General features: G+C 65.0%; 99 protein-coding genes, 1 tRNA gene and 3 pseudogenes (2 of these 103 only partly in view). 71 read left to right on the top strand and 32 right to left on the bottom strand.

Annotation, left to right across the window (positions count from 1 at the left end; genetic code table 11):
• Positions 1-830: the 3' portion of an acetolactate synthase large subunit gene (locus IEW98_RS04780; protein WP_188761771.1), read on the top strand. 817 nt of this gene lie to the left of the window's left edge; only the last 830 of its 1,647 coding nucleotides appear in the window; the start codon falls outside the window, past its left edge; its stop codon occupies positions 828-830.
• Between the two features lie 28 nt (positions 831-858).
• Here IEW98_RS04780 and IEW98_RS04775 read toward each other — a convergent pair whose 3' ends face one another.
• Complete coding sequence (locus IEW98_RS04775) at positions 859-1,164, bottom strand: EF-hand domain-containing protein (protein WP_188761770.1); 306 nt, start codon at positions 1,162-1,164, stop codon at positions 859-861.
• Positions 1,165-1,261: 97 nt separating this feature from the next.
• Complete coding sequence (locus IEW98_RS04770) at positions 1,262-2,053, bottom strand: NUDIX hydrolase (RefSeq protein WP_188761769.1); 792 nt, start codon at positions 2,051-2,053, stop codon at positions 1,262-1,264.
• Positions 2,054-2,129: 76 nt separating this feature from the next.
• Between IEW98_RS04770 and IEW98_RS04765 the strand changes: the two genes are divergently transcribed.
• From IEW98_RS04765 to IEW98_RS04675, 19 genes and pseudogenes are all read left to right on the top strand, one after another.
• Positions 2,130-2,795 (top strand): DUF4126 domain-containing protein, encoded by a 666-nt coding sequence (locus tag IEW98_RS04765; protein WP_188761768.1) that lies wholly within the window; start codon positions 2,130-2,132, stop codon positions 2,793-2,795.
• The gene (gene ispG, locus IEW98_RS04760; protein WP_188761767.1) at positions 2,792-3,925 is read left to right on the top strand and encodes a flavodoxin-dependent (E)-4-hydroxy-3-methylbut-2-enyl-diphosphate synthase; all 1,134 of its coding nucleotides are present in this window, start codon (positions 2,792-2,794) and stop codon (positions 3,923-3,925) included. Before IEW98_RS04765 ends, ispG begins: the two co-directional genes overlap by 4 nt.
• Positions 3,926-4,003: 78 nt before the next feature.
• On the top strand, positions 4,004-4,474 hold the full coding sequence (locus tag IEW98_RS04755; protein ID WP_188761766.1) for a GNAT family N-acetyltransferase: 471 nt from the start codon (positions 4,004-4,006) through the stop codon (positions 4,472-4,474).
• A 147-nt stretch (positions 4,475-4,621) separates the two neighbouring features.
• Positions 4,622-5,026, top strand: a complete 405-nt coding sequence (gene sdhC, locus IEW98_RS04750) for a succinate dehydrogenase, cytochrome b556 subunit (RefSeq protein WP_188761765.1) — start codon at positions 4,622-4,624, stop codon at positions 5,024-5,026.
• 2 nt (positions 5,027-5,028) lie between these two features.
• Positions 5,029-5,409, top strand: a complete 381-nt coding sequence (gene sdhD / locus IEW98_RS04745) for a succinate dehydrogenase, hydrophobic membrane anchor protein (RefSeq protein ID WP_188761764.1) — start codon at positions 5,029-5,031, stop codon at positions 5,407-5,409.
• Positions 5,410-7,197 (top strand): succinate dehydrogenase flavoprotein subunit, encoded by a 1,788-nt coding sequence (sdhA, locus tag IEW98_RS04740; protein ID WP_188761763.1) that lies wholly within the window; start codon positions 5,410-5,412, stop codon positions 7,195-7,197.
• A gap of 3 nt (positions 7,198-7,200) precedes the next feature.
• Positions 7,201-7,812 (top strand): annotated as a pseudogene (locus IEW98_RS16335) (SLATT domain-containing protein).
• A gap of 12 nt (positions 7,813-7,824) precedes the next feature.
• Entirely contained in the window at positions 7,825-8,610 is a 786-nt protein-coding gene (locus IEW98_RS04725; protein WP_188761760.1) for a succinate dehydrogenase iron-sulfur subunit, read from the top strand.
• Positions 8,611-8,937: 327 nt separating this feature from the next.
• Positions 8,938-9,426: a PaaI family thioesterase gene (locus IEW98_RS04720; RefSeq protein ID WP_188761759.1), complete on the top strand. Its 489-nt coding sequence runs from the start codon at positions 8,938-8,940 to the stop codon at positions 9,424-9,426.
• The gene (zapE, locus tag IEW98_RS04715) at positions 9,426-10,547 is read left to right on the top strand and encodes a cell division protein ZapE (RefSeq protein WP_188761758.1); all 1,122 of its coding nucleotides are present in this window, start codon (positions 9,426-9,428) and stop codon (positions 10,545-10,547) included. Before IEW98_RS04720 ends, zapE begins: the two co-directional genes overlap by 1 nt.
• 98 nt (positions 10,548-10,645) lie before the next feature.
• On the top strand, positions 10,646-11,608 hold the full coding sequence (gene mdh / locus IEW98_RS04710) for a malate dehydrogenase (RefSeq protein ID WP_188761757.1): 963 nt from the start codon (positions 10,646-10,648) through the stop codon (positions 11,606-11,608).
• Between the two features lie 23 nt (positions 11,609-11,631).
• Positions 11,632-12,606 carry a biotin synthase BioB gene (bioB, locus tag IEW98_RS04705; protein WP_188761826.1) on the top strand — a complete coding sequence of 325 codons (975 nt, stop codon included), beginning with the start codon at positions 11,632-11,634 and terminating at the stop codon, positions 12,604-12,606.
• A 55-nt stretch (positions 12,607-12,661) separates the two neighbouring features.
• Positions 12,662-12,934: a hypothetical protein gene (locus IEW98_RS16120; RefSeq protein ID WP_207792499.1), complete on the top strand. Its 273-nt coding sequence runs from the start codon at positions 12,662-12,664 to the stop codon at positions 12,932-12,934.
• 17 nt (positions 12,935-12,951) lie between these two features.
• Positions 12,952-14,151 (top strand): ADP-forming succinate--CoA ligase subunit beta, encoded by a 1,200-nt coding sequence (sucC, locus tag IEW98_RS04700; protein ID WP_188761756.1) that lies wholly within the window; start codon positions 12,952-12,954, stop codon positions 14,149-14,151.
• The gene (gene sucD, locus IEW98_RS04695; protein ID WP_188761755.1) at positions 14,151-15,035 is read left to right on the top strand and encodes a succinate--CoA ligase subunit alpha; all 885 of its coding nucleotides are present in this window, start codon (positions 14,151-14,153) and stop codon (positions 15,033-15,035) included. The genes sucC and sucD overlap by 1 nt, the downstream gene beginning before the upstream one ends.
• Before the next feature lie 111 nt (positions 15,036-15,146).
• Complete coding sequence (locus tag IEW98_RS04690; RefSeq protein ID WP_188761754.1) at positions 15,147-17,972, top strand: 2-oxoglutarate dehydrogenase E1 component; 2,826 nt, start codon at positions 15,147-15,149, stop codon at positions 17,970-17,972.
• A 4-nt stretch (positions 17,973-17,976) separates the two neighbouring features.
• Complete coding sequence (odhB, locus tag IEW98_RS04685) at positions 17,977-19,275, top strand: 2-oxoglutarate dehydrogenase complex dihydrolipoyllysine-residue succinyltransferase (RefSeq protein WP_188761753.1); 1,299 nt, start codon at positions 17,977-17,979, stop codon at positions 19,273-19,275.
• A gap of 80 nt (positions 19,276-19,355) precedes the next feature.
• The gene (lpdA, locus tag IEW98_RS04680) at positions 19,356-20,750 is read left to right on the top strand and encodes a dihydrolipoyl dehydrogenase (protein ID WP_188761752.1); all 1,395 of its coding nucleotides are present in this window, start codon (positions 19,356-19,358) and stop codon (positions 20,748-20,750) included.
• Between the two features lie 60 nt (positions 20,751-20,810).
• Positions 20,811-21,395: a trimeric intracellular cation channel family protein gene (locus IEW98_RS04675; protein WP_188761825.1), complete on the top strand. Its 585-nt coding sequence runs from the start codon at positions 20,811-20,813 to the stop codon at positions 21,393-21,395.
• 101 nt (positions 21,396-21,496) lie between these two features.
• On the opposite strand, the gene IEW98_RS04670 is transcribed toward IEW98_RS04675, so the two are convergent.
• The 6 genes from IEW98_RS04670 to IEW98_RS04645 all read right to left on the bottom strand — a co-directional run bounded on the left by IEW98_RS04670 (position 21,497) and on the right by IEW98_RS04645 (position 28,488).
• Positions 21,497-22,210: a DUF1294 domain-containing protein gene (locus IEW98_RS04670; RefSeq protein WP_188761751.1), complete on the bottom strand. Its 714-nt coding sequence runs from the start codon at positions 22,208-22,210 to the stop codon at positions 21,497-21,499.
• 84 nt (positions 22,211-22,294) lie between these two features.
• Positions 22,295-23,098, bottom strand: a complete 804-nt coding sequence (locus IEW98_RS04665; protein WP_188761750.1) for a DUF1294 domain-containing protein — start codon at positions 23,096-23,098, stop codon at positions 22,295-22,297.
• The gene (locus tag IEW98_RS04660) at positions 23,098-24,387 is read right to left on the bottom strand and encodes an adenylosuccinate synthase (protein ID WP_188761749.1); all 1,290 of its coding nucleotides are present in this window, start codon (positions 24,385-24,387) and stop codon (positions 23,098-23,100) included. Before IEW98_RS04660 ends, IEW98_RS04665 begins: the two co-directional genes overlap by 1 nt.
• 73 nt (positions 24,388-24,460) lie before the next feature.
• Positions 24,461-25,570 carry an ATP phosphoribosyltransferase regulatory subunit gene (locus tag IEW98_RS04655; RefSeq protein ID WP_188761748.1) on the bottom strand — a complete coding sequence of 370 codons (1,110 nt, stop codon included), beginning with the start codon at positions 25,568-25,570 and terminating at the stop codon, positions 24,461-24,463.
• Positions 25,571-25,668: 98 nt separating this feature from the next.
• Positions 25,669-27,249, bottom strand: a complete 1,581-nt coding sequence (gene serA / locus IEW98_RS04650; RefSeq protein ID WP_188761747.1) for a phosphoglycerate dehydrogenase — start codon at positions 27,247-27,249, stop codon at positions 25,669-25,671.
• A 117-nt stretch (positions 27,250-27,366) separates the two neighbouring features.
• A complete protein-coding gene (locus tag IEW98_RS04645) occupies positions 27,367-28,488 on the bottom strand; it encodes a phosphoserine transaminase (RefSeq protein WP_188761746.1) in 1,122 nt (373 codons plus the stop codon).
• A gap of 255 nt (positions 28,489-28,743) precedes the next feature.
• Between IEW98_RS04645 and IEW98_RS04640 the strand changes: the two genes are divergently transcribed.
• Positions 28,744-31,299, top strand: coding sequence for a TonB-dependent receptor (locus IEW98_RS04640; RefSeq protein ID WP_188761745.1), 2,556 nt, complete (start codon positions 28,744-28,746; stop codon positions 31,297-31,299).
• 54 nt (positions 31,300-31,353) lie between these two features.
• On the opposite strand, the gene bla is transcribed toward IEW98_RS04640, so the two are convergent.
• Positions 31,354-32,223 carry a class A beta-lactamase gene (gene bla / locus IEW98_RS04635; RefSeq protein WP_188761744.1) on the bottom strand — a complete coding sequence of 290 codons (870 nt, stop codon included), beginning with the start codon at positions 32,221-32,223 and terminating at the stop codon, positions 31,354-31,356.
• Positions 32,224-32,324: 101 nt separating this feature from the next.
• Between bla and IEW98_RS04630 the strand changes: the two genes are divergently transcribed.
• The gene (locus IEW98_RS04630) at positions 32,325-33,164 is read left to right on the top strand and encodes a LysR substrate-binding domain-containing protein (RefSeq protein WP_188761743.1); all 840 of its coding nucleotides are present in this window, start codon (positions 32,325-32,327) and stop codon (positions 33,162-33,164) included.
• On the opposite strand, the gene rnd is transcribed toward IEW98_RS04630, so the two are convergent.
• Complete coding sequence (gene rnd, locus IEW98_RS04625; RefSeq protein ID WP_188761742.1) at positions 33,161-34,348, bottom strand: ribonuclease D; 1,188 nt, start codon at positions 34,346-34,348, stop codon at positions 33,161-33,163. The genes IEW98_RS04630 and rnd overlap by 4 nt on opposite strands.
• 215 nt (positions 34,349-34,563) lie before the next feature.
• Here rnd and aspS point away from each other — a divergent pair, with 215 nt between their 5' ends.
• Positions 34,564-36,345 carry an aspartate--tRNA ligase gene (aspS, locus tag IEW98_RS04620; protein WP_188761741.1) on the top strand — a complete coding sequence of 594 codons (1,782 nt, stop codon included), beginning with the start codon at positions 34,564-34,566 and terminating at the stop codon, positions 36,343-36,345.
• Between the two features lie 11 nt (positions 36,346-36,356).
• Positions 36,357-37,148, top strand: a complete 792-nt coding sequence (locus IEW98_RS04615) for a polyphosphate kinase 2 family protein (protein WP_188761740.1) — start codon at positions 36,357-36,359, stop codon at positions 37,146-37,148.
• Positions 37,149-37,235: 87 nt separating this feature from the next.
• On the opposite strand, the gene IEW98_RS04610 is transcribed toward IEW98_RS04615, so the two are convergent.
• A complete protein-coding gene (locus tag IEW98_RS04610; RefSeq protein ID WP_188761739.1) occupies positions 37,236-39,275 on the bottom strand; it encodes a transglycosylase SLT domain-containing protein in 2,040 nt (679 codons plus the stop codon).
• A 107-nt stretch (positions 39,276-39,382) separates the two neighbouring features.
• Between IEW98_RS04610 and dapA the strand changes: the two genes are divergently transcribed.
• The 7 genes from dapA (at position 39,383) to alaS (ending at position 47,847) form a co-directional block, all read left to right on the top strand.
• Complete coding sequence (gene dapA, locus IEW98_RS04605; protein WP_188761824.1) at positions 39,383-40,255, top strand: 4-hydroxy-tetrahydrodipicolinate synthase; 873 nt, start codon at positions 39,383-39,385, stop codon at positions 40,253-40,255.
• The gene (gene smpB, locus IEW98_RS04600) at positions 40,255-40,734 is read left to right on the top strand and encodes an SsrA-binding protein SmpB (RefSeq protein WP_188761738.1); all 480 of its coding nucleotides are present in this window, start codon (positions 40,255-40,257) and stop codon (positions 40,732-40,734) included. The genes dapA and smpB overlap by 1 nt, the downstream gene beginning before the upstream one ends.
• 2 nt (positions 40,735-40,736) lie before the next feature.
• Entirely contained in the window at positions 40,737-41,402 is a 666-nt protein-coding gene (locus IEW98_RS04595) for a sulfite oxidase-like oxidoreductase (protein ID WP_188761737.1), read from the top strand.
• 82 nt (positions 41,403-41,484) lie between these two features.
• Entirely contained in the window at positions 41,485-42,954 is a 1,470-nt protein-coding gene (locus tag IEW98_RS04590) for a hybrid sensor histidine kinase/response regulator (RefSeq protein WP_188761736.1), read from the top strand.
• Between the two features lie 121 nt (positions 42,955-43,075).
• On the top strand, positions 43,076-44,143 hold the full coding sequence (recA, locus tag IEW98_RS04585) for a recombinase RecA (RefSeq protein WP_188761735.1): 1,068 nt from the start codon (positions 43,076-43,078) through the stop codon (positions 44,141-44,143).
• Positions 44,144-44,263: 120 nt separating this feature from the next.
• Positions 44,264-45,106, top strand: a complete 843-nt coding sequence (locus IEW98_RS04580) for a class I SAM-dependent methyltransferase (protein ID WP_188761734.1) — start codon at positions 44,264-44,266, stop codon at positions 45,104-45,106.
• A gap of 92 nt (positions 45,107-45,198) precedes the next feature.
• Positions 45,199-47,847: an alanine--tRNA ligase gene (alaS, locus tag IEW98_RS04575; protein WP_188761733.1), complete on the top strand. Its 2,649-nt coding sequence runs from the start codon at positions 45,199-45,201 to the stop codon at positions 47,845-47,847.
• Between the two features lie 128 nt (positions 47,848-47,975).
• Here alaS and IEW98_RS04570 read toward each other — a convergent pair whose 3' ends face one another.
• The 5 genes from IEW98_RS04570 to IEW98_RS04550 all read right to left on the bottom strand — a co-directional run bounded on the left by IEW98_RS04570 (position 47,976) and on the right by IEW98_RS04550 (position 55,023).
• On the bottom strand, positions 47,976-49,784 hold the full coding sequence (locus tag IEW98_RS04570; protein ID WP_188761732.1) for a DUF885 domain-containing protein: 1,809 nt from the start codon (positions 49,782-49,784) through the stop codon (positions 47,976-47,978).
• 214 nt (positions 49,785-49,998) lie between these two features.
• Positions 49,999-51,750 (bottom strand): cation:proton antiporter domain-containing protein, encoded by a 1,752-nt coding sequence (locus IEW98_RS04565; RefSeq protein ID WP_188761731.1) that lies wholly within the window; start codon positions 51,748-51,750, stop codon positions 49,999-50,001.
• Positions 51,751-51,874: 124 nt separating this feature from the next.
• Entirely contained in the window at positions 51,875-52,399 is a 525-nt protein-coding gene (moaB, locus tag IEW98_RS04560; RefSeq protein WP_188761730.1) for a molybdenum cofactor biosynthesis protein B, read from the bottom strand.
• Positions 52,400-54,298: a lytic transglycosylase domain-containing protein gene (locus IEW98_RS04555; RefSeq protein ID WP_188761729.1), complete on the bottom strand. Its 1,899-nt coding sequence runs from the start codon at positions 54,296-54,298 to the stop codon at positions 52,400-52,402. It abuts the gene before it with no gap.
• Positions 54,295-55,023, bottom strand: coding sequence for a uracil-DNA glycosylase family protein (locus tag IEW98_RS04550; protein ID WP_188761728.1), 729 nt, complete (start codon positions 55,021-55,023; stop codon positions 54,295-54,297). Before IEW98_RS04550 ends, IEW98_RS04555 begins: the two co-directional genes overlap by 4 nt.
• A 148-nt stretch (positions 55,024-55,171) precedes the next feature.
• Here IEW98_RS04550 and IEW98_RS04545 point away from each other — a divergent pair, with 148 nt between their 5' ends.
• From IEW98_RS04545 to IEW98_RS04520, 6 genes are all read left to right on the top strand, one after another.
• Positions 55,172-56,821 (top strand): electron transfer flavoprotein-ubiquinone oxidoreductase, encoded by a 1,650-nt coding sequence (locus IEW98_RS04545; RefSeq protein ID WP_188761727.1) that lies wholly within the window; start codon positions 55,172-55,174, stop codon positions 56,819-56,821.
• Positions 56,822-57,101: 280 nt separating this feature from the next.
• On the top strand, positions 57,102-58,772 hold the full coding sequence (locus IEW98_RS04540) for a tetratricopeptide repeat protein (RefSeq protein ID WP_188761726.1): 1,671 nt from the start codon (positions 57,102-57,104) through the stop codon (positions 58,770-58,772).
• A gap of 41 nt (positions 58,773-58,813) precedes the next feature.
• Positions 58,814-59,641: a 4-(cytidine 5'-diphospho)-2-C-methyl-D-erythritol kinase gene (locus IEW98_RS04535; protein ID WP_188761725.1), complete on the top strand. Its 828-nt coding sequence runs from the start codon at positions 58,814-58,816 to the stop codon at positions 59,639-59,641.
• Between the two features lie 228 nt (positions 59,642-59,869).
• Entirely contained in the window at positions 59,870-60,151 is a 282-nt protein-coding gene (locus tag IEW98_RS04530) for a hypothetical protein (protein WP_188761724.1), read from the top strand.
• A gap of 114 nt (positions 60,152-60,265) precedes the next feature.
• Positions 60,266-61,033, top strand: a complete 768-nt coding sequence (locus IEW98_RS04525) for an enoyl-CoA hydratase/isomerase family protein (protein ID WP_243450553.1) — start codon at positions 60,266-60,268, stop codon at positions 61,031-61,033.
• Positions 61,030-61,749 carry an N-formylglutamate amidohydrolase gene (locus IEW98_RS04520; RefSeq protein WP_243450552.1) on the top strand — a complete coding sequence of 240 codons (720 nt, stop codon included), beginning with the start codon at positions 61,030-61,032 and terminating at the stop codon, positions 61,747-61,749. The genes IEW98_RS04525 and IEW98_RS04520 overlap by 4 nt, the downstream gene beginning before the upstream one ends.
• A gap of 14 nt (positions 61,750-61,763) precedes the next feature.
• On the opposite strand, the gene IEW98_RS04515 is transcribed toward IEW98_RS04520, so the two are convergent.
• Positions 61,764-62,126: a VOC family protein gene (locus tag IEW98_RS04515; protein ID WP_188761723.1), complete on the bottom strand. Its 363-nt coding sequence runs from the start codon at positions 62,124-62,126 to the stop codon at positions 61,764-61,766.
• A gap of 95 nt (positions 62,127-62,221) precedes the next feature.
• Between IEW98_RS04515 and ilvD the strand changes: the two genes are divergently transcribed.
• Positions 62,222-63,940: a dihydroxy-acid dehydratase gene (gene ilvD, locus IEW98_RS04510; protein WP_188761722.1), complete on the top strand. Its 1,719-nt coding sequence runs from the start codon at positions 62,222-62,224 to the stop codon at positions 63,938-63,940.
• 10 nt (positions 63,941-63,950) lie between these two features.
• Here the strand turns inward: ilvD and IEW98_RS04505 are convergent, their stop codons facing one another.
• A complete protein-coding gene (locus IEW98_RS04505) occupies positions 63,951-64,172 on the bottom strand; it encodes a hypothetical protein (RefSeq protein WP_188761721.1) in 222 nt (73 codons plus the stop codon).
• Positions 64,173-64,202: 30 nt separating this feature from the next.
• Here IEW98_RS04505 and IEW98_RS04500 point away from each other — a divergent pair, with 30 nt between their 5' ends.
• The 4 genes from IEW98_RS04500 to IEW98_RS04485 are packed head-to-tail and all read left to right on the top strand — an operon-like array spanning position 64,203 to position 67,672.
• Positions 64,203-65,615, top strand: coding sequence for an NAD(P)H-hydrate dehydratase (locus tag IEW98_RS04500; protein WP_243450551.1), 1,413 nt, complete (start codon positions 64,203-64,205; stop codon positions 65,613-65,615).
• Positions 65,612-66,820: a class I SAM-dependent RNA methyltransferase gene (locus IEW98_RS04495; protein WP_188761720.1), complete on the top strand. Its 1,209-nt coding sequence runs from the start codon at positions 65,612-65,614 to the stop codon at positions 66,818-66,820. Before IEW98_RS04500 ends, IEW98_RS04495 begins: the two co-directional genes overlap by 4 nt.
• Before the next feature lie 16 nt (positions 66,821-66,836).
• Positions 66,837-67,430, top strand: a complete 594-nt coding sequence (locus IEW98_RS04490) for a YdeI/OmpD-associated family protein (RefSeq protein WP_188761719.1) — start codon at positions 66,837-66,839, stop codon at positions 67,428-67,430.
• Entirely contained in the window at positions 67,382-67,672 is a 291-nt protein-coding gene (locus IEW98_RS04485; protein ID WP_207792498.1) for an alkylphosphonate utilization protein, read from the top strand. The genes IEW98_RS04490 and IEW98_RS04485 overlap by 49 nt, the downstream gene beginning before the upstream one ends.
• Positions 67,673-67,796: 124 nt before the next feature.
• Here the strand turns inward: IEW98_RS04485 and IEW98_RS04480 are convergent, their stop codons facing one another.
• Positions 67,797-68,846, bottom strand: coding sequence for a 1,9-bis(guanidino)-5-aza-nonane synthase (locus IEW98_RS04480; protein WP_188761717.1), 1,050 nt, complete (start codon positions 68,844-68,846; stop codon positions 67,797-67,799).
• 116 nt (positions 68,847-68,962) lie between these two features.
• Positions 68,963-70,159 (bottom strand): type III PLP-dependent enzyme domain-containing protein, encoded by a 1,197-nt coding sequence (locus IEW98_RS04475; RefSeq protein WP_188761716.1) that lies wholly within the window; start codon positions 70,157-70,159, stop codon positions 68,963-68,965.
• A 179-nt stretch (positions 70,160-70,338) separates the two neighbouring features.
• Here IEW98_RS04475 and IEW98_RS04470 point away from each other — a divergent pair, with 179 nt between their 5' ends.
• On the top strand, positions 70,339-71,325 hold the full coding sequence (locus IEW98_RS04470; RefSeq protein WP_188761715.1) for a pyridoxal-phosphate dependent enzyme: 987 nt from the start codon (positions 70,339-70,341) through the stop codon (positions 71,323-71,325).
• A gap of 3 nt (positions 71,326-71,328) precedes the next feature.
• Here IEW98_RS04470 and glpD read toward each other — a convergent pair whose 3' ends face one another.
• The gene (gene glpD, locus IEW98_RS04465; protein WP_188761714.1) at positions 71,329-72,867 is read right to left on the bottom strand and encodes a glycerol-3-phosphate dehydrogenase; all 1,539 of its coding nucleotides are present in this window, start codon (positions 72,865-72,867) and stop codon (positions 71,329-71,331) included.
• A 47-nt stretch (positions 72,868-72,914) separates the two neighbouring features.
• Here glpD and glpK point away from each other — a divergent pair, with 47 nt between their 5' ends.
• The 4 genes from glpK to IEW98_RS04445 all read left to right on the top strand — a co-directional run bounded on the left by glpK (position 72,915) and on the right by IEW98_RS04445 (position 78,504).
• Positions 72,915-74,405 (top strand): glycerol kinase GlpK, encoded by a 1,491-nt coding sequence (gene glpK, locus IEW98_RS04460; RefSeq protein ID WP_188761713.1) that lies wholly within the window; start codon positions 72,915-72,917, stop codon positions 74,403-74,405.
• Positions 74,406-74,407: 2 nt separating this feature from the next.
• Positions 74,408-74,596, top strand: a complete 189-nt coding sequence (locus IEW98_RS04455) for a hypothetical protein (protein WP_188761712.1) — start codon at positions 74,408-74,410, stop codon at positions 74,594-74,596.
• A 74-nt stretch (positions 74,597-74,670) separates the two neighbouring features.
• Positions 74,671-76,836, top strand: a complete 2,166-nt coding sequence (locus IEW98_RS04450) for a PQQ-dependent dehydrogenase, methanol/ethanol family (RefSeq protein ID WP_188761711.1) — start codon at positions 74,671-74,673, stop codon at positions 76,834-76,836.
• A 54-nt stretch (positions 76,837-76,890) separates the two neighbouring features.
• Positions 76,891-78,504, top strand: coding sequence for a tetratricopeptide repeat-containing sulfotransferase family protein (locus tag IEW98_RS04445; RefSeq protein WP_188761710.1), 1,614 nt, complete (start codon positions 76,891-76,893; stop codon positions 78,502-78,504).
• Between the two features lies 1 nt (position 78,505).
• On the opposite strand, the gene IEW98_RS04440 is transcribed toward IEW98_RS04445, so the two are convergent.
• Positions 78,506-79,684, bottom strand: coding sequence for a vWA domain-containing protein (locus IEW98_RS04440; RefSeq protein ID WP_188761709.1), 1,179 nt, complete (start codon positions 79,682-79,684; stop codon positions 78,506-78,508).
• A 177-nt stretch (positions 79,685-79,861) separates the two neighbouring features.
• Here IEW98_RS04440 and IEW98_RS16330 point away from each other — a divergent pair, with 177 nt between their 5' ends.
• Both IEW98_RS16330 and IEW98_RS04430 read left to right on the top strand, forming a co-directional pair.
• A complete protein-coding gene (locus tag IEW98_RS16330) occupies positions 79,862-80,470 on the top strand; it encodes a PEPxxWA-CTERM sorting domain-containing protein (protein ID WP_243450550.1) in 609 nt (202 codons plus the stop codon).
• 231 nt (positions 80,471-80,701) lie between these two features.
• Positions 80,702-81,415, top strand: a complete 714-nt coding sequence (locus tag IEW98_RS04430) for an SDR family NAD(P)-dependent oxidoreductase (RefSeq protein WP_188761708.1) — start codon at positions 80,702-80,704, stop codon at positions 81,413-81,415.
• Between the two features lie 102 nt (positions 81,416-81,517).
• Here the strand turns inward: IEW98_RS04430 and IEW98_RS04425 are convergent, their stop codons facing one another.
• The 5 genes from IEW98_RS04425 to IEW98_RS04405 form a co-directional block, all read right to left on the bottom strand.
• The gene (locus tag IEW98_RS04425; RefSeq protein ID WP_188761707.1) at positions 81,518-82,372 is read right to left on the bottom strand and encodes an AAA family ATPase; all 855 of its coding nucleotides are present in this window, start codon (positions 82,370-82,372) and stop codon (positions 81,518-81,520) included.
• A gap of 57 nt (positions 82,373-82,429) precedes the next feature.
• Positions 82,430-83,107, bottom strand: coding sequence for a hypothetical protein (locus tag IEW98_RS04420; RefSeq protein WP_188761706.1), 678 nt, complete (start codon positions 83,105-83,107; stop codon positions 82,430-82,432).
• Positions 83,108-83,206: 99 nt separating this feature from the next.
• A complete protein-coding gene (gene rpoD, locus IEW98_RS04415) occupies positions 83,207-85,264 on the bottom strand; it encodes an RNA polymerase sigma factor RpoD (RefSeq protein WP_188761705.1) in 2,058 nt (685 codons plus the stop codon).
• A 69-nt stretch (positions 85,265-85,333) separates the two neighbouring features.
• Positions 85,334-87,172, bottom strand: coding sequence for a DNA primase (dnaG, locus tag IEW98_RS04410; protein ID WP_188761704.1), 1,839 nt, complete (start codon positions 87,170-87,172; stop codon positions 85,334-85,336).
• 207 nt (positions 87,173-87,379) lie between these two features.
• Positions 87,380-87,835 (bottom strand): GatB/YqeY domain-containing protein, encoded by a 456-nt coding sequence (locus IEW98_RS04405; RefSeq protein ID WP_188761703.1) that lies wholly within the window; start codon positions 87,833-87,835, stop codon positions 87,380-87,382.
• Between the two features lie 149 nt (positions 87,836-87,984).
• Here IEW98_RS04405 and carA point away from each other — a divergent pair, with 149 nt between their 5' ends.
• The 12 genes from carA to IEW98_RS04345 all read left to right on the top strand — a co-directional run bounded on the left by carA (position 87,985) and on the right by IEW98_RS04345 (position 101,739).
• Positions 87,985-89,145, top strand: coding sequence for a glutamine-hydrolyzing carbamoyl-phosphate synthase small subunit (gene carA, locus IEW98_RS04400; protein WP_188761702.1), 1,161 nt, complete (start codon positions 87,985-87,987; stop codon positions 89,143-89,145).
• Positions 89,145-89,381, top strand: coding sequence for a hypothetical protein (locus IEW98_RS04395; protein ID WP_188761701.1), 237 nt, complete (start codon positions 89,145-89,147; stop codon positions 89,379-89,381). The genes carA and IEW98_RS04395 overlap by 1 nt, the downstream gene beginning before the upstream one ends.
• 4 nt (positions 89,382-89,385) lie before the next feature.
• Positions 89,386-89,748 (top strand): ribonuclease E inhibitor RraB, encoded by a 363-nt coding sequence (locus tag IEW98_RS04390; RefSeq protein ID WP_188761700.1) that lies wholly within the window; start codon positions 89,386-89,388, stop codon positions 89,746-89,748.
• Positions 89,748-93,002 carry a carbamoyl-phosphate synthase large subunit gene (gene carB, locus IEW98_RS04385; protein WP_188761699.1) on the top strand — a complete coding sequence of 1,085 codons (3,255 nt, stop codon included), beginning with the start codon at positions 89,748-89,750 and terminating at the stop codon, positions 93,000-93,002. Before IEW98_RS04390 ends, carB begins: the two co-directional genes overlap by 1 nt.
• An 87-nt stretch (positions 93,003-93,089) precedes the next feature.
• Positions 93,090-93,569, top strand: a complete 480-nt coding sequence (greA, locus tag IEW98_RS04380) for a transcription elongation factor GreA (protein ID WP_188761698.1) — start codon at positions 93,090-93,092, stop codon at positions 93,567-93,569.
• Between the two features lie 72 nt (positions 93,570-93,641).
• Positions 93,642-94,274 carry a rhomboid family intramembrane serine protease gene (locus tag IEW98_RS04375; protein WP_188761697.1) on the top strand — a complete coding sequence of 211 codons (633 nt, stop codon included), beginning with the start codon at positions 93,642-93,644 and terminating at the stop codon, positions 94,272-94,274.
• A 57-nt stretch (positions 94,275-94,331) separates the two neighbouring features.
• The gene (locus IEW98_RS04370) at positions 94,332-95,294 is read left to right on the top strand and encodes an NADPH:quinone oxidoreductase family protein (protein WP_188761696.1); all 963 of its coding nucleotides are present in this window, start codon (positions 94,332-94,334) and stop codon (positions 95,292-95,294) included.
• Between the two features lie 153 nt (positions 95,295-95,447).
• Positions 95,448-96,815 (top strand): FAD/NAD(P)-binding protein, encoded by a 1,368-nt coding sequence (locus tag IEW98_RS04365; RefSeq protein WP_188761695.1) that lies wholly within the window; start codon positions 95,448-95,450, stop codon positions 96,813-96,815.
• 22 nt (positions 96,816-96,837) lie between these two features.
• Positions 96,838-98,520, top strand: a complete 1,683-nt coding sequence (locus IEW98_RS04360) for an MFS transporter (RefSeq protein WP_188761694.1) — start codon at positions 96,838-96,840, stop codon at positions 98,518-98,520.
• A 43-nt stretch (positions 98,521-98,563) separates the two neighbouring features.
• Positions 98,564-99,541: an NADPH:quinone oxidoreductase family protein gene (locus IEW98_RS04355; RefSeq protein ID WP_188761693.1), complete on the top strand. Its 978-nt coding sequence runs from the start codon at positions 98,564-98,566 to the stop codon at positions 99,539-99,541.
• Positions 99,542-99,809: 268 nt separating this feature from the next.
• Positions 99,810-100,205, top strand: a complete 396-nt coding sequence (locus tag IEW98_RS04350) for a hypothetical protein (protein WP_188761692.1) — start codon at positions 99,810-99,812, stop codon at positions 100,203-100,205.
• A 121-nt stretch (positions 100,206-100,326) separates the two neighbouring features.
• On the top strand, positions 100,327-101,739 hold the full coding sequence (locus IEW98_RS04345) for a PepSY-associated TM helix domain-containing protein (protein WP_243450549.1): 1,413 nt from the start codon (positions 100,327-100,329) through the stop codon (positions 101,737-101,739).
• Here the strand turns inward: IEW98_RS04345 and IEW98_RS04340 are convergent.
• Positions 101,707-101,796: transfer RNA gene (locus tag IEW98_RS04340), tRNA-Ser, on the bottom strand. The two genes, IEW98_RS04345 and IEW98_RS04340, sit on opposite strands and share 33 nt — an antisense overlap.
• Positions 101,797-101,899: 103 nt before the next feature.
• Between IEW98_RS04340 and IEW98_RS04335 the strand changes: the two genes are divergently transcribed.
• From IEW98_RS04335 to IEW98_RS04295, 9 genes are read left to right on the top strand one after another with little or no spacing between them, the layout of a single operon-like run.
• Complete coding sequence (locus IEW98_RS04335) at positions 101,900-102,955, top strand: lytic murein transglycosylase (protein WP_188761691.1); 1,056 nt, start codon at positions 101,900-101,902, stop codon at positions 102,953-102,955.
• On the top strand, positions 102,930-103,694 hold the full coding sequence (locus IEW98_RS04330) for a septal ring lytic transglycosylase RlpA family protein (RefSeq protein ID WP_188761690.1): 765 nt from the start codon (positions 102,930-102,932) through the stop codon (positions 103,692-103,694). Before IEW98_RS04335 ends, IEW98_RS04330 begins: the two co-directional genes overlap by 26 nt.
• A 32-nt stretch (positions 103,695-103,726) precedes the next feature.
• Positions 103,727-104,881 (top strand): D-alanyl-D-alanine carboxypeptidase family protein, encoded by a 1,155-nt coding sequence (locus IEW98_RS04325; protein WP_188761689.1) that lies wholly within the window; start codon positions 103,727-103,729, stop codon positions 104,879-104,881.
• A 7-nt stretch (positions 104,882-104,888) separates the two neighbouring features.
• The gene (gene tmk, locus IEW98_RS04320) at positions 104,889-105,503 is read left to right on the top strand and encodes a dTMP kinase (protein WP_188761688.1); all 615 of its coding nucleotides are present in this window, start codon (positions 104,889-104,891) and stop codon (positions 105,501-105,503) included.
• Positions 105,500-106,456 carry a DNA polymerase III delta subunit-related protein gene (locus IEW98_RS04315; protein ID WP_243450548.1) on the top strand — a complete coding sequence of 319 codons (957 nt, stop codon included), beginning with the start codon at positions 105,500-105,502 and terminating at the stop codon, positions 106,454-106,456. Before tmk ends, IEW98_RS04315 begins: the two co-directional genes overlap by 4 nt.
• Before the next feature lie 49 nt (positions 106,457-106,505).
• On the top strand, positions 106,506-108,032 hold the full coding sequence (gene metG, locus IEW98_RS04310) for a methionine--tRNA ligase (protein WP_188761687.1): 1,527 nt from the start codon (positions 106,506-106,508) through the stop codon (positions 108,030-108,032).
• Positions 108,029-108,559 (top strand): GNAT family N-acetyltransferase, encoded by a 531-nt coding sequence (locus tag IEW98_RS04305; RefSeq protein WP_371870748.1) that lies wholly within the window; start codon positions 108,029-108,031, stop codon positions 108,557-108,559. The genes metG and IEW98_RS04305 overlap by 4 nt, the downstream gene beginning before the upstream one ends.
• 10 nt (positions 108,560-108,569) lie before the next feature.
• Positions 108,570-109,349 (top strand): TatD family hydrolase, encoded by a 780-nt coding sequence (locus IEW98_RS04300; protein ID WP_188761686.1) that lies wholly within the window; start codon positions 108,570-108,572, stop codon positions 109,347-109,349.
• On the top strand, positions 109,346-110,128 hold the full coding sequence (locus IEW98_RS04295) for an MBL fold metallo-hydrolase (RefSeq protein WP_188761685.1): 783 nt from the start codon (positions 109,346-109,348) through the stop codon (positions 110,126-110,128). Before IEW98_RS04300 ends, IEW98_RS04295 begins: the two co-directional genes overlap by 4 nt.
• 64 nt (positions 110,129-110,192) lie before the next feature.
• On the opposite strand, the gene IEW98_RS04290 is transcribed toward IEW98_RS04295, so the two are convergent.
• Positions 110,193-111,227: a YeiH family protein gene (locus tag IEW98_RS04290; protein ID WP_243450547.1), complete on the bottom strand. Its 1,035-nt coding sequence runs from the start codon at positions 111,225-111,227 to the stop codon at positions 110,193-110,195.
• 188 nt (positions 111,228-111,415) lie between these two features.
• Between IEW98_RS04290 and IEW98_RS04285 the strand changes: the two are divergent.
• Positions 111,416-111,727, top strand: a pseudogene (locus IEW98_RS04285) (MazG nucleotide pyrophosphohydrolase domain-containing protein); the annotation flags it as partial.
• A gap of 27 nt (positions 111,728-111,754) precedes the next feature.
• Here IEW98_RS04285 and hfq read toward each other — a convergent pair.
• From hfq to IEW98_RS04270, 3 genes and pseudogenes are all read right to left on the bottom strand, one after another.
• Positions 111,755-111,985, bottom strand: a pseudogene (gene hfq / locus IEW98_RS04280) (RNA chaperone Hfq); the annotation flags it as partial.
• A 162-nt stretch (positions 111,986-112,147) separates the two neighbouring features.
• Positions 112,148-113,545, bottom strand: coding sequence for a nitrogen assimilation response regulator NtrX (gene ntrX, locus IEW98_RS04275; RefSeq protein WP_188761683.1), 1,398 nt, complete (start codon positions 113,543-113,545; stop codon positions 112,148-112,150).
• Positions 113,546-113,559: 14 nt separating this feature from the next.
• Positions 113,560-115,343 carry the 3' portion of a sensor histidine kinase NtrY-like gene (locus tag IEW98_RS04270; protein WP_188761682.1) on the bottom strand. The gene runs 514 nt beyond the window's last position, so the window shows 1,784 of its 2,298 coding nt (coding positions 515-2,298); the start codon falls outside the window, past its right edge; its stop codon occupies positions 113,560-113,562.

The raw sequence follows: 115,343 nt of genomic DNA, 5'->3' as shown, positions 1-115,343 counted from the left end.
ATGATGTGATCGAGAAGCCGCCGTTCTTCATGAAGACGGGGGGTGCGATGGTCGTTCACGTGTCGAACCGGACGGCGGAAGTGGACCCCGTGTATTTTCCGCAGGTGGAGGTGATCGGCGATATTGCCAATGCGGTGTGGCAGATGAGCGAGGCAGTCACGCCGCAGGCCCATTGGGCGTGCTCGGGGATGCTGGCGGCGCGGGCGGCGGAGGTGGCGCACCGCGAGGCGGCTGTGGGGGATATGCGGTGGCCGATCTATCCGCAATATCTGGTCGACCAGGTGCGGAAAGTGATGCCTGATGACGGGATCATTGCGCTCGATAACGGGATCTACAAGATCTGGTTTGCGCGTAACTACATGGCGCATCAGGCGAATACGGTGCTGCTCGACAATGCGCTGGCGTCGATGGGGGCGGGGCTGCCGAGCGCGATGGCTTCGGCGATGGTCTATCCCGAGCGCAAGGTGATGGCGATCTGCGGCGATGGCGGGTTCATGATGAACAGCCAGGAGATGGAGACGGCGGTGCGGCTGGGGCTGAACCTGACCGTGCTGGTGCTCAACGACAACAGCTATGGGATGATCCGCTGGAAGCAGGCGATCATGGGGTTCGAGGATTGGGGGCTGAGTTACGGCAACCCGGATTTCGTGAAATACGCGGAGAGCTATGGGGCGGCGGGGCATCGGGTGACGAGTGCGGCGATGCTGCCGGGGCTGCTGGCGGAATGCCTGGCGGCGAAGGGGGTGCAGTTGATCGATTGTCCGGTGGACTATTCGGACAACGACCGGATATTAAACCATGAGATCAAGGCGTTGAGCGGGGGGCTTTAAGTATTGCGCGAACCTGGAGCCGCCGGGATCAGCCCGGGCGGCGGGCGGCCATTTTGTCCATGCCGGCCTTGAGTTCTTCTTCGGTGACGAAGCCGTCCTTGTCGGTGTCGATGAAATCGAAGCCGCGGTCGCGGCGGCCGGCGGCGAGCCATTCGGGCTTGTCCCATTTGCCGTCGGTGTTGATGTCGGCAGCTTTCAGCTTGGCCATGGCATCGCCATAGCTGGGAGGCGCGGCTGGGGCAGGCGGGGTTTGCGCGTTGGCGGCGTAGAAGGCCACGCTGCCGGTCGCGGTGGCAATGGCGAAGGTCGCGGCGATGGCGAGGATGATGCGCATGGAACGGTCCCTTATTGGTCGGTCGGATGCACTACGGCGGCAAGCGCTGCAATCACTCGGATAAAGTCGGGACGGAGTCGTGGGGGGACGGCCTTGATTATTCGCGGCGCAGGTTTTCGAGGCGGTCCTCGGTGATCGGATAGTCGCAGCCGAGCGGGATGGTCAGCCACATGACGCCTTCGCGGTCGACGATTTCGGGCTGGATGAACGGGGCGGGGCGGGCGGCGGCTGCGGTGAGGATGGCGGCGACGCTATCGTACTGGGCGAGGCGTTGCAGGTTGCACTTGGTCGGGAAAACCAGCGCCGTGTTGCCGGCGGCTTCGGCGGCGAGTGCGGCGGCGGCGGTCGTCCAGTGGATGGCGACGGCTTCGTTGCCGTCGGGCGAGATGTGGGCGCTGGCGGTGTTGCCGGCATCCGCGACGTAGAAATGCGTGTCGAAGCGGCGCTTGATTGGCGCGGCGGCGGGTGGCTCCCAGCGGGCGAAGGGGATGAAGCGTTCGGCGTCGACGCGGTGGCCGAGCGCGGCGATCATCGCGGCGAAGGTGGCGGCCTCGTCGGCGTCGGGACCTGCGGCGAGTTGCGCGCGGGCGTGGGCGAGGGCGATCGGGTCGGCGGGCTCGCCGATGGTGAGCAGGACGCCGGTTTCTTCAAGGGCTTCGCGGGCGCAGGCGACGCGCGCGGCGGCGTCGATGTCGTCGAGACTGTCGAAATTGAGCGCAAGGTCGGGGCTGCGGGCGGTGACGATATCGGCGGGATCGACGCGGCCGCCGGGAAAGACCATCGCACCGCCGGCGAAGGCGAGGTTTTCGCCGCGCTTGACCATGAGGACTTCGGGGCCGGAGGCCGAATCGCGGAGCAGGAGGACGGTGGCGGCGGGGATGCTGGTCATTGCCGGGTTATAGGCACGGCGGGGCGAGACTGCACACTCTCTGGATAAGGGGGAGCGATTGTGTGATGCTGGCGCAATGACCGCAGTCGAAATCATCGGAATTGCTGCCAGCCTGAGCTTACTGGCGGGTTGGCGGCTGTATGCGGCGGTGCTGGCGGCGGGGCTGGCGGTGCGGTTCGGGCCGTTCGGGCTGCCAGGGGAGTTGGCGGGGCTTGAAGTGCTCGGCAACTGGTGGGTGCTGGGGATTGCCGCAACCGGCACGTTGGCGGAGTTCCTGGCGGACAAGGTGGCGTGGCTGGATAGTGCCTGGGATGCGGTGCATACGCTGGTGCGGCCGGTGGGCGGTGCCCTGCTGGCGATGGCGGTGGTGTCGCCCGACGATGGCGTGCTGGCGGTGGTGACGGTGTTGCTCGGCGGCGGGGCTGCGCTGGCGGCGCATACGGCGAAGGCGGGAACACGGGCGGTGATCAACGGGTCGCCCGAACCGGTGAGCAATGTGATGGCATCGGTGGCCGAGGACGGGGCGACGGCGGGCGGGCTGTGGCTGGTGTTCGCGCATCCGGATTGGGCGGCGGCGCTGGCGGCGGTGTTGCTGGCGGTGACCGGCTTGCTGATCTGGTGGACGGTGCGGGTGATCGGGCCGGTGTGGCGCAAGTGGCGGCGTTTGGGGGGCGTCGTAACGTGGCTTGGAGCATTGCGGCGCCGGCTGTATAGCGGCGGCAATATCAGGAGCCGTGCATGAGCGTTCGACCCTGGCGTGATATTTCGCGCCGCAAATCCCGGCAGATCATGGTCGGCAAGGTGCCGGTCGGTGGCGACGCGCCGATTGCCGTGCAGACGATGACCAACACGCTGACGTCCGACCCGATTGCGACGATCGACCAGATCCGGCGTTGCGAGGAAGTCGGCGCCGATATCGTGCGGGTGTCGTGCCCCGATGTGGAGTCGACGGCGGCGTTGAAGACCATCGTGCGAGCGGTGAATGTGCCGATCGTGGCGGATATCCATTTCCATTATAAGCGCGGACTCGAGGCGGCGGATGCGGGGGCGGCTTGTTTGCGGATCAACCCGGGCAATATCGGGTCGCAGGTGCGGGTGAAGGAGATCGTCAGCGCGGCGAAGAATAACGGCTGTTCGATCCGGATCGGGGTGAATGCCGGGTCCCTGGAAAAGCATTTGCTCGAGAAATACGGCGAACCTTGCCCTGAGGCGCTGGTCGAGAGCGCGCTCGAGCATATGAAAATGCTGCAGGACGAGGATTTTCACGAGTTCAAGATCTCGGTGAAGGCGTCGGACGTGTTCCTGGCGGTGGCGGCGTATAATGGCCTGGCCGAGGTTTGCGATTATCCGCTGCACCTGGGGATTACCGAGGCGGGCGGGTTGCAGGGCGGCACGGTGAAGTCGTCGATCGGGCTGGGCATGCTGCTGTGGTCCGGGATCGGCGATACGATCCGGGTTTCGCTGTCGGCGGATCCGGTGGAGGAGGTCAAGGTCGGCTATCATCTGCTGAAATCGCTCGGGATCCGGGCGCGGGGTGTGCGGGTGGTGTCTTGCCCGAGCTGTGCGCGGCAGGGGTTTGATGTGGTCAAGGTCGTCGAGACGCTCGAGACGCGGCTGGCGCATATCACGACGCCGCTGTCGCTGTCGGTGCTGGGGTGCGTGGTCAATGGGCCGGGCGAGGCGCGCGAGACGGATATCGGGCTGACCGGGGGCGGAAATGGCCGGCACATGGTGTTTTTGTCGGGGATTACCGATCACGTGATCGAGAGTGAGAAGATGGTCGATCATATCGTGATGCTGGTCGAGAAGAAGGCGGCGGAGCTCGATGCGGTCAAGGCTGCGGCCGAGTTGGCGGCAATTGCGGCGGAGTAGGAAGGAAAGCGCCGTCCTAATCTTGAAGGGCGTAATGTCGGTGATTGCTTTTCGGCGGGGCGGATGCTCATTGCGCGCATGATCCGTACCGCAGCCCCCGCCGATGTCCCGACGATCTTGCAGCTTGTCCGCGAGCTTGCCGAATATGAGCGTGAACCGGATGCGGTGAAGGCCGGGGAGAGTGACCTGCATGCGGCGCTATTCGGGGCGCGGCCGGTTGCGGAGGCGGTGATTGCCGAAGTGGACGGCGCCGCGGTGGGGATGGCGTTGTTCTTTCCGTCGTTTTCGACTTGGGAGGGCAGGGCTGGGCTGTATCTCGAGGACCTGTTCGTGCGGCCTTCGGCGCGCGGTTTGGGCGTGGGCAAGTCGTTGCTGGTGCACCTGGCTGGCGTGGCGATGGACCGGGGTTATGCGCGGTTCGAATGGCAGGTGCTCGACTGGAACGCGCCGGCGATCGGCTTTTATCATGCACTCGGTGCGCGGTCGCAGGATGAGTGGACGGGCATGCGGGTCGACGGTGACGCGTTGACGCGGCTGGCGAAGCGCTGAGCCCGGTATTGCTGCGCCGCAGTGGGCGAGATGCGCTCCGGGATGCGCGATTGGTTCGCAACAGCGTGTTACACTGCGATGAGAGGTTGCGCTCGGGCGATGAAGGCCTAAAACGCCGCAATCATCAACCCGGAGATCGAGGAACACATGGCCGGCCGTCCGATTTCGCCGCGACCGCTGTCGCCGCACATGACCATCTGGAAATGGCAGGTGCATGCGATTGTCTCGATCCTGCATCGCATCACCGGCAACGCCATGGCGCTGGGTGCCGTGGTGCTGTTCCTGTGGTGGCTGATTGCCGCGGCGAGCGGTCCCGACGCGTATGGGGTATTCGGAAACGTGGCGACCGGGTGGTTCGGGAAATTGGTCGGCATCGGGTTTACCTGGGTGTTTTTCCAGCATCTGTTCTCGGGTATCCGCCACCTGGTGATGGATACCGGCGAGGGCCTCGAGATCACGACGAGCAAGACGCTGGCGACGGCGACGCTGGTGGCCTCGGTGATGGCGACGATCTTGACCTGGGTCGCCATCTATCTTTACAAGGGGTTTTGAGCATGGGTGCCGGAACCGATCTGGGCCGCGTTCGCGGGTTGGGGGCGGCGAAGGACGGCGTCCATCACTGGTGGCTGCAGCGGGTGACCGCGGTGGCGAACATCGTGTTGATGCTGTGGTTCATTTACTCGCTCGTGGCGTTGCCATCGCTTGATTATTCGAGCGTCACGGCGTGGCTGCGGCAGCCTGTCGCTGCGGTGCCAATGCTGCTGCTCATCGTCTCGGTATTCTGGCATTTCCGCCTGGGTGTGCAGGTCTTCATCGAAGACTATGTGCATGGCCGGTTGCGCATATTGGCGATGCTGGCATTGAATTTTTACGCGTTGGCGGGCGGTGCGGCGGCGGTTTTCGCCGTGCTCAAGATCGCGCTTGGAGCAGCTTAGATGGCGGCGAGTTACCAGATTATCGATCATGTCTATGATGCCGTGGTGGTTGGCGCCGGTGGGTCGGGGCTCAGGGCTGCGATGGGCATCGCCGAGGCCGGGTTGAAGACGGCGTGCATTACCAAGGTGTTTCCGACGCGGTCGCACACCGTGGCGGCGCAGGGCGGGATCGCCGCGTCGCTGGGCAACATGGGGCCCGACCATTGGACGTGGCACATGTACGACACCGTCAAGGGGTCGGACTGGCTTGGCGACCAGGATGCGATCGAATATCTGTGCCGCGAGGCACCGGCGGCGGTTTACGAGCTCGAGCATTTCGGGGTGCCGTTTTCTCGGACCGAAGCGGGGCGGATATACCAGCGGCCGTTCGGCGGCATGATGCAGAATATGGGGGCTGGGCCACCGGCGCAGCGGACGTGTGCCGCGGCTGATCGGACCGGCCATGCCATGCTGCACGCGCTTTACCAACAGAGCCTGAAGTATGCGACGGACTTTTATATCGAATATTTCGCGATCGACCTGATCATGGTCGATGGCGAGTGCCGAGGCGTAATCGCGATCAACATGGACGACGGCTCGATCCACCGGTTTCGCAGCCACAAGACGGTGCTGGCGACCGGCGGATATGGGCGCTGCTATTTCTCGGCAACGTCGGCGCATACCTCAACGGGCGATGGCGGCGGCATGGCGATCCGGGCGGGTGTGGCGATGCAGGACATGGAGTTCGTGCAGTTCCATCCGACCGGGATTTATGGCGCGGGCGTGCTGATCACCGAGGGTGCGCGCGGCGAGGGCGGTTACCTGACCAACGCCAGCGGCGAGCGTTTCATGGAGCGTTATGCGCCATCGGCGAAGGACCTGGCATCGCGCGACGTGGTTAGCCGGTCGATGGCGATGGAAATGCGCGAGGGCCGCGGCGTCGGCAAGGAGGGGGATCATATCAACCTCCACCTCAACCATATCGATCCGGCGGTGCTGCACGAGCGGTTGCCGGGGATTTCGGAGACGGCGAAAGTTTTTGCCGGGGTTGATGTGACGCGTGAGCCGATCCCGGTAACCCCCACGGTTCATTATAATATGGGCGGCATTCCGACCAATTATCATGGCGAAGTGGTGACGTTGAAGAATGGCGATCCGGATGCGGTGGTGCCGGGCCTGTTTGCGGTCGGTGAGGCGGCGTGCGTCTCGGTGCATGGGGCGAACCGGCTTGGGTCGAATTCGCTGATCGATCTGGTGGTGTTCGGGCGCGCGACGGCGCACCGGATCGGCGAGACGTTGAAGCCGGGGACGCCGCATGCGGTGGTGAACTCGGTTGCCGATGATTTTGCGATTGGGCGGCTCGACGGGTTCCGGCATTCCAAGGGTGCTTCGGGGACGGCGGAAATCCGGTTGGCGATGCAGAAGACGATGCAGACCAATGCGGCGGTGTTCCGGACTGCCGAAGTGCTGGAAGAAGGTACACACAAGATCGACGCTGTTTACCAGCGGATGGCGGATATCGGCATCCAGGATCGGTCATTGGTGTTCAACACCGATTTGATCGAGACGCTCGAACTCGACAACATGGTCGGGCAGGCAGTGCTGACGATACATATTGCGAAGGCGCGGCACGAGAGCCGCGGCGCGCATATGCATGAGGATTATCCGAACCGCGACGACGAGAATTTCATGAAGCATTCGCTGGGCTGGTTCCGCGATGGCGGTGTCGAATTGGCGCAGCGACCGGTGCACGCCTATACGCTGACCGACGAGATCGAGTATATCAAGCCGAAGGCGCGGGTTTACTGATAAATGTCTAGATGGACCAACTTGGACCGAGACATGAAGGTGACGGCCGGCTCGCGATTCAACGCTGCATCTCGATTAAAACGCAAAGACCAGTACGCAAGTATTCTTCAGGCTGTTATATCGGCGATTTTAATTTGTCTATCCATTTCTAGCTTCGTTTTTCAGATTGCTCAGGAATATTCAAAAGTCGTCGGGTTCTTTTCGATAGTGGCGTCAATATTTCTTCTTGTCGTCAGCATGCGACACTTTTCAAATAACGATGCAGTCAACGCTTAGCAAATGCATCGTTGTGCCCTCGATATTAATGAGTTGAGACGGGAAGGTAATGCGCTTCTGCTGGAGCAAGCCGATAAAGACGCGCCAGATTTTGTGCGTCGTTATAGCTCAGTTCTTCAGAAATGGAGTATTAACCACTCAGAATCCGACTTTCTGAAGTACAAATACGAACATCGGTGGGAGTTTGAGGATCTGAGAGACCTTAGCGATGTAGGCCTATGGACGCAAAAAGCTCGTCTAGCCGTCAACAAATTTGGATGGGGCGGCCTCTCTAATGCTGCCGCAGTAGGTGGTCTTTTAGGGGCAATCTTGTCGCTTTTTTCTTTGGTACTGCAATGAGGCTGAGTGAAAATGGCTGAATTTTCCCTTCCCGCGAACAGCAAGATTTCTTCGGCTGGCAAGCGGTATCCGGCGCCGGCGGGTGCGAAGAATGTGCGGGCGTTCAAGATTTATCGGTGGAATCCCGATGATGGCGCGAACCCGCGGTACGACACGTATGAGATCGATCTCGACGAGACCGGGCCGATGGTTCTCGATGCGCTGATCAAGATCAAGTCGCAGGTCGATTCGACGCTCACGTTCCGGCGGTCGTGCCGGGAGGGGATTTGCGGGTCGTGCTCGATGAATATCGACGGGACCAATACGCTGGCGTGCACCAAGGCGATTGCCGACATGGACGGCGAAGTGCGGATTTTGCCGCTGCCGCACATGGAAGTCATCAAGGACCTGGTGCCTGACTTCAAGCATTTCTATGCGCAATATGCGTCGATCAAGCCGTGGTTGCAGACGGTTACGCCGAACCCTTCGGGTGAGGAGCGCATCCAGTCGGTCGAGGATCGCGGCAAGCTCGATGGGCTTTATGAGTGTATTCTTTGTGCTTGCTGCTCGACGGCTTGCCCTTCGTACTGGTGGAATAGCGACAAGTTCCTTGGGCCGGCGATTTTGTTGCAGGCTTATCGGTGGTTGGCGGATAGCCGGGATGAGATGACGGGGGAGCGGTTGGATGCGCTGGAGGATCCTTTCCGGCTTTATCGCTGTCATACGATCATGAATTGCTCGAATGTTTGCCCCAAGGGGTTGAACCCGGCGAAAGCGATCGCCGAGATCAAGATCATGATGCTGGAGCGAGCGGGCTGAACCGATCGCATCGCGATCGGACTTGACTCGGGGGAGCAACTGGACGGCGGGGCGGCACGGGCGAAGCGCGCTGAATCCGTCCGACGGCGTGGCTTTGCCACGACCCTTGGCTTGGCTTTATTGCCGTCGTCTTGATCTTCCATCCTTGCGGCGAGGCTGGATGCCAGCCTTCGCTGGCATGACAGTTTGGGAGACAATGGGTCCTTGTCTGGGTAGCGGGGATTAGAAGCTGGGCCCGGGTCGAGCCCGGGACGACAGGTTTGGCGAGGGTAATCCTGAGCCGCTTCGCCTTGACGCGCTTTGCTGCGGCGCACTATCCACTGCCGGATGGCACGTGAACATATTACCGACGGACCCAATGCAGGCTGGACACGGTGGCGGCGTGATCCGGATGGGCGCTTTGCGTCTTTGCTGGGGGATTTTTACTTTCGCGAGGGGGAAACGAGCGGCGTCGAGTGCAAGATGGAGACCGACCGGCGGCATTCGAACGGGCTCGGCTATATCCATGGTGGTTTTATCATGTCGTTTATCGACATGGCGATGTTCGCGTTTATTTTCCGGCAGTTGGAGAACCATGCTGCGGTGACGCTTAGCTGTGCGACGGATTTCCTCAGTGCCGGGATCGTCGGCAAGCCGATCGAGGCGACCGGGGAGATCCTTAAGGAAACCGGGAAGATGTTGTTCGTGCGCGGGCTGGTGACGCAGGATGGCGAGAATGTCGCTTCGTTCACCGGGACGATGCGGAAGATTGCGCGGCCGGGCCTGACGCTCGGGGCGGGGGCAACCGAACGGCCGCGGTCGACGCGGGTCGATTGATGCCGGTTACCGGCGTGCGCGCGGCTTACGATGCGCTGATTGCGGCGGGCGAGTTGCGGCCCGATGCGGCGCAGGCGATGGTGGCGGACCGGTTGCAGGCGTTGGCCGATGCTCTCGAGGCGCCCGCGCCGAAGCGGGGGTTTTTTGCCCGGTTGACGGGGACTGACGAGCCCGAGGCGCCGAAAGGGCTCTATATCTGGGGCGGGGTCGGGCGCGGCAAGTCGATGCTGATGGACCTGTTTTACGCGCATGTGGATGTCAGCCCGAAGCGGCGGGTGCATTTTCACGAGTTCATGCTTGAGGTGCATGCGGCGCTGCATGCGGCGCGCGAGGCGTCGGGGGACGATCCGATCCCGCGCGTGGCGGCGTTCCTGGCGGAGCGCTCGCGGTTGCTGGCGTTCGACGAGATGCAGGTCAAGGATATTGCCGATGCGGCGATCGTGTCGCGCTTGTTCACGGCGCTGTTCGAGGACGGGGTGACGGTGGTGGCGACGTCCAACCGCGCGCCGCAGGATTTGTACAAGGATGGGTTGAACAGGCAGTTGTTCCTCCCGTTCATCGCGCTGATCGAGGCGAAGACTGAGGTCATTTCCCTCGACGGACCGACCGATTACCGGATGGCGCGGATGGCGGGGGCCGAGACCTGGCATGTGCCGAACGGGCCCGAAGCGACGGCGGCGATGTCGGAGACGTTTTTCCGGATGACCGATTATCCAGTCGAGGACCGGGCCCGAGTGCCAACCGAGACGCTGGCTTTGCAAGGTGGGCGGACATTGCATGTGCCGAAATCTTTGAAGGGCGTTGCGGTGTTCTCGTTTGCGCGGTTGTGCAAGCAGCCGCTGGGGGCGGCGGATTATCTGGCGATCGCGCGGCGGTATCATACGGTGTTTTTGGTGGGCATTCCGGTGATGGGGCCGGAGAAGCGCAACGAGGCGGCGCGGTTCGTGACCCTGATCGACACGTTGTACGAACACAAGGTCAAGCTGGTGGCGGCGGCGGATGCCGAGCCGGCGGGGTTGTACCCGGCGGGGGACGGCGTGTTCGAGTTCGAGCGGACGGTTTCGCGGCTGATGGAGATGCAGTCGCTCGAATATATGGCGCTTGGACACGGCGAGGCCTGAGACTTTTGGCAATGCGGAGACCTCCCGGTTGCGCAGGTGCAGCATCGGGACTATCCGGACCCGGTCTTCAAACGACTCAACGAAGGACGAATTACTCCATGGCTCGCAACAAGATTGCGCTGATCGGCGCTGGCAACATCGGTGGGACGCTGGCGCACCTCGCCGCGGCCAAGGCATTGGGCGATATCGTCCTGTTCGATGTTGTCGAAGGTGTTCCGCAGGGCAAGGCGCTCGACCTGTCGCAATGCGGGCCGGTCGAAGGCTTCGATGTCGAGCTCAAGGGCACCAACGATTACGCCGATATCGCCGGCGCCGATGTGATCATCGTGACGGCGGGTATTGCGCGCAAGCCGGGCATGAGCCGCGACGATCTGCTCGGCATCAATCTGAAGGTGATGAAGGCCGTCGGCGAGGGCATCAAGGCCAACGCGCCCGGCGCATTCGTGATCTGCATCACCAATCCTTTGGATGCGATGGTCTGGGCGCTGCGCGAGTTTTCGGGGCTGCCGCACCATATGGTCGTCGGCATGGCGGGCGTTCTCGACAGCGCGCGCTTCCGCCATTTCCTGGCGGACGAGTTCAAGGTTTCGGTCAAGGACGTGACGGCGTTCGTCCTCGGCGGCCACGGCGACACGATGGTGCCTGTCGTCGAATATTCGACGGTTGCCGGTATTCCGATCCCCGATTTGATCAAGATGGGCTGGACGACCAGGGAGCGTATCGACGCCATCGTGCAGCGGACGCGTTCGGGCGGCGGCGAGATCGTTGGCCTGCTCAAGACCGGTTCGGCATTCTATGCGCCGGCGACCAGCGGCATCGCGATGGCCGAGGCGTTCCTTTACGACCAGAAGCGGGTCATCCCGTGCGCGGTGAACCTGACGGGCCAGTACGGCGTCAACGACCTTTATGTCGGCGTGCCGTGCGTGATCGGTGCCGGCGGCGTCGAGAAGATCGTCGAGATCGAACTGACTGCCGAAGCGCAGGCCAATTTCACCGTTTCGGTCGATGCGGTGAAAGAATTGCTAGCGGCCTGCCGGGCGATCGATGGGAGCCTGGCATAGTGCCAGACGGCTCAGATGCACCGATGATCACGGCGCGCACCGATTGGTCGCGTGCCGAGATCGCTGACCTGTTCGATCTGCCGTTTGCCGATCTGGTTTTCCGGGCGCAGACGATCCACCGGCGGAACTTCGACCCAAACAAGGTGCAGAAGTCGCAATTGCTGTCGATCAAGACCGGCGGCTGCCCCGAGGATTGCGGGTATTGCGCGCAGTCGGTCAGCTTCAAGACCGGGGTCAAGGCCGACAAGTTGATGGCGGCCGCTGATGTGATCGCCGAGGCGCGGTTGGCGCAGGCCGGCGGGGCGACGCGGTTCTGCATGGGCGCGGCGTGGAAAAACCCCAAGGATCGCGACATGGCGGCGCTCGCCGAGATGGTCGCCGGGGTGCGGGCGCTTGGGCTCGAGACGTGCATGACTTTGGGCATGCTCAGCCCGACGCAGACTGCGGCGCTGGCCGATGCCGGGCTGGATTATTACAACCATAATATCGATACTTCGCCCGAATATTACGCGCAGATCGTGACGACGCGGACGCATGACGACCGGCTCGATACGGTTTCGCAGGTGCGCGCGGCAGGTATCGGCGTGTGCTGCGGCGGTATCATCGGCATGGGGGAAAGCCGCGCCGACCGGATCGGGTTGATCGCCGTGCTCGCGACGATGCCGGTGCATCCGGGCAGCGTGCCGATCAACGGCTTGGTGCCGATTGCCGGCACGCCGCTGGGTGACGCGATCCTGTCGGGTGCGGCGCCGGCGATCGATGGCATCGAGTTCGTGCGGACGGTGGCGGTCGCACGCATCACCATGCCGCAATCGATGGTTCGCCTGTCGGCCGGGCGCGAGGCGATGAGCGACGAAACCCAGGCGCTGTGCTTTTTGGCGGGCGCCAATTCGATCTTTGTCGGGGACAGGTTGCTGACCACCAGCAACCCGGGCCGCGACCGCGATACGCTGTTGTTTGAAAAACTCGGGCTCATCCCGATGGAGGCATATGCATGAGTGTGGCTGAACTTCGCCCTCGGCATTTTAGTGTCGCCACTGGTTCGCCCACGTGATGCGTAGTGGAGCCATTCGTGCGGTTGTTTTCGCATCTGCATGCTTGCTCCTGTCGAGCTGTGCAACTCAGCCAGCTCCCGCCGATTACGGCGATATGCCGGGTTTCTGGCTGGGCATGATTCACGGCTTCTTGATGCCGTTCTCTTTCATTGCCTCGTTCTTTTCGGACGTCAGAATCTATGCCTTTCCGAATAATGGCGGTTGGTATGATTTCGGATTTGTCTTGGGTGTTTTTGTAATCGGAGGCGGTGGCGCAGCCGCAGGTAGATAGGTAAGGATCACAAGCGTATGAACATTCATGAGTACCAGGCGAAGGAAGTCCTCGCCAAGTTCGGCGTGCCGGTGCCGGCGGGCTTTGCAGCGCTGACGGTCGAGGAGGCTGTTGCGGCGGCGGGCAAGCTGCCGGGGCCATTGTACGTGGTGAAGGCGCAGATCCACGCCGGTGGACGCGGCAAGGGCAAGTTCACCGAGTTGCCGGCAGACGCTAAGGGTGGTGTCCGGTTGGCGCGTTCGGCCGATGACGTGCGCGCCGCGGCGACCGACATGCTCGGCAACACGCTGGTGACGATCCAGACCGGGCCGCACGGCAAGCAGGTCAACCGACTGTACGTTACCGATGGTGTCGATATTGCCAAGGAATTCTACCTGGCGATGTTGGTGGATCGCGCTTCGGGGCGGATCGCGCTGGTGGTTTCGACCGAGGGCGGCATGGATATCGAGGCAGTCGCGCATGACACGCCCGAGAAGATCGAGACCCTGACGATTGACCCGGCGACCGGCATCATGCCGCATCATGGTCGCGCGGTTGCGGCCGTGCTCGGGCTGACCGGCGACCTCGCCAAACAGTGCGAGAATGTCGTTGCCAAGCTGTACGCGGCGTTCATCGGCACCGACGCGTCGCAGATGGAGATCAACCCGCTGGCGGTTACCGACGATGGCCGGTTGCTGGTGCTCGATGCCAAGGTCGGGTTTGACCCGAATGCGCTGTATCGCCATCCGGATCTCGTCGAGCTGCGCGATCTGACCGAGGAAGATCCGGCGGAGGTCGAAGCTTCGAAGTACGACCTGGCGTTTATCAAGCTCGATGGAACGATCGGCTGCCTCGTCAATGGTGCCGGTCTCGCGATGGCGACGATGGACATCATCAAGTTGAACGGCGCCGAGCCGGCCAACTTCCTCGATGTTGGCGGCGGCGCCGACAAGGAGAAGGTGACCAATGCGTTCAAGCTGATCCTCAAGGATCCAGCGGTGAAGGGCATTTTGGTCAACATCTTCGGCGGGATCATGCGCTGCGATATCATCGCGGAAGGCATTATCGCCGCGGCGAAGGAAGTGAATTTGTCGGTGCCGCTGGTGGTCCGGCTGGAAGGGACCAACGTCGAATTGGGCAAGCAGATCCTTGCCGATTCCGGCCTGCCGATCATTTCCGGCGATAACCTTGGTGATGCCGCGGCGAAGATCGTCGCTGCTGTGAAGAAGGCTGCCTGATGTCGATTCTCGTCAACAAGAATACCCGCGTCATCACGCAGGGCTTTACCGGCAAGCAGGGCACGTTCCACACCGAAGCCTCGATTGCCTATGGCACGCAGGTCGTCGGCGGGACGGCGCCGGGCAAGGGTGGGCAGGTCCATCTGGGACTGCCGGTTTTCGACACCGTCCACCAGGCGCGGGCAGCGACGAATTGTGACGCATCGGTAGTCTATGTGCCGCCTCCGGGCGCTGCGGACGCGATCCTCGAGGCGATCGATGCCGAAGTGCCGCTGATCATCTGCATCACCGAGGGCATTCCGGTGCTCGACATGGTCAAGGTCAAGCGGGCGCTGGTCGGTTCGAAGTCGCGGCTGATCGGGCCGAATTGCCCGGGCGTGCTGACGCCGGGCGAGTGCAAGATCGGCATCATGCCGGGCAATATCTTTTCCAAGGGCTCGGTCGGCGTCGTTTCGCGCTCGGGCACGCTGACCTATGAGGCTGTTCACCAGACGACGGCGGTCGGGCTTGGCCAGACGACGGCTGTCGGCATCGGCGGCGATCCGGTCAACGGAACGAACTTCATCGATATGCTGGAGCTGTTCCTGGCCGATGACGCGACGACGTCGATCATCATGATCGGCGAAATAGGCGGTTCGGCCGAGGAAGAAGCGGCGCAGTTCATCCAGGACGAAGCGCGCCGTGGCCGCAAGAAGCCGATGGTCGGCTTCATCGCCGGGACGACGGCGCCTCCCGGGCGTCGCATGGGGCATGCCGGCGCGATCGTGTCGGGCGGCAAGGGCGATGCGGCATCGAAAATGGCAGCGATGGAAGCCGCCGGCATCCGCGTGTCGCCGTCGCCGTCGATGCTGGGCACGACGCTGATCGAAGTGCTCAAGGGGTAGGATTCATCGCCCAGGCGCGTATTGCCGTAAACATGGCAGCCATGCGCGTTGAGGCAATGACTTGCTGCGCGCCGGGGGCTACACCCTTTGCGTCAAGAAGGACGTGCGGAAATGGACTATGAAGCGCTGCTGCCCACCGCCGACGATCGTGCGGGGCCTTCATGGGCGCGGAACGACTGGCCGCTGGCGCCTGTCGATGCGCTGACCAAGGGGCTGGATGCTGCCGACATGATCGTCGAGGCACCGGCGAAGGTTGCGGCCAAGGCCGTCGAGAAGGCCGTTGCTGCGGGGGCTACGCCCGATGCGATCGCGCAGGCGGCGCAGGATTCGATCTCGGCGCTGATGCTGATCCGGACGTACCGGGTGCGCGGGCATCTGGCCGCCAATCTCGATCCGCTCGGGCTGTCGACGCGCGACTTGCCGGCTGATTTGACGCCTGAATATCACGGCTTTTCCGAGACCGATCTTGATCGTCCGGTCCATGTCGGCGGGGCGCTCGGCCTGCAGACGGCGACCATTCGGGAACTGGTGACGATCCTGCGGGCGAATTACTGCGGCAATGTCGGTGTGGAATATATGCACATCAACGACGTCGAGGAGCGGCGCTTCATCCAGGACAAGATCGAAGGCCGCGACAAGGAAATCCAGTTCAGCGACAATGGCAAGAAAGCCATCCTGACCAAGCTGGTCGAGGCGGAATATTTCGAGCGTTTCCTGGGGCGGAAGTATGTCGGGACGAAGCGGTTCGGGCTCGACGGTGCCGAGGCGATGATCCCGGCGATGGAATCGATCATCAAGGTCGGCGGCCAGCTCGGGATTACCGAGATCGTTTTCGGCATGCCGCATCGCGGACGGTTGAACATGCTCGGCAACGTCATGCAGAAGCCGTTCCGGATCATATTTCATGAATTCGGCGGCGGCTCGGCGAACCCCGACGATGTCGGTGGGTCGGGCGATGTAAAGTATCACCTGGGGACGTCGACCGACCGGGTGTTCGACGACAACAAGGTGCATCTGTCGCTGGCGCCGAACCCGTCGCATCTGGAAGCGGTCGATCCGGTGGTGCTCGGCAAGGTGCGGGCGGTCCAGACGATGTCGGGCGATGTCGAACATGGCCGGTCGATGCCTGTGCTGCTGCACGGCGACGCGGCCTTTGCGGGGCAGGGCATCGTTGCCGAATGCTTCGGGTTTTCGGGCCTGAACGGGTATAATACCGGCGGCACGATCCATTTTATCGTCAACAACCAGGTTGGATTCACCACGAGCCCGCAGTTCGCGCGGTCGTCGCCATATCCGTCGGATGTTGCCAAGATCGTCCAGGCGCCGATCTTCCATTGCAACGGCGACGATCCCGAGGCGGTGACCTTTGCGACCAAGGTGGCGACCGAGTTCCGCCAGCAATTCAAGCGCGACGTCGTTATCGACATGTGGTGCTATCGCCGGTTCGGACACAACGAGAGCGACGAGCCGAGTTTCACCCAGCCGTTGATGTACGCCCAGATCGGCAAGCAGAAGCCGGTGAGTGAGTTGTATGCCGAGCGGCTGGTGCGCGAGAAGGTTATCGACGAGGCGTTTTTGCAGGGCGCGATCGACCAGTATACAGCGATGCTCGAGGCCGATTTCGAAGCAGCCGCCGGGTTCAAGGCGAACAAGGCCGACTGGTTCGAGGGACGCTGGTCGGGACTGGGCAAGCCCAAGGAGCAGATCAGCGAGCGGCGCGCGGCGAATACCGGGGTTGAAGCCGGGGAACTGGCGGCGATCGGCCGGACGCTGACGACGGTGCCGGTGGGTTTCAATATTCATAAGACCTTGCAGCGGATTCTTGATGCCAAGGCTGAGACGCTCAACACCGGGGCGAATATCGATTGGGCGACAGCGGAGGCGCTGGCGTTCGGGTCGCTGCTCAAGGACGGTTACGGCGTGCGCCTGTCCGGCCAGGATTCGGGGCGCGGGACGTTCAGCCAGCGGCATTCGGTGTGGACCGACCAGCGCGACGGCCACCGTGTCGTGCCGCTGAAATCGGTCGGCGAGAATTTCGAGGTGCTCGACAGTCCATTGTCGGAATTCGGCGTGCTCGGGTTTGAGTATGGATATGCGATCGCCGACCCCAAGACACTGGTGCTGTGGGAGGGGCAGTTCGGCGACTTCGTCAACGGCGCGCAGACGATCATCGACCAGTTTATCGCGTCGGGTGAAATCAAGTGGTTGCGGGCCAATGGTTTGGTGATGTTGCTGCCGCACGGTTACGAGGGGCAGGGGCCGGAACATAGTTCGGGGCGGATGGAGCGGTTCCTCCAGCTTTGCGCCGAGGACAATCTCCAGGTGGCCAATGCGACGACGCCGGCGAACTATTTCCACTTGCTGCGCCGGCAGATGCTACGCGATTTCCGCAAGCCGTTGATCGTCTTCACGCCGAAGTCGCTGCTGCGCCACAAGCGGGCTGTGTCGACGATTGCCGACATGGCGGCGGGGACGAGTTTTCACCGTTGCCTCGACGATCTGGCGCCGTGCGATCCAGCGAAGATCCGCCGGCTCGTGCTGTGCACCGGCAAGGTTTATTACGACCTGCTCGAGGCGCGTGAGAAGACCGGCCGCGACGATGTCTATCTGCTGCGCGTGGAACAGCTTTATCCGTTCCCGGCGGCGATTATTGCCGAATATGCGGCGCGCTTTGCGGGGCTCGAGGAGATCGTTTGGGCGCAGGAAGAACCGGCGAATGCCGGTGCCTGGACGTTCGTGGGGCCGCTGATCGAGCAGGCGCTGGGGCAGCGGCCGCTTTATGCCGGGCGCGCGGCGGCGGCGGCGACCGCGACGGGGTTGATGCGGCGGCACAATGCCGAGCAGGCCAAGCTGATCGCCGAGGCGCTGGGCTCGAGTCGCGCCGAAGTTACGGCTGCCATTCGCGGCGGCCTCAAATCAATGCAGAATGCAGGATAATATAATGGCAACCGACGTCATCATCCCGGCGCTTGGCGAATCGATCACCGAGGCAACGGTTGGCCAATGGCTGAAACAGCCCGGCGAGGCAGTGGCGGCCGACGAGCCCATCGTGTCGCTCGAGACCGACAAGGTGGCGGTCGAAGTGCCGTCGCCGGTGGCGGGCACGATGGGGGCGCAGCTGTTCAAGGTTGGTGATACCGTTGCGGTTGGGGCGCGGTTGGCGACTATCGAAGCGGCGAACGCTGGCGGCGCGGCGGTGAAGGTCGAGAAGAGCGGGACCGAGGCTGCGGCTGCTGCAGCGGCACCGACGCCGGTGGCTGCGGCGGAAAAGGCGGCTGAGGCTGCGGCCCCGGCTTCTGCGCCGGCTCCGGCAGCGACGCCCCAGGCTGCGGCTCCGGCTGCGGGAGTTTCGGCGCCTCTCGATGCTATGGGCCCGGCGGTGCGGACGCTGATCGATACGTATAACCTCGATGTTGCGAGCATTCCGGCGACGGGGCGTGATGGCCGGTTGACCAAGGGTGATGTGCTGGCGGCGATCGAAGCGGGGACGGCCAAGGTCAAGGCGTCTGCGGCGGTCGCAGCGGCACCAGCAGCTTCGGAGCGGCGCGAGGAGCGGGTGCGGATGACGCGGTTGCGCCAGACGATCGCACGGCGGTTGAAGGAAGCGCAGAATACCGCGGCGATGCTGACGACGTTCAACGACGTCGACATGACCGCGGTGATGGCGGCTCGCGTCAAGTACAAGGATCTGTTCGAGAAGAAGCACGGCGTACGGCTTGGCTTTATGTCGTTCTTTTCGCAGGCGGTTGTGCTGGCGCTCCGCGACGTACCGGCGGTCGGCGCTTCGCTCGAGGGCGAGGAAATCGTGTATCGCAACTATGCCGATCTCGGCATCGCGGTGTCGTCGCCGGGCGGACTTGTTGTTCCGGTCCTTCGCAACGCCGACAAGTTGAGCTTTGCCCAGACCGAGAAGGCGATCGGCGATTTCGGCAAGCGGGCACAGGCCGGCAAGCTGACCATCGACGAGCTGCAGGGCGGCAACTTCACCATTTCCAACGGCGGCGTGTTCGGCTCGCTGATGTCGACGCCGATCCTCAATACGCCGCAATCGGGCGTGCTCGGGTTGCACCGGATCGAGGATCGCCCAGTAGCGCGCGATGGCCAAGTGGTGATCCGGCCGATGATGTACCTGGCGCTGTCGTACGATCACCGGATCGTCGATGGGCGCGAGGCGGTGACCTTCCTCGTCCGCGTGAAGGAAGCCATCGAGGATCCGGCGCGGTTGCTGATCGATCTCTGAGCGCTGGCGACTGATTGACGTGCTGGGCCATGCCCGGCACTGGTTGACGTGCCGGGCCGTGCCCGGCCAGGAGAGTGAATATGGCAGACCCTGAATTCGATGTCGTTGTCATTGGCTCGGGTCCCGGCGGCTATGTCGCGGCGATCCGCGCGGCGCAACACGGCCTGAAGGTCGCTTGCGTCGAGAAGCGTGCCAGCTTGGGCGGGACGTGCCTCAATGTCGGGTGCATTCCGTCGAAGGCGCTGCTGCACGGATCGGAATTCTATGAGGAGGCGCAATCCGGCGCGTTGGCCAAGTTTGGCGTCAAGCTGGGATCGGTCGAGCTCGATTTGCCGGCGCTGCTGAATGAGAAGGACAAGGCGGTCAAGGAGTTGACCGACGGCGTTGCGTTCCTGTTCAAGAAGAACAAGGTCGAATGGGTGAAGGGCGAGGCGCGGTTTGCGTCGCCGAAATCGATCACTGTCGGCGAGCGGACGATCACGGCAAAGAACTTCATCATCGCGACGGGGTCCGAAGTGGCGCTGCTGCCGGGGATGACGCCGGATGGCGAGGTTATCGTCACGTCGACAGAGGCGCTGTCGTTGACGAAGGTGCCCGGGCACCTGGTGGTGATCGGCGGCGGGTACATCGGGCTCGAGATGGGTTCGGTGTGGCGGCGGCTCGGGGCGAAGGTGACCGTTGTTGAATATGCCGAGCGGATCGTGCCGGCGATGGACGTCGAGGTTGCCAACGCCTTTGCGAAGGTGTTGACCAAGCAGGGGTTTGCGATCCGGACTTCGACCAAGGTCACGGGTGTTGTCCGCTCGGGTGCGGGCGCGACCGTGACTGTCGAACCGGCTGCCGGCGGGGCGTCGGAGGAGATCGCCGCCGATGTTGTGTTGCTGTCGATCGGGCGCCGGCCGAATACCGACGGGTTGAACATCGAGGCGACCGGGCTGGTGCTCGATCGCGGTCGGATCATGGTCGGGCATGATTTTTCGACGCCGGTGGCGGGCATCTGGGCGATCGGCGACGTGGTGCCGGGACCGATGCTGGCACACAAGGCCGAGGACGAGGGCATTGCCTGTGCCGACAATATCGCCGGGCTGACGGGTTATGTGAACCATGACGTCATTCCGGCCGTGGTCTATACGCATCCCGAGGTCGCGACCGTCGGCAAGTCAGAGGAAGAGCTGAAAGCGGCGGGCATTGCGTACAAGTCGGGCAAGTTCCCGTTTGCGGGGAACAGCCGTTCCAAGGCCAATCGCGATACCGAAGGTTTCGTGAAGGTGCTGGCGGATGCCACGACCGACCGTGTCCTGGGTGTGCACATCATCGGCGCGATGGCGGGAACGATGATTGCCGAAGCGGCGATAGCGATGGAGTTCGGTGCGTCGAGCGAGGATATCGCGATGACCTGCCACGCGCATCCGACGCATCCCGAGGCGCTGAAGGAAGCGGCGATGGCGGTGACGGGCAAGCCGATCCACATTTGACCTGATGTGATCGATACCGCGCCGATCGATGCGATCCGGCCGCTGCTGTCATGGCTCGATATGGCCGGCGTGGCGGTGTTCGCGGTTTCGGGGGCGCTGGCAGCGGCGCGGGCGAAGCAGACGATCGTGACGTTTGCATTCTTTGCGGCGATCACGGGGATCGGCGGCGGGACGCTGCGCGATTTGCTGATTGGCGCGCCGGTGTTCTGGGTGGGACGGTCGGATTATCTGGCGGTTTGCCTGATCGCGGCGGCGGCGGTGTGGGTGCTTCGCGCCGATCGGTGGAAGCTGGCGTCGTTATTGTGGTTCGATGCGATCGGGATGGCGGCGTATGCGGTGATTGGCGCGGCCAAGGCGCATAGCCTGGGGGTGCCGCCGCTGCCGAGCATTGTCATGGGCGTGCTGACTGCGAGTTTCGGCGGGATTATTCGCGACGTGCTGGCGGGGGTACCTTCGATTCTGCTTCGGCGCGAGATCTATGTGTCGGCGGCGGCGCTGGGGTCGGCGAGTTATATCGTGCTGGTCGAGCTCGGAGCGGATAGTTTTGTGGCGGGCGGGATTGGTTTTGCCGCGGGGTTCGGGCTGCGGGCGCTGGCGATCGGGCGCGGGCTGGCTTTGCCGGGGTATCGTGACGGCGGCGATTGATTGCGTCGGGTTCCATTGAAACGATGCTCAGCGGCGCAGAGAAGCAACTGGGTCCCGAGTCAAGCCCCGGATGACAGATGAAGCGCGATCGTGCTGGGTGATCAGGCGAGGAAGAGCGGCAGGACGAGGCCGATGACGATGCCGAGTTGCAGGCCGAACAGGATGGCGAAGCGGTTGGCGAATGGCTGTTCGTCCTTGAGATGATCGAAGCGCTGCTGGGCAATGAGGGTGCCGAGGGCGCCGCCGAAGAATACGAGGGTCAGCAGGTGGGTGGGGGCGATACGGCCCTGCCCGGAATTGACGCGCTTTTTGTCGTTGGCGATGGCCCAATAGGCCGCAAGGTTGACGACGATGAGGAAGAGCGGAACCCAGCGCCAGAGGACCGGCATTGTCGACCAGCTCAATGGAGCCTTGACCGTGGTGCCTGGCGTTTTGGGCAAGGGGGCGAGGCAGTTGAGCGGCGACTGGCGTTCGATGGCGAGGCCCGCATCGCGCATCGCGCAGGCCAGGTCGACCGCGTCGGTGGTACAACGTAGCCCGGCGACGCCGCCGGTATCGTTGTTGACAGTGGTGCATTGGACGGCCTTGCCGCGGGTCAAGCCGGCCAGATGATCGCGCGCGGCGATCGGGTCGCCGGGAACGCACGAGCGACCGGGGCGGCATTCTCCTTCCAGCCGGGGTGCGTCGATGCCGTAAAGCTGGGTGCTGGCGCCGCGATTGCCGTGGCGTCCGGCACATGCGATCTCGTCACCGTCGCGGTGGACGGGGTTGAGGCAAGCGAAGCTGGTAGCGGCGGCAAGGATCAGCAGGGGCATTCAGCAACCGCCAAAATTATGGAATCTGGATTAAGGAACCGGAAACGCAGGATGGTCAAGCAAAATTGGTACGGTTCCGATACATCAAGCTGCGAAATACATGATGCCGGCGACGACTCCGACCTGCAGGCCAGCAATCGCGAGCAGGCGCATGGCGAAGGGTTGCTTGCTGGTTTTATGACGCAGGCGTTGTTGGGCGGCGATGGCGCCGATGCTGCCGCCGAGAGCCGCCAGGCCCAGAAGGGTCGATTCGGGAATACGGCGGACGCGGTGCCTGCCGAATTGGGCGGCGCGGCGCTTGTCGATGGCGAAGGCGATATAGGCGACAAGGTTCATGGCAAGAAGATAGAGGGCGACGAAACGCCAGGGGACGTCGCGAAGCTGGGGGATGTCCTCGGGAACATAGGCAAGTTTGGTACCGGGTTCGTCGGGGACGGGACGGGCGGAGAGGACATGATCGGTGCGGCCGGGGCGCGTGGGTTCGCCGGTCGGTTCGGCGGCGGAATTGCCGAAGATGCCGGCGAGGCCGCCGCCGCAGTTGAGATTGCCATAGCGCTCGACCGCGTGGCCGGAGGCGATCATGGCGCAGCCGAGATCCTGGCCATCGGCTTCGCAGCTGACGATTTTTCGGCCGTAGTGGTCGGTATCGACCTGTTCGCAGCGCACGTTGCGGCCGCGGGTCAGGCCGGCGAGGGTGTTGCGGGCGGCATAGGGATCACCAGGCGTGCAATCCCGGCCGGGTCGGCACGCACCCGGCATTTCCGGGGCGTCGATGCCGTGAAGGCGCATCGAGCCTTGATCGCCGGCGCAGCGGATCGCGTCGCCGTCGTGATGCCGGGGATTGGCGCAGGCGAAACTGGCCGCTGCGATAAGGGTGAGGAGGGGCATCAGTCGAGGAAGGGATCCCGGACCAGGATGGTATCGTCGCGTTGGGGTGACGTCGAGACGAGGGCGACCGGGCATTCGGTCAGTTCTTCGATGCGGCGGATGTATTTGATCGCCTGCGCGGGAAGGTCGGCCCAGCGGCGGGCGCCGGCGGTGGATTCGGACCAGCCTTCGAAAGATTCATAGACCGGGACGACGCGCGCTTGTTCGGCGGCGTGGGCGGGGAAATGATCGAGGGGTTGGCCGTCGAGGGTGTAGCCGGTGCAGATCTGCAGCATGTCAAAGCCGTCGAGGACATCGAGCTTGGTCAGTGCCATGCCGGCGACCCCGGAGACGGCGATGGCTTGGCGAACGAGGACGGCATCGAACCAGCCGCAGCGGCGCTTGCGGCCGGTGACGGTGCCGAATTCATGGCCGCGCTGGCCGAGCTTTTCGCCGTCGGCGTTGTCCTGTTCGGTGGGGAAAGGGCCTGAGCCGACGCGGGTGGTGTAGGCCTTGACGATGCCGAGGACGTAACCGGTGGAATTGGCGCCCATGCCGCTGCCGGCCGCGGCCTGGCCGGCGACGACGTTCGACGAGGTGACGAACGGGTAGGTGCCGTGGTCGACATCGAGGAGGACGCCCTGCGCGCCTTCGAACAGGATGCGGCGGCGGTTGGCCTTGGCATCGCGGAGCGTGGTCCACACGGGTTTGACGAAGGGCAGCACCGAGGGGGCAATGTCGCGGAGCTGGACGATGAGTTCGTCGCGATCGACGGGGGGCATGCCGAAGCCGGTGCGCAGGGCATTGTGATGGGCGAGCAGGCGATCGAGCTGCGGCCCGATGTCGTCGAGATGGGCGAGATCGCAGACGCGCAAGGCCCGGCGACCAGCCTTGTCCTCGTATGCGGGGCCGATGCCGCGGCGGGTGGTGCCGATCTTGCCGGCACCGCTGGCGTCCTCGCGCGCGCCGTCGAGATCGCTGTGGAGCGGCAGGATCAGCGGGCATTGCTCGGAGACCTGAAGGTTTTCGGGCGTGATGTTGACGCCCATGCCGGAGATACGGGCGACTTCGTCGCGGAAGTGCCAGGGGTCGAAGACGACGCCGTTGCCGATGATCGACATGGTGCCGCGGACGATGCCGCTGGGCAACAGGCTGAGCTTGTAGACATTATCGCCGACGACGAGGGTATGGCCGGCGTTGTGGCCGCCCTGGAAGCGGACGACGACATCGGCGCGCTCGGAGAGCCAATCGACGATCTTGCCTTTGCCTTCATCGCCCCATTGGGCGCCGATGACGGTAACGTTGGGCATTGTATTCTTTCTGCTCGTTTCCGGCGGCGGCACTAATCCACCCCCAGCCCCTCCCTTTCAGGGAGGGGAGTTTTCAGATCAGCCTTGGCTCTACGCCATCGAGAATGTGGCTGCAGCGAAAATCGGCAGGTTTGTCGTTGTCGTTGAAGGCTGCGATGGTCGACCAGCCCTTGGCGCGGAGGTCGGCGCCGGTTTCGGGAGGGGTGCCTAGCGGCAGGAGGATGCGGCGCGGGTCGGTGACGCCGAGGCCGGCGTCGACGAGGCCGTCGACATAGAGCGAGAAGCCGATCGCGGGTTCGGCGGTGTCGTCGGGGGTCGTGATGGCATAGGCGCCGCCGCGGCCGACTTCGCCGAGGATGCCGGCGCCGAACAGCGAGAAGCCGATCCAGGTCTGGTATTCGAAGCCGTGGCGCTCGGTGGGGTCGAGGGTGACGGTGACGCCTTGCAGGTCGGCGATCAGCGCGGCGATCGATTCCAGGCGCGCGCGGACGTGGGCGGGCAGGGCGAGTGCGAAGAGGCGGGCGAGCGCGGCGGCGGCGGGGCCGGCGGCGGCGATGAGGGGTTCGAACGCGCCGGCGCCAAGTGCGGCGAGGCCGCCGCTGTCCTTGCCGTCGAGGAGCGACTGGACTTCGGCGAGGCTGGCCTTGCCGAGCGGCCAGCCGGACTGAGCGAGGTCGGCGACGAGGGTGGGAATGGTGATGTCGAGCGAGAGGTCGGCGAGGCCGGTCTGGCGGAGGGCCTCCACGGCAAGAGCGATGATCTCGCGGGCGGCGGCGGGGGCGTCGCTGCCGATGAGCTCGGCGCCGACCTGGACGCTTTCGCGCTCGGGGCTGAGTTGGCTGCCACGGACGCGCAGGACGAGGCCGGCGTAGCTAAGGCGGAGAGGGCGATGGGCGGCGGCGAGGCGGGTGACGGCGATGCGGCCGACCTGGCCGGTGATGTCGGAGCGCAGGGCGAGGGTGTGCTGGCTGACGGGATCGGTGAAGCGGAGGAGTTCTCGGCGGGCGGCACCGCCGAGTCGGGAGCCGAGTGATTCCTCATATTCGACCATAGGAGGCTGGACGTGTTCATAGCCGTGGGAGGCGAAGCTGGCGGTCAGGCTGCGGACGAGTGCGGCGGCCGCCTCGGCCTGGGGGGGGAGGCGGTCGCGCAGACCTTCGGGGAGGAGACCGGGGGGGATCATTTATGTGTCCGTTTATGTGTCGGCGCGGGTATCACCCTCACCCCGCTCACCGCAAGGGCGGCGAGTCACCCTCTCCGGTAGGGGAGAGGGTAGACAGGTCAGGCGAAAGTCAGGGCTTTTACCGTTTTGACGCCGGGGAGGCGGCAGATGCTGGCGAGCAGCGGGTCAGGGATGGTGTCGTCGACCGAGAGCAGAAGGATGGCTTCGCTGCCGGTGTTTCTGCGGCCGAGGTGGAAGGTGCCGATGTTGACGCCGGCTTCGCCGAGCGCGCCGCCGAGACGGCCGATAAAGCCGGGTTTGTCCTCGTTGACGATGTAGAGCATGCGGCCGCTGAGGTCGGCCTCGACGGTGATGCCGAAGATCTCGGTCAGGCGCGGCTTGGTCATGCCGAACAGGGTGCCGGCGACGGTGCGGTCGCCGTCGGGGGTTTTCACCGTGACGCGGACCAGCGTGTGATAATCGGTCTCGCGGTCGTGGCGGACTTCGGCGATCTCGATCTCGCGTTCGCGGGCGAGATAGGGGGCGTTGACCATGTTGACGGTGTCGCTGTGGGTCCGCATCAGCCCGGCAAGGACGGCAGCGGTGATCGGCTTGATGTTGAGCTGGGCGGCAGCGCCCTCGACTTCGACGGTGACGCCCTTGACGCCTTCGGTAACGAGCTGCCCGACGAGCGAGCCGAGGCGTTCGGCGAGCTGCATGTAGGGGCGGAGGCGCGGTGCTTCCTCGGCCGACAGCGACGGCACGTTGAGGGCGTTGGTGACGCCGCCTGTGAGCAGGAAGTCGGACATTTGCTCGGCGACCTGGATGGCAACATTGACCTGGGCTTCGTCGGTGCTGGCGCCGAGGTGCGGCGTGCTGATGAAGTTGGGGGTGTTGAAAAGCGGGCTGGCCTTGGCAGGTTCTTCGACGAAGACGTCGAGCGCGGCGCCGCCGATATGGCCGGAATCGAGCCCGGCCTTGAGGGCGGCTTCGTCGATGAGGCCGCCGCGGGCGCAGTTGATGATGCGGACGCCAGGCTTGGTCTTCGCGAGGTTTTCGGCCGACAGGATGTTGCGGGTGCTGTCGGTCAATGGCGTGTGGAGCGTGATGAAATCGGCCTGGGCGAGGAGCTCGTCGAGGCTGACCTTGGTGACGCCCATGATTTCGGCGCGCTCGGGAGTGAGGAACGGATCGAAGGCGATTACCTTCATCTTGAGGCCGAGGGCACGGTCGGCGACGATGCTGCCGATGTTGCCGGCGCCGATCAGGCCGAGGGTCTTGGCGGTCAGTTCGACCCCCATGAAGCGGTTCTTTTCCCACTTGCCGGCCTGGGTACTGGCGTCGGCTTCGGGAAGCTGGCGGGCGAGGGCGAACATGAGGGCAATGGCGTGTTCGGCGGTTGTAATGCTGTTGCCGAAGGGGGTGTTCATCACGACGATGCCGGCGCCGGACGCGGACGGGATGTCGACATTGTCGACGCCGATGCCGGCGCGGCCGATGACCTTGAGGTTGGTCGCGGCGGCGATGACGTCCTTGGTGGCCTTTGTGGCGCTGCGGACGGCGAGGCCGTCGTAATGGCCGATGATCTTGATAAGCTCGTCCTTGGTGAGGCCGGTGATTTCATCGACTTCGATGCCGCGGGCGCGGAAGATTTCGGCGGCCTTGGGAGACATTTGGTCGGAGATTAGGACTTTTGGCATGGTTTGATCCTTGGCCTGCTGCCGGATAAGGCGCGGTGGGGAAAGCTTTTGGCTGGGCGATTAGAGTGACCCACCCCCGACCCCTCCCTTGAAGAAGGGAGGGAGAAGTCGGAAGGGCTAGGCTGTGGCCTGTGCGTGGGCCCAGTCGAGCCACTGGGTCAGCGCTTCGATGTCGCTGGTGTCGACGGTGGCGCCGCACCAGATGCGCAGGCCGGGAGGGGCGTCGCGGTAGGCGCCGATGTCGTAGGCGGCGCCTTCTTTTTCGAGCAGCGACGCGATGGCCTTGGGCAGCGCTTCGTCGGCGCCGGGCAGGGTCAGGCAGACGCTGGTGTTCGAGCGCGTCGCCGGCACCTTGGCGAGGTTTTCGATCCACGGGGTGGCGTCGACCCAGCGGTTGAGCTCTGTTGCATTGGCGTCCGCGCGGGCCATCAACTCGGGCAGGCCGCCGATCTGCTTCGACCATTCGAGGGCGTCGATGTAGTCCTCGACGGCGAGCATCGATGGCGTGTTGATGGTTTCGCCCGAGAAGATGCCTTCGATGAGCTTGCCCTTGGAGGTCAGGCGAAAGATTTTAGGCAATGGCCAGGCAGGGGTGTAGCTCTCGAGGCGCTCCACGGCGCGTGGCCCCAAGATAAGGACGCCGTGGCCGCCTTCGCCGCCGAGGACTTTCTGCCAGCTGTAGGTGAGCACATCGATCTTGTCCCAGGGGATGTCCTGGGCAAATACGCCCGAGGTCGCATCGACGAGGTTGAGGCCTTCGCGGTCGTTGCGGATCCAGTCGCCATTGGGGACCCGAACGCCCGAGGTGGTGCCGTTCCAGGTGAAGCAGATGTCGCGGCTTTGATCGATGCGGGTGAAATCGGGCAGCTCGCCATAGGGGGCGGTGACGACGTCGGCGTCGATCTTCAACTGCTTGATGGCATCCGTCACCCAGCCTTCGCCGAAGCTTTCCCAGGCGATCATGGTGGCGGGACGGGCGCCGAGAAGGCTCCACATCGCCATTTCATAGGCGCCGGTGTCGGAGGCCGGCACGATGCCGATGCGATGGGTGCTGGGGACGCTCAAGACTTCGCGAGTCAGGTCGATTGCGAGCTTGAGGCGCGATTTGCCGATCTTGGACCGGTGCGAGCGGCCGAGAGATTCGGTGGCGAGTTGGGAGGCATCCCAGCCGGGACGCTTGGCACAGGGGCCGGACGAAAAATGCGCACGCGCAGGAAGCGCGGTAGGACGGTCAATCATATTCTCTCCTCACAGAGAGCTCGCGCGGCGTTGGGACCGCGTGGCCCGCCGCCGCTCATAGGGAGGTCTGGCGGGCAGTCAAGCGAATGTTGGCGCTCCCGGTGTTGCCGAGAGGTTGCAGACAGAGGCCGTGTGGCAATTTCGACACGTTCATGATTGCAATCCAAACTGTCACAATTCTGGCCCCATATTGTAACAGTCCGCACTTATGCCCCCGCTTCAACGCCGTCTTTGGCGCACCGGGATCACCTTTCGATGAAATCGACAACATCTCTCGCCGTACTGGCCTTGCTGGACGTGATGTTCACCTCGCCATTGTGGGCTGCAGCGGCACAGGATGCGCCGGCGCCGATCGTGGTCGCCGCTGCCGACGACGCTGTGCCTTCGGAAGGCCTCGACGAGATCGTCGTGACCGCGACGAAGCGCGAAACCAACGCTCAGCGGACGCCGATTTCGATTACCGTGCTGGGCGGCGACTCGCTCAAGCAGCGCCGCGTCCTCAGCTTGGTCGATCTTTCCGACGGCAGCGTGCCGTCGCTGCGCATCGCGCCGTTCGAAGCACGCACGAATGCGCTGACCATCGGTATTCGAGGCATCGTGCCGCTCGATGCCAACCAGCCGGCGCGCGAACAGGGCGTCGGCATCTATATCGACGGCGTCTATCTCGGTCGGCAGCACGGTGTGAACACGTCGTTGTTCGATGTCGAGCGCGTCGAAGTGCTGAAGGGCCCGCAGGGCACGCTGTTCGGCCGCAACACCGAAGGCGGCGCGCTGTCGATCGTCAACCGGGCGCCAACGGGCGAATTCGGCGGGCGCGTCACCGGCGGCATCGGCAACTACGGTGCCTATAACGGCGAACTCCACCTCGACCTTCCCGAGTTCTACAATTTCAGCGTCAAGATCGACGGTGTCGTCCAGCACCAGGATGCAACGACGAAGAACCCGCTCGCCGGGCAGTCCGGCTGGAACCTTTCCGATCGCCAGGGCCTGCGCGCTGCCGTGCGCTGGCAGCCGTTCGAAGGTCTGACCAACGATTTTGCCTATGATGTAGCGCACACAGAAACGACGCCGTTCTACAGCCAGTTGCTCAATTTCAACCCGAATGCCTGCCCCAGCGGCGGCACGGCTGCGGTACCTATCCGGGCTTCGTTGGCACCGAATTGCGTCCTTCCCGGCACAGCCTACACCGGGCTCACGGGCACGATCCGCCCACCGCTGCCGGGCGTCATCATCAACAGCACGTCGCGCCAGAAAGTCGCCGACATCGGCGTTCCGCAGCAGCCGAGCGTCGACAACACGCACGGCTTCATCAATACGTTGAAGTACAAAATCACGCCCGACCTCGAGCTACGCTCGATCACCGGTTGGCGCGGCGTGACGTCGTCGCAGTGGGATAACGCCGGCGGCGCGCATCGTCCGCCTGTCGTTGCACCGGGTTGCGTCGGCACCGCGTGCAACTTCAGCCGCTACAGCCTTGCCAATTTGAAGCAGAATCAGTTCAGCCAGGAATTCCAGGCTGTCGGGACCCTGGGTCCTGTCGACTATGTCGGCGGTCTTTACTACTTCATCGAGAACGTCAGCGACGATGCGGCGACGCCGAATTCGATGGCCATTTCGGGCTACACGACGGCCGGTCAAACCAGCGGCTACAGCTATGTCGTGCTCGATCCGTGCGTTGGTTCGGGTGGTTTCGGGTCGCAGCCGGGTTGCCGCTCGATCGATCGTGCCTCGGAAGTCCGGTCGCGCAGCTACGCCGTTTATGGCCAGGGTACATGGCATGCGACAGATGAGCTGAGCGTCATCCTGGGCGGCCGCTACACCACTGACAAGAAGCAGGGCGAGTTGCTGTTCTCGCGCAATATCAACTATCGCACCGACCCGATCCGCGCCGCGGCGAACGGTTACAAGCCGTTGGATGAGACCTGGAACCGCTTCAACCCGATGGCGACCATCGGCTACCAGGCGGACGAGGACATCTATGTCTATGCCAAATATGCGACCGGCTATCGCGCCGGCGGCGCCAGCTCGCGCACGTCGAACTATCAGGCTTTCGATCCTGAGGACGTCAAGTCCTATGAAGTCGGGCTGAAGTCCGAGTTCTTCGATCGCCGCGCGCGGTTCAACCTGACCGGCTACATCATGGATCGCAAGGACAGCCAGGTCGATATCAGCTCGGTCCAGTTCACGGCGACGGGCAATTTCAACAACCTTGTCACCATCAATGCCCCGGGCAACACCAAGATCCGCGGCATCGAGGCCGATCTGACCTTCCGTCCGATCGAAGGCCTGACGCTCAACGCTTCGTACGCCTATACCTATACGAACATCCCGCCGGTGCTGATCACCGCCTCGGCGGTCAGCGGTACGCCGCCGGTCACCACCTCGACGAGCGTCTATCAGCAATTCTATATCGTCTTCACGCCGCGGAACGCCGCCAGCGGTGCGATCGATTACGAACTGCCGATCGGCAAGGGCGACACCGCGGTGCGCTTCCACCTCGACGCCGCCTATTCGCAGGCGACCCAGGCGTTCGACCAGTTCGAGACCAAGAACGACGCGTCGTTCCTCGTCAACGGCCGGATCTCCGTTACCCAGATCAAGATGGGCGACGGCGACCAGACGCTGAATGTCAGCCTGTGGGGCCGCAACCTGTTCGACAAGGACGTGCTGTTCCGCCGCGATCCATCGAACAGCCTGCCTGCTGCACCATCGAGCAGCGTTACCACCGGCAGCGTCAGCAACGTGCTTGGCGACTATGGTAACTTCAACCAGCAGCGCACCTTCGGCATCGAAGGCACCGTTCGCTTCTGAGGTTTGACGTCTAGACCAGCGCCCGGTCGTGCGAACGACCGGGCGTTTTGTCGTTCAGATTGCCGCGGCGATGGCGCGGGCGAGGTGGGCATGGGCCTTGTAGAACGTTTCGGACGGCGCGGTCCCGCCGTTGACGAAGCTGGCGATGAACAATGGGCGCGGATCGGCGCGAACCGGCCAGACGATCGCGACATCGTTAACACTGCCGTGACCACCGGTGCCGGTCTTGTCGCCGACTTTCCAGCCCTTGGGCAGGCCGGCGCGGAGGCGGGTGTCTCCGGTCGTGTTGGCGATCAGCCAGTCGGTCAGTTGCGCCCGGCTGGCGGGCTTGAGAATGTTGCCGAGCAGCAGCCGCTGCCAGGTTGCGATGACGGCATCAGGAGATGTCGTGTCGCGCGGATCGCCGGGCAGGGCCTCGCTCATCATGGTTTCGAAACGGTCGAGGCGGGTCACGGGATCGCCGATGTCGCGTAGCCAGCGGGTGAAGCCGGCCGGGCCGCCGAGCGCCGGAAGGAGCAAATTGGCGGCGGTGTTGTCGCTGTAGATGACGGTCGCTTCGGTAAGTTGGGCGACGGTGGCGGTACCGCCGATGTGTTTTTCGGAGACGGGGGAATTGCTGACGATGTCGGCCTTGCGGACGGCGATGGTGCGGCTGAGGCTGTCCTTGCCCTGGTCGACACGCTGCAGGATGGCGGCGGCGAGGAGGGCCTTGAAGGTGCTGGCCATGGGGAAAAGCTCGGCGCCGCGGTGGCTGAAACAGCGGCCGGAGGCGGTATCATGGACGGCCAAGCCGATGCGTCCGCCGGTGGACTTTTCGGCGGCGAGGACGGCGGACTTGAGGTCGAGGGGGGCAGGGGTGCGCGCGAGAGCCGGTGCTGCGGTGAGCAGCGCGGCGATCTGGGCGAATTGGCGGCGGTCGATCATGTGGTGGCGCTCTCCAGTTGGAGCGTGTTTTTCGCTGCGACGGCGGCAATTGCCAAGCGATGTTCCTTCACGGCAGCCATGAGATCCCCTAATGCTTTGGCATGGACCGGCCGCAGATACCCCTCAATGCTCTGCGCGCCTTCGAAGCCTCGGCGCGACACTTGAACTTCACGCGCGCGGCGATCGAGCTTTGCGTGAGCCAGGCGGCGCTGAGCCACCAGATCAAGGGGCTCGAGGCGCGGTTGGGGGTGACGTTGTTCAAGCGATTGCCGCGCGGCGTGATGATGACCGACGAGGGGGCGGCGCTGTTGCCGGTGCTTTCGGAGGCCTTTGATGGGATTGGTGCAGCGCTCGACCGGTTCGCCGGGGGACGGTTTCGAGCGGTGCTCAACGTCGGCGTGGTCGGGACGTTTGCCGCGATATGGCTGTTACCCAGGATGGCAGCTTTTGCGGCGGCGCATCCCGAAATCGACCTGCGCGTGACGGCAAACAACAATCGCGTCGATCTCGCGGGGGAAGGGCTCGATCTTGCCATTCGGTTTGGTGATGGCAATTGGCCGGGCGTAAGCGTGACGCCCGTCATGGCTGCGGCGTTGACGCCGATGGCGGCGCCGGGCGCCAAATTCGATGACGCGCCGTTGCTGCGGTCGTACCGGGCCGATGAATGGCCGCGATGGTTTGCTAAGGCGGGGCTGTCGGGACGCCCGGCGCTGGGCCCGGTGTTCGATTCATCGCTGGCATTGGCGGCTGCGTCGTCGGGAGGCGGCGGTGCCGCATTGTTGCCGGCGCGGTTGTTCGCGGGCGACGTTACCAGCGGCCGGTTGGTGCGGCTATCGGAGGTCGAAGTCGATGTCGGCGGTTACTGGCTGGTGCGGGCGCGCTCGCGGGCTGAACGCCCGGCAATGATGGCGTTTCGACTTTGGCTTGAAGCGACCGTCTAGTCGACGCTTTCCTCGATCGCGGCCGGGAGCCGCGTCATGGTCAGCCTGCCTTCCTTGACGACGAAGCCGAGCCGGCCTTCGACAAGGGCCAGGGCGTCCTCGCCAAAGATTTCGCGGCGCCAGCCATCGAGCACGGGCAGGCCGTCGCGGACGCCGGCCGCGAGCGCATCGAGGTCGTCGCCGCGGACGATGAGTCGCGGGGCGACACCGCTTTCCTTGCTGCGAATCTTGAGGAGCAGTTTGAGCAGGTCGGAGATCAGCGCGCCTTCGGTCGACAATCCCGGGCGTTGAGGTTCTCGAAGCGGCATCTCGTCGGCGGACAAAGGTTGCGCATCCTGCAGGCAGCGGATGAGGCGGTCGCCGATGGCGTTGCTCGCCCAGGCCGCCGAAAGTCCGCGGACCTTGGCGAGATCGGCCTGGCTGCGCGGCGGCGAGCCGGCGAGGTCGCCGAGGGTCTCGTCCTTGACGATGCGGCCGCGCGGCACGTCCTTGTCCTGGGCCTCGAGTTCGCGCCAGCGCGCGAGGGCCTTCAGCCGGCCAAGGACGTCGGCCTTGCGGCTTGGCAGGCGGAGCCGGGTCCAGGCTTTCTCGGGGTCATTGGCATAGGTGGCGGGGTCGCAGCAGCGTGCCATCTCGTCATCGAGCCAGCCGCCACGGCCGGTGCGGCGCAGCTTGTCGACCATCTTGGGGAACAGGTCGGCGAGGTGGGTCACGTCGCCGATGGCATAGTCGAGCTGGCGATCGTTGAGCGGGCGGCGGGCCCAATCGGTGAAGCGCGCGCCCTTGTCGATCTGGACGCCGGAATAGGCGGCGACAAGGTTGGTGTAGCCGACCTGTTCGCCAAGCCCGAGTGCCATGGCGGCGACCTGGGTGTCGAACAGCGGGGCAGGGGTCTTGCCGGTCAAATTGTAGATGATCTCGAGGTCCTGGCCGCCGGCGTGGAAGACCTTGAGGACTTCGTCCTCGACCATCAGCTTGAGCAGTGGCGCGAGGTCGATGCCCGGCGCCTTGGGGTCGATGGCGGCGGCTTCGGTGGAACTTGCGACCTGGACGAGGCAGAGGTCGGGATAATAAGTGCTCTCACGCATGAATTCGGTGTCGACGGTGACGAAGTCCGCCTGTGAGAGCCGATTGCAGAGCGCGGTCAGGGTTTCGGTATCGGTAACCAGCGGATGGATGAGCATTGACTGGTCATAGAGCGCCGAAAGCGACTCGACCAGTCGAAGACTTGCGGCAGTTACAATATGCAAAGCAAGATGTTCAGTTTAATTGCAGGTGTTGCCGCAGTGCCATGACGCGCCGTTTGCCTTGACAAAATGCCGTCCGGCGTGTGTCACCCGCGTCATCGTCGACGCCCCGGCTGCGGGCAAAATGTCCCTGTTCAATTCGAGATTGTCCCATGCACGCCTATCGTACCCATAATTGCGGCGCTCTGCGCGGCACCGATGCCGGCCAGAGCGTTCGCCTGTCGGGCTGGATCCACCGCAAGCGCGATCATGGCGGCGTGTTGTTTATCGACCTGCGCGACCATTTCGGGCTGACGCAGATCGTCGTCGGGCCGGGGTCGCCGGCGTTCGAGACGCTCGATCGGGTGCGGGTGGAATCGGTGGTGACAATCACCGGCGATGCCGTGGCACGCGAGGGCGGGGCGGTGAATGCGAACCTGGCAACGGGTGAGATCGAAGTGCGGGCGCTCGAGGTGACAGTGCAGTCGGCGGCGGTCGAATTGCCGTTGCCGGTGGCGGGCGATGCCGAATATCCCGAGGAGATCCGGTTGAAGTACCGCTATCTCGACCTGCGGCGGGAGCGGCTGCATGCCAACATGATGTTGCGTTCGGGGGTGATTGCCAGCCTGCGCCGGCGAATGATCGACCAAGGCTTCACCGAATTCCAGACGCCGATCTTGACTGCCAGCAGTCCCGAAGGGGCGCGCGATTACCTGGTGCCGAGCCGCGTGCATCCCGGCAAATTCTATGCGCTGCCGCAGGCGCCGCAGATGTTCAAGCAACTGTTGATGGTGGCGGGTTTCGACCGCTATTTCCAGATTGCGCCGTGTTTCCGCGACGAGGATGCGCGCGCCGATCGCTCGCCGGGCGAGTTCTATCAGCTCGATTTCGAAATGAGCTTCGTTACGCAAGACGATGTTTTTGCGACGATCGAGCCGGTTCTGGCGGGTGTGTTCGAGGAAAATGCCGGCTTTGGCGGGCGCAAGCCCTGGGCGGTCACTCAGGGGGCGTTCCCGCGCATCCCATATGCGGAATCGATGCTGAAATACGGCAACGACAAGCCCGACCTGCGCAACCCGATCGTCATCCAGGATGTGAGCGATCACTTCCGTAACTCGGGGTTCGGGATTTTTGCCAAGATGGTCGAGGATGGCAGCATCGTGCGAGCCATTCCGTCGCCGGGCACGGCCGAGAAGAGCCGCAAGTTCTTCGACGAGATGAACGACTGGGCTCGCGCCGAGGGTTATGCCGGGCTGGGATATGTTACGCGCAAGGCCGGCGAGTTCGGCGGGCCGATCGCCAAGAACCACGGCGAGGCGGGCATGCTGGCGATCTACGAGCAGCTGGGCCTTGGGCCGGACGATGGCTGTTTCTTTGCGGCGGGCAAGGAAGCGCAGGCGGCCAAGCTGGCCGGGCTGGCGCGGACGCGGGTCGGGACGACGCTCGATATCATTGAGAAAGATACTTTCAAATTCTGCTGGATCGTCGATTTCCCGATGTTCGAGTATGACGAGGACGCCAAGAAAATCGACTTTAGCCATAATCCGTTCTCGATGCCGCAGGGCGAGCTTGAGGCGCTCGAGACGCAGGATCCGCTGACGATCAAGGCCTATCAGTATGATATCGTCTGCAACGGCGTTGAACTGTCGTCGGGCGCGATCCGGAACCACCGGCCCGAGATCATGTACAAGGCCTTCGAGATTGCCGGCTATAGCCAGGCCGATGTCGATCGCGATTTCACCGGCATGATCAATGCCTTCAAATACGGCGCGCCGCCGCATGGTGGCTCGGCGCCGGGTGTCGACCGGATGGTCATGCTGATCGCCGACGAGCCCAACATCCGTGAGGTCGTGGTGTTCCCGATGAATCAGAAGGCCGAAGACCTGATGATGAATGCGCCGAACGCGGCAACGCTGAAGCAGTTGCGGGAGTTGCACATTCGTATCGTCGAATAGGGGGACGCGCCTTGGCCAAGATCGACCTGAGCAAATTCGAACACGACGAAGATCTCGACCGCGAGGTCTATGAAAAACAGCTCCGAGAACTCGAGCACAAGCTGGAGCTCATCCAGGCCGCGTATATCAACCAGGGCCGCAAGGCGATCGTCGCCATCGAGGGCTGGGATGCGGCCGGAAAAGGCGGGCTGATTACCCGGATGACGGCGCCCCTCGACCCGCGTTATACGCGGGTGTGGTCGATCGGGGCGCCGACGAAGATCGAGGTCGAGCATCATTATCTGTGGCGGTTCTGGGAGCGGCTGCCGGCGAAGCGCGAGATCGTCGTGTTCGATCGTACCTGGTATGGCAGGGTGCTGGTGGAACGCGTCGATAAACTGACGCCGGAAGCCGACTGGCGGCGCGCCTATGACGAGATCAACGCGTTCGAGGCGCTGCACATTGCCGATGGTGCGCGGATCGTGAAGCTGTTCCTGCACATCACCCAGAAAGAACAGGACAAGCGCCTGAAGGAGCGAATCGAGACGCCGTGGAAACGGTGGAAGACCGGCGTCGAGGATTATCACAACCGGTCGATGCGCGAGGCCTATCTCGATGCGTATAAGGAGATGTTCGAGCAGACATCGACCGAACTGGCGCCGTGGACGGCTATTGCAGCCAACGACAAGAAATTTGCGCGGATCAAGGGGTTGGAGGCTGTTGTTGCGGCGCTGGGGGAGGGAGTCGACCTGAACTATCCCGAGGCTAGCGTAGAGGTTCGGGCGATGGCGGAGGAGGCGCTTGGGGTGAAGCTGGATCTTTGAGGGCGGCTATGTTCTGGGCGGGAGACACCCCCACCCGGGCCGCGAAGGCGCGTCTCTCGCCTCCCCCCTCTAGGGGGAGGACAAAAGTTAGCCGGGGGTGCGTTTGCCGAGATAGGCGCTGAGGCGGTTGGTTGTCGGCATGATCGCGGTTTGCGGGTTGAGCATGTCGTAGACGACGGCGTTTTCGAGGACGCGCTGGACGTAGTTGCGGGTTTCCGACAGCGGGATGGCTTCGATCCAGTCGATGACGTCCTCGCTGGTGCGGGGGTCGCCATTGGCGGCAAGGAATTTGCGGACATTGCCGGGGCCGGCGTTGTAGCCGGCGACGGCGAGGACGTGGCTGCCGGCGAGATTGTCCTTGAGGCGGTTGAAATAGCCGGACCCGAGGGTGACGTTGTAGATCGGGTCGCTGGTCAGGCGCTCGGTCGATGAGGGAAGGCCCATCTTGCCGGCCTGTTCGGCAGCGGTTCCGGGCAGGAGTTGCATAAGCCCCTGTGCGTTGGCCGACGAGGTGATGGTGCGGTCGAACTGGCTTTCCTGCCGGGTGATGGCGTGGATCATGGTGAAGTCGCGCCTCAAATTGCCCGGCAGCGGGAGCACCGGGAAAGCGGAATCGAGCAGGCCGAAGTCGCCTTCGGCGCGCGCGGCCTTGCCGGCGAAGACACCGAGATCCTGGCGATTGAGCGGCCCCGCCAGCCCTGCAACGAGCGCCATCTGGCGGGGCCCCTTGGCGCGGTCGGCGAGTTGCCGAAGAAAGATGGCTTGGCGGCCGCGGTCGCCGAGATCCCCGAGTGCGAAAGTGGCGCGGACCAGCGGATCGGCGCGGAAGGTGCTGGCTTCGTCACCGGGGATCACGGCTTGGCGGGCGCGGATGACGGAAAGAGGCTTGCCAAGGCGTTCGGCGGCAAGCTGCCCGTAGAAATAATCGAAATGCACGGCGGCGGCCTCATAGGCGGCCCTGGCGTCGTTGGCCTTGCCGGCGGCCTCGTAGGATCGCCCGATCCAATAGTCGCCGCGCGACTGGCTGAGCGGGGTCAGCGAGGCGGTCCGGGCGTTCTGGAAGTTGGCCACCGCCTGTTGCGGGCGGCCGAGCTTGCGGAGCGCCAGCCAGCCAGCCAGCCACTCGCTGTCGACATAGGCCTGGCGTTCGCCGAGGCTGCGTTCGGCGACGGACCGGGCATCGGGATAGGCGCTGTGGCGCGAGGCGATGCGATACGCGGCCTCGGGGTTGCCGGAGCGCCAGGCTGCGCGGGCGAACTCGAGGCGGGTCTTGAGCCAGGTCTCGGGATCGAGAACGTTGCCGGGCGACGGATTGGCGTTGGCGAGCAGCGCCTGTGCAGACGCAACATCGCCGCGGCGGCGCATGTAGAGTGCGCGGTCGAGGATCAGGCCGGGGTCGTTCGCCAGTGCGGCCGGCACGTTGGCGAGGCGGCTGGCGGCGTCGGGGCTGTTGGTGCGCAATGCGATGCGGGCGAGCAGCCATTGCTGGCGGGCCTGGTCCATGCGCGGCAAGAGGCGGCCGGCGGCGCTGGTCTGGCCGCTCCAGAGCAGGCGGTCGGCGCGAGACAGATGGTCTTCGGGACGAAGGTCGCGCTCGAACTGGGCGAGCAGGGTGATCTCCTGCATCGGGTCGAGGCCGGCCGAATCCCAGGCGTCGCGGGCCATCTCGCGCGCGTCGGCGCTGCGGCCGGACTGCAGATAGGCTTCGGCGAGCCAAAGCTTGGCGAGCGCCGACATCGGCGGAAACTGCTTGAAATAAGTGATGCGGTCGGCGGGGAGGATGGTGTCGTCGATGAGTTTTTCGGCGGCGCGGCGCAAAGTGACGCTTTGCGGCCAATCCGGGCGCTCTTTCAGGAAACGGGCGTATTCGCCGAAGGTCGCGCCGTTTGCCTTGGTATAGTTGGTGCGGCGCAGGCGATCCCAGGTGACGACAGCGTCCATGGCGTTATCGGATGCGGCGCCGACCAGCGGCGAGGCAGCGAAGCTGCTGAATTGCCCGGCGGCATTGTTGGCGAGGCGGGCGGTATAGAGGCTGCGCGATGCCGGCGACAGTTGCGCGAGGACGGGGGCGGCGGAGAGCAGCAGCGCGGCAAGGGGCAGCGCGCGTGAAAAGACATTGCTTGCCAAGAGGCATCGGCGCTCCATATCAGTCTTTCTACTCAACCACGTAGGGACGCCTTAGGCGGTTCAGGCGTTTGGGTGAAGAGTTTGAGGACAGCAATGTGGACGGCATGATTATCCAGGGCTCGATTCCGGCGTTGGTGACCCCCTTCAAAAACGGCGCCGTCGACATGGATGCGTTCGCGGCCTTCGTCGAATGGCAGATCGCCGAAGGTTCGACCGGGCTGGTGCCGTGCGGGACGACAGGCGAATCGCCGACGCTGACCCATGCCGAACATCATGCAGTCATTACGCGGACCGTCGAGGTGGCTGCCGGCCGCGTACCGGTGATTGCTGGCTGTGGATCGAACGACACGGCGACGGCAATCGCGCATATGCAACATGCGGCGAATGTCGGCGCCGACGCGGCGCTGATCGTCGTGCCATATTATAACAAGCCGTCGCAGGCAGGGTTGATCGCGCACTTCACGGCGCTGGCGGAAAGCTCGCGCTTGCCGATCATCATCTACAACATTCCGGGGCGTTCGGTGGCGGACATGAGCACCGAGACGATGGCCGTGCTGGCCAGGCTGCCGACGATCGTTGGGGTCAAGGATGCGACGGGCAATCTGGCGCGGGTGGCGGCGCAGCGCGCGGCGTGCGGGGCGGATTTTATCCAGCTTTCGGGCAATGACGACATGGCGCTCGGGTTCAACGCGATGGGCGGGGTGGGCGCGATCTCGGTGACCGCCAATGTCGCGCCCCGGCTGTGTGCGCAGTTCCAGGCGGCGACGCTGTCGGGGGATTTCCGCACGGCGCTGGCGATCAACGACCGGCTTTATCCGCTCCATGCGGCGCTGTTCAGCGATGCGAGCCCGGGGCCGACGAAGCACGCACTGGCGCGGATGGGGCACATGGCGAGTGATGTGCGGTTGCCGATCTGTGCGGCGTCGGCGGCGTCGGCGACGGCGGTCGACGCGGCGCTGGCCCATGCCGGGCTCGCCTGATGGCGCGGCCTCGCCCCGAAACCGTCAAGGTCAAGACCGTCGCCGAAAACCGGCGGGCGCGGTATGAATATTACATCGAGGACGTGGTCGAGGCGGGGATTGCGCTGGCGGGTACCGAAGTGAAAGCCTTGCGCGGCGGCGAGGGCAGTATCGCCGAGGCCTATGCCGAGCTGAAGGATGGGCAGATGTGGCTGGTCAACGCCAATATTCCCGAGTTCAGCCACGGTAACCGGTTCAACCATGAACCCAAGCGACCGCGAAAGCTGCTGCTCCACGAGCGCCAGATCAACAAGATGGGGGCGGCGGTGGCGCGGCAGGGCATGACCCTTGTGCCATTGTCGATCTATTTCAACGACAAGGGCCGTGCCAAGGTCGAGTTGGCGCTGGGCAAGGGCAAGCAGTTGCACGACAAGCGCGAGACGGAGAAAACGCGCGACTGGAAACGCGATGCGGCGCGGATCATGCGGGATCGCGGATAGGCATGACGGACGACAAGGCCCTTGAGGACGGGATGCGGGCCAAGCTGGTTGCGGTCAAGCAAGCCTGGGCGCGCGCCGGGCGGTTGCTGACCGGGTCAAGCGACGTCGATCATTCGCACCGCCTGCCGCCTGGTCAGCGGCTGGTGACCAATTGGCCTGTGCTCGACCTGGGGATCCAGCCCGATGTGCAGCGCGAGGAATGGGAACTGACGATCGATGGCGCGGTCGTCAATCCGACCATATGGCGTTGGGCTGATTTTGCGCAACAGCCGGCGTTCGAGGATGTGTCCGACATCCATTGCGTGACGCAATGGTCGCGATACGACAACCACTGGCAGGGGGTGTCGACGCAGCATCTCCTGTCCGTCGTGCAGCCATTGCCGGGTGCGCGGCATGTGATCCTGCACAGCTATGACGGCTATACGACCAACGTCCGGCTCGATCATTTTGCGGAGGACGATTGCCTTTTGGCGCATAGCCATGACGGCGCGCCGATCACGCGCGAGCACGGCGGGCCGGTCCGGGTCATTATCCCGCGTTACTATTTGTGGAAATCCGCGAAGTGGTTGAAGCGTATCGAGATCGTCATGACCGACAAGCCGGGGTTCTGGGAAACGCGCGGCTATCATAACGAGGGTGATCCCTGGACGGAGCAGCGCTACGGCTGAGATCTGGCCTGCCTTGCCGCCTGGTGGTTGGCCGGCGCCCTATGCCGCGGGGGAGCCCAACCCGTGGATCGGGCAGCTTTTGATGTCGTTGCCGCTCGCGATGGCGCTGGTGTCGATCGATGGCTTGATCGCGGTGAGCAACGTTGCGTTGCTGGCGACGGCCGGATCCGGCTGCCGGCCGGGCGCACGACCCGAGGCGCTGGTGATTGCGGAAGATGCGACCGGGCTGGCGGATGCGGTGCGGCGGGCGATCGCCGGTGGGGCGCAGATCGAGATCCGGGCCGCATTGGTGACGCGGCCGGAAGAAAAGCAGGTGATCACCATCAGCCCGGTGCCGCCGGGCCTTGGCGTCGGGGCGCTGCTGGCGATGCGCGATATTCGGGAGCAATTGCGGCTCGAGGCGCAGGTTGCGGCAGCGACGCGAATGCAGGCGGTGGGTCAGTTGGCTGGCGGAGTCGCGCATGATTTCAACAACATCCTGACGGCTGTTCTGGGAATTACTGACCAGATGATCGACCGGCACCCGGTGGGGGACCCCGATCATGAGAACCTCGACGAGATCCGCCGCAATGGCCTGCGGGCGGCGGCACTGGTGGCGCAGTTGCTGGCGTTTGCCCGGCAACAGCCACAGCGGCAGCAAGTGCTCGACCTGGAAACGTTGATCGCGGCGCTGCGACCGTTGCTGGCGCAGCTTCTTGGCAAGGGAATTGACCTTCGTATCGAAGGCGGGCCGCTGCGGGCGGCGGTGCGGGCCGATCCCGGGCAGATCGAGCAGGTTATCGTCAATCTTGCCGTCAACGCGCGCGATGCCATGTCAGGGGCGGGATCGCTTACCATCACGGTACGCGATGTGCCGGCGGGCGAAATTCACGCGCTGGGACACCGAATCATCCCGCAGGTCGATCATATCGCGATCGATGTCGTCGATACCGGGGCAGGGATACCGGCCGCGATTGCCGGCAAGATATTCGAGCCATTCTTCACGACAAAACCGATGGGGGAAGGCACCGGGCTCGGGCTGTCGACGGTGTATGGCATCGTCAAGCAGAGCGGCGGCTATATCTTTGCATCGCCCTCGGATGGAGGGCGGGGGACCGTCTTCAGTGTGTATCTGCCTGCGGTGACGCGGTTGGCCGCGCGTGTGGTGGCACCGGTCGTCGCGGCGCAGGCGCAGGAGAACTCGCTGGTAGATCTGCGCGTGTTGCTGGTGGAGGACGACGCCGCGGTCCGGGCCATTCTGGAGCGGGGGTTGCGGCGGTTCGGACCGGTCGTAACGGTCGCAGGCGATGCCATGGTGGCGCTCGGGATCCTGGACGAAGGCGCGGAATTCGACGTGCTCGTGTCGGATATCATGATGCCGGGGATCGATGGTGTCGAACTGGCGTCGCGGGCCTTGGCGATGCGGCCGGGGCTGGGCGTCGTACTGATGTCGGGGTCCGCAGAAGCGCCGCTGCACCGTGCAGCCAGTGCCCAGGGTGTGCGGTTCCTTGCCAAGCCGTTTGCGTTGGCCGAACTTGTTGCTGCAATTGGCGACGCTTGTCCGGCTCATTAGCGAAGCTGTTGAAATCAAGCGCTGAAATAAACTTGTGTTCGCCACTTGTTCTCATGGAACAAACGGGATACGAATGCCTCATTGACGTGTTGCATCATACGTCTAGGAAAGGGCGGAGAACATGGCAGCAGCATTGAAGGTGGTAGACGGGGGCATGGATAGGCAGAAGGCGCTTGAGGCGGCACTGGCACAGATCGACCGTGCGTTCGGCAAGGGCTCGGTGATGAAGCTGGGCTCGAAGGAGACGATGGAGGTCGAATCGATCTCGTCGGGCTCGCTGGGCCTGGATATCGCGCTCGGCATTGGTGGATTGCCGCGTGGCCGTGTCATCGAAATCTATGGTCCGGAAAGTTCGGGCAAGACCACTTTGGCACTGCACGCAATTGCCGAGGCCCAGCGCGGCGGCGGCACGGCGGCGTTCGTCGATGCCGAGCACGCGCTTGATCCGGCTTATGCCAAGAAGCTTGGCGTCAACATCGACGAGCTTATCGTGTCGCAGCCCGATACCGGAGAGCAGGCGCTTGAGATCGTCGACACGCTGGTGCGATCGAACGCTATCGATGTCCTGGTGATCGATTCGGTCGCGGCCCTGGTGCCGCGCGCGGAAATTGAAGGTGAGATGGGTGACAGCCACGTAGGGCTCCAGGCGCGCCTGATGAGCCAGTCGCTGCGCAAGCTGACGGGTTCGATCAGCCGTTCGCGGTGCATGGTGATCTTCATCAACCAGCTGCGCATGAAGATCGGCGTGATGTACGGCAATCCGGAGACGACCACCGGCGGTAACGCGCTGAAATTCTATGCGTCGGTGCGTCTCGATATTCGCCGTACCGGACAGATCAAGGACCGCGACGAGGTCGTCGGCAACACGACGCGGGTCAAGGTCGTCAAGAACAAGGTCGCGCCGCCGTTCAAGCAGGTCGAATTCGACATCATGTACGGCGAGGGAATTTCCAAGATCGGCGAAATTCTCGACCTTGGCGTGAAGGCCGGCGTTGTCGAAAAGTCGGGTGCCTGGTTCAGCCACGACTCGACCCGCATCGGGCAGGGTCGTGAGAATGCCAAGAAGTATCTGAAGGAACATCCCGAGATGGCGGCGAAGATCGAAAAGATGATTCGCGACAATACTTCGGGAATTTCGGAAGCCTTGATGGCGGGTCCGGATAGCGAAGCGGACGGCGAGGAAGGCTGATCGGTCGCTATGATTACAGAAGGGCGGGGCTGATGCTCCGCCTTTTTTTTGGCACTGGTCAGGAAGATCGGCATCGGACAGTCTTTGCAGGCATTCCCGAAAATTTGAGAGAATGGCCCGATGAGCAATGCCGCGCAGATCGAGTACTGGAATAGCAGGGTCGGTGATACCTGGGCGGGGATGCAGGCCCGGATCGATGAGTCATTTACGCCGGTGACCGCGGCATTGCTCTCGCTGGCGGCACCGCAACCCGGTGAGAACGCTCTCGATGTCGGGTGTGGCAGCGGTGAAACGACACTTGCCCTTGCAGGAGCGGTTGGCGACGACGGCACGGCGCTCGGCATCGATATTTCGGACCAGTTGCTGGCGCGCGCGCGCGAGCGTGCCGCGGAGCTGTTGAGCGAGGCCGAATTTCGACAAGCCGATGCGGCGACCTTCGATGAAGACAGCGGCTTCGACCTGATCGTCTCGCGGTTCGGGGTGATGTTTTTTGCTGACCCTGTGGCGGCCTTGGCCAACATTCGTGCGCTTGCAGCGCTGGGCGGTCGCCTTGTGTTTGCGTGCTGGCAGCCGACGACGGAGAACCTATGGGCAACATTGGCGATGCAGGCTGTGGGTAACATTTTGCCGGATGCGCCCATGCCGCCGATTGCTGGCGAACCCGGGCCTTTTGCCTTTGCCGACCCCGAACACGTTCATGGCATCCTCGACGCTGCCGGTTGGCAGGACATCGCGTTTCACGCGTTGTCGTTTTCGATGGTGATCGGTGCAGGCGAAGACGCGCTGATGTCCGCTGTGGAATTCCACCTGAGTATCGGTCCGGCGGCTCGCGCCATTCGCGAAGCCGGTCCGGACGTGGCGGCGGCGGCGGCGCCACTGCTGGCCGATGCCCTGCGAGCGAATCTTTTCGAAGGCGTAGTGGGCCTGCCGGCGGCCGCATGGATCGTGACCGCGCGCGCCTGATGCCCGAAGGGATGACGTCGGTTGGGTTGAATGTGGCGGGTCCAGGTGTCGCTGCTCTTGAGCATCGCAGCCCGGTCGCCTAAGTGCCGAAGATGATTTCCACCAACGATATTCGCCGCAGCTTCCTCGAGTATTTCGGCAAGGCCGGTCACCGGGTCGTGCCATCGGCGCCGTTGGTGCCCCAGAACGACCCGACGCTGATGTTCGTCAACGCCGGCATGGTGCCGTTCAAGAACGTCTTTACCGGTCTTGAAAGCCGTCCGTATGTGACGGCTGCGTCGTCGCAGAAATGCGTTCGTGCCGGCGGCAAGCACAATGATCTCGACAATGTCGGCTATACGGCTCGGCATCATACGTTTTTCGAAATGCTGGGCAATTTCAGCTTTGGCGATTATTTTAAGCCGCACGCGATCGAACATGCCTGGACGTTGCTGACCCGGGAGTGGGGCATCCCGGCCGACCGGTTGACCGTCACCGTCTATCACACCGACGACGAGGCAGCGGCGCTGTGGAAGTCGATCGCCGGTTTGCCCGAGGAACGTATCATCCGGATCGCGACCAATGATAATTTCTGGTCGATGGGCGATACCGGGCCATGCGGGCCGTGCTCGGAAATATTCTATGATCATGGCGATCATATTGCAGGTGGGCCTCCCGGCAGTCCTGACGAGGACGGCGACCGGTTTGTCGAGATCTGGAATCTCGTCTTCATGCAGTATGAGCAGGTCGACGCTGCGACGCGGCTCGACTTGCCGCGGCCGTCGATCGATACCGGCATGGGGCTGGAGCGCATCGCTGCGGTGTTGCAGGGTGTCCATGACAATTACGACACCGACACTTTCAAGGCATTGATCCGCGCCAGCGAGGAACGGACGCAGCCGGCGGACTCAAAGGAATCAACGGCTTCGCACCGGATTATTGCCGACCATTTGCGGGCGTCGGGGTTCCTGGTTGCCGATGGCGTGCTGCCTTCGAACGAGGGCCGGGGCTATGTGCTGCGGCGGATCATGCGGCGGGCGATGCGGCATGCGCATCTGCTGGGGGCTGCCGAGCCGTTGATGTATCGTCTGGTGCCGGCGCTCGTGGCCGAAATGGGCGTTGCGTTCCCCGAGCTTGCGCGGGCGCAGGCGCTCATCGAGGAGACGCTGAAACTCGAGGAAACGCGGTTTCGGCAAACCTTGGTCAATGGCTTGCGGTTGCTCGACGAGGCCACCGGACGGCTTGCCGAGGGCGTAACCTTGCCCGGCGAAGTTGCCTTTAAGCTGTACGATACCTTTGGTTTTCCTTATGATTTGACCGAGGATGCCTTGCGGGCACAGGGCCGGGCTGTCGACCGTGTCGGGTTCGATCTGGCGATGGCCGAGCAAAAACGCGCGGCGCGGGCGGCCTGGACGGGGTCGGGGGCGAAGGCTTCGGATACGGTCTGGTTCGACATCGTCGAGGCGCACGGAGCGACTGAATTTACCGGCTATTCGGGTCTGGTCGGGCAGGCGCAGGTAACGGCGCTGGTCCAGGACGGCAAAAAGGTCGACCGTGTCGAGGCTGGTGCGAGCGTCGATGTCGTCACCAATCAGACGCCGTTTTACGGTGAGTCGGGCGGGCAGGCGGGGGATTCCGGGCGAATCCTGGGCGATGGTGGCTTGATGGCGACCGTTGCGGAGACGTCGAAAGCCCTTGGCAAGGTGATTTTGCACCGTGCCACGGTGATCTCGGGTAGTCTGGCGGTCGGCGACACGATTTCGCTGAGTGTCGATGGCGAAAAGCGCACGCGGCTGCGTGCCAATCATTCGGCGACGCATCTCTTGCACGCGGCCCTGCGGCACCGGCTTGGCGAGCATGTCACGCAAAAGGGATCGCTGGTGGCGGCCGACCGGCTGCGTTTCGATTTCAGCCAGGCGCGTGCGTTGACGTCGGAAGACATCGCCGTGGTCGAAGCCGAGGTGAATTCCCAGATCCGCGGCAATCGCGCGGTGACGACGCGGTTGATGACGCCCGACGCGGCGATCGAGGCCGGGGCGCTAGCGCTGTTCGGCGAGAAATACGGCGAGGAAGTGCGCGTGCTCAGCATGGGCGGCGACGACGAGGTGAATTATTCGACCGAATTGTGCGGCGGCACCCATGTCAATGCGCTCGGCGATATCGGAATGTTCAAGATCACCGGCGAGAGCGCGGTGGCGAGCGGCGTGCGGCGGATCGAGGCGCTGACCGGCGAGGCGGCGCGGTTGTTCATGGACGAGCAGGAACAACTGTTGAAGACGGCGGCGGCGGCGCTGCGCGTGCGGCCCGAGGAGTTGCCGGCACGAGTCGAAGCGCTGGTCGAGGAGCGGCGTCGGCTTGAGCGGGAGCTTACCGATGCGAAGAAGGCGCTGGCGATGGCCGGGCCGGCGACCGGCGGCGGTGCGGCTGCGGCGGAAAGCATCGGCGGCGTCGGGTTCATCGGGCAGGTGCTAGATGGGCTCGATCCCAAGAGCCTGCGCGGGATGATCGACGAGGCCAAGAAATCGCTGCAATCGGGCGTTGTCGTGCTGGTCGCGGTCAATGAGGGGCGGGCCTCGGTTGCTGTCGGGGTTACCGACGATTTGAAGGAAACGCGCTCGGCGGTGGATTTCGTTCGCGTGGCGTCGGCAACGCTGGGTGGCCAGGGCGGCGGCGGGCGGCCTGACTTTGCGCAGGCTGGCGGGCCGGATGGTGCCAAGGCGGGCGAGGCGATCGCAGCGGTTCGGGCAGCGTTGGCGGGGTAGCAGGATTCGGGCGTGCTTGTTGCCGGGCTCCTGCGGGCTTGGCGGCCAGATCGACGTCATGCGGGTCGAACTGCGCTTTGCGCGGCAATGGATGCTGAAACGAGTTCAGCATGACGAAGGTTATTTAGTCAGGCGCGGTCCATGATGGCCTTGGCGAGGACGGTCAGTGGCATCGGGCCCATGCGCAGGACTTCGTGGAAGGCCTTGATGTCGAAGTTGCTGCCTTGCTTTGCCTCGACGGCGCGGCGGAGGCGGGTCCATTCATTGTGGCCGACTTTGTATGAGCAGGCCTGACCGGGCCAGACGCAATAGCGGTTGATTTCGCGCTGGGCGCGGCTGCGGAGGTAGCCGGTGGTCGCGGCGAAATAATCGGTGGCCTGGTCGCGGGTCCAGCGTTTCTGGTGGAGTCCGGTGTCGGCGACGAGGCGCGCGGCGCGGAACAGCAACGACTGGAGGTGACCGATCTGGCCGAGCGGGTCGGCCTGATAGACGCCGAGTTCCTCGGCGAGATCTTCGGAATAGAGCGCCCAGCCTTCGCCGTATGCCGCGAAATTGCCGCCATAGCGACGGACGGCGGGGAGGGCGCCGGCGTCGCGAGCGATGGCGCCTTGCCAGTTATGGCCGGGCAATGCCTCGTGATAGGTCAGCGTGGGCAGGCTGAATTTTGGGCGTTCGGCGGTGTTCTGCAGGTTGATGTAGAAGCGGCCGGGGCGGGCGCCGTCGGCCGAGCCGATGCTGGCATAGGCGCCGGGCGAGCCGGCCTCGATATCGGCGGGGACGCGGACGACTTCGACCGGCGAGGTCGGGATGGTGGCGAAGATGCGCGGCAGGAGCTTGCGGATCTCGGCGACCTGGACGTTGAGCGAAGCCAGCAACCCGGCGCGGCCAGCGTCGGTGTTCGGCCAGACCTGGTCGGGTCTCGCGCCCAGCGCGTTGAGGCGTTCGCCGACGCTGCCGCGCGACATGCCCTGTGCCTTCAGCAGCGTGTCGAGGCGCGCGGTGAGTTCGGCGACCTGGGCCCTGCCGAGGTTGTGGACGGCGTCGGGCTTGAGATCGGTGGTGGTCTGGAAGGCAAGGGCGCCGGCGTAGAACGCTTCGCCGACCGGCAGTTTCCAGGCGCCGGCATCGGGCTTGGCACCGGCTCGCGCGGCGCGGACGGCGGCGAGCTGGCGGTCGAGAGCGGGGTGGACGGTCGCCGAGACGATGGCGGCGGCGCGCCGGGTCCAGTCGCCCGCGATACCGGCGGCAGCGGCCTTGCGAGCGAGCGATGTGGTGACCTTGGTGGTTTCGGGGCTTTCGCGGCGCTGGGTTTCGAGCTGGGCGATGGCGAGATCGAGGATGAAATCGGGAGCGAGCACACCGGCGGCGCTGTCGGTGCGGAATGCATCGGTCGAATCGTCGATCGCCTTGCCATAGGCGGTAAGGCGCGACAGCCAGGCTTCGGCGTCGGCGGTGTTGGCGACGGGGTGGCTGGTTTCGAGGAACTCGGGGGTGCTTTGATAGGGGCCCGTCAACTGGCTGAGGATGTAGGGCGAATAGGGCGCATAGCCGCCGGCGGAGTCGCCGAACTTGAAGCGCTGCCCGCCTTCGGAGATGGCTTTCGTACGCCACGCGACGACATCGTGATCGATGCGCGCGGCAGGCGAGAGCCGGGTGGCGTCGATGGCCTTGAGGCGGGCGAATTGCTTGCCGCGCGAGGCGATCCAGGCGTCGCGGCCGGCGCGGCTTTCGTCATCGAGCTGTCCGCGCTGGGCAGCGCGGGGGCCGACATCGAGACCGCGCGCGGTGGCTTGCTGGGGACTGGTGTCGAGATCTTCCTGCCAGAAGGTTTCGAGGAGCGCGGCAAGTTTCGCGTCTTCGGTGGTGGTGGCGGCGAGGGCGGGGGCGGCGAGGAGGGTGGTTGCGGCGGCGGTCTGGAGGAGTTGGCGGCGGTTCATGTGGGGCTCCTGGCGTTTTGCACAATCTAGGCGAGGGCGCAGGCTATCGCCAGCCGGGTCGTCAGGTCAGCCCGAGAGCGCGACTCGCTTTCCCGCGTGAGGATGAGGAGAAAGGAGCGTTCGCGGTTGTGGGTGCCTGTTCCGACGGGGGGCCACCCCCACCCGCTCGCGAAGCCGCGAGTCGCCTCCCCCCTCGAGGGGGAGGAAAAGATGGTCACGTCGCTTTGCGTCTCCGCCTTGCCGCGCTGATGCGGACGGGCTCCTCGTCGGTGCCCTTGATCCAGCTGCGGAGCTCGGCGCGTTTTTCGTGGATCGAGGCAATCACCGGGCCCATCGGCACGCCGAGGTCGACGAGGACGGCTTCGGCGAGTTGCAGCGACGATTCGACGGTTTCGGGGACGGCGTCAGTGACGCCGAGCGCGTAAAGCTGGCTGGCGTGGTCGGCGTCGCGGGCGCGGACGACGACGCAGAGTTGCGGGTGTCGCTCGCGGATCAGGCGGACGAGGGTACCGAGGCTTTGCGCGGCGTCGATGGTGAGTACGACGGCGCGCGCGGTGTCGAGGCCGAGGCGATCGAGGAGTTCGGGGCGGCGGGCGTCGCCATAAACCACACGCTTGCCGGCGCGGCGGAGGCGGATGACTTCGTCGGGGTCGCTGTCGACGGCAAGATAGGGTTGGCCATGCGCCTCCAGCATGTCGGCGACGACGCGGCCGACACGGCCGAAGCCGATGATGACGGTACGGTCCGGAACGACGGGTTCGTCGCTGGTCTCGCTATCGGGGCCGTGGCGGGTTTCGAGGTGCTGGCCCACCAACCCGAGCAGCGGCGCGATGGCCAGCGAAAGGCCGCAGACGAGCAGCGCGACACCGGCGACGGGACCGCCGATGATGCCGGCGGCGGTGGCGGCAGCGATGAGGATCAGGCTGGTTTCGGACGGGGCTGCGAGCAGCATGGCGATATGGCCGGCGACGCCGCCGCCATTGCCGAAGCGGCGCATCAGCACCAGGATGACCAGCGCCTTGATGGCGCAGACGGCAACGACGCCGCCGACGACCAGCAGCGGTTGCGCGATGATGGCGGACAAGTCGAGCTGCATGCCGACCCAGATCAGGAAGACCCCGAGCAACAGGCCCTGGAACGGCGCGATGGCGGCCTCGATCTGGCGGCGATATTCGGTTTCGGCGAGCATGATGCCGGCGACCAGCGCGCCGACCGCGGGCGAGAGACCGACGCTGGCCGATGCTGCGGCGCTACCGATGAGGACGACGAGCGCGGCGGCGAGGAAAAGCTCGGGGCGGCGGGTGCGTGCGGCCTGGAGGAAGAGCGTGGGCACGACGAGGCGGCTGGCGAGGACGATGCCGCCGATGGCGAGCAGGCTGAGCCCGATGCTCGACAGGAAGCCGCCGGCGGCGGTGCCGGCGCTGAACAGCAGCAGCAGCGGGGCGATGGCGATATCCTGGAACAGCAGGATACCGAAGGCGGTACGGCCGGCGTGGCTGCTCATGCGGCCGCTGGCGGACAGCATCTGGAGGCCGACCGCGGTCGAGGACAGCGACAGCGACACCGCGATGGCGGCAGTGGCGACGAGGCCGAGGTCGAAGGGCAGCAGGAGGAGCGCGAGCGCTGCGCCGCACGCGGCCAGCTGGGCGGCGCCGAGGCCGAAGATCAGCTTTCGCATGACGCGGAGGCGGTCGACCGAAAGCTCGAGGCCGAGGGCGAAGAGCAGCAGCGCTATTCCCATCTCGGCGGGGGCGGACAGGGCCGAGGCGTCGGAAATGGTGATCGCGCGGAGCCAGGGAAAGTCGCTGACAAGGGCGCCGAGGGCGTTGGGGCCGACGAGGATGCCGACGAGGATGAAGCCGACCACAGGGGAGATGCGGAGCGCGGCAAAGGCGGGAATGACGAGCCCGGCGGCGCCGAGGACGATGAAGATGTCGTTGAAGGAGGGTGATTCGTGGAGCGCCATTGGAGGGAGGATGGCAGCTTGGGCGGGGATGGCTAGGGGGTGGGTTTTTTCGGGGAGGGGAGACACCCCCACCCGGGCCGCGAAGACGCGTCTCTCGACCTCCCCCCTCTAGGGGGAGGACAAGTTACTCTTGTAGCCTAGGCATGAGTTCCACGAAGTTGCAGGGGCGGTGGCGGCTGTCGAGCTGGTCGCGAAGGATGCCGTCCCAGCCGTCCTTGACGGCGCCGGTGGAGCCGGGGAGGGCGAAGATGTAGGTGCCGCGGGCGACACCGGCACAGGCGCGGGACTGGATCGTCGAGGTGCCGATGGTCTGGAAGCTGAGCCAGCGGAAGAGCTCGCCGAAGCCGGGGATTTCTTTTTCCTGGACCTGGGCGAGCGCTTCCGGAGTGATGTCGCGGCCGGTGACGCCGGTGCCGCCGGTCGAGATGATGCAGTCGATGAGCGGGTCGTCGATCCAGGCGTTGAACTGGGCGACCAGCGCTGGGACATCGTCGCGCAGGATGGTGCGGGCGGCGAGGCTGTGGCCGGCGGTGGTGAGCCGGGCGACGAGCGTGTCGCCCGAGGTGTCGTTTTCGGGGCCGCGGGTGTCCGACACTGTCAGCACGGCGATGCTGATGGGGATGAAAGTGCGGTCGGGATCGATCGGCATCTAGAGGGTGGCCACGGTGACGTCGTCGTCCTCGTCGATGCGCAGGTTCGGGGTGACCGGCAGGGTCGGGATGACCGGAGCGACGCGCGGCGGGAGCGGCTGGGCGCTGCGCTTGATGCCGGGTGCGCCGGGCATCCCGGGGAATTTTGGCCAGAGATTGGCGGCGAGGGCGTCCATGCTGGCGGGCTTCACGCCGTCGCGCAGCGCGTACATCCAGTAGTTGCGGAGCACCACTTCGACATAGTGGCGGGTTTCCTTGAACGGGATCGATTCGATGAACAGCAAAGGGTCGCCGCGGTCGTCGAGGGTGGCATTCCATTTCTGCACCGAGCCCGGCCCGGCGTTGTAGGCTGCCACGACCTTGGGAAGCAGGCCCTGGGTGTAGCTCATGTCGCGCAATGCCTCGAGGTAGGTCTGGCCGACTTCGATGTTGAAGGCGGGATCGGTCAGGTCGCCGACCACGGCGGCGGCGCCCTCGGTAAGGGCGGCGGTGGCCATTTCGCGGCTGACCTGCTTGGCGGTGCCGGGCATGAGCTGCATGATGCCCTTGGCGCCGGCGCGGCTGGTGGCGGTGGTGACGAAGGTCGATTCCTGGAGGGCGTGGGCAAAGACCAGCCCGCGATCGACGCGCCAGCCGCGGGCCGGGACCCAGTCGGGGGCGGGGTAGCGGGCGGAAAGGGGCGCCTCGATGCCCATCGGGGGGCGGACGGCGAGCTGATACTGGGTGGCGGGGAGTTCGAGGCGCGCGGCGAGGCGGAGCAGGGCAGGGTAGGCGGGCTCGGGCGCGGTCTGGGCGAGGTAGCGGAGCTCGCGATCGCCGAGGCCGATCTGGCCGATCTCGATGAGCGCAGCAGCGCGGCGGGCGCCGGGGATGGTCTTGAGGAAATTCCAGTCGGCGGTGATGAAATCGGGCTCGGCCCAGTCCTGAGTGGCGGTGAGGCCGAGGCCGCGGCGGGCGAGCATGCCGTAGAAGCTGTTGGGCGACTTGACGGCGATCTCGAGGCGCGGCGCGACGAGTTCGGGACGGCCGGCGGCGAGGTGCGCGCGGCTGGCCCAGTATGCGGCCGCGGCGGCGAGGTCACCGGCGGGGGACTTGGTGCCGACCGTGTCGAAGGCTTTCGCGGCGGTGTCGTACTGGCTGGTGCGGAAGGCGGCGAGGCCGGCGACCCAGGCACCCAGCGCAGCGTATTGCCCGGCGCCGAAGCCCGGCCCCTTGGCGGCTTCGAGGCCGAGGCGCAGGGCGGTGGCGTTGTCGTTGGCGGCATAGGCGCTCCAGGCGATGCGCTGGGCCCATTGGGTGCGGGAGACAGGGGAGAGCTGCGATTGGTCGGATAGCCAGCGCGATTCGGCGGCGGCGTTGTTGTCGGCGGCAAGCATTGCTTTGATGACGGCGCCGGAGCTGGCGTCGATGGGGCCGGATTCGACGGGCGGCGCGGTGTAAGCGGCGCGGCGGAAGGGCCGGACATAGGGCATCAGCGGCAGCGGTGCGGTATCGGCGCCGGGGAGTTTTTCGGCGAGCTGGGCGATGCGCTGGGCTTGCGGCAGGTCGCGGTTGGCGGTGAGCCAGGAGGCGAGTTCGGCGCGGTCCTGCTTGCCGAGGCCGCGGGCGACCATCAGCTGGGCGCGGGCGGTTTCAGTGAGCAGGCCGCCATTCATTGCGGCAAGAGCGGCCTCGACGGGGCCATAGCGGCCGGCGTCGATATCGCGGAAAATGCGGGCGTAGGTGGCACGGTCACCGGGGGAAAGCTGGGACGGAACGGCGCGCTGGCGGGCGGTGATGCCGGGGCGCTCGGCGGTGACGGTCAGCATCGTGTCGCCGGGTTCGGTGACGATGGCGGGCTGAGCCAGAAGCGGAGCCGCCGTGAGGAGTAGGGTAAGGGCGAGGGTGGTGCGCATCATTGGGCTTTCAGCCGCGCCTCGAAAGCCTGGAGATCGGCCCAGGCGAGGCGCTTGAGTTCGGGTTGAGTGAGGAGCTGGCGCGGGTGGAAGATCGCCAGCATGGGGATGCCATCGATGGCCAGCCATTTGCCGCGCGCCGAGGCGATGCCGCGGGCCTCGCCGGAGAGCGAGACGGCGCGCTCGCCGAAAGCGAGGATCAGGCGAGGGGCGGCGAGCGCGAGAGCGCGGGCGCGGAACGGGGCGAAGGCGCTGACTTCGGCGTCGCGGGGCGGGCGTTCGCCGGGCGTGGCCCAGGGCAGGAGGTGAGCGCGGGCGCAATCGCCGGGTGCAAGGCCGATGGCGGCGAGCATGCGCCCGGTGAGCGCGGCCTGCGGTGTGCCGGGCGATTCGGGTTGGTCGCCGAGGATGATTGTACCCGAGGCGATGTTCCCGGTGAGGAGTTGCGGGGCGATATCGATGCGGCGCAGCGGGTGGTCGAAGGCGAGCAGGGCGGCTTCGAGCGCCGCGAAGTCGGGGATGGCGGAGAGGCTGGTGTCGGCCCTGGGGATCGCGACCGGCTGGCCGAGCATGGCAGCGATGGCGACGGGGGCAGGGCCAGGGACGTCCGGGCGCGGCGGCGGGGCGGCGAGCCAGTTGCGCGGGGCATCGGTGACAGCCGCGTCGGCGCCGGCCGCGACCAGCCAGGCCAGCGCGGATGCTGCATCGACTGCCGCAACTTGTGACAATCCGTGGTCCACATCGCCACTGTGCGGCGGCAGTGCCACTGGTCAAGCCCGAACGCCTCGCTTATCTGGTGAATCATGGCAAAGCCACGATGTAACGCGCTGTTGACGACGGGACGGGTGGCGGCGGGGACGAAGCAAAGGCAAATTGATGAGTGACCGTGAATCGATGCCCTATGACCTGGTGATTGTCGGTGGTGGCCCTGCCGGGCTCGCCGCGGCTATCCGTGCCAAGCAGGCTGCGGCCGATGCCGGGCTGGAACTTTCGGTGTGCATCCTGGAGAAGGGCTCCGAGATCGGGGCGCATATCCTGTCGGGCGCGGTGGTCGATCCGCGGGCAATGGACGAGTTGCTACCGAACTGGCGCGACCTCGGCAGCCCGATGACGGTGCCGGTGACCGAGAACCATCACTGGATCCTGACCGAGGGCAAAAAGTACGAGTTTCCGCACGGGCTGATGCCGCCGTTCATGAACAACAAGGGTTGCTACACGGTCTCGCTGGGCAATCTGTGCCGCTGGCTGGCGGGGCAGGCCGAGGCGCTGGGGGTAGAGATTTTCCCCGGGTTTGCGGCGGCCGAGGTGCTGTGGAACGACGATGGCAGCGTCAAGGGCGTGGCGACCGGCGACATGGGCATCGCGCGCGACGGGACGCGAAAGGACAGCTGGCAGCCGGGGCTCGAACTTCATGCCAAATACACGTTCTTTGCCGAGGGCGTACGCGGGCATCTGTCGAAGCAGTTGATCCGGCACTTCAGCCTCGACAAGGACAGCCAGCCGCAGATCTTCGGCATCGGGCTGAAGGAATTGTGGGACATTCCGGCCGGTCAGCATGTGCCGGGCAAGGTTGTGCATACGCAAGGGTGGCCGCTTGATGAAGCCAATGGCGGCGGGTTCCTGTATCACCAGGCGAACGGGCAGGTGGCGCTCGGGTTCTCGGTGTGGCTGAACTATGCCAATCCGTATCTGTCGCCGTTCGATGAGTTCCAGCGCTGGAAGACGCATCCGGCGATCAAGGAAATCCTGAAGAACGGACGCCGGGTTTCATACGGGGCGCGGGCGATCAACGACGGCGGCTGGCAATCAGTGCCCAAGCTGACCTTCCCGGGCGGCGCGCTGATCGGCTGCAGCGCCGGCTTCCTCAACGTGCCGCGCATCAAGGGCAGCCATACCGCGATGAAGAGCGGCATGATGGCCGCCGAGGCCGCCGTCGCCGCGATCGCGAGCCAGCGGACGAGCGACGAGCTGGTTGCCTATCCCGAGGCCTACAATAAAAGCTGGGTCTACGAGGAGCTGAAGATCGTTCGCAACACCCTGCCGCTGGTCGAGAAGTTCGGCACGCTGGTGGGCACCGGGCTGGCCGGGGTGACGATGTGGATGGAGTATCTGGGCTATACGCTGCCGTTCACGATGAAGAATCACCCAGATTACAAGTCGCTGCGGACGAAAGCGAATTCGAAGCCGATCGCCTATCCCAAGCCCGATGGCGTGTTCAGTTTCGACAAGCTGACGAGCGTGTTCCTGTCGAACACCAACCATGAGGAAGACCAGCCGATCCATCTGACGTTGAAGGATGCTTCGGTGCCGATCGCGGTGAACCTGCCGATCTGGGACGAGCCGGCGCAGCGGTATTGCCCGGCGGGGGTGTACGAGGTCGTCGGGCAGGAAACAGGCGAGCCGCGGTTCCAGATCAACGCGCAGAACTGCGTGCATTGCAAGACTTGCGATATCAAGGATCCGTCGCAGAATATCGTGTGGGTGGTGCCGGAGGGCGGCGGCGGGCCGAATTATCCGAATATGTAGCGCAGCGCGGCCGGCAGCATGGCGAAGCCGGGCTGCGGACTCGCGCAAGCTCGGCCGGCGAGGCAGCGCGAGCGAAGCGCGCTGAACTCGTCCGATGCCGGCATGGGCTTTGCCCATGTGCTTCCTTGCTTGCTGCTGCCTTGCTTGCTGGCTCGCTAGCGTCCTCCACGCCGACAGGGGACCACCCCCACCCGCTCGCCAAGGGGCGAGTCGCCTCCCCCCTTGAGGGGGAGGACAAGGGGTGCTCGACTTGGCGCTCAATAAACGGCAATCTCGAAAGATGTATCGCACCCTCGCCTTGCTGCTCCTGACTGCCGCTGCCGCACCGGCAGCCGCGCGCCAGACCGAGTTCGCGCCGAGCGAATCCGCCCTCCACGGCTATGTCCTCGGCCGCTATGCCGCGTCCGACGATGCGCTCGGCCGGGCGGCTGCATATTTCGACGATGCGCGTTCCAAGGACCCCGGCCGGCCGGCGCTGGCGCGGCGAGCTTTCGACCTGGCGGTAGCTGCCGGCGACCGGCCGCGGGCGACCGACCTCGCGAAGCAGCTGGTGGCCGCGGGCGCCGGGGATTCGGATGTCGAGATGGTGCGGCTGGCCGATGCGGTGCTGCGCAAGGACTGGAAGTCGGCGACGCTGGCGCGGAGCAAGATCGCCAATGCGGGGTATGCAGCGGTCGTCGAGCCGATCGTCGATGCCTGGGTGTTGTTCGGCAGCGGCGATGCGGCCGCGGGGCTGGCCAAGCTCGACCCGGTCAATTTCAGCGGATTTGCGCGCGCCTATATCGCCGAGCAGCGCGCGCATATGCTGGCCGCCGATGGGCGGTGGAGCGAAGCGGCGGCGGCGTATTCCGAACTGCGCGCGGGGACGGGTGCGGGGATCAGCTTCCTGCGTGCCGGGGAGGCCGATGCGCTGGCGATGGGCGGCGACCGCGCCGGGGCGCTGAAATTGCTGAGCGGCGAAGATACGGTCGTCGAAGCGGCGCGGGCGCGATTGGACGCGGGCAAGCGCATCGGCGCGCTGGCGCCCGATCCGCGGCGGGGCATTGCCTGGATGATGGCGCGGCTGGCGTCGGACCTGTCGCGCGAGAAGCCGGTGCCGCTGGCGCTGCTGTTCGCGCGGGTGTCGACATTCCTGGCGCCGGAATTGTCGGCGACCTGGCTGATCACCGGTGATGTGCTCTCGCGCTCGGAACAGCCCGAGACGGCGCTGACTGCCTATGCCCAGGTGCCGGACAACGACCCGCTTTTCGAAACGGCGAAGCTGCGGCGCGCCGAGACGCTCGAGCGGCTGGGGCGCGACAAGGATGCGGGCGTGTTGCTGAGTGCGGCGACGAATTCGCCCGCTGCGACCGCCGACGACTGGACCCGGCTCGGCGACTGGCACCGCCGCGCCGACCGCCATGCCGAGGCGATCACCGCCTATTCGCGCGCGATTTCGGTGGCGGGGCAGGACGATGCCGGCTGGGGGCTGTATTTCCTGCGGGGCAGCATGGCGGAGCGCGCCGGCGACTGGCCGAAGGCGGAGGCGGATTTGCGCGAGGCACTGAAACGCTCCCCCGACGAGCCGATGGTGCTCAATTACCTCGGCTATTCGATGCTCGACCGCGGCATCAGCTCGCCCGAGGCAGTGGGGATGGTCGAGCGAGCCGCCAAGCTGCGGCCGGGCGACGGCGGGGTGATCGATTCGCTGGGGTGGAGCCAGTACCGGCAGGGGCGCTTTGCCGATGCGGTGGCGTCGCTCGAGAAGGCCAGTGAGCGCGAACCGACCGACCCGACGGTGACCGAGCATCTGGGCGATGCCTATTGGCGGGTGGGGCGGCGGATCGAGGCGCGGTTTCGTTGGCGGGCGGCGCTCGATCTCGATCCGTCGGTGAAGCAGGGCGAGGCGATCCGCGGCAAGCTGGCCTATGGCCTCGATGCGGCACCGGGGATGACGGCGACGAAGTCCTGAAGCTTGCCTTGCCGGACCGGGCGGGCGACAGCGGCGGCGCAATGAGCCATTTCGATACAGAAGCCGCGCCTGCCAAGGTCAATCTGGCGCTCCACCTGCGGCGGCGGCGGGCGGATGGCTATCACGATCTGGAGACGGTGTTCGCGTTCACGGCGTTCGGCGATTCGCTGTCGGTGGCTACGGCGCCGGGATTGTCGCTGGTCGTCGAGGGGGCGTTTGCCGGGGCGGCGGGGCAGGGGGATGACAATCTCGTCTTGCGCGCGGCTCGGGCGCTCGCGGCGGCGGCGGGGATCGGCGACGGTGCGGCGCTGACGCTCGACAAGCGAATCCCGGTAGCGGCAGGGCTTGGCGGCGGTTCGGCGGATGCGGCAGCGGCGCTGCGGTTGCTCAACCGGTTCTGGGGATTGCGGTGGCCCGAGGCGCGGCTGACGGCGCTGGCGGCGGACCTGGGCGCCGATGTGCCGGCGTGCGTAGTGTCGCGGACGTGTTTCGGGAGCGGGCGGGGCGAGGTGCTCGCGGCGTGGCCGGACGACCTTGGCGGGATGCCGATACTGCTGGTCAATCCGCTGGTGGCGGTGCCGACCGGGCCGGTGTTCGCTGGTTGGGACCGGATCGATCGCGGGCCGATCGAGCCGGGGGCGGCGCTGAATAGTTTGCGGAACGACATGACAGCGGCCGCGATGGCGTTGGCACCGGCCATCGGTGATGTACTGGCCGCACTCGAGTCGGCCGGCGGGGCGACGCTGGTGCGGATGAGCGGGTCGGGGGCGACGTGCCTGGCGATGTATGCGGATAAAGCTGCGCGGCGAGCGGCGGCGGCAGCGCTGGGCAGGCGTGGTTGGTGGCTGGCGGAGAGCGAATTGCTCTAGCTTCTGCGACATGTTCGTCGTTATGCCGCAATGCAGCAAAACGGCTTGACGTTAGCGGTAACCTAGCGCAAAATGCTGATGCTGCATTGCAACACGGCGAGTTTTGATTACCACTCAATTTTTAGCTTGACGGCAACCTGAGTGTGACTTAAATCTCCACTAGTTGAATTGAGTGATACTCAACCGGGCAGTCCCGCCCATTTCGCGAATGCCATCAGGAGATCGACCATGACCAAGCGTTTCTTCCTCGTTCCTGCACTCGCCTTGATCGGCGCCTTCTCGAGCCCGGCACTTGCCGCCAGCAGCTGCGACACCGCACCGGCCCAGATCCGCCAGCTCGCCGCCGTTGCCCAGCCTGACCAGGCTCGCAAGGCGCTGACCCTCGTCAACGTCGGCGAAAAGCTTTGCGAGGCCGGTGGCCGCGGCGAAGCCAGCAAGAAGTTTTCGGCAGCAGCCAAGGTGCTCGGCACCGACATGGCCGCTCTGAACACGGCGCCGACCGCGCAGTAAGACAGACAACAGGAATCCTGACCCCAGGATGCCCTCAGGGGCCGGTGCACAGCACCGGCCCCTTTTTCTTTGGCCGCCCGCCGCCTATGCAAGGCGATCGAAAAGGGGGCCCTGTTGACCGACCATCTGCACCTCGAAATCTCAGGCGGCATCGCCCGGCTCGGTATTGCCCGGCCGGCCAAGCGCAACGCCATGAACCAGGCCATGTGGAAGGCTTTTCCGCAGCTGGTGGATGCGGCAATGGCGGACCCGTCGGTGCGTGTCCTGCTCGTGGGATCGCATTCGGGGCCATTCTGCGCGGGTGCCGATATCGGCGAATTCGCCGAGTCTTCGGGCGATCCGGACTGGCGGGCGCGCAACCAGGCGGCGATTCGTGCGACGCAGGTAACGCTGGCGCGGGCGCCGAAGCCGACGGTGGCGGTGATCGACGGCGATGCGGTCGGCGGCGGCTGCGGCATTGCCCTCGCCTGCGACGTGCGCATCGTCTCGCCGCGGGCGCGGATGGGGATCACGCCGGCCAAGCTCGGCCTGGTCTATCCGCTTCACGATACGCGATTGCTGGTCGACCTGGTTGGCGCGTCGCAGGCAAAACGCCTGCTGTTTTCGGGGATGCTGGTGGGGGCGGCCGAGGCGCTGCGGATCGGGCTGGTCCAAGAGGTTGCCGAAGACCTGGAAGCAGCGGTCGCAACGTTTTCGGCGGCGATCGTGGCGGCATCGCCGGCGAGCCAGGTCGCCAGCAAGGCAATCGTTCAGCGCATCATCGAAGGTGTCATCGACGACGATGCCGAATCGTCGGCGGGTTTCGACGCGGCATTTACCGGGGGCGATTTCCACGAAGGAGTCAGCGCGTTCCTCGGCAAGCGCAAGCCGGTGTTCGGGTGACGGCGCCGCGGATCATTGTCGGTACCGCGCCGATGCTGATCATCGCCGACCATGCCTCGAACATGGTGCCGCCGGGGATCGAACTCGGCGTGGATACGGCGTTGCTCGGCAATCATGTGGCGATCGATATCGGCACGGCGGCGCTGTCGGAAGCGCTGGCCGGGGCGCTGAGCGCGCCGGCGATCATCGCGACAGTGACGCGGCTGGCGATCGACCTCAATCGTGATCCGGCGGTGGCCGATGTGATCCCGGCGGCGAGCGACGGGCATGTCATTCCGGGAAATTTGGCTTTAAGCGCTGCCGAGCGAGCCCTGCGGATCGCGGCGATCCATGCACCGTATCATGCGGCGATCGCCGGCGAGATCGCGGCGCGGCGGCCAGCATTGATGATCAGCATCCACAGCTTCACGCCGGCATTGGCGACACGCGCGGGGGAGGCGCGGCCGTGGCCGATCGGGATATTGTACAACGAGGATGACCGGGCGGCGCGGCCGGGGATAGCGGCGCTGGCGGCGCGCGGGCTGCATGTCGGAGACAATGAGCCGTATTCGGGGCGGACGCTCAACTATACGATGAACTTGCACGCCGAAGGGAACAAGATCCCGTATTTGGGGATCGAGGTTCGCAACGACCAGATTGGCGATGCGGCAGGGGTGGCGCACTGGGCGGGGATCATTGCCGATACCGTCCACCATGTGCGGCGGCAGCTCGGCTAGGCAGCGGGAGGTTGCTACAGTTCGATGGCGTTGCCTTCGGGGTCGTGGATGCGGGCGAAACGGCCAGTTTCGGGCGAGTCCCAGTCGAGGCGGGTCTCGGCGGCGATGCCGGCAGCCGCAAGGTCGGCGATCAGCGAGTCGATGGCGGTGACGCGCAGGTTGATCATGAAGCCCTTGTCGGCGGCGAAATAGGCGGTATCGGCCTTGAACGGGGCGAAAACGGTGGGCCCGCCCTGGGCCTGCCAATACCATTCGTTCGCGGGACCGTCGCCAGTGCTGCAACCGGCCCCGATGTTCAGATAAGTGCGATACCAGAGGTTCAATGCGTCCGGGTCGCGGGCCCGAAAGAACAGTCCGCCGAAGCCTGTTACACCCATGACATCGATCCTTTGAGCAACAAAATGCCAATTATATTGCTTGACCCGCAAGCTAGTTGCGGCCAGCAGGCTGCCTGAAGACGTTTGGAGTTGATATGTCCCGTTTCGATAAGTCCCGTCTGCCAAGCCGCCACGTTTCGGTTGGTCCGGAACGCGCGCCGCATCGCAGCTATTATTACGCGATGGGGCTGACCGAGGAAGAGATTTCGCGGCCATTCGTCGGCATCGCGTCGGCGGGCAATGATTCGGCCCCTTGCAACACGACACTCGACGCGCAGGCCGATGTCTGCCGGCAGGGGGTCAACGAGGCCGGCGGGATGCCGCGACGGTTCAATACGATTACCGTGACCGACGGGATCGCCATGGGTCACCAGGGCATGAAATCGTCACTGGTCAGCCGCGAGGTGATTGCCGACTCGGTTGAGCTCTCGGTCCGAGGCCATTGTTATGATGGACTTGTCGGCTTTGCTGGTTGCGACAAGTCGCTGCCGGGTATGATGATGGCGATGCTGCGGCTGAATGTGCCGAGCATTTTCGTCTACGGCGGCTCGATCCTGCCGGGGCAGTTCGAGGGCCGGGACGTTACCGTGGTCGATGTGTTCGAGGCGGTCGGCGGTTATTCAGCGGGAACGTGCCCGCTGGCGCGGCTGACGGCGCTGGAAAAGGTTGCTTGCCCGGGTCATGGCGCTTGTGGGGGGCAGTTTACCGCCAATACGATGGCGTGCGTTGGCGAGGCGATCGGGCTGTCGTTGCCGCATTCGAACATGACACCGGCGCCATATGCCAGCCGCGCCGAAATCGCCATCGCCGCCGGGCGCCAGGTGATGACGCTGATCGAGCGCAATATCCGGCCGCGCGATATCTGCACGCGCGAGGCGTTCGAGAATGCGGCGCGGATCGTTGCGGCGACCGGTGGGTCGACCAATGGCGCGCTCCATTTGCCGGCGATGGCAAACGAAGCGGGAATCGCCTTCGACCTGTTCGACGTTGCCGAGATATTCAAGTCAACGCCTTACATTGCGGACTTGAAGCCAGGTGGCAAGTACGTGGCCAAGGACATGTACGATGCCGGCGGCGTTTACATGCTGATGAAGACCTTGTTCGAGGCCGGGCTGCTGCACGGTGATTGCATGACGGTGACCGGCAAGACTTTGGCCGAAAACATCGACGAGGTTACCTGGAACCCCGACCAGAAGGTGATCTATCCGGTGTCGAACCCGTTGTCGCCGACCGGCGGCGTGGTCGGGCTGACGGGGTCGCTGGCGCCCGACGGAGCCATCGTCAAGGTTGCCGGCATGGCGCGGCTGCAGTTCAGTGGCCCGGCGCAGGTGTTCGATTGCGAGGAAGATTGCTTTGCCGCGGTCGAGGCGCGCGCCATCATCAAGGGCAGCGTTGTCGTCATTCGTTACGAGGGGCCGAAAGGCGGGCCGGGCATGCGCGAGATGTTGTCGACGACTGCCGCGCTCTATGGCCAGGGGCTTGGCGAGCATGTGGCGCTGATCACCGATGGACGGTTTTCGGGGGCGACCCGGGGCTTTTGTATCGGGCATGTCGGGCCCGAGGCGGCCGAGGGTGGCCCGATTGCGCTGGTCGAGGATGGCGACATCATCAGCATCGATGCAGCGGCGGGGACGATCGACCTTGATGTCGATGCGGCGGTGATCGAGGCGCGCCGGGCGGCGTGGCGGCCGCGGCGGAGCGACTACCAGTCCGGAGCGATCTGGCGGTTCGCGCAGAATGTCGGGTCGGCGCGGAATGGCGCGGTTACGCATCCCGGGGCGAGTGCCGAGACGCATGTTTACGCCGATATCTAGTGCTTGAAGGTCAGGCGGGCGGCGTGATCGGCACGCCGACGCCGACCGGCATGATCGGGGGCGGCGGCAGCGGTACCGGTTGGGTGATGGCCCCCCAGATCGGCTCGCCGCGACCGTCGCGCGGGATCTCCCCGCCCGTGCCGATGCGCGGGCCGCTGACATAGAGCGGCGACGGCGCACAGGCGGCAAGGCCGAGCAGCGAAAGCAATAGGGTGAATTTGATGCGCGCCATAGACATCGCGGCTTGTTACACCGCCCTCCGATGATGACAAGCAATTCCCTGCTGACGATCGCTGCCGGACCGGCTTTGCTCGATCCGGCGAGCATGCGCGCGGCCGAGAATGCCGAAATCGGGCGTGGAACGCCGGCGCTGGTGCTGATGGAGCGGGCGGCGGCAGCGGCTGTCCGGGCGATCCGGATGTTTGCGCCGGGCGGGACGGTGCTGGTGCTGTGCGGGCGCGGCAACAATGGCGGCGATGGCTATGGCGTGGCGGCCGGACTGAAGGTGGCGGGCTATGCGGTGCGGGTGGCAGCGGCAGGGCCTGCGACCAGTGAGCCGGCGGCGACGATGGCGGCACGCTGGAAGGGGCCGGTCGAGCCGTTGGACGGTGCGGCACCGGCGGCGATCATCGTCGATGCGCTGTTCGGAACGGGATTGACGCGGCCGCTGCCCGAGATCGAGCAGGCGGTGCTTGATCGGATGCGCGGGCACGGCCTGGTGATTGCGATCGATATCGCGAGCGGGATCGACGCGGCGACGGGCGGCGCATCGGGGCGGCCATTAGCGGCAGATCTGACGGTGGCCTTCGGGGCGATGAAGCTTGGGCATGCGCTCGGGGCCGGGCGGGCATTGTCGGGGCGGGTCGTGATTGCCGATATCGGGGTTGATGTGGCGGATGCGCGGGTGCGGCTTGTGCCGGCGCCGGTGGTGCGAGCAATGCCGGCGGCGACGCACAAATACAGTCGCGGCGCGGTGATGGTGGTCGAGGGTGATGCCGGGCGGGGCGGCGCGGGTCGGTTGACGGCACTGGCGGCACTGCGAGCGGGGGCGGGAGTCGTGACGCTGGTTGGGCCGGGGAATCGCGCGCCGGCCGATGCGATCATGCGGCGGAGCGACGATGAGGGTCGGGCAATGCTGGGGGATGCGCGGCTCGGCGCAGTCGCGATCGGGCCGGGGCTGGCGGACGATGCACGCGGGCGGGACTGGCTGGCGCTCGTGCTTGCGGGCGATGTGCCGGTGGTTGCCGACGCCGGGGCATTGGCGATGCTGCCGGGTTTCGGGCGGGCGCCGCTGGTGCTGACGCCGCACGAGGGAGAGTTCGTGCGGCTGTTCGGTGCCATTGGACCGGATCGTATCGGCGCGGTTCGGGCTGCTGCCGCGGGCAGCGGTGCGGTAGTCCTGCTGAAAGGCGCCGAGACAATCATCGCGGATCCGGACGGCCGGACGGCGATCAACATTCATGCGGCGCCGTGGCTGGCGACGGCGGGGTCGGGCGATGTGCTGACGGGCATTATCGGGGCATTGCTGGCACAGGGCATGGCGCCGTTCGATGCGGCACGAGCCGGCGTGTGGCTGCACGGCGATGCCGGACTGCGCGGTGGCCCGGGACTGATCGCCGATGATATTCCAGGGCTGTTGCCGGCGGTATTTGCAGGGTTGGAGACGGGGCGTTGAGCGAAGCTGTTTCGATTGTCCGGCTTGCTGCGCGCGGTGACGGTGTTACTGCGGATGGGCGGTTCGTACTCGGCGCCGCGGTCGGCGACCTGGTGCGATTCGACGCCGCGGGACCGGTCATCGAGCCGGGGCCGGGACATGTCGTGCCGCCATGCCGGCACTATCCCGAATGCGGGGGCTGCCAGCTCCAGCACGTCACCGACGATGCCTATTGCAGCTTTGTGGTCGATCGGATCCTGGGGGCATTGGCGCATGTCGGGATTACGCCGGAGAATGTTGCGCCGGTGTCGCTGTCGCCGCCGAAAAGCCGTCGCCGGGCGTCGCTGAGGGCCGTCAAGCGCGGCGGCAAGCTTACCCTGGGATTCAATGCCGACAGCAGCCACCGCATCATCGATGTCCAGCAATGCGAGGTACTTGCGCCGGAACTCTTTGCGCTGGTGTCACCACTGCGAGCGCTGCTCGGCAAGGCGGTGGCTGAGGGGCAGGGGGCGGGCGTGACGCTGACGATGAGCGATACCGGCGTCGATGTGCTGCTGGCGAATGTGGCGGCCGAAACGCTCAAGCAGATCGAGCGGCTGACCGATTTTGCGACGGCGCACGACCTGGCGCAGCTGTCGATCGAGGGTGCGCACGGCGTCGAAACGGTAGCGATGCCGCGGATACCGATGCTGGCGATGGGGGGCGTGCCGGTGGCGTTGCCGCCGGCGCCGTTCCTGCAGGCGACGCGCGAGGGCGAGGCGGCGCTGGTTGCGGCGGTGCTGGCGGCGGTTGGCGGGGCATCGCGGGTGGCGGATCTGTTTTGCGGGCTGGGGACGTTTGCGCTGCCGCTCTCGGTGCGGGCCAAGGTGGTTGCGGTCGATGCAGCGGGGCCAGCGGTGGAGGCGCTCGAGGCGGCGGTGCGGCAGTACCGGCGACCAATTACGGCGGTGCAGCGCGACCTGTTCAGGCGGCCGGTGACGGCAGCCGAGCTGAACGTCTTCGATGCGGTCGTGTTCGATCCGCCGCGGGCGGGGGCGCAGGCGCAGTCGGCGATGCTGGCAGCGTCGAAGGTGCCGGTCGTGGTGGCTGTGTCGTGCAATCCCGGTACCTTTGCGCGGGATGCGGAGACGCTGAAGAAGGCGGGCTATCGCCTCGAGATGCTGTGGCCGGTGGCGCAATTTCGCTGGTCGACCCATGTCGAGCTGGTTGCTAGGTTCGTGCGCTGACGAGGGGGGACTGGTCATGACGGAAGACGCACGGGTCGATGCTTATATCGAAGCGGCCGCGCCGTTTGCCCAGCCCATCCTGCGGCACATGCGTGAAATCGTCCACGCGGCCTGCCCGGAGACCGAAGAAACGCTGAAATGGTCGATGCCGGCGTTCCTGTACAAGGATCGCCAGATCTGCGGAATGGCGGCGTTCAAGGCGCATGCCGGCGTGCATTTCTCGCGGCGCGAGGTTGCGGGCGAAGCCGGCATGAAGGGGCAGGGGATGGGGCAGTTCGGCAAGGTGACTTCGGTCGCGGACATGCCGGCCGATGACGTGCTGGCAGCGATGGTCGCCGAGGCAATGGCGCTGGTCGATGCCGGCGGCAAGGCACCGCGGTTGGCGACGAAGAAACCGCCTGCCGAAATGCCGGACGACCTGCGTGCGGCGCTGGATGCCGTTCCTGCGGCGGCGGCAGCGTTTGCGGGCTTTCCGCCGAGTGCGCAGCGCGAATATATCGAGTGGGTGATCGAGGCGAAGCAGGCCGCGACCCGGGCGCGCCGGCTGGCGACAACGGTGGAATGGACGGCGGAGGGCAAGCGGCGCTATTGGCAAATGGCGGGACGCTGAAGTCGCCTGCCAGGGGTTATCGAATGAGCGACGAGACGCGCGACAGCAACGGCAGCGTGCTGGCCGATGGGGACAATGTGACCTTGATTAAGGACTTGAAGGTCAAGGGCACATCGGTGACGCTGAAGCGCGGCACGCTGGTCAAGGGCATCCGACTGACCGGGAATACCGACGAGATCGATTGCAAGGTCGACAAGGTCAAGGGGCTGGTGCTGCGGACGGAGTTCGTTCGCAAGGCGTAGTTGCGGGAGTTGGCGCCGCAAAGAAGCAACTGGGTCCCGGGTCCAGCCCGGGATGACAGCTTAGGGTAGATCGTCCGCTCCTAGGAGCGAATGGCTCTCCGTGTTGCCACGGAGGGCCATTTGATCAGACGAACATCTTGGCAAACGAGCGCTTGGTGCGGGTCTTCCAATGGCCGCGGTGATAGGCATCGCTGGCGAGGAGCGGCATGACCGAACCGGCTTCGGCGAAGACCATCTGCTCTTGGGTGGTCTGGACCTTGCCCCAGCTGGCGGCTTCCTGGAGGGTCGACGACGAGCAGGCACCGTCGCGGACGTCGGCGACGGTGATCTGTACGGCGTATTTGTGCATCGCGACGTCTTCATGGCCGAGGATTTCAGCGCAAACGACGGTGTCCTGGATGAAGTTCTTGGGAACGCCGCCGCCGATCATGAGCAGCCCGGTGGTGCCGGCTGCAATTTTGATGTCGGTGAGTTCGCGGAAGTCGGCGATGGCATCGAGCACCATGTACGGCTTGCCTGCCTTGGCGTTTTCGACCTGGTGCTTGACCAGGCCGAAGCCGGCCGATGAATCGACGAAGGCCGGGCAGAAGATCGGCACGTTATGCTCATAGGCGAGCTTGACGAGGCTGTTGTCCTTCTTGCCGTGCTCGACAAGATACTTGCCCATCTCGCGGATGAAGGCGCGCGACGAGTACGGTCGGGGCTCGAGGCTGTTGGCGATCTCGAAGATCGTGTGGTCGCAATCCTGGAGCTTGGTTTCGTCGATATAGGTGTCGTAGATGCGATCGATATAAAGCGAGCGAAGTTCATTATCGTTCGGGATTTCAAGCGCCTGATAGTGCTTGTGGCCAAGGCCTTCGAAGAAATCCATGTCGACGATCGTTGCGCCAGTGGCGACGATGCCGTCGATCATGTTGTTGCGGAGCAACTCGGCATAAAGGTCCATGCAGCCGCCGGCGCTGGTCGAGCCGGCGATGACGAGGAAGATCGAGCAGTCCTTGTCCTCGAGCATCATGTTGTAGATGCGCGTGGCGCGGGCGAGATCACGCGAGGTGAAGCTCATGCCGCCCATCTGGTCGATGATCGGGCGCGCGTCGAAGCTGGTGATGTCGATGTGCTTGACTTCGTTGGCGAGAAGCTCGGCCTTGCGGGTGTCGTTGATCTGTTCGGACATGGAAGTCTCCAGTGGTTTCACTGGCACGGCGCTTTATGCAAAGCGCCGCCCGCGGCCGGATCATTCCGGCGCCGAGCGGGGGGTGCCGCCCCGGTTTCCCGGAGCGGCAATCTCAGTTAGCGGATGCTGATAACCTTCGATGGTGACGTTTCGACGACACCATAAGCCGAGTCCATCGGCTCGTCACGGGCGATGACGGTCGCGCCGGCGGTGAAGCCGTTGAAACCGGTGCGCATTGCCGAGCCATAGGCGCCGAGCATGCCGACTTCGATATAGTCGCCGGCCTGGATATCCGCGGGCAGTTCGAAGGGTCCGCGCATGAAATCCATGTCGTCGCAGGTCGGGCCGTAGAAGCTGAACTCCATCGTGCGGGCGCGCGAAGGGATTTCGCGAACCATGGCGACGGGAAAGCGCCAGGCAACATGCGCTGCATCGAACAACGAGCCATAGGCACCGTCGTTGATGTAGAGAATGTCGTCCTTGCGGGCTTCGACGCGGACCAGCACGCTGGCATATTCCGCCGATAGCGCGCGGCCGGGCTCGCACCACAATTCGGCCGAATAGCTGATCGGCAAGGCTTCGTAGGCGCGGTGGATGACTTCGAAATATCCATCGAGCGCGGTCGGCTCCATGCCGGGGTAAATCGACGGGAAGCCGCCGCCGACATCGACGACATCGACGGTGACGCCGGCGCCGACAATCGCGGTGCGGACCTGGGCAAGCGCTTCGGCATAGGCCTGTGGGCTCATCGCCTGCGAACCGACGTGGAAGCAGATCCCGAGCGCATCGGCAGCCTGGCGGGTGGCCATCAGCAATTCGGCGGATTCATCGGCGGCGATGCCGAACTTGGAGGCCAGACTGAGCTTGGAATGCGCCGACGAGACGCGCAGCCGGACGCACAGCGTCAGGTCGGCAGCAGCGACGTCATCCGTGGACGTCGCATCGACGATCTTGGCGAGCTCGGTCAGCGAATCGAGGCTGAAAGTGCGGACGTCGTGATCGTGATAGGCTTCGGCAATGGCTTCCTGGCCCTTGACCGGGTGCATGAAGCACAGCACGGCCGTGGGCAGCAAACCGCGGACGAGGCGAACCTCGGCGATCGAGGCGACGTCGAAATGGGTGATACCGGCATCCCACAACGCACGGATCAAGTCCGGCGAAGGATTGGCCTTCACGGCATACATCGACGTACCCGGAAACTTCTCGAGGAAGTAACGGGCAGCGCGATGCGCGGCGTGAGGGCGTACAAGGGTGACAGGTTGCGTCGGCTTGTGGCCGGTCGCTACCCCCAGCGCGTTATGGTTTTCTTGCAATTCAAGGGACCTCCGGGTGGGCAAAGAGCGGTTACTTGCGTAACCAACAAAACTGCCTTGCGGTGGAAGTCCCATGGGGCAGCGGAGGGCGTATCTAGGGTCGCTGACCCCCTATGTAAAGAAGTTTTTTATGACAAGATTTTTTGCAATATTTCCCTACGGTTTCAGGAGCTTGACGCATGTCGGATGAGGGCGCTTTTTCAATGACTTCGGTGGTGGTTTATGACGAAGTCGTGACAGCGGCCGAACGCCTCGCCGGGATTGTTTTTCATACACCGCTGCTAACCAGCGCGGCGCTCGACTCCGCGGTCGGTGGGCGAATTTTTCTCAAGCCGGAGTGTTTGCAGCGCACCGGATCGTTCAAGTTTCGCGGTGCCTACAATCGTTTGGCGGTGATACCCGAGGCCGATCGGGCCGGCGGCGTGGTGGCCTATTCGTCGGGCAATCACGCACAGGGGGTAGCGCTGGCGGCGCGGCTGCTCGCGCTGCGCGCCACGATCATCATGCCCCGCGACGCGCCGGCGGTGAAGGTCGAGCGCACGCGCGCGGATGGTGCCGAGGTGATCTTCTACGACCGGCTGACCGAGAAGCGCGAGGCCATCGGCGCAGCGCTGGCAGCAGAGCGCGGCGCGACGATTGTGCCGCCGTTCGACGACCGGCATGTGATTGCCGGGCAGGGAACGGCGGGATTTGAGGCGGTGGCCGATTTGGCGGCGATGGGGATCACGGCGGATCTCGCGCTGGTCTGCTGCGGCGGCGGCGGGCTGTCGAGCGGATTCGCCGTAGGGTCGAAGCTGCCGGTGGTGGCGATCGAGCCGGTCAACTGGGACGATGTCGGGCGCAGCCTGGCGGGCGGGGTCATCGTGCCGGTCAGCGACCCCCAGCCGACGCGGTGCGACGCGCTGCAGACGCTGCGGATGTCGGAGCTGACGTTCGCGACGCTGCGCGCCAATCATGCCGTCGCAGGTGTGGTGACCGAGGCCGAGGTGGCGCGCGCTGTGGCGTTTGCGTTTCGGGAACTGAAGCTCGTGGTCGAGCCCGGTGGCGCGGTGGCGCTGGCGGCGGCGCTGGCTGGGGTTGTCGACCTGAAAGGCAAGACGGCGATCGTGGTGCTGTCGGGCGGGAATGTCGATGCGAAAGTGTTTGCAGAGTGTCTGGCGGCCTGAGCGTCAGGCTTGGCCGGGGACGGCGAAGCGGTGGCCGACGGGGTCGTCGACTTGGTCGGGTGTCGTGACTGCCTCGCCGAACCACCGGGCGACTTCGGCGCGGCCGGCGTTGCCGATGTGGAGGCCCATCTTGGTCCGGCGCCAGAGCACGTCTTCTGCGGTCGTGGCCCATTCCTTGGCGACATAATGTTCGAGTTCGGCCTCGAACATGCCGCCGATGTTGGCGCCGAGGCCGTTTTCGAGCAGCGGCTCGGCAGCAGTTCCCAAGGTGATCGCCAGCCGCTTGACCAGCCTGGGGTCGTAGTTCTCCTGAGCGGCAACGAGGTTTGCCGTCCAGCGCCTGAAGGCCTCCTGGCCGTTCTCACCGGGCAGGCGCTCGATATCGCTGCCGGGCAGCGGCGCCTTGCCGGTCCAGGGTTTCGATTTCGGCGCGATCGTCTTCATCACGTCTTCGGCGAGGACGCGGTAGGTGGTGATCTTGCCGCCGACGACGGTCAGCGCGGGGACGCCGTCGTGATCGACCAGCCGGAAGTCGCGGGTTGTCTCGCGGTCGCCCTTGCCAGGTTCGAGGATCAGCGGCCGCACGCCGGCGAAGCTATGGACGACATCGGCGCGGGTCAGCGGACGCGACAAATAGCGGTTGGCGGCACCGAGTAGATATTCGGTTTCGTCCTCGGTAATGCGCGCAGCCTCGGGCGTGTCGATGTCGCGTTCGGTGGTGCCGATCAGCGAAAAATCGCGCTCATAGGGGATGACGAAGACGATCCGGCCATCGGGCTGTTGCAGCATGAAGGCGTCCTTCCCGAGATGGACGCGGCGGGTGACGATGTGCGAGCCCTGGACGAGCCGCAGCGCCGGTGCGTCGTTGCGACCGAGTACGGTGCGGGCGACGATTTCAGCCCAGGGGCCGGCGGCGTTGACGACCTGTTTCGCCGTCAATTTGCGGTCGTCACCCAGCGTAACCGTCCAGACATCGTCCGCGAATTCGGCGCGCACGACCCGGGTACGCGGCAGGATCAGCGCGCCGCGGGCAGCGGCATCCTGAAGGTTGGCGATGACCAGCCGGGCGTCGTCGACCCAGCCGTCCCAGTAGCGAAAGGCGCGGGTGTAGCGTGCCGCCAAGGCCTGCCCGGCGCGGTCCTGCCGCAGGTCGATGCGCTCCGAGCCAGGGACAACCTTGCGGCGCGACAGATTGTCGTAGAGCAAAAGCCCGGCGCGCAGCATCCAGTCGGGCCGCTGTTCGGGCGCGCTCGGCAGGACAAAGCTTTGCGGCCAGCTGATATGCGGGGCGATGTCGAGAAGGACTTCGCGTTCGGCAAGCGCCTTGCGAACCAAGCCGAAGGCATAGAATTCGAGATAGCGCAGGCCGCCGTGGATGAGCTTGGTCGATGCGCTCGAGGTGGCGCCGCCAAGGTCGCCGGCTTCGGCAAGGGCAACCGACAGCCCGCGGCCGGCAGCGTCGCGGGCGATGCCGGCACCGTTGATGCCGCCGCCGATGATCAGCAGGTCGAACGGGTGATCGGGGATCGGGGGCGATGTCATGACAGGCGGGCTTAACTAGTCCTCGCTGGCAGTTTAGGGAAGGCGGCATGGCGACCACACCCCCCGGCGCAAATCTCCTTCTCGTCCTCGATGCGGGGACGACCTCGACGCGCGCGATCGCCTTCACGCAGGGCGGCGAGATCGTCGCCAATTTGGGCAAACCGATCACCCAGCACTACCCCCGGCCCGGCTGGGTCGAGCACGACGCCGGCGAGATCTGGCGGGCCAGCCGGGATTGCCTGATCGAGGTCGCCGATATTGTCGGCGTGCCGCGGGTCGCCGCCATCGCGATCACCAACCAGCGCGAGACGGTCGTGTTCTGGGATCGCGTCAGCGGCGAGCCGGTGGCACCGGCGATCGTCTGGCAGGACCGGCGGACGGCGGAGGCCTGTGCCGCGCTGCAGGCGGCGGGGCACGAGGCGATGGTGCAGGCGGTGACCGGGCTCATTCTCGATCCGTATTTTTCGGGGACCAAGATCCGCTGGGCGCTCGACAATTGGCCGGCTGTAGCAGCGGCGCAAACGGCCGGGCGCTTGCTGGTCGGCACCGTCGAATCCTGGCTGATCTGGAAGCTAAGCGCGGGCACGCGCCATATCACCGATGCGACCAATGCCTCGCGGACGCTGTTGATGAACTTGGCGGCGTGCAAATGGAGCCCGGAATTGCTCGGGCTGTTCGGCGTGCCGGCCGGGATCCTGCCGCAGATCACCGATTGCGCCGGGGCTTTGGCGACGACGGCGCTGCTGGGCCAGGAAATCCCGATCACCGGCAGCGCGGGCGACCAGCAGGCGGCGGCGATTGGCCAGGCCTGCCTGTCGCCAGGGCAGTTAAAGGCGACCTATGGCACCGGCTGCTTCCTGCTGGCGCATACTGGCCCGGTGGCGGCGAAATCCGCCCACCGCCTGCTGTCGACGGTGGCATGGCGGCTGGCCGGGGTGCCGGCCTATGCATTGGAGGGGTCGATCTTCACCGCGGGCGCTGCGGTGCAATGGCTCCGCGACGGGCTCGGCATCATCGGCGACAGCCGCGAGACCGAAGCGTTGGCGCAGAGCGTTCCCGATAGCGGCGGCGTGGTGTTCGTGCCGGCGCTGGCGGGAATGGGGGCGCCGCACTGGCAGCCCGGCGCGCGCGGCACGCTGACGGGGCTGAGCGGCGGCACCACCCGCGCGCATATCGTCCGGGCGACACTCGAGGCGATGGGGCAACAGACTGCCGACCTCGTCGATGCGCTGGCGGCGGACGGGGTGCCGGCGGAAAAGTTGCGCGTCGATGGCGGCATGGTGGCCAACGACTGGCTGTGCCAGGACCTCGCCGATAGCCTCGGCATCGCGGTGGAACGGCCGCGCGTCATCGAGACGACCGCGCTGGGTGCCGCGATGCTGGCGGGCGTCGGCGCCGGACTGTTCGCCGACCTCCATACTGCAGCCGCCGCCATGGCGGCGCCCGATCGCACATTCACGCCCGTTGCCGCTCCCGAAACCCGCGCCGCGCGCCGTGCCGGCTGGGCGCGGGCGGTTCGCCAGACATTGGTTCCATAGCCATGAACAACCCGCCCTCGATCCTGCTTGGCCTGTCGGCTGCCGCGGCGTTCGCGCTGATCGTCACCGGCATCTGGCTGTTCCGGCAACCCGGCGGAAATCGGATGAAGGCGATCCTGATGATGGTCGCCGGTGTCGTCATCCTGTTCAACGGCTGGATCAACAGCCTGCCGGTGCCGATCCCGACCTGAGACAATCGTTCGCTTGTTCAGCCGATGATCACTGATAATCTGTTACCAACAAGAACACGCGTTGGGGACGGCATATGAAATTTACTGCGGGTGCGAGTGTGTTGGCCCTGGCCGGCGCGCTCTGGATGGTGCCGGTCAACCATGGCGATGCAGCGAGCCCGCGCCGCACCGGCGCCAGCGTCGATGCCGCTCGTCTCGCCAATGCGGCTTCGGAGCCCGGCAACTGGATGACGCACGGCGGCACCTATGCCGAGCAGCGTTACGCCAACCTTGAACAGATCAATACCGGCAATGCGGCCAGGCTGGGGCTGGCGTGGAGCTATGACCTCGACACCAATCGCGGGCAGGAGGCGACGCCCCTGGTCATCGACGGCGTCATGTACACGACGACGGCATGGTCGAAAGTCGTCGCGCTCGATGCAGCGACCGGCAAGGTCAAATGGACCTTTGATCCCGAAGTCCCCAAGGATCGCGGCCATGCGGCATGCTGCGATGTCGTCAACCGCGGGCTCGCCGCTTATGACGGCAAGCTGTTCCTCGGTGCTCTCGATGGCCGGCTGATCGCGCTCGACGCCGCTACGGGCAAGCCGGTGTGGACGACCCAGACGTTCGACAAGTCGCAGCCCTATACGATCACCGGCGCGCCGCGCGTGGTGAAGGGCAGGGTGCTGATCGGCAACGGCGGCGCCGAACTGGGCGTGCGCGGCTATATCACCGCCTATGACGCCGAGACCGGCAAGAAGGCATGGCGGTTCTACACCATCCCGGGCGACCCGGCGAAAGGCCCCGACGGCGAAGCATCCGACGAGGTGCTTAAGGCCAAGGCGGGGGCAAGCTGGTCGGGCAAATACTGGCAGGCCGGTGGCGGCGGGACGGTCTGGGACGCGATCGTCTATGATCAGGAACTCGATCGCCTGTACATCGGCGTTGGCAACGGCAGCCCGTGGAATCACCAGGTGCGATCGGAGGGCAAGGGCGACAATCTGTTCCTGTCGTCGGTTGTCGCGCTCAACCCCGATACCGGCAAGTACATCTGGCACTACCAGGGGACGCCGAGCGAGACGTGGGACTTTACCCAGACCCAGCCGATCATCCTGGCGACGCTGCCGATCGACGGCCAGCCGCGCAAGGTGCTGATGCAGGCGCCCAAGAACGGCTTTTTCTATGTCATCGACCGCGAGACCGGCAAGCTGATCAGCGCCAAGGGGTTCGTGCCGCAGACCTGGACGAGCGGTGTCGACATGGCGACCGGACGCCCTATCGAAGTCGATGGGCAGCGGTTCCGCAAGGATGCGACGGCACTGGTCTCGCCATCGGCGCTGGGCGCGCATAACTGGCATCCGATGGCGTTCAGCCCCAAGACGGGGCTGGTTTACCTTCCGGCGCAGGAGGTGCCTTTCGCCTATCAGAACGATCCGAAATATGTTCACAAGCAGGGGGCTTGGAATATCGCCGTCATCGCAGCGATCAATGCGCCGCCCAACGACGCTGCCGCGACGCGCGCGACCCGGGCGATCCTGAAGGGTCAGCTACTGGCCTGGGATCCGGTCAAGCAGAAGGAAGCCTGGCGCGTCCAGTATGATGGACCGTGGAACGGCGGCGCGCTGGCGACTGCTGGCAATCTGGTGTTCCAGGGCAATGCCAAGGGCGGTTTCCAGGCGTTCGACGCGGCAACCGGCAAGACAATGTGGAGCTTCGACGCGCAGACAGGCGTGGTTGCGGGGCCGATCAGCTTCAAGGTCGGCGATACGCAATATGTGGCGGTGATGGCTGGTTATGGCGGAGCCTATCCGCTGTCGACCGGGTATCCCGACGGGCCGCAGCGCATTCAACCGAACGGTCGCGTCCTCGTCTTCAAGCTGGGCGGTACTGCCAAACTGCCACCGTATGAAGCGCCCGAACTGGCGCCGGCGAACCCGCCGACGGAGACCTTTACCCCGGCGCAGATCGCCTTGGGCGGGAGCATATTCGAGGGCAATTGCGGCATCTGCCACGGTGCCGGGGCACGTTCGAGCGGGCTGGTGCCCGACCTGCGCCGTGCATCGGCGCTGGCGGATCGCGACACCTGGGCGGCGGTTGTCCACGGCGGCATCCTCAAGGACCAGGGCATGGTCAGCTTTGCCAAGTGGTTCTCCAAGGATGAGATCGAGGCGGTGCGGGCCTATGTCGGCGTGCAGGCGAAGTTCCTCGCCACTGAGGATGGCGCGAAACTGGCGGCGAAGGGGTCGACTGGAAAGTAGGAACGACGCGGCGATAGCTGGCAGCAATTGCGGCCATGGACTATCGTCGCGGCCATGCAGCCATCCGGACTTCCGACGAACCCCGATTTTTCCAGCCAGGTCGATGCGGCACTAGCCGCCGGCGACGTGGCGAATGCCGTGCGACTGTCGCGGCAGGCGGTCGCCGCGGGAGAGCGCGACCCGTTCCTGCACAATCTCATGGCCTGGCAGATGGTGGAGGACGGCGACCCGCGCGGTGCCGAGCTGAGCCTCGTGCAGGCGCTCGCGCATAGCCCCGGCGACCCGCATCTGCTGACGACGCTCGGGCTGGCGCTGCGGCGCCAGCACCGGCTGAGCGAGGCGCTCGAAGTGTTCGACACGGCAATCGCGGTTGCGCCCGGCTATGCGGTGGCGTGGCTCGAGCGCGGCTTTGCACTGCACCAGGGCAGTTCGCTCAACATGGCGGCAAACAGCTATCATCGGGCGATTGCACTCGATCCGGGGCGGTCGCAGGCGTTGGCCGGGGTTGCGGCAATCGCAGCGGCGCAGGGCGAATATGCGTCGGCGCGGGTGTTTGCCGGGCGCGCGCTGGCGATCGATCCGGGCGATGCGGTGGCGCGGTGTGCGGTGGCGCGGTGCGACATCGCCGAGGGGGCTGCTGCCGGTGCGGTGGCACAGCTTCGCGAACTTCTCGCCGAGCCGGCGCTGAATGCCGAAAATCACAGCGCGGCGGCGTCGCTATTGGGTGATGGACTGGCCAGGATCGGTGAGACCGCTGCGGCTGTTGTGGCGTACGCCGACGCAAAATCGAAACTCGCCGCGCAGTTTCCGTATCTGGTGGCACTCGAAGGCCATCGCCAGCTTGCCGACCGGCTCGATCAGCATATCGTCGCCGCCGGGCCGGGGCCGTGGCCGGTCGTTGCGGCCGGCGAAACGCGGCGCCACGCCTTCCTGCTCGGTTATCAGCGCTCGGGAACGACCCTTGTCGAGACTATTCTGGCAGGCATCGAGGGCGTGGCGGCGCTCGAGGAACTGCCGACACTTGCGGCATCGCAGGCGGCGTTCCTCAAGGATGCGGACGGGCTGCAGCGGCTCGACAGTGCTGACGCAGCGACCCTCGAGCCATTTCGCAGGGCCTATTGGCAGCGTGTTGCCGATTTCGGCGTCGGAGCGAACGCAAAACTTTTTCTCGACATGGATCCGCTGAAGACGCTCGACCTGCCGCTGATTGCGCGGTTGTTCCCGGCCGCCCCGATCATCGTCATGCGCCGCGATCCGCGCGATGTCGTGTTGAGCTGTTTCAGCCAGAACTTTGCGGCGAGCCCGGTGGCACTGGCGTTCACCAGCCTCAAGGACTGCGCGCGCCATTACGACGCTGTGATGCGGTTGCAGGCAAGTTGCCTGGCCCGGCTGCCGAACCCCGTGCTCGAAATCCGATATGAAGAACTTGTCAATGATTTCGACGCGGTAACACGGCAGCTGTGCGATTTCCTCGGGTTACCATGGTCCGAGGCGCTTCGGGACTTCAGCACGGCGGCGCGCGGGCTCGACGTCAATACCGCCAGCGTCGGCCAGGTCCGCAAGGGGCTGTTCGACGGCGGCGGCCAGTGGCGGCAATTCGAGGCCGAGATGGCGCCGATCTTGCCGATCCTGGCGCCGTGGACCGAGAAGTTCGACTATAAAAGCTGACTCAGCGCGAGCGGGTCAGCTCGCGCATGGCACGATCGAGCCCTTCCAGCGACAGCGGGAACATCCGGTCTTCCATGATCGTCTTGATCATCTGGATCGACTGGCTGTGGCCCCAGCTTTTTTCGGGGATGGGGTTGAGCCAGGCCGCGGCGTGATAGATGTCGAGCATCCGGGTCATCCAGACGTCGCCGGCTTCCTCGTTCCAATGTTCGACCGAGCCGCCGGGATAGTTGATCTCGTAAGGGCTCATCGAAGCGTCGCCGACAAAGACCAGCTTGTAGTCGTGGGGAAATTTGTGGAGCAATTCCATGACGGGGGTGCGTTCAGCCCAGCGGCGCTTGTTGTCCTTCCACAGCGCTTCATAGGGGCAATTGTGGAAGTAGAAGAATTCGAGATGCTTGAATTCGGAGCGCGCCGCCGAGAACAGTTCCTCGCAAACCTTGATATGCGGGTCCATCGAGCCACCGACATCCAGCATGAGCAGCAGCTTGACGGCGTTGTGACGCTCGGGGCGCATGACGATGTCGAGATAGGCTTTCTTGGCGGTGCCGGAGATCGTCGCGTCGAGATCGAGCTCGTCCATGGCGCCGTCGCGGGCGAACTTGCGCAGCCGGCGCAGCGCCACCTTGATGTTGCGGGTGCCGAGTTCGACCGATGAATCGAGATTCTTGTATTCGCGCTTGTCCCAGACCTTGACGGCCTTGCCGTTGCGGCCCTTGTCCTGCCCGATCCGGACGCCTTCGGGATGCGAACCCTGCGCCCCGAACGGCGACTTGCCGGCGGTGCCGATCCATTTGTTGCCGCCTTCATGGCGCTTCTTCTGCTCCTCGAGGCGCTCCTTGAGGGTCTCCATCAGCTTGTCCCAGCCCAGCTTCTCGAGCTCGGCCATCTCCTCGGGCGACAGGTTGAGCTCGGCCATGGCGCGCAGCCAGTCTTCGGGAATTTCCGCCGTGCCGGTCTCGATGCTCGATTCCAGGCCCTTGAAGACCTTGCCGAACACCATGTCGAAGCGATCCAGAAGGCCCTCGTCCTTCACATAGGTCGCGCGCGCCAGATAGTAGAAATCCTCGATTGACCAGTCGATGACATCGGCCCGCAGGGCTTCGAGCAGCAGCAGATGCTCTTTGAGCGAAGCCGGGATCTTGGCTGCACGCAGCTCGTTCAGGAAGGTCAGGAACATGGCTTGAAGCTACCCCAGCGGCGGCGGCGCCGCCAGTGTTCTCGGTACCCCGGCGACCTGACGTTTTTGTCTGTTCGGAATAGCCAGCCTCTACTCCCGATGCTTCATTAACTTTGGATCAAGAAATCGGCATCCTGATGTTGCGGCATAACGCCGTCCGAACAGGAAGGGCTATCCATGCGCAAGGAATTTATCGGCGCCGCATTGACTGCGGTATTGCTGGCGACGACGCCGGTTTTCGCAGCGGCATTTACGGTCTCTCCCGGGACCGAATTCGTCATTCGAGAGAGCAACGATTTCGCCCGCGACCTGGGTAATCTTGGGCTGTACCGGTATCGTACCAGCGGAACTGTCATCACATTGAATTCCGACCGCCGGCTGCGCTTCGATTACATGGGCAGCGAAAGTGGAAACGTCAATTCGTTCCAGTTCGGCAGCCTCCCGGCGTTCGCGGAATACAACAAGTCCACATGGGGTCCGGAGCTGATCGGGTCCGGTAACTTCCTGGCGGGCGTGCTGACCGGCGTCGGCTTCAATGGCGGTAGCGTGTCGCCGGGCAGCGACGGCTTCGGCGTCTTCACGCCGCGCGGCATCCAGAGCTACAGCAGCAACGTCCTCTATATCGGCCTCGATGATTTCATCAATAATGCCGACGACAATCATGATGATTTCATTGTTCGCGTGAGTGCCGTTCCGGAACCTGCGACCTGGGCGATGCTCATGGTCGGTTTCGGGCTGATCGGCTATTCGGTCCGTCGCCGCGGCGTTCGGGCCATCACCGCCTGAACTTTGCCGGCATGGCGGGGGCGCGGCGAAAGCTGCGCCCCTTTTGCCTGTCCGGATACCAGCACCGCGATACGACGCCTGTCATAACCGCCACCTTGCCGCCGGCCGATGCCATGGTCATCACTTCCTGAGAATGCAGGAGGATGGCTTGGACAGGTTCGATTTCAGCGGCACGACCGCGCTTTTGGCAGAGACAACCGGCACCGGAACCGGCCTTGCGGGGACAGGCGCATGAGCTGGGCATCGGGCAAGACCGCACTGGTCACCGGTGGCAGCCAGGGGATCGGCCATGCAACGGCGGCGGCCCTGCAGGCGCTTGGCGCGCATGTTGCCGTTACCGGTACGCGCGGCCGTTTCGAGGATTATGACCAGCCCTTGCCCGGCGTCGCCTATTTCCAGTCCAACCTGGCTGTGCCGGCAGCGCGGGCCGAGCTCGCGGCAAGGTTCGACAAGCTCGATATCCTGGTCAACAATGCAGGATCGGGCGGCGCCAACGAATATGACCAGGACCAGTTCGAGGCGACGGTCGACCTTAACCTCAATGCCGTCATGGACCTGAGCGTGCGGCTGTTCCCGTGGTTGAAGGCGGGGCAGGGGAGCATCGTCAATATCGGCAGCCTGGCGTCGTTCCTCGCGATCAAGGAAGGCCCAGCCTACACGGCGTCGAAGGCCGGCTTGCTGGGCCTGACGCGCGCGCTGGGCGACAAATGGGCAACCGATGGCGTCCGCGTCAACCTCGTCGCGCCGGGCTTCATCGCCACCCGCATGACGGCACGGATGCGGGTCGACGCCGATCGCGAGAAGCGCCTGCTCAAGGCCATTCCGATGCGCCGCTGGGGTGAGCCTTCGGAGATCGCCGACGCCATCCTGTTCCTGGCCTCGCCGGCCGCCAGCTACATCACCGGGCAGTCGCTCGCGATCGATGGCGGGCTGTTGCTGCGCTAGGGGCGCAAGCGCTCGTTCCGGCATCCATCGAGCGGCCGGCTGATGCTGGCGTGGGGCACGATGGATGCTGAAACGAGTTCAGCATGAAGATTCGCTCCAGGATCAGGCGTTGTTCCTCCGGCTCATGAACGCCAGTCGCTCGAACAGCATCACATCGGCTTCGTTCTTCAGCAGCGCGCCGTGAAGCGGCGGGATCAGCGACTTGGTATCCCGGTTGCGCAGCACCTCGATCGGCAGGTCCTCGTGCATGAGCAGCTTGAGCCAGTCGAGCAGCTCGGAGGTCGACGGCTTTTTCTTCATGCCGGGCACTTCGCGGATATCAAAGAAGATGTTGAGCGCCTCCGACACCAGCGTCTTCTGGATATCGGGGAAGTGAACGTTGACGATCGCCTGCATCGTGTCGCGATCGGGGAACTTGATATAGTGAAAGAAACAGCGGCGCAGGAACGCGTCGGGCAATTCCTTTTCGTTGTTCGACGTGATGATGACGATCGGCCGGATGGCGGCTTTGACGCGCTCGCCGGTCTCGTAGACGTCGAATTCCATGCGATCGAGCTCGGTCAGCAGATCGTTGGGAAACTCGATATCGGCCTTGTCGATCTCGTCGATGAGCAGCACCGGCAGCTTGGGCGCGGTAAATGCCTCCCACATTTTGCCCTTGCGGATATAGTTCGAGATGTCGTGGACGCGCTCGTCGCCAAGCTGGGAATCACGCAGCCGGCTGACCGCGTCATATTCGTACAGGCCCTGCTGCGCCTTGGTCGTCGATTTGACGTTCCATTCGATCAACGGCGCGTCGAACGCATCGGCGATCTGCTGCGCCAGCACGGTCTTGCCAGTGCCTGGCTCGCCCTTGACGAGCAAAGGCCGCCGCAATGTGACCGCGGCGTTTACCGCGACCTTGAGATCTTCGGTGGCCACATAGCCGGACGTGCCCTGGAAGCGGATCGATGACATGGAGAGCCTTTTCGCGTGAGATCGGCTGACGCTAGAGGCGCGGCAGCGTGCGGGCAACTAGCGATAGGCGTAAGTGATCTCGCTCTTTTCGCCGCCCGGAAAACCGAACATCGTGCCGGCCGAATCGGCGATCTGGCGATCGAGCCGAGGCCTGCCGTCGGCGTCGAGCTTGTATTCGCTGACCTGTTCGAAACTGAGCACCTTGATCAGCATGTTCATCTTGAACGGTTCGCGCGCCGTCACCTTGACGCGTTCGGCCCAAGGTTTGTCATCCCGGCTCGAGAGGACGACCTCGGCCTTGAGATGACCGGAAATGTCGGATGAGTCGGTGCGGACGGTGCCGGCCGGCAATACCGGGATCTTGATCACGGTGCGCCCCTGCGAGTCGGTGACCGATTCTGTCGCGGTGGCGAGCAGCGCGGCCAGCCGGTGATAGCCGGGTACCGGGCTTGCCGCGGCAAGCTTCTCGGCCTCGGCGCGCTCGCCGCCGGTGGGGTTGCGGCCGTTAATCGAGACCAGCGCCCATTTATGCCCGTCCCAGCGCTCGACCTTGAGCGTGTTGGTCGTAGTCCCACCGCCGGTCCGTACCGATTTCGTCGTCCGGTCGAACGCCAGCGATGCCGGGGTCATGGCGCCGGCGTCGGCAACGATCCGGTTGCGTACAGGGTCCATAGCCGTCGTGGTCACCGCCAGGAGCATCGCCGAAGTCATCAGCACGAGGTAAGGAACTGCCATTCGCGCGGTTTACCGCGCGGCGTCATTGGTCACAAGTGACGCTTCGGCGGCGACGGAATTACGTCGCCACCGGTGGCGTTCGGGCAACAGCGGCAAACCTCAGACGTCGAGGAAGCTGCGCATTTTGCGGCTGCGCGATGGATGCTTGAGCTTGCGCAGCGCCTTGGCCTCGATCTGCCGGATGCGCTCGCGGGTGACGCTGAACTGCTGGCCGACTTCCTCGAGGGTATGGTCAGTGTTCATGCCGATGCCGAAACGCATGCGCAGGACGCGTTCCTCGCGCGGCGTCAGGCTGGCCAGAACCCGCGTCACGGTCTCCTTGAGGTTGGCGTGAATGGCGGCATCAACCGGAATAACGGCGTTCTTGTCCTCGATGAAGTCGCCCAGATGCGAATCTTCCTCGTCGCCGATCGGCGTCTCGAGGCTGATCGGCTCCTTGGCGATCTTCATCACCTTGCGGACCTTTTCGAGCGGCATCGACAGCCGTTCGGCAAGCTCCTCGGGGGTCGGCTCGCGGCCGATCTCGTGCAGGATCTGGCGCGACGTCCGCACCAGCTTGTTGATCGTCTCGATCATGTGGACCGGAATGCGGATCGTCCGCGCCTGGTCGGCAATGCTGCGGGTGATCGCCTGGCGGATCCACCAGGTCGCATAGGTCGAGAATTTATAACCGCGGCGATACTCGAACTTGTCGACCGCCTTCATCAAGCCGATATTGCCTTCCTGAATGAGATCAAGGAATTGCAGCCCGCGGTTGGTGTATTTCTTGGCGATCGAGATGACCAGGCGCAGGTTCGCCTCGACCATTTCCTTCTTGGCGATCCGGGCTTCGCGCTCGCCCTTCTGCACCATGTTGGTGATGCGTCGGAACTCGCCCAGCTCGACACCGGTGGCATCGGCGATGTTGGCGATCTCGCCGCGGATCGATTCGACGGTGCCATGCTCGGCGGCGGCGAATGCGGCCCATTTCTTGTCGATGCCGCCGACGCGCGCCAGCCAGCCCTCGTCGAGCTCGCTGCCCATGTAATCGTCGAGGAACGCCTTGCGGTTGATCTTGTGCTTGTCGGCCAGCTTCATCATCTGGCTGCCGAGCACCAGCAGGCGCCGGTTCTGCGTATAAAGCTGGTCGACCAGAAGCTCGATCTTGCCATTGTTGAAATGGATCGACTGGACGGCGCGGGTCAGCTCTTCGCGCAGCTTTTGATACTTGCGTTCGTCGGTGCCGGGGAACGCGGTATTGGCGTTGAGCGCCGACAGCCGGGTTTCCTGCAACTTGAGGAACTTCTTGTAGGTCGCGGTAATCTCGGCGAATTTCTCGAGCGCGGCGGGCTTGAGCACCTCCTCCATCGCAGCGAGCGACAGCGTCGCGTCTTCCTCGTCGTCATCGGGAATGGCCGGCTTGCCGTCGGGGCGCATGCGCCGCTCGGTCATGCCGTCTTCCTCGTCGGGCGCGGTCGGCGAGTCGCTATCGGAGTCTTCTTCTTCCTTGAACTGAACCGTCGGCAGGTCGCTGCCGTCCTTGGCCTCGCCATCCTCGTCGGTGGCGGCTTCGGCGGGGTCCTTCGCCAGCATGGCTTCGAGATCGAGGATCTCGCGCAGCTGCATGCGGCCTTCGTTGAGGGCGTTCGACCAGTCGATCATCGCGGTGAACGTCATCGGGCTTTCGCACAGCCCGGCGATCATGGTGTTGCGGCCGGCCTCGATGCGCTTGGCGATGGCGATTTCACCTTCGCGGCTGAGCAGCTCGACGGCGCCCATCTCGCGCAGGTACATGCGGACCGGATCGTCGGTGCGATCAAGCGGCGCCTTGGTGACGACAGCGACCGGCGCGGTGCCGAGATCGCCTTCGACAGCTTCGGGCTCGTCCTCGTCCTCGTCTTCCTTGCGCACGGCTTCGACCCCGTCATCGGCGGGTTCATCGTTCTCGATGATGTTGATGCCCATTTCGGACAGCGCCGCCATGACGTCTTCGATCTGCTCGCTGGACATCTGGTCCTGCGGCAATGCCTCGTTCAGCTCGTCATAGGTAATGTACCCACGCTTCTTGGCACGGGCGAGGAGCTTCTTGACCGAGGCTTCGTTGAGATCGAGCAGAGGCGCATCGTTGCCGTCGGCCTTGGCTTCGGGTTCTGCCGCAGCCACATTCGCTTTTGCCATCTTTAATCCCTTGTCCGTCCAGGCTGCCGCCCAGATCAATTAGGCAACGCTCGGGCGAATCATATCGCCTTAGTCGCCGCGCAGCGATTCCGCCAGTCGCATCATCGCCGAATCGACCTCAACCCGTTCTGCCAGCAACGCTTGCTGGCGTGAAAAGTCGCGGTCATCCATGCTGCCTCGAAACCGCGCCGTTGCCGCCGCCAGTTCGATCTCGATGCGTGTGCGCGCCGCGATCGTATCGATGAGCATCCCGAAATCGCGAGCCGCAACATCGGCCGGCGTTTCGGCACGGGTAAACGAAAATCGCAATCGATTGCTGTTGACGGCGGCCGACGCCAATTCGCCGACGCCGCGAATCCCTAGATCATGTGCGAGGTCGGCACTTTCAAGGTCCGGCGCCATGGCCAGCGCCGACAGGATCGCGTCGCGCAATGCCGCTTGCCGCGGATCGGCGAGCGGCAGCGCTGCCAGCGTCTCGCCGTAGCGGTCGGCGAGCGCCGGACGGACCAGCAAACCCGCCAGGATCGCGGTAACCTCACCGCTGCCAGATTGCGCGATGCCGCCCCACGCCCGCAGCGCCGCCGACGCCCCAGCCTTGGGTGCAACGAACTTCTGGCCGGGCACGAACGGCTTTCGCACGCGCTCGGGCCGCGCTAAGTAAAGGGCATCGAAGCGCGCCGAAAAGTCCGCCGCGTACAGTGCCCGCACCGACGGCTCGGCGATGGCGTCGGAATGCGCTCTAAGCCGCTGTCGCACGGCGGCCCGGCGCTCGGGGGTGGCGGTGTCGATGCCTTCGGTCTCGCTGCGCCACAGATATTCGATGAGGGGCAGGGCGCCTGCCAGCACCGCCTCGAACGCCGTCGCACCGCCGCGCTTGACGAGATCGTCGGGGTCCTCGCCGTGCGGCAATGTCGCGATACGCAGCGATTTTGCCGGGGCGAGCAGCGGCAGCGCGCGCAAACACGCGCGCAGCGCCGCCTTTTGCCCGGCACCGTCACCATCAAAGCACAGGATCGGCTCGTCGACCTGCCGCCACGCCAGTGCCAGCTGCGCCTCGGTCATCGCCGTGCCGAGCGGCGCCACCAGCTCGGCGATGCCGGCCTGCGCGACGCCGATGACGTCCATATAGCCTTCGACGACGACCAGCCGCCCGGATTTGTGCGCGGTCGGCCCGGCGCGATCGAGATTGTAGAGCAGGCGCCCCTTGTCGAACAAAGGCCCATCGGCGGAGTTGAGATATTTGGGCTGCACGTCGCCGAGCGCCCGGCCGCCGAAGCCGACGACCCGCCCGCGGCGATCGCGGATCGGGAACATCAGCCGCCCGCGGAAACGGTCGTAGGTCTCGCCGTTGTCGCTGCGCCCCAGAAGCCCGGCTTCGACAAGGCGGTCCTCACCGGCGTCCTTGAGCGCCGTCTTGAGGCTGGTCTTGCCGTCGGGTGCGAAGCCGATGGCGAAATCCTTGACCATCTTGGCCGAGACGCCGCGGCGTTCCAGATAGTCACGCGCTGCGGCTCCGGCCGGAGACTTGAGCTGGGCTGTAAACCAGTCCGCCGCGCGACCGGCGAGCGATTGCAGCGTGTCGGCAACTTCGGCCCGGGCCCGTGCCTCAGGGGTCTCGCTGGGCACTTCCATGCCGGCTTGCGAGGCAAGTTGCTTGACGGCGTCGATGAAGCCCAGCCCCTCCTGCTCGGTCAGGAACTTGATGACGTCGCCGTGGGCGCCGCAGCCGAAGCAATGGTAGAAGCCCTTGTCGTCGTTGACGTAAAAGCTGGGCGTCTTCTCGTTGTGGAACGGGCAACAGCCCTTCCACTCGCGCCCCGCCCGCGTAAGCTTTACGCGCCGACCGACGACCGGGGCGAGGGGCACCCGGGCGCGCAATTCGTCGAGAAAGGCCGGGGGCAAACTCATGGCCGGCCTTCCTATCGCGCAGCGCCGGCATTGGCCATTGCTGTCCTACACGTCGCAATTCTGCCAAAAGGAGAGCAGCCCTTCGAGACCCGTGCATCCCGCCTAACACTGCACCGGCAAAACCGGGCGAAAGCGGAAAAAGCGGAAAATGTTAACGATTCGGATGAACCGTCCTGGCCCAAAAAAAGCCGTTTGATTACAATGGCATCAGACCGCCAGGGCGACCTTGACCATTGCCCCTGCGCTGCCCATGTCGATCTGCCCGGCAAACCGCTCCTTCACTGCCGCCATCACCCGCCCCATGTCCTTCAAGGACGTCGCCCCCAGCTCCTCGACGATCCCCCTGATCGCTGCCTGGGCTTCCCCAGCCGACATTTGCGCCGGCATGAACCCTTCGATCACCCCCAGCTCGGCGCGCTCGATATCCGCCAGCTCGGGCCGATTGCCCGCAACGAACATCTCGATCGATTCCCGGCGCTGCTTGGCCATCTTCGACAGGACTTCCGCCACCAGCACATCATCGTCGGCCGGCGGTGTCCCGGTGCGCAACTCGATGTCCCGATTCTTCAACGCCGATGAGATCAGCCGCAGCGTGCCCGTACGCACCGAATCGCCGGCCTTCATCGAGGTAATCGTTGCAGTCTTGATATCGTCGCGGATCATTGTAATTCCCTGGAGTTCGACAGGGCCGAGTCTAGCCCTTCGACGCAATAAAGAATAGATTGACGGGAACCCAACCCGCCCCTAATTCGCCAGCCGTTTGCGCATCAGACGCACGATACGACCCACCGCCCAACCGCGAAGGACCAAGAATGGCCGCAGTGCCTGCGCCTGCCCAACCAAAAGGCGCGACCGGCGTCCTGGTCCTCGCCGATGGTTCCGTCGTCTGGGGACAAGGCTTCGGCGCCGAGGGCGTTGCGGTCGGCGAAGTCTGTTTCAACACCGCGATGACCGGCTATCAGGAGGTCATATCCGACCCGTCATACGCCGGCCAGATCATCACCTTCACCTTCCCGCACATCGGCAACGTCGGGTCGAACATCGAAGACATCGAATCGCCCAACCCGCACGCGCTGGGCTGCGTCGTCCGCGAGGCCATCACCCCCGCCGCCAATTTCCGTTCGGACCGTAATTTCGACGACTGGATGCGTGCCTGGGGCCGCATCGGCATTTCGGGCGTCGACACCCGCGCACTGACCAAGCGTATCCGCATGGGCGGCGCCCCCAACGCCGTCATCGCGCACAACCGCGTCGGCGATTTCGACATCAAGAACCTGGTTTCGCAGGCCCGCGGCTGGCCTGGCCTCGAGGGCATGGACCTCGCCTCGGTGATCTCGACCACCCAGAACTACAGCTGGGACGACGGCCTGTGGACACTCCAGAACGGCTATGCCGTCCATTCAGCCAACCCGACCGGGCCGCACGTCGTTGCCGTCGACTACGGCATGAAGCGCAACATCCTGCGCAACCTCGTCGCCGCCGGCGCCCGCGTCACCGTGGTTCCCGCGATGGCGTCGTACGAGGAAATCATGAGCCTCAAGCCCGACGGCATCTTCCTGTCGAACGGCCCCGGCGACCCCGCCGCCACCGGCGTCTATGCCGTCCCAGTCATCCAGGCGCTGCTAAACGGCGGTATCCCGCTGTTCGGCATTTGCCTCGGCCACCAGCTCCTAGGGCTGGCGGTCGGCGCCAAGACCGTCAAGATGCAGCAGGGCCACCGCGGCGCCAACCACCCGGTCAAGCGCCTCTCCGACGGCCGTGTCGAGATCACCTCGATGAACCACGGCTTTGCCGTCGAGACCGCGACCCTGCCCGATACGGCGCGTCCCACGCATATCTCGCTGTTCGACGGCTCGCTGGCCGGCCTCGAATTGACCGACAAGCCGGCGTTTTCGGTGCAATATCACCCCGAGGCCAGCCCCGGGCCGCAGGACAGCATCTATTTGTTCGAAAAATTTGTGAAGGGATTGTGATGGCTACGATCCGCACCTTTGACATTCTCGTTCAAGACAAAGAACGGGAACAGAATGACTCAGAAGCATCGCTTGTTCTGCTTAAGATCAATGGAGAACGATTTGTGCAGCTTAATAGCTATGGTTCGTCAGAGCGTGTGAATGTCGGCGCCCCTTCGCAAAATATGAGATTGACGAAAGCAGCGTTCGAGGAATTGGTATTGCGCGGGACTGCACATTTTTCGGTCGCTCGCTAGTTCGATGACAGCTACTGCCATCAACCCCGCTCGCCTCATCGAAGAACTTGAGGCCAATGAGGAGGTCCTGCTCGCGCTCGAAGCTAATGGCGACATCGCCGAGTTGCTGCGGACGATCGACGTCCACTTCAAGGGTCCGCAGGACGCTATCGAAAACGTCGCCGAAGACGCGCAGGGCCTCGGCTTCCGCTTCATCGATTTTGGCGAGTTCGAGGACGGCGACTGGGCCGCGGACCTGCAAGTCGACGGCCCCGTCACCCGCCCGGCGCTCACCGCCCTCATCACCCGCGCCCTCGAAATCGAGCTCTCCCACGACGTCGAATTCGACGGCTGGGGCTGCGCCGCCGAAACTGGACCCACGACATAATGCCAAAACGCACCGATCTCTCATCGATCCTCATCATCGGCGCCGGCCCCATCATCATCGGCCAGGCCTGCGAATTCGACTATTCGGGCACCCAGGCGGTCAAGGCGTTGAAAGCCGAGGGCTATCGCATCGTCCTCGTCAATTCGAACCCGGCGACGATCATGACCGATCCCGACCTGGCGGACGCGACCTATATCGAGCCGATCACTCCCGAGATCGTCGCCAAGATCATTGCCAAGGAGCGCCCAGACGCGATCCTGCCGACGATGGGCGGCCAGACCGCGCTCAATACCGCGCTGGCGCTGCACCGCGACGGCACGCTCAAGAAATACAATGTCGAGCTCATCGGCGCCGACGCCGAGGCGATCGACAAGGCCGAGGACCGTCTTAAGTTCCGGGACGCCATGGACAAGATCGGCCTCGAAAGTCCGCGTAGCCAGATCGCTCATTCACTTGAGGAAGCGATGATCGCGCTCGATTTCGTCGGGTTGCCGACGATCATCCGGCCCAGCTTCACGATGGGCGGAACCGGCGGCGGCATCGCCTACAACAAGGAAGAATTCGCGCGCATTGTCGCTACCGGCCTCGATGCCAGCCCGACCACCGAAGTCCTGGTCGAGGAATCGGTCCTCGGATGGAAGGAATATGAGATGGAGGTGGTTCGCGACCGCGCGGACAACGCCATCATCGTCTGCTCGATCGAAAATGTCGATCCGATGGGCGTCCACACCGGCGATTCGATCACCGTGGCGCCGGCGCTGACGCTGACCGACAAGGAATACCAGATCATGCGCAACGCGAGCATTGCCTGCTTGCGCGAGATCGGCGTTGAGACCGGCGGTTCGAATGTTCAGTTCGCGGTTAATCCCAAGGACGGCCGGCTTCTCGTCATCGAGATGAACCCCCGCGTCAGCCGCTCGTCGGCGCTGGCATCCAAGGCCACCGGCTTCCCGATCGCCAAGGTCGCGGCGCTGCTGGCGGTCGGCTATACCCTCGACGAAGTGATGAACGACATCACCGGAGCCACGCCGGCGTCGTTCGAACCGACCATCGATTATGTCGTCACCAAGATCCCGCGTTTCGCCTTCGAAAAGTTCAAGGGCAGCGAGCCACTCCTCTCGACCGCAATGAAGTCCGTCGGCGAAGTCATGGCAATCGGCCGCAATTTTCAGGAAAGCGTCCAGAAGGCGCTGCGTGGTCTTGAGACCGGGCTGACCGGCTTCGACGAGGTCGAGGCGCTCGTCGGCGCCAGTCACGAAGAAATCGAGGCTGAACTTTCCCGCGCTACCCCCGATCGTCTGCGCGTCGCTGCCCAGGCCCTGCGGGAAGGCATGTCGGTCGAGCGCATCCACGACATCGCCAAGTTCGAGCCCTGGTATCTCCGCCAGATCGAGGAGCTCATCGCCATCGAGGCCAGCATCAGGGCAGGGGGCCTGCCACTCGGCCCCAACGGCTTCCGCCGCCTCAAGGCCAAAGGCTTTTCCGACGCGCGCCTCGCGACGTTGACCGGCCAGACCGAGGCCGCCGTCGCCACCGCGCGCCGCGCCCTCGATGTGCGCCCGGTCTTCAAGCGCATCGACACCTGCGCCGGCGAATTCACCGCCAAAACACCCTACATGTATTCGACCTACGAAGCCCCCAGCTTCGGTATTCCTGACTGCGAATCCGAGCCTAGCGCGGCGACCAAAATCGTCATCCTTGGCGGCGGACCCAACCGTATCGGCCAGGGCATCGAGTTCGACTATTGCTGCTGCCACGCCTGCTTCGCGCTGAACGACGCCGGTTATGAAACCATCATGATCAACTGCAATCCCGAAACGGTGTCGACCGACTACGACACCTCGGATCGCCTGTATTTCGAGCCGTTGACCGCTGAGGACGTCCTCGAAGTCCTCCACAAGGAAATGCAGAACGGCAAGCTAGCCGGCGTCATCGTCCAGCTAGGCGGGCAAACGCCGCTCAAGCTGGCGGGTGCGCTCGAGGCAGCCGGCATTCCGATCCTCGGCACCGCCCCCGACAACATCGATCTCGCCGAGGACCGTGAGCGCTTCGCCGCACTGATCGAGCGCCTCGGCCTCAAGCAGCCCGAGAACGGCATCGCCCGCAATCGCGACGAGGCCATCGCCGTCGCCGCTCGCATCGGTTACCCGGTGCTGATGCGGCCATCCTACGTGCTCGGCGGCCGCGCCATGGAAATCGTGGAAACCCCGGCACAGCTTGATATCTACATCCGCGAAGCCGTCGTCGTATCGGGCGATTCGCCGGTGCTGATCGATCGCTATCTCCGCGATGCAATCGAAGTCGATGTCGACGCTGTCGCCGATGACGAGACGGTCTATGTCGCCGGCGTCCTCCAGCATATCGAGGAAGCCGGCGTTCATTCGGGTGATTCGGCGTGCTCGCTGCCGCCGTACAGTCTTGAGGCACCGATCATCGCCGAGATCGAGCGCCAGACGGCAGTGCTGGCGCGGGCCCTCAACGTCCGCGGGCTCATGAACATCCAGTTCGCGGTCAAGGACGACGAAGTCTACCTCATCGAGGTCAATCCGCGCGCCAGCCGGACGGTGCCGTTCACCGCAAAGGCCACCGGCATCCAGGTCGCCAAGATCGCCAGCCGGGTCATGGCCGGCGAGGCCTTGAGCAGTTTCGACCTCAGCCCGCGCGGCGTTGGCCGCCACATTGCGGTCAAGGAAGCAGTATTCCCGTTCGCGCGCTTCCCCGGTGTCGATCCGGTGCTCGGGCCGGAAATGAAGTCGACCGGCGAAGTCATGGGCATCGACGGCGATTTCGCCACCGCTTTCGCCAAGGCGCAGCTTGGCGCCGGATCGGTGCTGCCCGAGGCCGGAAACGTGTTTGTTTCGGTCAAGGACAGCGACAAGCCGCTGATCGTTGCAGCTATGCGCGACCTTATCACGATGGGCTTCACCATAATCGCCACCGACGGCACGGCGCGCGTGCTCGAGGCGGCGGGTGTGCCGGTGGCGCTGGTCAACAAGGTCGCCGAGGGCCGGCCGCATATCGTCGACCGTATCAAGGATCGCGATATCGCCTTGATTTTCAACACCACCGAAGGTGTCCAGTCGCTCAAGGACTCGGCGTCGATCCGGACCGCGGCGCTTTACGGGCGCGTCCCTTATTTCACCACGGCCGCGGCTTCGATCGCCTCGGTCGCGGCGATTGCCGCACTGCGGCGACGCCCGCTTGAAGTGCGGCCGCTGCAAGACTATCATCTGCAATCCAAGGCGCAGGCCTGAGGGACCGGCGGTGGAACTTCCACCGGCGGCCATGCGTCTTTGAGCGGCCCGGAATGATTTCGCGGTTTAGAAGGTTGAGTAACGAGAATGGCGACGGTCGAGAAGCTGCCCATGCTGGCGGAAGGTCATGCTTTGATGACCGTGACGTTGAAGCGCCTCAAGGAAATCGAACGCCCCGAGGTGGTCGAACAGATCGAGGTCGCGCGCGCCCACGGTGATCTTTCGGAAAACGCCGAATATCATGCCGCCAAGGAACGCCAGGGCCAGATCGAAGCCCAGGTCATCGATCTCGAGGATCAATTGGCGCGCGCCGTCATCATCGACCCGACGACGCTGTCGGGCGACAAGGTCGTCTTCGGCGCCACGGTCCACCTGATCGACGAGGACGACAAGAAGATCGTCTATCAGATCGTCGGCCAGTCCGAAGCCGATGCGCGCCGCGGCCGTATCAGCTATAATTCGCCACTCGGCCGTGCCCTTATCGGCCGCCGGATCGGCGAGGAAGTCGAAGTGACGACGCCATCGGGCGATCGCTATTACACGATCGAAAGCGTCGAATTCATCTGATCGGATCGGGGCCCACCCGGCTTCGATCCTGATCCTTATCGCCCCATGAAGCCGTTCAAGCCGCCCATACCCATGGCCACCAACACGCTTATCGGCGTGTGCGTGGCCGTGCAGGCAGCGGTGCTCGTCGGCGGCGACGACTTCGGCCGGGCGTTGCACCTGACGGCGGGACTGATCCCGGCGCGTATCACGGCAGCCTTGGCCGGTAATGCGGCGCCCTTGCCGGCGGCGTTTACCTTTGTCACGCACATGTTCCTGCACTCGGGCTGGACGCATCTTGGCCTCAACATGCTGTTCCTCGCCTGGGTCGGCCGCTACGTCGAATGGGTTGCCGGACGCTGGTCGTTGATCGCGCTGTTCTTCGTCGGCGGCATCGCTGGCGGCATGCTCCAGGTCGCCGTCGATCCGCGCTCGATGGTGCCGGTGATCGGTGCCAGCGGCGCCATCGCGGCGGTTTTTGGCGCCTATGCGGTGGCATTCGCCAGTAGCCGCGCCGAACCACGGCGGATTCTCGGGTTCACCATTTCGGGCGAGACCCTCACCGCGCTTTGGTATGCCGCGACGTGGATCGGGCTCCAGCTGCTCACCGGCTATGTCTTCAACAATGGCTCGGGCAGCCAGATCGCCATCTGGACGCATATCGGCGGCTTCATCGCCGGGCTCCTTATGGCGCGGTTTTGGGGTAAGGGACCGCAACCACTTTAATGCCCCCTATCGTTTTCGGCCCTAGCCGCGGTGCCTTGATCCAGCGAAAACCCGACAATGCGCGCAATCGTTTGCCACCACCTTGCCGAAGATCGCTCCGGCCTCGCGCTCGAGCCGAACTGGCCCGACCCCGCGCCGCCCGGCCCCGGCGAAGTCACCGTCGCCATCTCGCACGCCGCGCTTAATTTTCCCGATTTGCTGATGCTGTCGGGTGGATACCAGTTCCGCCCCGAAGTGCCGTTCATCCCTGGCACCGAGGGATCGGGCACAGTCATCACCACCGGCCCCGGCGCGGAGGGTTGGCTCGGCAAACGCGTCCTCCTCGGTGGCCGTTCAGGCTGTTTCGCCGAGCGCATGACCCTGGCGGCGACCGGTGTTCGCGCCATCCCCGATGGTCTCGACAATTCGCAGGCGGCGGCATTCACCGTCGGCGCGCTGACGGCCTGGGTCGGGCTGATGACCCGCGGGCGCCTGCGACCCGGCGAGCGCGTGCTGGTCACCGGGGCAGGGGGCGGCATGGGCCTCGCCGCCGTTGCGCTGGCGGTTCACGAGGGCGCGCATGTCGTGGCTGTTGCCTCGTCCGACGAGCGTCTTGCGATCGCAGAGGCCGCCGGCGCGCACGAGCTCGTCCGCATCGACCGCACCGCCCCCGAAATCGCCATGCGGGACATCGACATCGTATTTGACCCGGTCGGCGGCGCGCTCGCCTTGCCGACGATCCGCGCGCTGCGCCGCCACGGCCGCTATCTCATCATCGGCTTTGCCGGCGGCCGCTCGCCGCCATTTCCTCTCAACCGTGCGCTGCTCAAGGAAATCGAGATTCTTGGCGTCCGCGCCGGCGAATTCGCGCGTCAGGACCCCGCCGCCGGCGTTCGCCACATAACCGCCATCGACGCGCGCGCTGCTGTCCTGCGGCCGCATATCGGGCTGATCGTGCCGCTCGCCGAAACCGCCGAAGCCTTTTCGGCCATGGCGGCGGGCCGCCTGGCGGGCAAGGCGGTTGTTGCCATCGAAGGGTAACCAACACTCTTCCGCCGCTGGAAACTCTGCTCCGATCAATGTCTCCGGAATGCAAACGAACCATCGCGCACCCCTCGGAATCGCTTGGCAATAGCGCCGGTAGATCCCAAGCGTGCGATGGCGCGCGCGGTGCATTTCCCGCATTGTGGCTGCATGACTGAACCGCCGCTCGTCGCCATCATCGGATCCGGCTTCTCGGGCACGCTGATCGCCATCAACCTGCTGCGGCAGCCGGGGCTGCGCGTCGTCCTGGTCGACCGGCGCCCGCTGTTCGGGCCGGGAGTGGCCTATTCGGCGACCAATCCCGCTCACCTGCTCAATGTCCGCGCCCACAATATGAGCGCCTTTCCGGACCAGCCGGATCATTTCATCGACTGGTGCCGGCTGCGCGGCATCCTCGACCAACACCCCGGTACAATGCCGGGCTTCGTGCCCCGTCGCAGCTATGGCGATTACCTCGGCAGCATTCTCGCCGAGGGGCATGCCCAAGCCAAGGGTCGCCTGCAACTCGTCTGTGCCGACGTTGCCCGTCGGGACAAGGGCAGGGGCCTTGAATTAACACTTTCCGACGGCAGCCGCATTACCGCCGACAGCGTCGTTCTCGCGACGGGCAACCAGATGCCGCTGCCACCTCCGGAACTCGACGTTGCCCTGCTTGGCGACCGTTATAGCGGCAATCCTTGGGCCGAAGGCGCCGCCAGCGGGCTCGGCAGCGACGATGTGCTGATGCTGATCGGCACCGGCCTGACCATGGTCGACGCGGCGCTCGCGGTCGCCGGCAGCGGCTTCGAGGGAAAGATGGTCGCCCTGTCCCGCCGTGGGCTGGTGCCTCATGCGCATGCTGCCGGGCCACACGCTTCGAAAACCTCGATACCGACCGCGACCGGCCTGGTTGCACTGCTGCGCGAGGTCCGCGTCCGCGCCCGCGAGATCGACTGGCGCACCGCGATTGATGAACTTCGGCCCCATACCCGGGCGCTGTGGCAGCGCGCCAGCCGTGCCGACCGTGCTCGCTTCCTGCGCCACCTGCGGCCTTGGTGGGACATTCACCGGCACCGGCTCGCTCCTGAAGTCGCCGAGCGGCTTGCCGCCCTTCGCGCCAGCGGCCAGCTTGCCGTCGTGGCGGGCCGCACCAGGGGCTTCACGCCCACCGACCAGGGCGTCGAAGTCCGCTGGCGCCTACGCCATGCCGGCACCGACCGGCAGATGACCGTCCAGCGCATCGTCAATTGTTCGGGCCCGGCAGCCCCCGGCCTGACCGGAACCGATCCCCTCGTGACCCGATTGCTCGCATCGGGCATTGCCCGCGCCTGTCCATCGGGCATGGGCCTCGACGTCGACGAGAATTCGGTGCTGCGCGACCGGTCGGGCACGCCCCACCCGAACTTTCACGCCCTCGGCCCCCTGACTCGCGGTGCCTTCCTCGAAATCACCGCTGTCCCCGATATCCGCGTCCAGGCCTGGGAAGTTGCCAGACAGATCGGCAACGAATGGATTGGAAGCCGGCGTGAATGCCCCTAGTGATCGGGAAAAGGGGACGAAGATGAGCGGCATACCCGAGATCACCGCAGACGATGCCGCCGGCCTGCCCAGCCAGCACAAGGCAACCCACAACGAAAAGCTCGTCATCCTCGGCTCGTCGCTCGGCACCGTTTTCGAATGGTATGATTTCTACCTTTACGGCCTGCTCGCCACGATCATCACCGCCCAGTTCTTCTCCGGCGTCAACGAAACCACCGGCTTTATCTTTGCCCTTGCCGCCTTCGCCGCCGGCTTTGCGGTCCGCCCGTTCGGCGCGCTGTTCTTCGGCCGCATTGGCGACATGTTCGGCCGCAAGAACACGTTCCTCGTCACCATGGGCATCATGGGCCTGTCGACCTTCCTCGTCGGCCTGCTGCCCAATTATGCTACGATCGGCGTGGCGGCGCCGTTGATGCTGGTGGCGTTGCGACTGCTGCAGGGACTGGCGCTAGGCGGCGAATACGGCGGTGCCGCGACCTATGTCGCCGAGCATGCGCCCGACGGCAAGCGTGGTTTCTACACCAGCTTTATCCAGACGACCGCGACCCTCGGACTGTTCGCGGCGCTGCTCGTCGTCATCGGCGTGCGCTACGGGGTGGGGGAGGAAGCCTTCAAGGCCTGGGGCTGGCGCATCCCGTTCCTGATTTCCGCCATCCTGCTCGGCGTCTCGCTGTGGATCCGCATGCAGCTCGAGGAAAGCCCGGCCTTCACCAGGATGAAGGCCGAGGGCAAGATCTCCAAGGCGCCGCTGACCGAGGCCTTCGCCCGTTGGGGCAACCTCAAGATCGTGCTCATCGCGCTTTTTGGCGCCGTCATGGGGCAGGCGGTGGTCTGGTACACCGGGCAGTTCTATGCGTTGTTTTTCCTCGAGAAGATGCTCAAGGTCGACGGTGCAACGACCAACATCCTGATCGCCATCGCGCTGCTGCTGGCGACCCCGGCCTTCGTTGTCTTCGGCTGGCTGTCCGATCGCATCGGCCGCAAGCCGATCATCATGGCCGGCTGCCTGCTGGCGGCGCTGACCTACTTCCCGCTGTTCGACGCGCTCAGCCGCAACGCCAACCCGGCGCTCTACGCTGCGGTACAGTCGGCACCCGTCGTCGTTAACGCCGACCCGGCACGATGCTCGGTCCAGTTCGATCCAATCGGCGCCAACAAGTTCGACTTGCAGACGTGCGACATCGCCAAGAGCTTTCTTGCCAAGGCCGGCGTCTCGTACCGGAACGCCGCCACCCCCGGCGCCGAGTCCAGTATCCGTATCGGCAGCGCCGTCGTCCCGGTCCCCGTCACCGCCGGCCTGTCGCCGACCGCACGCGCGGTCGCCATCGCCGCCTTTCAGACCCAGGCCAAGGCCGCGCTTACCACCGCTGGCTATCCCGAAAAAGCTGATCCAGCCGCGATCAACAAGCCTGCCGTTGTCGGCATCCTGTTCATTCTCGTCCTTTACGTGACAATGGTTTATGGCCCGATCGCCGCCTTGCTCGTCGAGCTGTTCCCGACCAACATCCGTTATAGCTCGATGTCGCTGCCGTATCACATCGGCAATGGCTGGTTCGGCGGCTTCCTGCCGACGGTCGCCTTCGCCATGGTCGCGGCTACCGGCGATATCTACTATGGCCTTTGGTATCCCGTCCTCGCCGCGGGCATCTGCTTCGTCGCGGGCATGATCCTGCTGCCCGAAACCTTCCGCCGCAGCATCGACTAGAATGACAGGACGTCCCGCTGCACCGATGGCGTAGGATCGCCCGATGAAAGCCATTTCCGCCGCTCGCCTCGATTCGCTCGCCGACTATGCCGAGGTCGAGTTGCCCACTCCAGAACCCGGCGCCGGCCAGCTCCGCATCCGCGTCGCGGCGGTCGGCATCGGCTATGTCGATGCGCTGGTCGCGCTCGGGCGCTATCAGGTCAAGCCGCCGCTTCCGCACATCCCCGGTAGCGAGGTCGCCGGCGTCGTCGATGCCATCGGCGACGGCGTCAGCGGCTGGTCGATCGGTGACCGCGTGGTTGCCATGACCGTCCATGGTTTCGCCCAGCAGGTCCTCGCTCCCGCCGCGACGAGCCGCCACCTGCCCGTCAACGCCAGCTTCGAGGCCGGCGCCGCGTTTCCGCTCAACTACCTCACTGCGCTCCACGGCCTAGCTGATCGCGGTCAGCTGACGTCCGGCGAAACGATGCTGGTCTTCGGCGCCGCCGGCGGTGTCGGCAGCGCTGCAATCGATGTCGGCAAGGCCCATGGCGCCCATGTCATCGCCGCCGCCTCGACGCCCGAAAAACACGCCTTCGCGCTAGCTCGCGGCGCCGATGCGGTCATCGATACCGACGTCGACGGCTGGCGCGACCGGTTGAAGGCGCTCCTTGCCGGCCGCAAGCTCGACATGGTCTTCGATCCGCTTTGTGGCCCGCTATTCGAGTCCGCCTTCCGATCGCTCGGCTGGGGCGGCCGCCATCTCGTCGTCGGTTTCGTCGGCGGGCCGATCCCCGCGCTGCCGAGCAACCTGACCCTGATGAAAGGCGCCGCGCTGATCGGCGTCGACGTCCGCCAATTCCAGCTTTTCGAAAAAGCGGCCGCGGCCCGCCACCTTGACACACTCACTGCCTGGCTCGGCGGCGGCCGCGTCGCCCCCGCCGTCGGCAAGATTTTCGACTGGGCCGATTTCGGGCCGGCACTCGAGGCAGGTCTCGCCGGCAAGACCCCCGGCAAGATCATTCTGTCGGTCCGGGACTAAGCGCCAAGCTGTCATGCCGGGGGCCAGTTCGTTCCAAACAGCCAAGCAACCGCCGACCAACGCAATGCATCCGTTCCTCTGATTCCGCGAGGGCCGCGTCAGCTTCGCGACTCCGGGCAGGGCGCCTACAAGATCAGCACTGTCTGGGGCTATTCGATCACCGAAACGCGCGCCGAGTTCGAAACGATCTTCGTGAGCCTGAGCTTCGGGTCATAGCGCGCCCATCTGGCATCGTGACAAACGGCGCGCATCGCTATACCCCGGCGTCGTGAAGGCCTTGCGCACCCACATCAGGCAGAATTGCTGGCTCGGCCTTGTGCTGCTCATGGCGGTGCTGTGCATGAAGATGGTCATGCCAGCCGGCCTGATGCCGTCGTTGTCCAACGGCACCATGACGATGGTCGTCTGCTCCGGCACGATGCAGCGCATTGTCACGATCGCAGTCCCCGGCAAGTCCGACTCCGACAAAGGCCAGGAAAAGGCTCCGCAACCCTGCGCATTCGGCAATTTTGCAGCGCCGATGCTCGCCGGTGCTGACCCGGTTTTGCTGCTCGTCGCCATCGCCTTCGTCATGGCCTCGGGCCTTGCTGCAACGACGCCCCGGACCAGCACGGGGCAAGGCCAGCTTCGCCCTCGAACGCGCGGACCTCCGGCAACGGCGTAGAAGCGTATGTGAGGAGCGCCGGCGCTTGCTTGCAATGCCCAGTGCGCGCCTCGCGCCCAGCCGCCACCAGATCCTGCACGTATCGGCCCGCGACCTGGCCGACCCACTCCCGGAATCCGCCATGAACCCGACCGCAACCGCAGGCACCGCCTGTCCGGACTCACAGCTCATGTCCCGCCGCTACCGCGCCATCTGGCGCTGGCATTTCTATGCGGGGCTGATTGTCGCGCCATTCCTGCTGATCCTCAGCTTGACCGGCGCGATCTACCTGTTCAACGACGAGCTCAACGACCTGACGATGCCCGGCCTGCAGTTCGTCGCGCCGGGAGCGCAGGCCATGCCGCCCTCGCACCTCATCGCCGCCGCCGTCGCCGCCTATCCCGGCACAGCCTCGCGAATCGATCTGCCCGACGCCCCCAACCGCCCCGCCAAAGTCTACCTTCGCACCAAGGCAGGCGAGCCGCGCCAGGTCATGGTCGATCCCGCCACCGCGCGCGTCCTCGGCAGTTTTATCTACACCCGCACCCTCGTCGGTTTCGCCGATTCCATGCACGGCTCGCTGACCTTGGGCGATTATGGCAGCGTCGTCGTCGAGCTTGCCGCCTGCTGGGCTCTGGTGCTCATCACGACCGGCCTGATATTGTGGTGGCCGAGGCGCCGCCGCTCGCTCGCCGGTGTGCTCTGGCCGCGCCTCCGAGCCCGCGGCCGCTTGTTCTGGCGCGATCTCCACGCCGTCACCGGCGTCTGGACCGTCGCCCTCATCGCCTTCCTGCTGGTCACCGGGTTGCCCTGGTCCATCGTCCAAGGGCCATTGGTACGCGGTGCGGTGACTGCCTTGGGCATCGGCAACCAAGCTCAGCGCTGGGGCTATTCTCCGCCCAAAAGCCAGCCGATGGGCGAGGCGCTGGGCCGCATCGGCTGGTCGCAGGCGGCGACGCCCATGCCGGCCTCCGACCCGGCGCACGCCGAGCACATGCCTGCTATACCGGCCGACACACCAGCAGCCGCCGACCCCTCCGCCATAACGGGCGCCGACGCCATTGCCGCGAAGATCGCCGCCGGCGGCTTTACCGGTGGCTACCGCCTTTACCTCCCGGCTGGCCCCACTGGCGTCTACACCGCACTCGTCTCGCCGGGCCGCCCCGAGGCGCAGTGGACTCGGCACTTCGACCGCTGGACCGGCACGCTTATCGGCGAAAACGACTGGTCCCGCTATGGCATCGGCAGCAAGGCGATCGAGCTTGGTGTCCAGATCCACATGGGCCGCTATTTCGGCCGCGCGAACCAGTTGCTGATGCTCGTTCCCTGCCTCGCGATCGTCGTCCTTGTCGTCAGCGGCGTGGCGATGTGGTGGCGCCGCCGGCCCTCTGGCAAGCTCGCCGCGCCGCCCGCGGTGTCGGACGCCCGCCTCGGCGTCGCCCTCGCCGTGCTGGTCGTCGCCGGCATCCTCATGCCCATGCTCGGCGCGTCCTTGATCTTCGTCGCGCTGATCGATGCCGTGTGGCGGAAGGGGTGGGATTCGAACCCACGGTGAAGTTTCCCCCACGACGGTTTTCAAGACCGTTGCCTTAAACCACTCGGCCACCCTTCCGGTGGGGGCGTAATGCCGTTGCAGCGCCGCCTTCGCAAGTCCGCGCGTAAACCAACGCCCGGAATATCTGGCCGGGCCGGCCCGGCTGTGCCATCAGGAGCCGATGTCGCGTATCATGCTTATCGCCTTTGCCCTTGCAACGTCCATTTTGCCGGTGACCGTCGCCGCCCAGGTTCTGGCGCCGCAGCCTCACATGGCCGCCACTCCCGGTTTCGACGCCTGGTTGGCAACCTATCGCAGCGCTGCGCTCGCACGCGGCATCCGTCCCGAGATCGTCGAACGGGCGCTGTCCGGCCTGACCCCGTCGGATCGGGTCATCGAACTCGATCGCGGCCAACCCGGCGACACCGGCGGCGCTCCGGCGCGCTTCGACAGCTATCTGGCACGCCGTCTCGACGCCGCGCGCATCAACGGCGGCACGGCAACCGCCACCCGCTTGTCGAGCCAGCTTGCCGCCGTCGAAGCGAAAACCGGCGTGCCGGCCGCGATCATCGTCGGGATCTGGGGAATGGAGACCAATTACGGCCGCATCACCGGGGATTTCGACGTCACCCGTAGCCTCGCCACCCTGGCCTGGGATGGCCGCCGCAGCGCCTTGTTCACCAAGGAGCTCGACGCTGTCCTGACCATCCTCGATCGCAACATTGCCACGCGCGAAATGCTCAAGGGCAGCTGGGCCGGCGCGATGGGACAGCCGCAATTCCTGCCGTCGTCCTACCTCGAATACGCCGTCGATGGTGATGGGGACGGCCGTGCCGACATCTGGAGTTCCGATGCCGATACCGCGGCGTCGATCGCCAACTACCTGGTCAAGCACGGCTGGCAACGCGGCGTTCGCTGGGGCCAACGGGTTGTCGTGCCCGCCGGCTTCGACCGCGGGGCGATCGTCAACCCGGCGCGGCCGACCATCTGCATCAAGCCGATGGAGCGCCACAGCCGCTGGATTCCGGCCGGCGAATGGAGAAAGATGGGCATCGCCAGCAGCCTGCCATGGCCAGCGGAAGCCACGCCGATGTCATTGGTGGAACCCGATGGACCCGATGGAGTGGCCTATCTGACGACGGCCAACTACCGGTCGTTGATGGACTATAACTGCTCCAATTTCTACGCACTCTCGGTGGCGCTGCTCGGCGATGCGGTTGCGACGTCGCCGCGCTGAACTGCTGCTGTTGCTGCTGCTCGCGGCGTGTTCCACGTCCGCGAACCGCAAGCCTCCTGCGCCTGTCCAGGGCGCCGTCAAGATCGCCAAGCCGTATCAGGTGTTCGGTGTCTGGTATTACCCGTCTGATGACCGCGAATACGACCAGCGCGGCATCGCCAGCTGGTACGGGCCGGGATTTCACGCGCTGAGTACGGCGAATGGCGAGCGTTATGAGCAGGATGGCCTGAGCGCGGCGCACAAGACCTTGCCGCTGCCAAGCTATGTCGAGGTCGAAAACCTCGACAACGGCCGCAAGCTGACCGTCCGCATCAACGATCGCGGGCCGTTCGTGCAGGGCCGCATCATCGACCTGTCACGCCGTGCCGCCCAGTTACTCGGCGTCGATAGCCCCGGCGTCGCCAAGGTTCGCGTCCGCCGCGTCTACCCCGACCTGCCGACCGTCGACAGCCTCGCGCCCTCGCGGACTCCGCTGCCGCCGCCGGTAGTCGCTTTGCCGACGCCGACCGCGCCGTTACAGCAAAGCTTTATCCAGGTCGCGGCGCTGTCCGATCCCGGTCGCATCGCCTGGCTTTCGGGTTATCTCGCCACCTTCGGCAGCGTCGTCACCGAACGCGCCCCGTCGGGCCTGACGCGTATCCGGTTGGGGCCCTATGCCGATAGCAATTCGGCCAATACCGCGCTGGCGCAGTTGCGGGCTGCGGGTTACAGCGAAGCCGTGCTGATTCCGTCAAGATAGACCCCCTGATTCTCGCGAAAGTATTCCTGCCGATGCGCTCATTCCTGTTTGCCGCCCTGCTGATCTCGGCTTCTGCCGCCAGCGCCGAAGTTCCCAGCTTCAATACGCCGGCCGCCTATGCCTTCATGAAGGACGTTTCGAGCGGGCAGGTGCTTTACGCCAAGGATGCCGACACGCAGATCCCGCCGGCGTCGATGGGCAAGATGATGTCGGTCTATGTCGCGTTCCAGATGATCAAGCGCGGCGAGGCACAACTCGAGCAGAAGATTCTGGTGCGTCCGGAAACCTGGACCAAATGGCATTCTCAGGGTTCGACAATGTTTTTGTCGGTGAACGAACAGGTCAGCGTCGATGACCTTCTCCATGGAATCGTGACCCTTTCGGGCAATGATGCATGTGTCGTTCTTGGCGAAGGGCTGGGCGGGACCGAGGAGAATTACGTCGCGCTGATGAACGCGACTGCGAAGAAGCTCGGCATGAAGAACTCGCACTTCACCAACACCAATGGCTGGCCCGATCCCGAGCAGCACGTCACCGCGCGCGACCTGGCGATCGTTGCCGAGGCCACAATTCGCGACTTTCCGGATCTTTATAAGCGCTTCTATTCCAAGGACAGTTTCACTTGGGGCAAGACGCTCGGCAAGGGCGAGGCGATCACGCAGGCCAACCGCAACCCGCTGCTCGGCAAGATCAGCGGCGCCGATGGCCTGAAGACCGGTCATACCGAGGAGGCCGGCTATGGTTTTACAGGGTCGGCAATCCAGAGTGGGCGGCGGTTGGTGATGGTTGTTGCCGGGCTGGCATCGTTCAACGAGCGCATCGGTGCTTCGGTCAATTTCATGAACTGGGGCTTCAATGCATGGAGCGCGGTACCTGTTGCCAAAAAGGGTCAAGTGCTTGGACAGGCGAAGGTTTCGGGCGGCGCCGAGCCGGCGGTCGGCATGGTGGCGGCGCGCGCTTTGTTCGTGACCATGCCGCGCGGCTTCAGCAGCGACAAGACGACCAAGGTCGTCGCCAAGGCAGGGCTCGAGGCGCCGATTGCCAAGGGGGCGCGGGTTGGCGATCTCGTGGTGTCGGTGAAGGGTCTGCCGGATACGCGGTTGCCGCTGGTGGCTGCTGCTGCTGTCGAGGAAGCCGGGCCGGTGGTGCAGTTCTGGAATTGGCTGAAATCGCTGACCGGAAGCTGAGCCGCGCGTGACCAGCCGCTTCATCACGTTCGAGGGCGGGGAGGGGAGCGGCAAGTCCACCCAGGCGCGGTTGCTCGCTGCCCGGCTCAAGGATGCCGGGCAAACCGTTGTATTGACGCGTGAACCTGGCGGGACCGAGGGCGCCGAGGCGGTCCGGAACTTGCTGGTGACGGGCGATCCGGGGCGGTGGACGCCGTGGGCGGAAGCCTGCCTGGTCAATGCAGCGCGGGCGGACCATGTGGCGCGGGTCATTCGCCCGGCGCTGGACCGCGGCGAGTGGGTAATCTGTGATCGGTTTGTCGATTCGACACGGGCTTACCAAGGTGCAGGCAAGGGAATTGCCGATGCCGAATTGTGCGAGCTTCATGGCCGGGTGACCGATAATCTATGGCCCGACCTGACGCTGGTGCTGCGGGTAAACCCGGTGCTGGGACTGGCCCGGGCGGGTGGTCGCGGGGATGTCGAGGGGCGGTTCGAGGCCCATGACGGGGCATTTCACGCCCGCGTTTCGGACTTTTTCGGCATGTTGCCGGACATGGAGCCGAAGCGTTGCTTTGGATTCGATGCCGACCAGTCGGTCGAGGCGCTTGCGGCCGCGATTGCCGCGAGAGTTTCCGCGTGATCGGGCATGACGAGCAGGTCGCTGCGTTCAAGTCCGCATTCAACGGCGACCGCCCGCATCACGCCTGGTTGCTGACCGGGCCGCAGGGACTGGGCAAGGCGCTGTTTGCCGAAACGGCGGCGATCTGGTTGCTGGCCGGCAAGCCGGCGGGGGAGGGGTTCGCTGGCGGCACCGGGACCGCGGCGGCATCGCTGGCGGCGGCGGGAAGCCATCCGGATTTTCGGCGGCTGGTGCGGACCGAGGACGACAAGGGCAAGCTGCGCAGCGTGATCCGGATCGACGAGGTCCGCGCCTTGCAGCCGCTGTTTCGCCAGACGCCGTCGATCGCCGACTGGCGGGTGGTGATCGTCGACAGCGCCGACGAGATGAATGTCGCGTCCGCAAATGCGCTGCTCAAGAACCTCGAGGAGCCGCCGCCGCAGACGCTGTTCTTCCTCGTCAGCCACACGCCGGGGCGGCTGCTGCCGACGATCCGCTCGCGGTGTCGGTCTTTGCGGTTCGGACGCCTTTCGGACGTGCAGGTCGATGCGGTGCTGGCGGCGACGGCCGATGCTTCGCTCGATGACGATGACCGGGCGACTTTGGTGCAGATCGCCGAAGGGGCGCCGGGGCGGGCGCTGCGGTTTGCCGAGAGCGGTATCGCGGCGCTGGTCGAGCAGATGGAGGATTTGTCGGTGACACCGCGCGCGGCTGCTCCGGCCAAGGCGCTGGCGCTGGCGCGCAGTCTCGCCGGCAAGGCGGCTTTGCCGCGCTACCAGGCATTTCTCGAACTGGCGCCAGCGATGCTCGCCAAGGCGGCGCAGACCCGATCGGGGCCGGCGCTGGCGCATGTCATCGCCGATTGGGAGGCTGCGTCATCACTCGCGGCAGGGGCGGTGGCGCTGTCGCTCGACCCGCAGATGGTCGCCTTTGACCTGGCCGGCAGGATCGCGGCGCTGGCGGAAGCGCATTAGCGCGACTGGCGAGTTGCACCGCAGCGAAAACTCCCGCATTCCCTGCGCCATGACCAAGCGTTACTATATCACCACGGCAATCGCGTACCCCAATGGCAAGCCGCACATGGGCCATGCCTATGAAGCCATAGCCACCGACGTTATCGCGCGTTTCAAGCGACTTGACGGTTACGACGTGCGCTTTTTGACCGGCACCGACGAGCACGGCCTCAAGATCGCCCAGGCGGCACGCGCCGAAGATGTCGAGCCGCGTGCCTATGTCGATAGGATGTCGCAGCCGTTCATCGCACTCGATCGGCAGTTGGGGATCAGCTTCGACCGGTTTATCCGGACGACCGATGCCGATCACAAGGCGCTGTGCCAGGAATTGTGGACGCGGATGGCGGAACAGGGTGATTTGTACCTTGGGCGGTACGAGGGCTGGTATTCGGTTCGCGACGAAGCCTATTATGACGAAGCCGAGCTGGTGGTGGCCGAGGACGCCGCTGGCAAGCCAATCAAGCTGTCGCCGCAGCAGACGCCCGTTGAATGGACGGTCGAGGAAAGCTGGTTCTTCAAGCTGTCGGCCTATGCCGAACCGCTGCTCAAGCTGTACGCTGAACAGCCTGACTTCATCCAGCCCATCAGCCGTTTCAACGAGATGCGCTCGTTTGTTGCCGGCGGACTTTCAGACCTGTCGATGTCGCGGACCAGTTTCGACTGGGGCGTGCCGGTGCCGGGCAGTCCCGGCCATGTCATGTATGTCTGGGTCGATGCGCTGGCGAATTACCTGACCGGTGCGGGTGGGCTGGAGGGCGAATGGTGGCCGGCGGACCTGCATGTCATCGGCAAGGACGTGGTGCGGTTCCACACCATCTACTGGCCGGCGTTCCTGATGTCGGCGGGCATCGCCTTGCCGAAGGCCGTGTTCGGGCATGGCTTCGTTCTCAACCGCGGCGAGAAGATGTCGAAGTCGGTCGGCAATGTCGTTGATCCGGCGGCGATGGCCGAGCGTTTCGGCGTCGACCGGCTGCGCTGGTTCCTGGTACGCGAGGTCGCCTTCGGCGAAGACGGCAGCTATAGCGACGAGGCGATCATCGAGCGGACCAACGCCGATCTTGCCAACGGCATCGGCAATCTGGCGCAGCGGTCGCTGTCGATGGTCGGCAAGAATCTGGACGGCGCGATGCCGGGGCCGGGAGAGGCCGCGGGGCTGGATGCGCTGAACGATAGCCTGGAAATGCTGACTGAAGCGTATTTTGCCGCGATGAACGGCTTGCAGCTTCACAAGGCGCTCGAGGCGGTGATGGGCATGGTCGCGGCCGCCAACGGCTTCTTTGCCGAGAATGCACCGTGGAGCCTGGCCAAGACCGATGTCGGGGCGATGGCCAATGTCCTTCATGCAACGCTCGATGCGACGCGGCGGATCGTCTTGCTGGTGCAGCCGGTGATGCCCGAGGCTTCGGCGCGGTTGCTCGACCTGCTTGGCGTGGCGAGCGATGCACGTGATTTCAAGGATATCGGGGTGATTGTCGATACGGGAACGCAACTACCGGTACCACAGGGCGTGTTTCCGCGGTGGAGCGAGGCGGTTTGAGCGAGGCGGTTCTTCGACTGGCGACAGCGGCGGACCTGCCGGCGCTGCGGGCGATGATGGCCCGAGCAATCGCCGAGCTGCAGGTCGCTTTCCTCAGTCCCGACGAGATCGTTGCCAGCGCCTCGATGATGGGGCTCGATAGCCAGTTGATCGCGGACGGCTGCTATTTCATGGCGGAAATAGGCGGCGAACTGGCGGGCAGCGGCGGTTGGAGCCGGCGTGCGACTTTGTACGGCGGCGACCATAGCTCCGGGCGCGATGCGCGGCTGCTCGATCCGGCGACCGAGGCGGCGCGGATCCGGGCGATGTACACCGAGCCGGGGTTTGCCCGGCGCGGCGTCGGGCGCGCGGTCCTGGCAGCGTGCGAGGACGCCGCGCGGGCCGCCGGCTTTGCGCGTGCCGAATTGATGAGCACCTTGTCGGGGCAGCCGCTGTATCTCGCGGCGGGCTATGTGCCGATCGAACGGATCCTCGACACCAATGGTGCGATGCCGGTGCCTCTGGTCCGGATGGGCAAGGCGCTGTAGGGCAGGGGGCATGTTGATCGACAGCCACTGCCACCTCAATTATCCGGGCCTGCGCGAGGACGTTGCCGGCGTTCTGGATCGGGCTCGCGCGGCGGGGGTCGGCGGGTTTCTCGGGATATCGACGCGGCAGAGCGAGTGGGACGAGGTCATCGCGCTTGCCGATGCCGAGGCGGACGTCTGGGCGACGGTCGGCATCCATCCGCACGAGGCCGATGTCCATCCCGATACCGATGCGGCGACCTTGATTGAGGCGACGCGGCACGGCCGGGTGATCGGCATCGGCGAAACGGGGCTCGATTATTATTACGACAAGAGCGACCGCGAACGGCAGCGGGCGAGTTTTCGGGCGCATATCCTCGCGTCTCGGGCGACCGGGCTGCCGCTGATCGTTCACACCCGCGAGGCCGAGGCCGATACGCTGGCGCTTTTGCGCGAGCCGGGGGAAGGGGCCCTGCGCGGTGTCATCCACTGTTTCACCGCGAGCCAGGACTTTGCTGAACAGGCACTTGCGCTGGGTTTCTATATCTCGCTGTCAGGTATCGTGACCTTCAAGAACGCCAGGGACCTGCAGGCCTCGGCGATGACGATCCCGGGCGATCGGTTGCTTGTGGAAACCGATGCGCCGTTCCTGGCGCCGATCCCGATGCGCGGGAAGACGTGCGAGCCGGGGTTCGTGGCGCATACGGCGAAATTCGTGGCGGGGCTGCGCGGCGAGACGGTCGAAGCGCTGGCGGCGAGTACCAGCGACAATTTCTTTGCGCTGTTCTCCAAGGCGGTGCGCCCGGCGTGAAGATCACCATCCTCGGTTGCGGCACATCGAGCGGCGTGCCGCGGATCGGTGGGCCGGATGGGGCAGGGGATTGGGGGGCGTGCGACCCGGCCGAGCCGAAGAACCGCCGGCGGCGGGTGTCGCTGCTGATCGAGCATGGCGGCAAAACGGTGTTGATCGACACCGGGCCGGATTTGCGCGAGCAATTGCTGTCGGCGCGGGTCCGGCATCTCGATGCGGTGTTCCTGACGCACGACCATGCCGATCATTCGCATGGCATCGACGATCTGCGGCAGGTGTTCCATGCGATGGGCGAGCCGGTGGCGTGCTTTGCCTCGGCGGCGACCTGGGGCGTACTGCGCGAGCGCTTCGGCTATGTGTTTGCGGGGACGAAATTTTATCCGCCGACGTGTACGGCGGCCGATCTTGTCGAGCCGATGCGGGTAGGGGAGATGCTGGTCACCGGGTTCGAGCAGAACCATGGCAATATCGATTCGACCGGGTATCGGATCGAGGCGGCGGGGCGGGCGCTGGTCTATTCGACCGATGTGAAGACGCTCGACGAACGGGCGTATGCAATGCTGGCGGGGCTTGATCTTTGGGTGGTGGATGCGCTGCGGCGCGCGCCGCATCCGTCGCATAGCCATCTGGCGCAAACGCTTGAATGGATTGCGGAATATCGTCCAGAGCGGGCGGTGCTGACGCATATGGACCAGTCGATGGATTATGCGGGGCTGGTGGCGGAACTGCCGGCGGGGGTGGAGCCGGGGTTTGATGGGTTGGTGGTGGAGTTGGGGTAGGGTGCTCCACTACGTCCGAATCTGGATGCCAGCCTTCGCTGGCATGACAGAGCGGGAGAAGGGGTCAGGCGATGCGCAGGCCGGCGTAGAGCAGGGCGAGGGCGAAGGCGGCGGCACTGGCGGCGACGATGACGAGCAGGGGCTTGGGGCCGGTCTTCATGATTTCAGCAAGCGGCGAGCGGATGGCTGTCGCTGCGACCGAGATGGCGAGCATCCAGGCGGCGGTGTCGGCGGCAAATGTCGAGATGCGATCGGGGATGAAGCCGGTCGAATTGACTCCGGCCACGATGAAAAAGCCGATGACGAACCAGGGTATGACGGCGGCGCGGGCCTTGGCGCCGGTGATTTCGAGGTGGGCGGGAAACATCAGCGCGATGACGCCGAGCGCTGGGGCGAGCAAGGCGACGCGGGCGAGTTTGACGATGGTGGCGGTTTCACCGGCGGCGGGCGAGAAGGCATAACCCGAGCCGAGCGCCTGGGCGACATCGTGGATCGAACCGCCGAGGAAATAGCCGGCCTGGGCGTCGGAAAAGCCCAGGGCATGGGCGGCGGCGGGGTAAAGCACCATCGCGAGCGAGCTCATCGCCGAGATGCCGATGAGGACGACGGTGAGCTCGGCCTGGCGGACGCGGCGTTCGCCGAGCGTGGCCGACAGCGCCATTGCCGCCGAGCCGCCGCAGATGGCGACGGCGCCGCCGGCAAGGACGCCGAACGCCGAGGTGAAGCCGAGCGCGCGGGCAGCGAGGACACCGACGCCGATGGTAACGGCGACGGTGAGAATGACCATCAGCAAGGCCTCCGGGCCGAGCGCGGCGATCTGGGCGAAGGTGATGCGGGCGCCGACGAGGACGATGGCCCAGCGGAGCAGCTCGCGTGCGGCGAGCGTCAGGCCAGGTGTGAGGCGGTGGTCGGCGGACAGGAAGTTGAGTGCCAGCCCGATGAGCAGCGCCATCAGGGTGAGCGGCACGCCATAGCGATCGGTGAGGCTGGCGGCGGCGAGCGTGGCGAGGACGGCGACAGTGAGGCCGGGGAGATAATCGCGCAGGCGAACCTTGGGCGTTGCCTCGATATCGCCGAACAGGTCGGCGGCCTGGGGCATTTGCGAAGGACGGGGCTCTGAGCGCATCGTTGAAGCGTTATTGCAACGGGGGGGTTTGGCCAAGCCCCGTTGGTTATTTAACATAATATATATTATCGGGATATGAGATTAACGACGAAAGGGCCTGCCCCGCTTTCGATTGCACCGTGAGTGATGACATCGCCGCAGTGTTGCGGCAGACGCTTTCGATGGCTCCTGCACCGACGCTTTCCCGACTGGCTGCGATCATGGCGCGATTGCGTGATCCGGTGGACGGGTGCCCGTGGGACCGGGCGCAGAGTTTTGCGACGATCGCGCCCTATACGATCGAGGAGGCCTATGAGGTTGCCGAGGCGATTGCCGTGGGTGACATGGGCGAGCTGAAGGGCGAACTGGGCGACTTGTTGCTCCAGGTGGTGTTTCATTCGCGGATCGCCGAGGAAGCCGGGCATTTCGCGCTGGACGATGTGGTGGCGGCGATTTGCGACAAGATGGAACGGCGGCATCCGCATATCTTCGGGCAAGGCGTCATCGTCTTCGCCTTCAATCTTTTCAGCATCGAACAATTGCACCGGACTGGCCGGCATAACCGTCGAGATGGCGTGCTTGTACACGAGTTGCGAATGGCCGTCACGGCGCAGCAGCACCGAGAAGTTATCGAACCAGGTGATGATGCCCTGCAATTTGACGCCGTTGACGAGAAACATTGTCACCGGGGTCTTGGTCTTGCGGACCGCGTTCAGGAAAATATCCTGCAAGTTGTTTGCTTTGTCGGCCATGTTAGAACCACTTTCCGATCTTTTATCGTCGGGTTGCCCCGCGATCACCTCGTTGCCCGGCGTCGGCGACCGCACCTTCCCGGTGCGACAATCGAAGGATAGTGCGCCGCAGCATAGTTCTCAATGGGCTTTGGCATGCGAGCGCGTTTCCTCGCCGACGATCTAGGCTTCGGCTTCCGCCTCTTCGCCGTGATCGTCGCTGAGGCCCAGTGCCTTCAATTTGCGGTGCAATGCCGAGCGTTCCATGCCGATGAAGGCTGCTGTCTTGGAAATATTGCCGGAAAAGCGCCGGATCTGGGCACGGAGATACTCGCGCTCGAAGGCCTCGCGCGCTTCCCTGAGCGGCGTGCCCATGATCGAGCGAACGGCTTGGTTGGGAACGAGGCGCGCCGGTTCGGCGGTGACCTCGGAAGGCAGCATGTCGATGTCGATCGAGACGATGCGGTCGGCAGGCGCGAGAATCATGGTGCGCTCGACGACATTGCGGAGCTGGCGGACGTTGCCGGGCCAGTCGTAGGTCTGCAGCGCGGCGATGGCGTCGTCGCTGAGCGCCGGCGTGGCGACACGGCGTTCGGCGGCGTATCGGGTGAGGAAATACTGCACGAGTTCAGCGACATCCTCGCGGCGTTCGGACAGCGACGGCAAGCGCACCGGGACGACGTTGAGGCGGTAGTAAAGGTCTTCACGGAAACGCCCGGCGGCAATTTCGGCGACAAGATCGCGCGAGGTGGCGCTGATGACGCGAACGTCGACGCGGACCCAGCGCGAGCCCCCGACGCGCTGGAAAATCTGTTCGGTGAGGACGCGCAGGATCTTGGCCTGGGTCGGCACCGGCATGTCGGCGACATCGTCGAGGAACAGTGTGCCGCCGTGCGCCTGTTCGAACAGGCCGGAATGGACGAGATGCCCGCCTTCCTCGACGCCGAACAGTGCCTCCTCGACGCGGTCGGGAGTCATGCGCGCGGCGCTGACGACGACGAAGGGCGAGGCTTCGCGCGGGCTCCATTGATGAAGCAGGCGCGCGGCGACTTCCTTGCCGGAGCCGGCGGCCCCGGTGATGAGGACGCGGCTGCCGGTGGCGGCGACGCGTTTCAGCGTGGCGCGGACCCCGTTGATCAGTGCGCTCGAGCCGGTCAGTTCGGTGTCGAAGCCGACACGCTCCTTCAGCGCCTCGAACTCGCGCTTGAGACGTTCGGTCTCAGTGGCCCTGCGAACAACGAGTAATAACTGTTCGGCCTGGAACGGTTTTTCGATAAAGTCATAGGCGCCACGCTTGATTGCGGCGACAGCGGTTTCGATGTTGCCATGGCCCGAAATGACGACCACCGGCAGTGTCGGCTCGCGCAATTTGATCTCGTCGAGGAGTTCGATGCCGTCGAGGCGCGAGCCTTGTAGCCAGACATCGAGGACTATCAGCGAAGGCCGGCGCTCGGCGAGCGCGGCGAGGGCGCCGTCGCTGTCGCCGGCGGTGCGGGTGTCGTAGCCCTCGTCGCCGAGGACACCGGCGATGAGATCGCGGATGTCGGCTTCGTCGTCGACGATGAGGATATCGAGGGCCATGCTTTATCCGTTCCTCATGCAGTGATGCGAAGCGCCATGCGGCCATCGCTGCCGATGCTGTCGGCGACCATGGCGCGGCTGAAACGTGCGGCGGCAAAGGCGCCGGGTTCGCCAGGCGCGTCGCCTAATTCGAGAGTGCCGCCGTGGTCCTCGACGATCTTCTTGACGATGGCGAGGCCGAGCCCGGTGCCGCGGGCGCGGGTCGTGACATAGGGTTCGGTGAGCCGGTCGCGGCCCTCGGCGGGCAGGCCGATGCCGTTGTCGGTGACGGTGATAGTGACGAAATCGGCGGCGTCGGCGACGAGGATGTGGATGCGGCCCTCGGCGGGCGTCTCGCCGGCGGCGGTTTGCCGGGCGATGCGCGCCATCACCGATTCGGCGGCATTCTTGATGAGGTTGGTCAGCGCCCGGGCAATCTGCTGGCGATCGCAGACCATCGGTTCGACAGTGGTGCCCTCGAGGGTGAAGACGATCGCCGGGAAGGCGACTTCCTGAAGCACGAGCGCCTGGGCGGCGATGCGCTCGGGGCTTTCGGCGCCGAAAATCGGCTTGGGCAGGCGGGCGAAATCGGAGAATTCATCGACCATGCGGCGCAGGTCGCCGACCTGGCGCACGATGGTGCCGGTCAGCACGCCGAAGGTGTCGGCATCCTCGCTGATCTGCTTGCCGAACTTGCGTTGCAAACGCTCGGCGGCAAGCTGGATCGGGGTCAGCGGGTTCTTGATCTCATGGGCGATGCGGCGAGCGACATCGGCCCAGGCGGCGCGGCGCTGATCGGCGAGCTGCGCTGAAATATCGTCGAAGGTCAGCACGTAACCGCCATCGGTACCGGTTTCGGCGGCGATGCGAACCGACAGCGTTTGCGTTTCGGTGCCCCGGACGATGCGGACCTGGCCGGCGGCGTCACCGCTGTGCTGGGCCTGTTCGAGTAGCACGGCGAGATCGGGCACGGCGGTGCGCAGCGGCTGGCCGATCAGGCGATCTTCGGAGGATTGCAGCAGCGCCGCGGCCGACCGATTGGCGACGCGGATGTCGCCGGCCGGCGAGATCGACAGGACGCCGGCCGATACGCCCGAAAGCACCGCTTCGGTGAACTGGCGGCGCGCGTCGAGCTGGCTGTTAGCGCCGATCAGCGCCTGTTGCTGGGTCTTCAATTGCGCCGTCATGCGGTTGAAGGCGCGCGCCAAAGTGCCGATCTCGTCGGGCGAGCCGCGCACCGGCACACGGGCATCGAGGTCCCCTGCCCCGACGCGCTCGGCGGCAACGGCAAGGCGCGCGATCGGTGCGACCATGCGGTTGGCGAGCCATAAAGCGAACCAGATGGCGACGGCGAGGGTCAGCAGCGAAACGCCCATCAGGACGAGGTTAAAGCGCAGCTGCATGGTCCGCGAGCGCTCGACGAGCGAGCGATATTCATCGAGCGCTCCGGCGGCGCGGTCGGCGCGAGCGAGGACCGCGGGATCGGCCTTGCGGCTGACATAGATGTAGAGACCGGGGGTGTTGGCGACGCCGACGATGGCCTCGATACGGTCGCTGCCCTTGGCGACGACGGTTGCCGCGCTGGTGCTGGCGCGGCCGAGATCCACGACGGCGAGGCGGTCCGCGAGCTCGGTGACCGAGATGCCGCTCGCTGAGACGGGTGCGATGCCGCGATCGCCGACACGTTTGAAAACAGCGGCTTCGGTGAGGTTCCTCCCGAGTTTCTGGCGTTCGAGGCCTTCGGCGAAAGTTGGCGTGCCGAGGCCGAATTCGCGGGCATAGCTGTCGATATCACCCGCCATGGCGGTGATGTCGTCGC

The sequence above is a fragment of the Sandarakinorhabdus glacialis genome (assembly GCF_014643455.1).
Lineage (GTDB): Bacteria > Pseudomonadota > Alphaproteobacteria > Sphingomonadales > Sphingomonadaceae > Sandarakinorhabdus > Sandarakinorhabdus glacialis.
The sequence above is the reverse complement of the archived record's forward strand: the minus strand, read 5'-3'. Positions and strand labels throughout refer to the sequence as shown.

Bases quoted from the DNA above. Each gene is read 5' to 3' on its own strand.
- IEW98_RS04775 (WP_188761770.1), bottom strand. From the start codon at position 1,164: ATGCGCATCATCCTCGCCATCGCCGCGACCTTCGCCATTGCCACCGCG.
- IEW98_RS04770 (WP_188761769.1), bottom strand. From the start codon at position 2,053: ATGACCAGCATCCCCGCCGCCACCGTCCTCCTGCTCCGCGATTCGGCC.
- IEW98_RS04765 (WP_188761768.1), top strand. From the start codon at position 2,130: ATGACCGCAGTCGAAATCATCGGAATTGCTGCCAGCCTGAGCTTACTG.
- ispG (WP_188761767.1), top strand. From the start codon at position 2,792: ATGAGCGTTCGACCCTGGCGTGATATTTCGCGCCGCAAATCCCGGCAG.
- IEW98_RS04755 (WP_188761766.1), top strand. From the start codon at position 4,004: ATGATCCGTACCGCAGCCCCCGCCGATGTCCCGACGATCTTGCAGCTT.
- sdhC (WP_188761765.1), top strand. From the start codon at position 4,622: ATGGCCGGCCGTCCGATTTCGCCGCGACCGCTGTCGCCGCACATGACC.
- sdhD (WP_188761764.1), top strand. From the start codon at position 5,029: ATGGGTGCCGGAACCGATCTGGGCCGCGTTCGCGGGTTGGGGGCGGCG.
- sdhA (WP_188761763.1), top strand. From the start codon at position 5,410: ATGGCGGCGAGTTACCAGATTATCGATCATGTCTATGATGCCGTGGTG.
- IEW98_RS04725 (WP_188761760.1), top strand. From the start codon at position 7,825: ATGGCTGAATTTTCCCTTCCCGCGAACAGCAAGATTTCTTCGGCTGGC.
- IEW98_RS04720 (WP_188761759.1), top strand. From the start codon at position 8,938: ATGGCACGTGAACATATTACCGACGGACCCAATGCAGGCTGGACACGG.
- zapE (WP_188761758.1), top strand. From the start codon at position 9,426: ATGCCGGTTACCGGCGTGCGCGCGGCTTACGATGCGCTGATTGCGGCG.
- mdh (WP_188761757.1), top strand. From the start codon at position 10,646: ATGGCTCGCAACAAGATTGCGCTGATCGGCGCTGGCAACATCGGTGGG.
- bioB (WP_188761826.1), top strand. From the start codon at position 11,632: ATGATCACGGCGCGCACCGATTGGTCGCGTGCCGAGATCGCTGACCTG.
- IEW98_RS16120 (WP_207792499.1), top strand. From the start codon at position 12,662: ATGCGTAGTGGAGCCATTCGTGCGGTTGTTTTCGCATCTGCATGCTTG.
- sucC (WP_188761756.1), top strand. From the start codon at position 12,952: ATGAACATTCATGAGTACCAGGCGAAGGAAGTCCTCGCCAAGTTCGGC.
- sucD (WP_188761755.1), top strand. From the start codon at position 14,151: ATGTCGATTCTCGTCAACAAGAATACCCGCGTCATCACGCAGGGCTTT.
- IEW98_RS04690 (WP_188761754.1), top strand. From the start codon at position 15,147: ATGGACTATGAAGCGCTGCTGCCCACCGCCGACGATCGTGCGGGGCCT.
- odhB (WP_188761753.1), top strand. From the start codon at position 17,977: ATGGCAACCGACGTCATCATCCCGGCGCTTGGCGAATCGATCACCGAG.
- lpdA (WP_188761752.1), top strand. From the start codon at position 19,356: ATGGCAGACCCTGAATTCGATGTCGTTGTCATTGGCTCGGGTCCCGGC.
- IEW98_RS04675 (WP_188761825.1), top strand. From the start codon at position 20,811: ATGGCCGGCGTGGCGGTGTTCGCGGTTTCGGGGGCGCTGGCAGCGGCG.
- IEW98_RS04670 (WP_188761751.1), bottom strand. From the start codon at position 22,210: ATGCCCCTGCTGATCCTTGCCGCCGCTACCAGCTTCGCTTGCCTCAAC.
- IEW98_RS04665 (WP_188761750.1), bottom strand. From the start codon at position 23,098: ATGCCCCTCCTCACCCTTATCGCAGCGGCCAGTTTCGCCTGCGCCAAT.
- IEW98_RS04660 (WP_188761749.1), bottom strand. From the start codon at position 24,387: ATGCCCAACGTTACCGTCATCGGCGCCCAATGGGGCGATGAAGGCAAA.
- IEW98_RS04655 (WP_188761748.1), bottom strand. From the start codon at position 25,570: ATGATCCCCCCCGGTCTCCTCCCCGAAGGTCTGCGCGACCGCCTCCCC.
- serA (WP_188761747.1), bottom strand. From the start codon at position 27,249: ATGCCAAAAGTCCTAATCTCCGACCAAATGTCTCCCAAGGCCGCCGAA.
- IEW98_RS04645 (WP_188761746.1), bottom strand. From the start codon at position 28,488: ATGATTGACCGTCCTACCGCGCTTCCTGCGCGTGCGCATTTTTCGTCC.
- IEW98_RS04640 (WP_188761745.1), top strand. From the start codon at position 28,744: ATGAAATCGACAACATCTCTCGCCGTACTGGCCTTGCTGGACGTGATG.
- bla (WP_188761744.1), bottom strand. From the start codon at position 32,223: ATGATCGACCGCCGCCAATTCGCCCAGATCGCCGCGCTGCTCACCGCA.
- IEW98_RS04630 (WP_188761743.1), top strand. From the start codon at position 32,325: ATGGACCGGCCGCAGATACCCCTCAATGCTCTGCGCGCCTTCGAAGCC.
- rnd (WP_188761742.1), bottom strand. From the start codon at position 34,348: ATGCTCATCCATCCGCTGGTTACCGATACCGAAACCCTGACCGCGCTC.
- aspS (WP_188761741.1), top strand. From the start codon at position 34,564: ATGCACGCCTATCGTACCCATAATTGCGGCGCTCTGCGCGGCACCGAT.
- smpB (WP_188761738.1), top strand. From the start codon at position 40,255: ATGGCGCGGCCTCGCCCCGAAACCGTCAAGGTCAAGACCGTCGCCGAA.
- IEW98_RS04595 (WP_188761737.1), top strand. From the start codon at position 40,737: ATGACGGACGACAAGGCCCTTGAGGACGGGATGCGGGCCAAGCTGGTT.
- IEW98_RS04590 (WP_188761736.1), top strand. From the start codon at position 41,485: ATGTCGTTGCCGCTCGCGATGGCGCTGGTGTCGATCGATGGCTTGATC.
- recA (WP_188761735.1), top strand. From the start codon at position 43,076: ATGGCAGCAGCATTGAAGGTGGTAGACGGGGGCATGGATAGGCAGAAG.
- IEW98_RS04580 (WP_188761734.1), top strand. From the start codon at position 44,264: ATGAGCAATGCCGCGCAGATCGAGTACTGGAATAGCAGGGTCGGTGAT.
- alaS (WP_188761733.1), top strand. From the start codon at position 45,199: ATGATTTCCACCAACGATATTCGCCGCAGCTTCCTCGAGTATTTCGGC.
- IEW98_RS04570 (WP_188761732.1), bottom strand. From the start codon at position 49,784: ATGAACCGCCGCCAACTCCTCCAGACCGCCGCCGCAACCACCCTCCTC.
- IEW98_RS04565 (WP_188761731.1), bottom strand. From the start codon at position 51,750: ATGGCGCTCCACGAATCACCCTCCTTCAACGACATCTTCATCGTCCTC.
- moaB (WP_188761730.1), bottom strand. From the start codon at position 52,399: ATGCCGATCGATCCCGACCGCACTTTCATCCCCATCAGCATCGCCGTG.
- IEW98_RS04555 (WP_188761729.1), bottom strand. From the start codon at position 54,298: ATGATGCGCACCACCCTCGCCCTTACCCTACTCCTCACGGCGGCTCCG.
- IEW98_RS04545 (WP_188761727.1), top strand. From the start codon at position 55,172: ATGAGTGACCGTGAATCGATGCCCTATGACCTGGTGATTGTCGGTGGT.
- IEW98_RS04540 (WP_188761726.1), top strand. From the start codon at position 57,102: ATGTATCGCACCCTCGCCTTGCTGCTCCTGACTGCCGCTGCCGCACCG.
- IEW98_RS04535 (WP_188761725.1), top strand. From the start codon at position 58,814: ATGAGCCATTTCGATACAGAAGCCGCGCCTGCCAAGGTCAATCTGGCG.
- IEW98_RS04530 (WP_188761724.1), top strand. From the start codon at position 59,870: ATGACCAAGCGTTTCTTCCTCGTTCCTGCACTCGCCTTGATCGGCGCC.
- IEW98_RS04515 (WP_188761723.1), bottom strand. From the start codon at position 62,126: ATGGGTGTAACAGGCTTCGGCGGACTGTTCTTTCGGGCCCGCGACCCG.
- ilvD (WP_188761722.1), top strand. From the start codon at position 62,222: ATGTCCCGTTTCGATAAGTCCCGTCTGCCAAGCCGCCACGTTTCGGTT.
- IEW98_RS04505 (WP_188761721.1), bottom strand. From the start codon at position 64,172: ATGGCGCGCATCAAATTCACCCTATTGCTTTCGCTGCTCGGCCTTGCC.
- IEW98_RS04500 (WP_243450551.1), top strand. From the start codon at position 64,203: ATGATGACAAGCAATTCCCTGCTGACGATCGCTGCCGGACCGGCTTTG.
- IEW98_RS04490 (WP_188761719.1), top strand. From the start codon at position 66,837: ATGACGGAAGACGCACGGGTCGATGCTTATATCGAAGCGGCCGCGCCG.
- IEW98_RS04485 (WP_207792498.1), top strand. From the start codon at position 67,382: ATGGACGGCGGAGGGCAAGCGGCGCTATTGGCAAATGGCGGGACGCTG.
- IEW98_RS04480 (WP_188761717.1), bottom strand. From the start codon at position 68,846: ATGTCCGAACAGATCAACGACACCCGCAAGGCCGAGCTTCTCGCCAAC.
- IEW98_RS04470 (WP_188761715.1), top strand. From the start codon at position 70,339: ATGTCGGATGAGGGCGCTTTTTCAATGACTTCGGTGGTGGTTTATGAC.
- glpD (WP_188761714.1), bottom strand. From the start codon at position 72,867: ATGACATCGCCCCCGATCCCCGATCACCCGTTCGACCTGCTGATCATC.
- glpK (WP_188761713.1), top strand. From the start codon at position 72,915: ATGGCGACCACACCCCCCGGCGCAAATCTCCTTCTCGTCCTCGATGCG.
- IEW98_RS04455 (WP_188761712.1), top strand. From the start codon at position 74,408: ATGAACAACCCGCCCTCGATCCTGCTTGGCCTGTCGGCTGCCGCGGCG.
- IEW98_RS04450 (WP_188761711.1), top strand. From the start codon at position 74,671: ATGAAATTTACTGCGGGTGCGAGTGTGTTGGCCCTGGCCGGCGCGCTC.
- IEW98_RS04445 (WP_188761710.1), top strand. From the start codon at position 76,891: ATGCAGCCATCCGGACTTCCGACGAACCCCGATTTTTCCAGCCAGGTC.
- IEW98_RS04440 (WP_188761709.1), bottom strand. From the start codon at position 79,684: ATGTTCCTGACCTTCCTGAACGAGCTGCGTGCAGCCAAGATCCCGGCT.
- IEW98_RS16330 (WP_243450550.1), top strand. From the start codon at position 79,862: ATGCGCAAGGAATTTATCGGCGCCGCATTGACTGCGGTATTGCTGGCG.
- IEW98_RS04430 (WP_188761708.1), top strand. From the start codon at position 80,702: ATGAGCTGGGCATCGGGCAAGACCGCACTGGTCACCGGTGGCAGCCAG.
- IEW98_RS04425 (WP_188761707.1), bottom strand. From the start codon at position 82,372: ATGTCATCGATCCGCTTCCAGGGCACGTCCGGCTATGTGGCCACCGAA.
- IEW98_RS04420 (WP_188761706.1), bottom strand. From the start codon at position 83,107: ATGGCAGTTCCTTACCTCGTGCTGATGACTTCGGCGATGCTCCTGGCG.
- rpoD (WP_188761705.1), bottom strand. From the start codon at position 85,264: ATGGCAAAAGCGAATGTGGCTGCGGCAGAACCCGAAGCCAAGGCCGAC.
- dnaG (WP_188761704.1), bottom strand. From the start codon at position 87,172: ATGAGTTTGCCCCCGGCCTTTCTCGACGAATTGCGCGCCCGGGTGCCC.
- IEW98_RS04405 (WP_188761703.1), bottom strand. From the start codon at position 87,835: ATGATCCGCGACGATATCAAGACTGCAACGATTACCTCGATGAAGGCC.
- carA (WP_188761702.1), top strand. From the start codon at position 87,985: ATGGCCGCAGTGCCTGCGCCTGCCCAACCAAAAGGCGCGACCGGCGTC.
- IEW98_RS04395 (WP_188761701.1), top strand. From the start codon at position 89,145: ATGGCTACGATCCGCACCTTTGACATTCTCGTTCAAGACAAAGAACGG.
- IEW98_RS04390 (WP_188761700.1), top strand. From the start codon at position 89,386: ATGACAGCTACTGCCATCAACCCCGCTCGCCTCATCGAAGAACTTGAG.
- carB (WP_188761699.1), top strand. From the start codon at position 89,748: ATGCCAAAACGCACCGATCTCTCATCGATCCTCATCATCGGCGCCGGC.
- greA (WP_188761698.1), top strand. From the start codon at position 93,090: ATGGCGACGGTCGAGAAGCTGCCCATGCTGGCGGAAGGTCATGCTTTG.
- IEW98_RS04375 (WP_188761697.1), top strand. From the start codon at position 93,642: ATGGCCACCAACACGCTTATCGGCGTGTGCGTGGCCGTGCAGGCAGCG.
- IEW98_RS04370 (WP_188761696.1), top strand. From the start codon at position 94,332: ATGCGCGCAATCGTTTGCCACCACCTTGCCGAAGATCGCTCCGGCCTC.
- IEW98_RS04365 (WP_188761695.1), top strand. From the start codon at position 95,448: ATGACTGAACCGCCGCTCGTCGCCATCATCGGATCCGGCTTCTCGGGC.
- IEW98_RS04360 (WP_188761694.1), top strand. From the start codon at position 96,838: ATGAGCGGCATACCCGAGATCACCGCAGACGATGCCGCCGGCCTGCCC.
- IEW98_RS04355 (WP_188761693.1), top strand. From the start codon at position 98,564: ATGAAAGCCATTTCCGCCGCTCGCCTCGATTCGCTCGCCGACTATGCC.
- IEW98_RS04345 (WP_243450549.1), top strand. From the start codon at position 100,327: ATGAACCCGACCGCAACCGCAGGCACCGCCTGTCCGGACTCACAGCTC.
- IEW98_RS04335 (WP_188761691.1), top strand. From the start codon at position 101,900: ATGTCGCGTATCATGCTTATCGCCTTTGCCCTTGCAACGTCCATTTTG.
- IEW98_RS04330 (WP_188761690.1), top strand. From the start codon at position 102,930: ATGCGGTTGCGACGTCGCCGCGCTGAACTGCTGCTGTTGCTGCTGCTC.
- IEW98_RS04325 (WP_188761689.1), top strand. From the start codon at position 103,727: ATGCGCTCATTCCTGTTTGCCGCCCTGCTGATCTCGGCTTCTGCCGCC.
- metG (WP_188761687.1), top strand. From the start codon at position 106,506: ATGACCAAGCGTTACTATATCACCACGGCAATCGCGTACCCCAATGGC.
- IEW98_RS04300 (WP_188761686.1), top strand. From the start codon at position 108,570: ATGTTGATCGACAGCCACTGCCACCTCAATTATCCGGGCCTGCGCGAG.
- IEW98_RS04290 (WP_243450547.1), bottom strand. From the start codon at position 111,227: ATGCCCCAGGCCGCCGACCTGTTCGGCGATATCGAGGCAACGCCCAAG.
- ntrX (WP_188761683.1), bottom strand. From the start codon at position 113,545: ATGGCCCTCGATATCCTCATCGTCGACGACGAAGCCGACATCCGCGAT.